The 114,560-nt window shown below is 65.9% G+C and carries 104 protein-coding genes and 1 tRNA gene (1 of these 105 only partly in view); 68 read left to right on the forward strand and 37 right to left on the reverse strand.

Annotated elements, in window-relative coordinates:
* The first annotated feature begins 123 nt into the window (after positions 1 to 123).
* From BCUN_RS02870 to BCUN_RS03030, 36 genes are all read left to right on the forward strand, one after another.
* Positions 124 to 576, forward strand: a complete 453-nt coding sequence (locus tag BCUN_RS02870) for a hypothetical protein (RefSeq protein WP_033515369.1) — start codon at positions 124 to 126, stop codon at positions 574 to 576.
* Positions 576 to 899 (forward strand): hypothetical protein, encoded by a 324-nt coding sequence (locus BCUN_RS02875; RefSeq protein ID WP_033515367.1) that lies wholly within the window; start codon positions 576 to 578, stop codon positions 897 to 899. The genes BCUN_RS02870 and BCUN_RS02875 overlap by 1 nt, the downstream gene beginning before the upstream one ends.
* Positions 892 to 1,023: a hypothetical protein gene (locus BCUN_RS12865; protein ID WP_274518371.1), complete on the forward strand. Its 132-nt coding sequence runs from the start codon at positions 892 to 894 to the stop codon at positions 1,021 to 1,023. Before BCUN_RS02875 ends, BCUN_RS12865 begins: the two co-directional genes overlap by 8 nt.
* Positions 1,016 to 1,708 carry a hypothetical protein gene (locus BCUN_RS02880; RefSeq protein WP_152598041.1) on the forward strand — a complete coding sequence of 231 codons (693 nt, stop codon included), beginning with the start codon at positions 1,016 to 1,018 and terminating at the stop codon, positions 1,706 to 1,708. The genes BCUN_RS12865 and BCUN_RS02880 overlap by 8 nt, the downstream gene beginning before the upstream one ends.
* Positions 1,701 to 1,898, forward strand: coding sequence for a hypothetical protein (locus tag BCUN_RS02885; protein WP_033515363.1), 198 nt, complete (start codon positions 1,701 to 1,703; stop codon positions 1,896 to 1,898). Before BCUN_RS02880 ends, BCUN_RS02885 begins: the two co-directional genes overlap by 8 nt.
* Complete coding sequence (locus BCUN_RS02890; protein ID WP_152598040.1) at positions 1,895 to 2,110, forward strand: hypothetical protein; 216 nt, start codon at positions 1,895 to 1,897, stop codon at positions 2,108 to 2,110. The genes BCUN_RS02885 and BCUN_RS02890 overlap by 4 nt, the downstream gene beginning before the upstream one ends.
* Complete coding sequence (locus BCUN_RS11770; protein WP_033515360.1) at positions 2,103 to 2,867, forward strand: DUF3310 domain-containing protein; 765 nt, start codon at positions 2,103 to 2,105, stop codon at positions 2,865 to 2,867. The genes BCUN_RS02890 and BCUN_RS11770 overlap by 8 nt, the downstream gene beginning before the upstream one ends.
* Positions 2,868 to 2,870: 3 nt before the next feature.
* Positions 2,871 to 3,191 (forward strand): hypothetical protein, encoded by a 321-nt coding sequence (locus BCUN_RS02900; RefSeq protein ID WP_033515358.1) that lies wholly within the window; start codon positions 2,871 to 2,873, stop codon positions 3,189 to 3,191.
* A gap of 263 nt (positions 3,192 to 3,454) precedes the next feature.
* The gene (locus BCUN_RS12150; RefSeq protein WP_152598039.1) at positions 3,455 to 3,970 is read left to right on the forward strand and encodes a hypothetical protein; all 516 of its coding nucleotides are present in this window, start codon (positions 3,455 to 3,457) and stop codon (positions 3,968 to 3,970) included.
* A gap of 418 nt (positions 3,971 to 4,388) precedes the next feature.
* Positions 4,389 to 5,210 carry a PD-(D/E)XK nuclease-like domain-containing protein gene (locus tag BCUN_RS02905; RefSeq protein WP_033515356.1) on the forward strand — a complete coding sequence of 274 codons (822 nt, stop codon included), beginning with the start codon at positions 4,389 to 4,391 and terminating at the stop codon, positions 5,208 to 5,210.
* A complete protein-coding gene (locus BCUN_RS02910; RefSeq protein WP_033515354.1) occupies positions 5,210 to 5,791 on the forward strand; it encodes an ERF family protein in 582 nt (193 codons plus the stop codon). Before BCUN_RS02905 ends, BCUN_RS02910 begins: the two co-directional genes overlap by 1 nt.
* Complete coding sequence (locus tag BCUN_RS02915; protein WP_081895487.1) at positions 5,788 to 6,354, forward strand: single-stranded DNA-binding protein; 567 nt, start codon at positions 5,788 to 5,790, stop codon at positions 6,352 to 6,354. Before BCUN_RS02910 ends, BCUN_RS02915 begins: the two co-directional genes overlap by 4 nt.
* Positions 6,354 to 6,533, forward strand: a complete 180-nt coding sequence (locus BCUN_RS02920; protein WP_033515350.1) for a hypothetical protein — start codon at positions 6,354 to 6,356, stop codon at positions 6,531 to 6,533. Before BCUN_RS02915 ends, BCUN_RS02920 begins: the two co-directional genes overlap by 1 nt.
* Before the next feature lie 249 nt (positions 6,534 to 6,782).
* Positions 6,783 to 7,718 (forward strand): DNA cytosine methyltransferase, encoded by a 936-nt coding sequence (locus BCUN_RS02925; RefSeq protein ID WP_033515348.1) that lies wholly within the window; start codon positions 6,783 to 6,785, stop codon positions 7,716 to 7,718.
* Entirely contained in the window at positions 7,715 to 8,230 is a 516-nt protein-coding gene (locus BCUN_RS02930; RefSeq protein WP_033515346.1) for a hypothetical protein, read from the forward strand. The genes BCUN_RS02925 and BCUN_RS02930 overlap by 4 nt, the downstream gene beginning before the upstream one ends.
* A complete protein-coding gene (locus BCUN_RS02935) occupies positions 8,227 to 8,430 on the forward strand; it encodes a hypothetical protein (protein WP_033515344.1) in 204 nt (67 codons plus the stop codon). Before BCUN_RS02930 ends, BCUN_RS02935 begins: the two co-directional genes overlap by 4 nt.
* Positions 8,427 to 8,696, forward strand: a complete 270-nt coding sequence (locus tag BCUN_RS02940; RefSeq protein WP_033515342.1) for a hypothetical protein — start codon at positions 8,427 to 8,429, stop codon at positions 8,694 to 8,696. Before BCUN_RS02935 ends, BCUN_RS02940 begins: the two co-directional genes overlap by 4 nt.
* On the forward strand, positions 8,696 to 8,902 hold the full coding sequence (locus BCUN_RS02945) for a hypothetical protein (RefSeq protein WP_033515340.1): 207 nt from the start codon (positions 8,696 to 8,698) through the stop codon (positions 8,900 to 8,902). The genes BCUN_RS02940 and BCUN_RS02945 overlap by 1 nt, the downstream gene beginning before the upstream one ends.
* Entirely contained in the window at positions 8,899 to 9,114 is a 216-nt protein-coding gene (locus BCUN_RS02950; protein ID WP_033515338.1) for a hypothetical protein, read from the forward strand. Before BCUN_RS02945 ends, BCUN_RS02950 begins: the two co-directional genes overlap by 4 nt.
* Positions 9,111 to 9,296 carry a hypothetical protein gene (locus BCUN_RS02955; protein WP_033515336.1) on the forward strand — a complete coding sequence of 62 codons (186 nt, stop codon included), beginning with the start codon at positions 9,111 to 9,113 and terminating at the stop codon, positions 9,294 to 9,296. The genes BCUN_RS02950 and BCUN_RS02955 overlap by 4 nt, the downstream gene beginning before the upstream one ends.
* Before the next feature lie 87 nt (positions 9,297 to 9,383).
* A complete protein-coding gene (dcd, locus tag BCUN_RS02960; RefSeq protein WP_033515334.1) occupies positions 9,384 to 9,944 on the forward strand; it encodes a dCTP deaminase in 561 nt (186 codons plus the stop codon).
* 16 nt (positions 9,945 to 9,960) lie between these two features.
* A complete protein-coding gene (locus BCUN_RS02965; protein WP_033515331.1) occupies positions 9,961 to 10,152 on the forward strand; it encodes a hypothetical protein in 192 nt (63 codons plus the stop codon).
* A gap of 84 nt (positions 10,153 to 10,236) precedes the next feature.
* A complete protein-coding gene (locus tag BCUN_RS12155; protein ID WP_156100114.1) occupies positions 10,237 to 10,395 on the forward strand; it encodes a hypothetical protein in 159 nt (52 codons plus the stop codon).
* 560 nt (positions 10,396 to 10,955) lie between these two features.
* The gene (locus tag BCUN_RS02970; RefSeq protein WP_033515329.1) at positions 10,956 to 11,150 is read left to right on the forward strand and encodes a hypothetical protein; all 195 of its coding nucleotides are present in this window, start codon (positions 10,956 to 10,958) and stop codon (positions 11,148 to 11,150) included.
* A 122-nt stretch (positions 11,151 to 11,272) separates the two neighbouring features.
* Entirely contained in the window at positions 11,273 to 11,509 is a 237-nt protein-coding gene (locus BCUN_RS02975) for a hypothetical protein (RefSeq protein WP_152598038.1), read from the forward strand.
* The gene (locus BCUN_RS02980; protein ID WP_033515324.1) at positions 11,506 to 11,700 is read left to right on the forward strand and encodes a hypothetical protein; all 195 of its coding nucleotides are present in this window, start codon (positions 11,506 to 11,508) and stop codon (positions 11,698 to 11,700) included. Before BCUN_RS02975 ends, BCUN_RS02980 begins: the two co-directional genes overlap by 4 nt.
* The gene (locus BCUN_RS02985) at positions 11,693 to 12,127 is read left to right on the forward strand and encodes a hypothetical protein (RefSeq protein WP_033515321.1); all 435 of its coding nucleotides are present in this window, start codon (positions 11,693 to 11,695) and stop codon (positions 12,125 to 12,127) included. Before BCUN_RS02980 ends, BCUN_RS02985 begins: the two co-directional genes overlap by 8 nt.
* Complete coding sequence (locus tag BCUN_RS02990; RefSeq protein WP_033515320.1) at positions 12,124 to 12,504, forward strand: helix-turn-helix domain-containing protein; 381 nt, start codon at positions 12,124 to 12,126, stop codon at positions 12,502 to 12,504. The genes BCUN_RS02985 and BCUN_RS02990 overlap by 4 nt, the downstream gene beginning before the upstream one ends.
* The gene (locus BCUN_RS02995) at positions 12,494 to 13,129 is read left to right on the forward strand and encodes a pyrophosphohydrolase domain-containing protein (RefSeq protein ID WP_152598037.1); all 636 of its coding nucleotides are present in this window, start codon (positions 12,494 to 12,496) and stop codon (positions 13,127 to 13,129) included. Before BCUN_RS02990 ends, BCUN_RS02995 begins: the two co-directional genes overlap by 11 nt.
* Positions 13,126 to 13,443, forward strand: a complete 318-nt coding sequence (locus BCUN_RS03000) for a hypothetical protein (RefSeq protein ID WP_033515315.1) — start codon at positions 13,126 to 13,128, stop codon at positions 13,441 to 13,443. The genes BCUN_RS02995 and BCUN_RS03000 overlap by 4 nt, the downstream gene beginning before the upstream one ends.
* Positions 13,444 to 13,465: 22 nt before the next feature.
* Complete coding sequence (locus BCUN_RS11325; protein ID WP_051920575.1) at positions 13,466 to 14,458, forward strand: hypothetical protein; 993 nt, start codon at positions 13,466 to 13,468, stop codon at positions 14,456 to 14,458.
* Complete coding sequence (locus BCUN_RS03010; RefSeq protein WP_033515310.1) at positions 14,442 to 14,936, forward strand: hypothetical protein; 495 nt, start codon at positions 14,442 to 14,444, stop codon at positions 14,934 to 14,936. Before BCUN_RS11325 ends, BCUN_RS03010 begins: the two co-directional genes overlap by 17 nt.
* Positions 14,937 to 15,034: 98 nt before the next feature.
* Positions 15,035 to 15,763, forward strand: a complete 729-nt coding sequence (locus tag BCUN_RS03015; RefSeq protein ID WP_152598035.1) for an IBR domain-containing protein — start codon at positions 15,035 to 15,037, stop codon at positions 15,761 to 15,763.
* Positions 15,760 to 15,987 carry a hypothetical protein gene (locus BCUN_RS03020; protein WP_033515306.1) on the forward strand — a complete coding sequence of 76 codons (228 nt, stop codon included), beginning with the start codon at positions 15,760 to 15,762 and terminating at the stop codon, positions 15,985 to 15,987. The genes BCUN_RS03015 and BCUN_RS03020 overlap by 4 nt, the downstream gene beginning before the upstream one ends.
* Position 15,988: 1 nt before the next feature.
* Positions 15,989 to 16,897: a DNA adenine methylase gene (locus tag BCUN_RS03025; protein WP_033515304.1), complete on the forward strand. Its 909-nt coding sequence runs from the start codon at positions 15,989 to 15,991 to the stop codon at positions 16,895 to 16,897.
* Entirely contained in the window at positions 16,885 to 17,103 is a 219-nt protein-coding gene (locus BCUN_RS03030) for a hypothetical protein (protein ID WP_033515302.1), read from the forward strand. The genes BCUN_RS03025 and BCUN_RS03030 overlap by 13 nt, the downstream gene beginning before the upstream one ends.
* A gap of 359 nt (positions 17,104 to 17,462) precedes the next feature.
* Here the strand turns inward: BCUN_RS03030 and BCUN_RS12160 are convergent, their stop codons facing one another.
* The 11 genes from BCUN_RS12160 to BCUN_RS03080 all read right to left on the reverse strand — a co-directional run bounded on the left by BCUN_RS12160 (position 17,463) and on the right by BCUN_RS03080 (position 32,528).
* A complete protein-coding gene (locus tag BCUN_RS12160; RefSeq protein WP_156100115.1) occupies positions 17,463 to 17,705 on the reverse strand; it encodes a helix-turn-helix domain-containing protein in 243 nt (80 codons plus the stop codon).
* Positions 17,689 to 18,213 carry a hypothetical protein gene (locus BCUN_RS03035; protein WP_033515300.1) on the reverse strand — a complete coding sequence of 175 codons (525 nt, stop codon included), beginning with the start codon at positions 18,211 to 18,213 and terminating at the stop codon, positions 17,689 to 17,691. The genes BCUN_RS12160 and BCUN_RS03035 overlap by 17 nt, the downstream gene beginning before the upstream one ends.
* 102 nt (positions 18,214 to 18,315) lie before the next feature.
* Positions 18,316 to 18,843, reverse strand: coding sequence for a hypothetical protein (locus BCUN_RS03040; RefSeq protein WP_152598034.1), 528 nt, complete (start codon positions 18,841 to 18,843; stop codon positions 18,316 to 18,318).
* 54 nt (positions 18,844 to 18,897) lie between these two features.
* Complete coding sequence (locus BCUN_RS03045) at positions 18,898 to 19,458, reverse strand: zinc ribbon domain-containing protein (RefSeq protein ID WP_034258282.1); 561 nt, start codon at positions 19,456 to 19,458, stop codon at positions 18,898 to 18,900.
* On the reverse strand, positions 19,455 to 20,363 hold the full coding sequence (locus BCUN_RS03050) for a hypothetical protein (protein ID WP_156100116.1): 909 nt from the start codon (positions 20,361 to 20,363) through the stop codon (positions 19,455 to 19,457). The genes BCUN_RS03045 and BCUN_RS03050 overlap by 4 nt, the downstream gene beginning before the upstream one ends.
* A gap of 101 nt (positions 20,364 to 20,464) precedes the next feature.
* A complete protein-coding gene (locus tag BCUN_RS03055) occupies positions 20,465 to 21,049 on the reverse strand; it encodes an IS607 family transposase (protein ID WP_033518747.1) in 585 nt (194 codons plus the stop codon).
* 51 nt (positions 21,050 to 21,100) lie between these two features.
* Entirely contained in the window at positions 21,101 to 21,439 is a 339-nt protein-coding gene (locus BCUN_RS03060) for a hypothetical protein (RefSeq protein WP_033518725.1), read from the reverse strand.
* Positions 21,440 to 22,052: 613 nt separating this feature from the next.
* Positions 22,053 to 23,414: an MFS transporter gene (locus BCUN_RS03065; protein ID WP_033518727.1), complete on the reverse strand. Its 1,362-nt coding sequence runs from the start codon at positions 23,412 to 23,414 to the stop codon at positions 22,053 to 22,055.
* A gap of 175 nt (positions 23,415 to 23,589) precedes the next feature.
* A complete protein-coding gene (locus BCUN_RS03070; protein ID WP_051920577.1) occupies positions 23,590 to 24,294 on the reverse strand; it encodes a GNAT family N-acetyltransferase in 705 nt (234 codons plus the stop codon).
* Positions 24,295 to 24,384: 90 nt separating this feature from the next.
* Entirely contained in the window at positions 24,385 to 28,290 is a 3,906-nt protein-coding gene (locus BCUN_RS03075) for an ATP-dependent DNA helicase (RefSeq protein WP_033517562.1), read from the reverse strand.
* Positions 28,291 to 28,295: 5 nt separating this feature from the next.
* Positions 28,296 to 32,528, reverse strand: coding sequence for a PD-(D/E)XK nuclease family protein (locus tag BCUN_RS03080; RefSeq protein WP_238552294.1), 4,233 nt, complete (start codon positions 32,526 to 32,528; stop codon positions 28,296 to 28,298).
* A 796-nt stretch (positions 32,529 to 33,324) separates the two neighbouring features.
* On the opposite strand from BCUN_RS03080, the gene BCUN_RS03085 reads away from it, so the two are divergent.
* The 7 genes from BCUN_RS03085 (at position 33,325) to BCUN_RS03115 (ending at position 47,708) form a co-directional block, all read left to right on the forward strand.
* Positions 33,325 to 34,779, forward strand: a complete 1,455-nt coding sequence (locus BCUN_RS03085; protein WP_081895490.1) for a serine/threonine-protein kinase — start codon at positions 33,325 to 33,327, stop codon at positions 34,777 to 34,779.
* A gap of 40 nt (positions 34,780 to 34,819) precedes the next feature.
* A complete protein-coding gene (locus BCUN_RS03090) occupies positions 34,820 to 40,825 on the forward strand; it encodes an Ig-like domain-containing protein (protein ID WP_051920582.1) in 6,006 nt (2,001 codons plus the stop codon).
* Between the two features lie 50 nt (positions 40,826 to 40,875).
* Positions 40,876 to 42,144 carry an AAA family ATPase gene (locus BCUN_RS03095; RefSeq protein ID WP_081895491.1) on the forward strand — a complete coding sequence of 423 codons (1,269 nt, stop codon included), beginning with the start codon at positions 40,876 to 40,878 and terminating at the stop codon, positions 42,142 to 42,144.
* A 77-nt stretch (positions 42,145 to 42,221) separates the two neighbouring features.
* Positions 42,222 to 43,445 (forward strand): DUF58 domain-containing protein, encoded by a 1,224-nt coding sequence (locus BCUN_RS03100; protein ID WP_034258287.1) that lies wholly within the window; start codon positions 42,222 to 42,224, stop codon positions 43,443 to 43,445.
* Complete coding sequence (locus BCUN_RS03105) at positions 43,442 to 45,907, forward strand: transglutaminase-like domain-containing protein (protein ID WP_051920584.1); 2,466 nt, start codon at positions 43,442 to 43,444, stop codon at positions 45,905 to 45,907. Before BCUN_RS03100 ends, BCUN_RS03105 begins: the two co-directional genes overlap by 4 nt.
* Positions 45,904 to 46,899 carry a PP2C family protein-serine/threonine phosphatase gene (locus BCUN_RS03110; RefSeq protein ID WP_051920586.1) on the forward strand — a complete coding sequence of 332 codons (996 nt, stop codon included), beginning with the start codon at positions 45,904 to 45,906 and terminating at the stop codon, positions 46,897 to 46,899. The genes BCUN_RS03105 and BCUN_RS03110 overlap by 4 nt, the downstream gene beginning before the upstream one ends.
* A 47-nt stretch (positions 46,900 to 46,946) precedes the next feature.
* The gene (locus BCUN_RS03115; protein WP_033516683.1) at positions 46,947 to 47,708 is read left to right on the forward strand and encodes a variant leucine-rich repeat-containing protein; all 762 of its coding nucleotides are present in this window, start codon (positions 46,947 to 46,949) and stop codon (positions 47,706 to 47,708) included.
* A gap of 108 nt (positions 47,709 to 47,816) precedes the next feature.
* On the opposite strand, the gene BCUN_RS03120 is transcribed toward BCUN_RS03115, so the two are convergent.
* From BCUN_RS03120 to BCUN_RS03140, 5 genes are all read right to left on the reverse strand, one after another.
* Positions 47,817 to 48,416: an FHA domain-containing protein gene (locus BCUN_RS03120; RefSeq protein ID WP_033516684.1), complete on the reverse strand. Its 600-nt coding sequence runs from the start codon at positions 48,414 to 48,416 to the stop codon at positions 47,817 to 47,819.
* 97 nt (positions 48,417 to 48,513) lie between these two features.
* Positions 48,514 to 52,548, reverse strand: a complete 4,035-nt coding sequence (locus BCUN_RS03125; RefSeq protein ID WP_033516685.1) for a DNA-directed RNA polymerase subunit beta' — start codon at positions 52,546 to 52,548, stop codon at positions 48,514 to 48,516.
* A 46-nt stretch (positions 52,549 to 52,594) separates the two neighbouring features.
* Positions 52,595 to 56,155: a DNA-directed RNA polymerase subunit beta gene (gene rpoB, locus BCUN_RS03130; RefSeq protein WP_033516686.1), complete on the reverse strand. Its 3,561-nt coding sequence runs from the start codon at positions 56,153 to 56,155 to the stop codon at positions 52,595 to 52,597.
* A 210-nt stretch (positions 56,156 to 56,365) separates the two neighbouring features.
* Positions 56,366 to 57,085: a hypothetical protein gene (locus BCUN_RS03135; RefSeq protein ID WP_238552295.1), complete on the reverse strand. Its 720-nt coding sequence runs from the start codon at positions 57,083 to 57,085 to the stop codon at positions 56,366 to 56,368.
* A gap of 35 nt (positions 57,086 to 57,120) precedes the next feature.
* Positions 57,121 to 58,047: an HhH-GPD family protein gene (locus BCUN_RS03140; RefSeq protein ID WP_051920590.1), complete on the reverse strand. Its 927-nt coding sequence runs from the start codon at positions 58,045 to 58,047 to the stop codon at positions 57,121 to 57,123.
* 215 nt (positions 58,048 to 58,262) lie between these two features.
* On the opposite strand from BCUN_RS03140, the gene BCUN_RS03145 reads away from it, so the two are divergent.
* Positions 58,263 to 58,898 (forward strand): tRNA (cytidine(34)-2'-O)-methyltransferase, encoded by a 636-nt coding sequence (locus tag BCUN_RS03145; RefSeq protein ID WP_081895492.1) that lies wholly within the window; start codon positions 58,263 to 58,265, stop codon positions 58,896 to 58,898.
* Between the two features lie 64 nt (positions 58,899 to 58,962).
* On the opposite strand, the gene BCUN_RS03150 is transcribed toward BCUN_RS03145, so the two are convergent.
* The 7 genes from BCUN_RS03150 to BCUN_RS03180 form a co-directional block, all read right to left on the reverse strand.
* A complete protein-coding gene (locus tag BCUN_RS03150) occupies positions 58,963 to 60,327 on the reverse strand; it encodes a PFL family protein (RefSeq protein WP_033516687.1) in 1,365 nt (454 codons plus the stop codon).
* Positions 60,328 to 60,363: 36 nt separating this feature from the next.
* Positions 60,364 to 60,636 (reverse strand): ACT domain-containing protein, encoded by a 273-nt coding sequence (locus tag BCUN_RS03155; protein ID WP_033516688.1) that lies wholly within the window; start codon positions 60,634 to 60,636, stop codon positions 60,364 to 60,366.
* A gap of 114 nt (positions 60,637 to 60,750) precedes the next feature.
* Entirely contained in the window at positions 60,751 to 61,803 is a 1,053-nt protein-coding gene (locus tag BCUN_RS03160) for a class C sortase (protein ID WP_238552296.1), read from the reverse strand.
* A 277-nt stretch (positions 61,804 to 62,080) separates the two neighbouring features.
* A complete protein-coding gene (gene galK / locus BCUN_RS03165; RefSeq protein WP_033516689.1) occupies positions 62,081 to 63,319 on the reverse strand; it encodes a galactokinase in 1,239 nt (412 codons plus the stop codon).
* 109 nt (positions 63,320 to 63,428) lie between these two features.
* A complete protein-coding gene (gene galT / locus BCUN_RS03170; protein WP_033516690.1) occupies positions 63,429 to 64,673 on the reverse strand; it encodes a galactose-1-phosphate uridylyltransferase in 1,245 nt (414 codons plus the stop codon).
* Positions 64,674 to 64,680: 7 nt separating this feature from the next.
* The gene (locus tag BCUN_RS03175) at positions 64,681 to 65,487 is read right to left on the reverse strand and encodes a DeoR/GlpR family DNA-binding transcription regulator (protein WP_033516691.1); all 807 of its coding nucleotides are present in this window, start codon (positions 65,485 to 65,487) and stop codon (positions 64,681 to 64,683) included.
* 223 nt (positions 65,488 to 65,710) lie between these two features.
* Positions 65,711 to 66,661 (reverse strand): polyprenol monophosphomannose synthase, encoded by a 951-nt coding sequence (locus BCUN_RS03180; RefSeq protein WP_033516693.1) that lies wholly within the window; start codon positions 66,659 to 66,661, stop codon positions 65,711 to 65,713.
* A gap of 126 nt (positions 66,662 to 66,787) precedes the next feature.
* Between BCUN_RS03180 and BCUN_RS03185 the strand changes: the two genes are divergently transcribed.
* Entirely contained in the window at positions 66,788 to 67,939 is a 1,152-nt protein-coding gene (locus BCUN_RS03185) for a quinone-dependent dihydroorotate dehydrogenase (protein WP_033516698.1), read from the forward strand.
* A 76-nt stretch (positions 67,940 to 68,015) separates the two neighbouring features.
* Here the strand turns inward: BCUN_RS03185 and BCUN_RS03190 are convergent, their stop codons facing one another.
* The 8 genes from BCUN_RS03190 to BCUN_RS03225 form a co-directional block, all read right to left on the reverse strand.
* Positions 68,016 to 69,119 (reverse strand): NADH:flavin oxidoreductase/NADH oxidase, encoded by a 1,104-nt coding sequence (locus BCUN_RS03190; RefSeq protein ID WP_033518834.1) that lies wholly within the window; start codon positions 69,117 to 69,119, stop codon positions 68,016 to 68,018.
* Positions 69,120 to 69,413: 294 nt separating this feature from the next.
* Complete coding sequence (locus BCUN_RS03195) at positions 69,414 to 71,327, reverse strand: hypothetical protein (protein WP_051920592.1); 1,914 nt, start codon at positions 71,325 to 71,327, stop codon at positions 69,414 to 69,416.
* 16 nt (positions 71,328 to 71,343) lie between these two features.
* Complete coding sequence (locus BCUN_RS03200; RefSeq protein WP_033518651.1) at positions 71,344 to 71,727, reverse strand: chorismate mutase; 384 nt, start codon at positions 71,725 to 71,727, stop codon at positions 71,344 to 71,346.
* A gap of 37 nt (positions 71,728 to 71,764) precedes the next feature.
* Positions 71,765 to 72,226, reverse strand: a complete 462-nt coding sequence (locus BCUN_RS03205; RefSeq protein WP_033518653.1) for an Lrp/AsnC family transcriptional regulator — start codon at positions 72,224 to 72,226, stop codon at positions 71,765 to 71,767.
* Between the two features lie 355 nt (positions 72,227 to 72,581).
* The gene (gene valS / locus BCUN_RS03210) at positions 72,582 to 75,329 is read right to left on the reverse strand and encodes a valine--tRNA ligase (protein WP_033517876.1); all 2,748 of its coding nucleotides are present in this window, start codon (positions 75,327 to 75,329) and stop codon (positions 72,582 to 72,584) included.
* Between the two features lie 77 nt (positions 75,330 to 75,406).
* Positions 75,407 to 76,930, reverse strand: a complete 1,524-nt coding sequence (locus tag BCUN_RS03215; protein WP_033517874.1) for an ABC transporter substrate-binding protein — start codon at positions 76,928 to 76,930, stop codon at positions 75,407 to 75,409.
* A gap of 91 nt (positions 76,931 to 77,021) precedes the next feature.
* Complete coding sequence (nth, locus tag BCUN_RS03220; RefSeq protein WP_033517872.1) at positions 77,022 to 77,762, reverse strand: endonuclease III; 741 nt, start codon at positions 77,760 to 77,762, stop codon at positions 77,022 to 77,024.
* Between the two features lie 74 nt (positions 77,763 to 77,836).
* Complete coding sequence (locus BCUN_RS03225) at positions 77,837 to 78,571, reverse strand: winged helix-turn-helix transcriptional regulator (protein ID WP_033517871.1); 735 nt, start codon at positions 78,569 to 78,571, stop codon at positions 77,837 to 77,839.
* A 212-nt stretch (positions 78,572 to 78,783) separates the two neighbouring features.
* Here BCUN_RS03225 and BCUN_RS03230 point away from each other — a divergent pair, with 212 nt between their 5' ends.
* Complete coding sequence (locus BCUN_RS03230) at positions 78,784 to 79,533, forward strand: hypothetical protein (protein ID WP_051920596.1); 750 nt, start codon at positions 78,784 to 78,786, stop codon at positions 79,531 to 79,533.
* A 120-nt stretch (positions 79,534 to 79,653) separates the two neighbouring features.
* Here BCUN_RS03230 and BCUN_RS03235 read toward each other — a convergent pair whose 3' ends face one another.
* Both BCUN_RS03235 and BCUN_RS03240 read right to left on the reverse strand, forming a co-directional pair.
* A complete protein-coding gene (locus BCUN_RS03235) occupies positions 79,654 to 80,175 on the reverse strand; it encodes an inorganic diphosphatase (RefSeq protein ID WP_033517869.1) in 522 nt (173 codons plus the stop codon).
* Between the two features lie 165 nt (positions 80,176 to 80,340).
* Entirely contained in the window at positions 80,341 to 82,509 is a 2,169-nt protein-coding gene (locus tag BCUN_RS03240; RefSeq protein WP_033518599.1) for a maltotransferase domain-containing protein, read from the reverse strand.
* A gap of 241 nt (positions 82,510 to 82,750) precedes the next feature.
* Between BCUN_RS03240 and BCUN_RS03245 the strand changes: the two genes are divergently transcribed.
* From BCUN_RS03245 to BCUN_RS03260, 4 genes are all read left to right on the forward strand, one after another.
* On the forward strand, positions 82,751 to 85,027 hold the full coding sequence (locus BCUN_RS03245; protein WP_051920599.1) for a hypothetical protein: 2,277 nt from the start codon (positions 82,751 to 82,753) through the stop codon (positions 85,025 to 85,027).
* A gap of 116 nt (positions 85,028 to 85,143) precedes the next feature.
* Complete coding sequence (locus BCUN_RS03250) at positions 85,144 to 86,688, forward strand: chloride channel protein (RefSeq protein WP_081895493.1); 1,545 nt, start codon at positions 85,144 to 85,146, stop codon at positions 86,686 to 86,688.
* A gap of 99 nt (positions 86,689 to 86,787) precedes the next feature.
* Positions 86,788 to 88,560, forward strand: coding sequence for an oxalyl-CoA decarboxylase (gene oxc / locus BCUN_RS03255; protein ID WP_033518278.1), 1,773 nt, complete (start codon positions 86,788 to 86,790; stop codon positions 88,558 to 88,560).
* Positions 88,561 to 88,684: 124 nt separating this feature from the next.
* Positions 88,685 to 89,791 carry an AEC family transporter gene (locus BCUN_RS03260; protein WP_033518275.1) on the forward strand — a complete coding sequence of 369 codons (1,107 nt, stop codon included), beginning with the start codon at positions 88,685 to 88,687 and terminating at the stop codon, positions 89,789 to 89,791.
* A gap of 264 nt (positions 89,792 to 90,055) precedes the next feature.
* Here the strand turns inward: BCUN_RS03260 and BCUN_RS03265 are convergent, their stop codons facing one another.
* Positions 90,056 to 91,060 (reverse strand): LacI family DNA-binding transcriptional regulator, encoded by a 1,005-nt coding sequence (locus BCUN_RS03265; protein ID WP_033518331.1) that lies wholly within the window; start codon positions 91,058 to 91,060, stop codon positions 90,056 to 90,058.
* Between the two features lie 240 nt (positions 91,061 to 91,300).
* Here BCUN_RS03265 and BCUN_RS03270 point away from each other — a divergent pair, with 240 nt between their 5' ends.
* From BCUN_RS03270 to BCUN_RS03285, 4 genes are all read left to right on the forward strand, one after another.
* Positions 91,301 to 92,686: an extracellular solute-binding protein gene (locus BCUN_RS03270; RefSeq protein WP_033518329.1), complete on the forward strand. Its 1,386-nt coding sequence runs from the start codon at positions 91,301 to 91,303 to the stop codon at positions 92,684 to 92,686.
* A gap of 100 nt (positions 92,687 to 92,786) precedes the next feature.
* The gene (locus BCUN_RS03275) at positions 92,787 to 93,767 is read left to right on the forward strand and encodes a carbohydrate ABC transporter permease (protein WP_238552297.1); all 981 of its coding nucleotides are present in this window, start codon (positions 92,787 to 92,789) and stop codon (positions 93,765 to 93,767) included.
* Entirely contained in the window at positions 93,764 to 94,597 is an 834-nt protein-coding gene (locus tag BCUN_RS03280) for a carbohydrate ABC transporter permease (protein ID WP_033518327.1), read from the forward strand. Before BCUN_RS03275 ends, BCUN_RS03280 begins: the two co-directional genes overlap by 4 nt.
* Positions 94,598 to 94,606: 9 nt before the next feature.
* The gene (locus BCUN_RS03285; RefSeq protein ID WP_034258290.1) at positions 94,607 to 97,132 is read left to right on the forward strand and encodes a glycoside hydrolase family 31 protein; all 2,526 of its coding nucleotides are present in this window, start codon (positions 94,607 to 94,609) and stop codon (positions 97,130 to 97,132) included.
* Positions 97,133 to 97,339: 207 nt separating this feature from the next.
* On the opposite strand, the gene frc is transcribed toward BCUN_RS03285, so the two are convergent.
* Positions 97,340 to 98,671, reverse strand: coding sequence for a formyl-CoA transferase (gene frc / locus BCUN_RS03290; RefSeq protein ID WP_033517583.1), 1,332 nt, complete (start codon positions 98,669 to 98,671; stop codon positions 97,340 to 97,342).
* A gap of 236 nt (positions 98,672 to 98,907) precedes the next feature.
* A tRNA-Met gene (locus BCUN_RS03295) sits at positions 98,908 to 98,984 on the reverse strand.
* Positions 98,985 to 99,258: 274 nt separating this feature from the next.
* Between BCUN_RS03295 and BCUN_RS03300 the strand changes: the two genes are divergently transcribed.
* From BCUN_RS03300 to BCUN_RS03350, 11 genes are all read left to right on the forward strand, one after another.
* Positions 99,259 to 100,293 (forward strand): homoserine O-succinyltransferase, encoded by a 1,035-nt coding sequence (locus tag BCUN_RS03300; RefSeq protein WP_033517585.1) that lies wholly within the window; start codon positions 99,259 to 99,261, stop codon positions 100,291 to 100,293.
* A gap of 266 nt (positions 100,294 to 100,559) precedes the next feature.
* Complete coding sequence (gene atpB / locus BCUN_RS03305; protein ID WP_051920603.1) at positions 100,560 to 101,363, forward strand: F0F1 ATP synthase subunit A; 804 nt, start codon at positions 100,560 to 100,562, stop codon at positions 101,361 to 101,363.
* Between the two features lie 77 nt (positions 101,364 to 101,440).
* The gene (gene atpE / locus BCUN_RS03310; protein ID WP_033517597.1) at positions 101,441 to 101,671 is read left to right on the forward strand and encodes an ATP synthase F0 subunit C; all 231 of its coding nucleotides are present in this window, start codon (positions 101,441 to 101,443) and stop codon (positions 101,669 to 101,671) included.
* 60 nt (positions 101,672 to 101,731) lie between these two features.
* Positions 101,732 to 102,253: a F0F1 ATP synthase subunit B gene (locus tag BCUN_RS03315; protein ID WP_033517598.1), complete on the forward strand. Its 522-nt coding sequence runs from the start codon at positions 101,732 to 101,734 to the stop codon at positions 102,251 to 102,253.
* A gap of 29 nt (positions 102,254 to 102,282) precedes the next feature.
* Complete coding sequence (locus BCUN_RS03320; protein WP_033517589.1) at positions 102,283 to 103,116, forward strand: F0F1 ATP synthase subunit delta; 834 nt, start codon at positions 102,283 to 102,285, stop codon at positions 103,114 to 103,116.
* Positions 103,117 to 103,182: 66 nt separating this feature from the next.
* Positions 103,183 to 104,844 carry a F0F1 ATP synthase subunit alpha gene (gene atpA, locus BCUN_RS03325; protein WP_033517591.1) on the forward strand — a complete coding sequence of 554 codons (1,662 nt, stop codon included), beginning with the start codon at positions 103,183 to 103,185 and terminating at the stop codon, positions 104,842 to 104,844.
* A 3-nt stretch (positions 104,845 to 104,847) separates the two neighbouring features.
* Complete coding sequence (locus BCUN_RS03330) at positions 104,848 to 105,771, forward strand: F0F1 ATP synthase subunit gamma (RefSeq protein ID WP_033517592.1); 924 nt, start codon at positions 104,848 to 104,850, stop codon at positions 105,769 to 105,771.
* Between the two features lie 9 nt (positions 105,772 to 105,780).
* Positions 105,781 to 107,268, forward strand: coding sequence for a F0F1 ATP synthase subunit beta (atpD, locus tag BCUN_RS03335; protein WP_033517593.1), 1,488 nt, complete (start codon positions 105,781 to 105,783; stop codon positions 107,266 to 107,268).
* 2 nt (positions 107,269 to 107,270) lie between these two features.
* The gene (locus tag BCUN_RS03340) at positions 107,271 to 107,588 is read left to right on the forward strand and encodes a F0F1 ATP synthase subunit epsilon (RefSeq protein ID WP_033517595.1); all 318 of its coding nucleotides are present in this window, start codon (positions 107,271 to 107,273) and stop codon (positions 107,586 to 107,588) included.
* A gap of 225 nt (positions 107,589 to 107,813) precedes the next feature.
* Positions 107,814 to 108,518, forward strand: coding sequence for an endonuclease NucS (gene nucS, locus BCUN_RS03345; protein WP_033517845.1), 705 nt, complete (start codon positions 107,814 to 107,816; stop codon positions 108,516 to 108,518).
* 247 nt (positions 108,519 to 108,765) lie between these two features.
* Positions 108,766 to 109,572, forward strand: coding sequence for an FxLYD domain-containing protein (locus BCUN_RS03350; RefSeq protein ID WP_033517847.1), 807 nt, complete (start codon positions 108,766 to 108,768; stop codon positions 109,570 to 109,572).
* Positions 109,573 to 110,175: 603 nt separating this feature from the next.
* On the opposite strand, the gene BCUN_RS03355 is transcribed toward BCUN_RS03350, so the two are convergent.
* On the reverse strand, positions 110,176 to 111,159 hold the full coding sequence (locus tag BCUN_RS03355) for an FKBP-type peptidyl-prolyl cis-trans isomerase (protein WP_193345973.1): 984 nt from the start codon (positions 111,157 to 111,159) through the stop codon (positions 110,176 to 110,178).
* A 221-nt stretch (positions 111,160 to 111,380) separates the two neighbouring features.
* Between BCUN_RS03355 and BCUN_RS03360 the strand changes: the two genes are divergently transcribed.
* The 3 genes from BCUN_RS03360 to BCUN_RS03370 all read left to right on the forward strand — a co-directional run.
* Positions 111,381 to 112,667, forward strand: coding sequence for a hypothetical protein (locus BCUN_RS03360; RefSeq protein ID WP_033517849.1), 1,287 nt, complete (start codon positions 111,381 to 111,383; stop codon positions 112,665 to 112,667).
* A complete protein-coding gene (locus BCUN_RS03365; protein WP_033517851.1) occupies positions 112,664 to 113,668 on the forward strand; it encodes a DUF8094 domain-containing protein in 1,005 nt (334 codons plus the stop codon). The genes BCUN_RS03360 and BCUN_RS03365 overlap by 4 nt, the downstream gene beginning before the upstream one ends.
* A 101-nt stretch (positions 113,669 to 113,769) precedes the next feature.
* A protein-coding gene (locus BCUN_RS03370; protein WP_033517852.1) for a tetratricopeptide repeat protein crosses the window boundary here: on the forward strand, positions 113,770 to 114,560 show its 5' portion. It continues 154 nt past the right edge of the window; 791 of the gene's 945 nt are visible here — the first part of the coding sequence; it begins with the start codon at positions 113,770 to 113,772; the stop codon falls past the right edge of the window.

The following is a 114,560-nucleotide window of genomic DNA, read 5'->3' on the forward strand; positions in this document are numbered from 1 at the left end:
GACTCAAGACACTGTTCCAGTTTGCTTCCTTTCATCACCGTCCCAACCCCGGCAAGGGGACACTATTTCAACCACCAACCAACCGTCGCCAAGGAAGGCGACACCAAGAAAAGGAAAACAACAATGAACAAGGAAAACCAGAACGAAACCGTCCAGCAGCACACGAACACAGACGATTTCCCGGACATCACAATGTACAAGTTCGTGAGGCTTGACGAAAAAGACAACCCGACCTCGGTGTCAATGATCTGCGGTGAAAAGGCCATCGTGGATACAGAGGACTCCAACACGGGAGTAGTCCTCGGCGCGTCCTGTATTGATGTGGAGGATGCGCCATTCGATTTTGATTGCGTCAACGCTGTTTGTGCCTTGGTGGATATGCTTTCCGCATTCCCCACGAACGCACTGATCGGCGCGCTTGGTCATGACGGTGCTGAAAAGTTCATCCAGTTGGACCAGGAACGTTCAAGGCATGTAGATGAGGCAAAGTTCCGTTTGACCCAAAAGGAATGGGAACGCCAATTCAAGGCATCCCACGATGATGAAACCTCAGCTGTACCGGAGGCTGATTTCTGATGTCTCGCACGTTCATGTCGCCGGAAGCAATAGACGCTTTGCGGGCCAAACACCGGAAACCGATCAGCACCAAGAGTCTCCGCACGGAACGCCGTTTCGTGAATGACTTGGTGAAGCATCCGGGACAGTTCGCACAGTTCCATAAAAGCTACAAGATGAAGCAGGCTGCCTACAGTGCGACCTCTACCATTCGGGCACGTTCTCGTGCGGCCTTCCGTGACTGCGAAGCGCCGGGAACATTCATAACCAAGATCGTTCGCATTATCGGCGGCTATCAGCTGTGGGTGGCGTATCAGCCGCCGCAGGATACGCCCGATGCGTGACCGCGCATGCCTGGCTGGCCTGTTCGATGCGATGGCGCAAATGCCGCCGGAGCAGGTCGAAGCCATGTTCAGCCAGGACACCATACAAGCATTCAACGAATGGAAGGAACAGGCGAATGAATGACGGAAACAACACTGGAATGTCATACGACGTTCTTGGCTCATTCACCATCACGCGGGACAAGGATAAGGAGAAACCGATGAACGAGAATCATGAGGTCATCACGGACGTGGAGGACGTCCAGGAGGGTGATTTCGTCACGTTCTGCGCGAGGAGGCCTAACCGGGGTCAGATCGCGGCGGTCGTGCGGTGCATGGAAGAAAACGAAACGGATTACATCGTAGAAATCGAAGGCGTCCAACCGGCGAAGGTCATATTTTTCCATGATGCCCCAGTGGCTCTCCCCAAGAACAGGTGGAGGTTCCATCAGGCGACTCGTCCCAAGGTGAGGAATTTCTACGTGGACTGGAACCGGGAGAAGTGGATGACCGTGTTGGAGAATCTGCTGACTGCTGGCTCTTGGGGTTGGATGCGGCATCACGCGAATGAGCGTGCGATGACCATCGAGGGAGTTCAATTCGGCCCCAATAAGTTCGTTGACTTGCTGGAAAAAAGCTATGAGCATCCTGTTCTCTCGGATTACGACAGCGAGATGAAGTTAATGAGTCGCGTGGGAGCCGTGTTGGATGGTGCCGACACGAGTGGTGATGTGCAGATGTTGGACGGGACTGTTTGGACGTTCCTGAACGTGCCCCAACTGGTGTCTGATCTTGCTGACGTGTTCATGGAGGCGGTGCAGGATGCGTAACGCCTTGTTGAAGACCCTCGTCGTGTTTCTGGCGGGCATTTGTCTGATTCTTGCCGCCGTGACCGTCCCGTTCATCATTGCGCGTACGCCGTTGCAGACGGTGACGGTGTTGGCGGGCATCATCCTCGCGGGTGTGGGCGGTGGCCTGATTCTGGTGGGCGAGATCACGAAACGGGAGGATGCGCAGTGAGTTTGCGAACTGAAATGCCGGACTGGCCGTGGCTGGACGCGGATGAGGCACAGGAACTGACTGGCGCCGGTGATTCCAATTTTCGGAAGGATTTCCGGTACATCGCGCAGACGTATCGCGGCAAGCTCTACTTCGACAAGGAAACGCTGATAGAGGCGTTCAGGGCGAACCTAAACAATCCGAACACACAGAAGGAGGCGCCCAATGAGTGACATGGTGAATCATCCTGCCCATTACCAGCGTAATGGTGTGGAGTGTTTCGAGATCAATCGTTGGATGAATTTCATGCTGGGCAACGTCGTCAAGTACGTGTTCCGTGCCGGGTTGAAGGACAGTGTGCCGGAAGCGTTGGCGAAGGCCCACGAGTATGCGGTGCGTTGGTGCCAGAAGACCGGCGGGAATCCGCTTGCCGAGGCGTTCGTCCACTGTGACCCCGACGACCTGGTGTTGGCTGACCATAGCGCGAGCAGGATGGCGGACAACACGATCAGCCCGGAACATGATTTCTGGGAGCATGTCGCGCAGATGGCCGACAGCAGTTCGGATGATTGGCCGACTGTAATTCACCAGGATGTGGTGGACATGATGGACGATCATGGCATTCCCCATGAGGGGTGCCCGCTGGTGAAAGCTCCGGCGGTGCAGAAGCCTAGTGAGATGACTGTCGTCGGAGAACTGACTGGTTGCGACGGTTACGACTGGGAGGCGATTGAATGCCGACGCGACTCGGACGGCCAGTATTGGCTTGGCACTGATTCGGGTTGCTCCTGCTACAGCCCGTTCGAGAACTATGCGGACAGTACGGTGGATTGGACAGGGCCTCTTACCTGTACGCAGGCGGTGGCGGAATTCACCAATCTTGCCCTGCCGTTCGTTAGGGAACACTCCTACTTTGGCGGCGACCTTATTACGGACGACGACGTGAACCGTGAAGTACGAAAGATTCTTGACTCCGGGAAGGAGAAGTGAACCATGCCGATGGTGGAACAGCGCGTAGGCGCAGAGCAGAAGTACAAGGCGGGATGGTTGCTTGCCCATGATTACGTCGGGTATTGCATTTCCCCGGCGAATGGCAAGCCCGCTTTGATTCCGACACCGACCATGATTGCGAAGATTCTGAACATGCCACAATCCAAGGTGGATGAAGCATTCCGCGACATCCCCGAGATGACTGTGGGGGAAGCTGCCATTCCTGGCGCTCCTGACATGGGGGAATGCTTGAAACAGTTGGCTACCGAATGTGGCAGCAGCGACTTGTTCGACATTCTCTACTATGCGGCCCGACACCGCTAACCCCATATGTGCCTGTTGCTGGTAGCCCCTCGCACACGCAGCTTCCCGAATGGACTGTGCGAAAGCTGGGCCCGGTTCGATTCCGGGGCAGGCAGCCAAGGGGCGGTTCGGGTCAACGTCACCGTTTTTACAGTCATTTTGTCGGAACGATGGGCGGGGGAGTGCCATTCCTCTAGTGGCCACACCTCGCGTGGACTCCTGTCCGGGGTTACAACCCTGCCCAGCCCAACCGCCCCACCCGCTTTTAGGAAAAGGAACTCACCATGAACACAAAGAAACCGCCTAAGGAAGGACTTTACCGCTACCCTTGGGGACACTTTGCTTTCCTTAACGGCTACTACTGGTCCGTGAACTTCGCAGCGGCGCAGCAAGACCTAGAGGACATGTACGAACACTATGTAGCGGCGGGAATAGCTGATCTTATTGCTCCGATTCCACGTCTTGCTACACCGAATCCACCTCGCATATTGCCTCGTGAAGAGTTGGAAGGCAAGGGGTATGTGTCAGCGAAACAGTTCCTGACACGGCGTCTCAGGGAGGATTACCATTATCGGCCTACTCAAAAGGAAATCTGGGTGTTTGCCGGCATGGCTAAACGCACCTACCGAAAAACTGTCCAAGAGAACCCGCCCGAATCAGATGCCAGGAACCTGACTGGCGGCGGCCGCGTTTGGTACTGCCCACCACAACATCTTGAAGTGTTTGAGAACACGTATGGGCGGTTCTTGCAGGAAACCATCACAGGGCAAACGCTCGTTAGCCGGTTGGAGGCAGCATGACAAGACCGAAGAATCCCGTACCTGGCATTTGCAAGGTCTGCGGGGAAACGAAGATCATGTACGCGCGAATGATGTGTGAAGCATGCTACGCGCGGCAGTTGCCTCCTCGTGTCAGGAAGATACAAGAATGCGCCAACTGCGGGGAAACAAGACCGATTTACGCACGCGGACTATGCGGGAAATGTTACCGACAGCATTGGCGCCGCACCGTGTTAGCTGACCGAGAATGCCAGGCGTGTGGAAAACGAAAGAACCTTAAAACAAAGAACTATTGCGGTACTTGTTACTGGAAAGTGCGTGCGCCTTACACGCTTTGCAAAGCGTGCGGCCACGCGGCCCTGATTCGAGCACGCGGCTTGTGCAACCCCTGTTATTGGAAGCAACGGAAACAAAAACGACGACTGGAAGGAGCAGCCTGATGGTGCGAATGGAACAGATCAGCGACACTGACTATTTCGCACATCCCGCGTTGGACCAGACCATGCTCAAGAAGTTCATGCAGTCACCACGCGCCTACGCATGGGCGAAAGAGCACCCGGTCGAGGATAATGCGGCGTTCGCGTTCGGCAAGGCCATGCACTCCATCGTACTTGGCTCCGGCCCCGCCCCCATGGAACGCCCCGACGCGAGAACAAAAGCCGGAAAGGAAGCTCTCGCCCTGTATGCGGACGACGAGAACGTGGTGATGCTGTCGGCACGTGACATGGAACTGGTGGACATGATGAAGCGGAACATGCCCGACATCGCCGGCATGCACCCTGGCCGTCCCGAAGTCGCCATGTTCGCCACCGACCCCGACTCCGGCGTTGAACTGAAAGGCAAAGCCGACTGGCTTCCCAACGGGCCCGACGAAGATGGCGTCTACAGGATCGTGGATTACAAGACACTACGCGACCAGCCCGAAGATTTCCCGCACGACGCATACAAGTACGGGTACCACATTCAAGCCGCATTCTACATGCGTCTCTACCGTCTCTGCACCGGCTACGCGGGCCCACTTGGGTTCGAGTTCATCACCCAAAGCAAACAGGCACCCTACGACTGGATGGTGTGGCGGTTCACGGAAACCCAAATGGAAATACGTGACGTGGCTAATCCACGCATCGACCAGGCGTTGCAACAGTTCGCATGGTGGCAGCAGCATCCTGACGCGAACATGCTCGACTGGGGCGCCGACCACACGCCCCAACCAATCGAATACACCAACTGGCAGATCACCAAGGAAATGGAGGAACTCTAATGCCGGTCATAGAAGAAAACAAGCGCAGCGACTACGGGTCTTACACCGACCTGTCAAGCCTGATGGCGTACGTGGAAAAGGAAATGAAGCTTGCTGTCCGCTTCGAGGTTGCCGCCGGTACGGAAGATGAGCCGGACATGGTCGTCACCTATCTGAAGCAGCTTCCTTCCAGCCCCTACGTGGATTGGACCGGCCCCCTGTGCCCGGCGCCGATCATCGTCGGAGGCGGCAACCGTCAGGTGAGCCCGGCGCAAGCGTACGGTAGCGCGCTCACGTACGCGAAACGCTACTCGCTTCAGGGGGCGTGCGGTTTGGCGACCAGCAGTGATAGCACCCAGTTCACCGATACGCAAACCCGTGACGTGCAACTTATGAGCGACGAAACCAAGGAACGCATCGACGATCTCCTCGACGCTAGGAGCGTTCCGCCAGGGGGAGAGGACCGATACCTCAGCGGCATCGTCGGCTCCGCTGTCTCGTATCGTACGCTCACCGAGCCGGTGGCGCAGCGCATCCTCGACGCCTACCAGAAGCATTTGGAAAACACCAGCAACAACAATCACAAGGAGATGGAAGCATGAGTTTCCCCGAGTTTTATTGGATGGGTAACGTGTACTGCGGGAAGGACCAGGACGGCAACGCCCTGGCCGACGTGCAGGTCAAGCAGTCCCAGAACGGCAAACCGTATTGCCACTTTACGGTGATCGGCAACAAGAACCGTTTCAACGAGCAGACACAGCAGTGGGACACGGTGAAGACCATCGGCATGCAGGTGACCGTGTTCGGTGACTATGCGGCCACTGTCGCGCAGAACATCCACAAGGGCATGCGGGTCCTGTGCGTGGGCGAACTGGACGAACCTGGCGCCTACACGGGACAGGACGGACAGGCTCATGGCTCTTATCGGATGATCGCGCGCACTGTTGCCGTCATCCCCTCCAAGCCGCAGCAGCAAAGTGGTTTCGTTGCCAACCAGCAAGCCGCCCAGCCGGCCGCCCAGCAGCAGTATCAGTCCCCGCAGGGTGGGTTCACGCCGGGCATGAACCTCGCACAGCAGGGCCAGGGACAGCCGCAGGGGCAGCAGCCTCCGGCAGACCCATGGGCCACGAACGATGGCGGCTTCAGCCAGGAGCCCCGCTTCTAATGAGCCACCTGTACGGTCCGACCGATCACGAGGGTGACGCCGCCTGCACCAGTTGCGGGCGGCCCCTCCCGCTCACCGACATCATCCAAGGCCTCCACGTGTGCCAAGACTGTGCAGACGACTGGAAAGCCGACTACGACTACGACGGCTGGGAAAACGACATGTGGGAGGAATCGTAACCATGCAACCATCCTCGACAGGTTCGGAGACGACGAGGACCACGATGATGCATAAATGCCCATTGCCGTTGCCGGAGGATTCCGTGTGGGACATATGGGAATGTCCTGAATGTCATTCTTGGTGGCGACAAGAACTCTACGCAGGGGCGCATGGCCCGTTGAGATGGTGGGAACCGTCCACGTTCCTCTCCTGCGTATTCCATCATCCAGTCCAATACCAGCACATACAACGCGGAAAGAGGTACGACCGTGCTGCAAATTCTTGAGCTCTTCGGTGGCATCGGAGCGCCCCGTTGTGCGCTTCGCAACCTGGGTGTGCCGGTGAAGTCGATTGACTACGTGGAGATTGACGAGAAGGCAGTGCGGTCTTACAACAAGATGTTCGAACATGATCTCGAATATCGTGTGCAGGACGTGCGTGGCTGGACCCTCCGCCCGGACATTCTCGTACATGGCAGCCCTTGCCAGGATTTCAGCATTGCCGGACACCAGAAGGGTGCGGACGAGGGAAGTGGCACCAGGTCGAGCCTCATGTGGGAAACGCTGCGCATCATCCGTAACCTGGGCGAGTGGATGCCGAAGGCGGTGGTGTGGGAGAACGTGCCCAACGTGCTCTCCAAGCACATGCGGCACAACTTCGACAAGTACTTGGGTGCCATGCGTTCCCTCGGCTATGTGAGTGCGTGCGACGTGCTGAACGCCATGGACTTCGGGCTTCCCCAAGACCGGCGCAGGGTGTTCACCATCAGTGTGCTCGACGGCGCCGTGTTCGACTTCTCGAAGATCAAGCGGCGGCATCCCCGCCCGATTGGCGAGTTCCTGGAACACACTGACGAAGCACGCTACAAGGTGACGCAGCCGAGCATGCTGAACCGTATCGGGGAGCATGATGGCCGATTCAACGGATGCGTCCCCATCATCGAGGACCATGCGCACACGGTGACGACGGCACAGATGCGCTGCCCGAACGCGGGAGTCGTACCAGTCGAGGATGGATACAGGTATTTGACGGAGCGGGAATGCTGGAGGTTGCAGGGATTCACGGACGCCGACTATGAGGCGGCACTGGCCGCGAACCCAGGAAGGCCGGGTTGCATGAACGGCGCCCTTTACAAGCAGGCGGGGAACAGTATGCCCGTGCCCGTGTTGGAAGCAATCTTTGAACAGTTGGAGGTGACCAAGTGACTCGTAACCGTCAGAGTGCGAAGAAGGCAGGAGCCACGTTCGAGAAGGCCGTAGCCGACTATCTGGCATGGGCGTTGGATGATGCGCGTATCGAACGCCGACATCTGAGCGGCACCAAGGACCGGGGCGACATCACCGGCGTCATGTTCAGCCAGGAACATGTCGTCCTGGAATGCAAGAACGTGGTGCAGCCACGCCTCAACCAATGGTTAAGGGAGGCGGAAGAGGAAGCCGGGAACGATGATGCGCCCCTGTGGGCGGTCGTGTACAAGGTGCGTGGCGTCGGCATCACACCGGACAGGATCGGTGAGCATCACGTGGTCATGCGCGCCTATCTGCTCGAATATTTGAGCTGCCCCACCAGTCTCGCAACCCACAGCGCACTCGAAATGCACCGCACGCTCCTCCACCCCCACGAGGACCGGCCCTGCACCATCAGCCTGCACTATTTCGCCCACCTACTCAACCATCGTCAGCCTCTCGGCCCGGAAGAAAAGGAGACCAGCAATTGAGCGTGAAAGCAATCACCGTGTACGAGGTTCAATGCGACCAATGCGGCAAATGGCTCAAAAACGCATTCTACGAACTCGTACAGGCAGACAGCGAACAGGAAGCGTACCAGCGGGCCCGCGACCTCGGCTGGCACACAAGCGAAGACTACCCCTTCGCCATACACGCCTGCACCGACTGCCAGAAGGAGAACCAAGAATGAATAACTGGAAGCCAGTGCCCGGCAACCACGAAACATGGTGGGACGAAGCCAAGCTAGGGGACAGGATCACCATTACGGAAATCATCAACCCGGAATGCACCGTCACCTCGACCGGCATCATCCGCGACATCACGAACGAATGGTGGAACGACGAAGTGCGTGTCTTCCAACTGGGAGACGGCTCACATCGCTTCTACGCCGGTGTGGGCCGCGTCTTCGACCCAACCCGCCAGTTCATCCAAAAACTCGAAAGGAAGGAAGACTAATGCAAACCGCATGCGTCGTAATCATCCTCGTAGCCATTGTCTGCATGGTCATCGCCTGCATCATCGCACAGCGTGAATCAGACAAGGCATTCCACGAAATCCTCGACGTAGTCAAGGAACAGGACAACCAGATCATCCAGCTCACTAAGGACATGCGCCTCGCAGAGGCCGCCATCCACCATCTGAACGAAAGGACCAAGAAATGAGCCTCATCGCGCTTCTCCTCGCCATCCTCGCCGTCGCCTTGGGCGTCGTCTCCCTGGTGCTCCAATGGTTGCACGCGGACGTGGCGGACCACAACACGAGAACCCTGTTCGACCGCACCCGCACCCTTCACCATTTGCACTTGTCCACGAAGCATCGCGTGGACGACCTGGAAGACAAGATGAACAAGATTGACGAATGGGCCCAGCAATGAGAATCCTCACCATCACCGCCGCCATCCTGTCTGTCGTGGACCTCGTCGGCGTCGTCTATGCGTGGAAGTGCCTGTACAACCATCGGGACGCCATAAACGCACTATGGGGAACGGGAAACAATCGTGTTTTTGTGGATGCAATCAACCAGCTCAACCATGACAAGGCAGACCGCGACGAATGAAAGACTGGCCCGCCTACGTGATGCTCGCCCTGTGCATCCTCCTGTCCTGGCTCGCCAACCACTACGACAAATAAGGAAAACACTGCCATGACCACCCTCACCGACCAGCAAATCATTGAACTGAACAACCAGTATCCCCTCATCACCCCATTCAGGCTCGACCAAGTACAACCAGCGTCCTACGACGTGACCCTCGACGGAGAGTTCAGCATCTGCGTGAACGACGACACCCGGCCCAGCCACGAAGGATTCCGCGACACCATGACCGGCGAAGAACATGGATGTCACTACGAAAAACACCGTAGGGAATGGTACGACATGCAACCCGGCGAGTTCATCCTTGGCACCATCGTGGAAGCCATCCACCTGCCTGCCAACATGCTCGCCCGTCTCGAAGGGAAAAGCACCCTCGGACGCATGGGTGTCGCAGTCCACGTCACCGCCGGTTTCGGTGATCCCGGTTTCGAGGGAACCATCACGTTGGAACTGAAAAACGAGTCACAGCAGATACTCCGCCTGACCAAGGGGCAGCGCATCGGACAACTTGTATTCGAACGCCTCGAACAGTCCTGCGCACGCCCCTACGGGCACGACAAGCTTCGCTCCCACTACCAAGGGCAGCGTGGAGTCACCACCCCCCGCCTCTAAGAAAGGACCCCTCATCATGCCGTCGAAGAAACAGATCGCCCGCATCCACCAGCTTGCACACATGGGTTACGGGGAAGGAGACATCGCCGCCCTCACCCACATCCATCGTGGGGACGTGCATAGTGTGCTCCTCAACCCGGAACATCCCGTATTCAACCAGCAGGATTACCGGCCCGATTCCATCGAACCGTCCTTCGACAACATGTAAGGACCCCCAGTATGCTCCCTCGCACCTATGCGGCGTCACCAATGGCAATCCTCAGCGTCTGCCCGCACGACACCCCCCTACTCGGTGACCGTCACCGACAAAGGCGTCACCACGGCAGACTCGCTTCTCCAGGACAAGGACGCCGTGGACGCCACCTACCACGCACTCGACCAAATCAAGAAAGCAATGGACCAATGGACGAAAGGAAAAACGCATGATGAACACCATGCCGAATCGTGCTGACCTGCGCTACCGGCAATGCGAACGCTGCCACCAGTGGACACTCCTACCCGCACACGGCGCCGACCTATGCGACTACTGCCGTGCAGGGCGACGAAAACTCCACCGTGACCAATGCCCACTCTGCCACAAACCCACCATCTACGCGCGAGGCTTGTGCCGCAAATGCTACGACGCGCAACGAAAACCAAGCCGCACAGAACAAGACCACATCACGTACCGGATTGGAGCGGACATGGACACTGACATTCAAACCGCGTCTGAGGAAGCGGCCACCTACTGCAACGCACACTCTGACGCATCCTATGCGGCCGTGTTCGACCGTCTCCTGCGTGACTCCGGCTACACAGTCACCGCCCCCATGCCGAGACGATCATGAAACAGCAACGGTTCCTGTTACGCCAACTCAAACGGCAGGGTTGGCGCATCCGAACCTCGAAAAAAGGTTGGATGCTGTACCCGCCAGACCGCGCATATGATGCCGTCCCCTTGCACAAGACCTACAGCGACCATCGCTGGTGGCAGAACATGATTCACGATCTGCGAAAGAAAGGCTACACACCATGAACAGCCCCGACGTGTTCCTCGAATGGTTGAACGACGAATACGAACGTTACACCGCCCGACGTTACACCGCCCGACGTTACGCCGCCCGACTGTCCGGCCGCGACTGGAACACGTATGACGACGCCTACACGGACGCACTCGACACCGTACGAAGCGTGTACGAGTACTTCAAACAGGAGGGAAAACTATGAGCTTGGAAAGCTTCACGCCAGTAAACACAACACCGGCACCCCCGGCACCGTCAGCATCATCCCCGCTCTGCCCTCAATGCGGCCAACCCATGAACGGGCCCGTACGAACCAACCTTCTCGGCATGGACGGCAACGGTGCCACATACGAGTGCGCCACATGCGCCTGGACCCGATGCGAACACGCCGACTGGCCCGTTCCACACTGGAGTCTCGACCTCGACCAGCAAGCACTCAACGCACTCAAAGGCGCCGACCTGGGCAACGCTCCTGCCGCCATCGCCTACGTGACCGGCTACAAGCAAGCATGGAACGCCGCCCTCACCCTCACCCAAAACATTGAAGAAAGACTCAACACATGACCTGCCCAATCACCGAACACCTCCTCCCATGCCCCACATGCGGCCACATCCCATTCATCTACGACATGGGCACCCACTGGGCCATCTACGACCCCACCTGCGACATGTTCGTAGACCGCATCTCACGACGCGAAAAAGCAATCGCCGCATGGAACATGCACACCCAGCAGAAGAAGAACACCCATGAGTGACCTCGAACCCTACGAAGCCATCGAAACAATCTTCCAGCCCCTCATCGAGGACGCCATGCAACGCGCAGCCGAACACACCAAAAACAACCCCTACGAAATCCCTGGAAAACCCTTCTCCCTTGAACGACTCATCTTGGGACACCTGCGCGGCTATGCGGAACAATACGAATTCATGTGGTACGGGCACCGTAACGGCACCGGCAAAAGTCTGGTCGAACTGAAATACGATGCCACTTTCAACGAACTGTTCGTAACCATGCTAGAAGCGCGCTGGTACGTGCGCCGATACGACACGTCACACGCAATCTGGGATGACAGGGCAGACAAGATCGCCATAACCCGCATCTGGGCACGGATGCGGGAAATCGGCGCCGTCACCGTTCCCCGTGGCGCCCAAGCAATCACAAGAAAGGACGTTGACCAATGAGCGACGAAAAGCGCTACGGCTACCCGTATCGGGAAGCCTGCTTCGAAGCCGCAACATTCCGCCACCAGCTCCTCACCATCCTGTACAGCGCACGGTTGGCACGCGGTCTGTCCCGCGCACAGTTGGCGGAACGCATGAACACCACCGAACAACGCATCCGCGACATCGAATGCGGACAAGACGCGGCAGACCAAGCGGAAATCACCAGTTGGATCATCGAAACCGGCGTCCTCGTCGCCGTCGCCGGAATGCTCATGAACCCCGACGACCAAGCCGAACGCGACTACGACGAACGCCTCTACATGGACCAGCGTCTCACCGACGCCTACCACGCTGGAGACCCAGCGGAATTCGAAGGAGACCCCGATGAAGAGTAAGCATCCCGCCCGCCGCCACCACCATCCACAACCCGCATTGAAAGGCAGCCTCGTGATCGACATGCACACATGCGACGCCGTATGGGGACGCTACATCAACCAAGAGCGCAAGAAAATCCGTAAACTCACGTGGGGCCCCTACTCGCGCCAAATCACCCGCTACGTCAACCAACGCATTGATGAACTCTTCTACACCCTAGATGGTGTCCGACGATTCAACGAACTCTACCACACCAACGAATCCACTACGCGCCTCGTACCGTTCGGCACCTGGGCAGCATTCCACCCCTCCCATCAGCGGCAGGACAAGTGGCAAGCCCTCAAGGTGTTGGAGGAAGCATCCGAAGTGGTCGAAGCATGCAAGCAGTGGCTCGACTGGAACAAGCTCAGCGACGAAGAACAAGACACGATCTGCTCGCAAGCCACCATGCCCCTCCCGTGCAAGCAAGCCATCGCCAACGAAATCGCCGACCTGCTGCAAACACTCGCCAACCTGTGCAACGCCTACGGCATCACTCACACCATGCTCAAACAAGCAGACAACACATGCATCGAAAAGAACACCGCACGCGGCATGTACGAAGCCGGACCACGAACACACATGCACCGAGAGGAACAAGCATGAACCCTTACCTTGCCTTCCTCATCGGCATCTGCGTCGGCGCAGCCGCCCGCCTGATTGTCAACCTCTTACAAGTCGCCTACCGCGTCATTACGGAAAGCACCTGGTACCAGTGGAACTTCCGACCCTTGAGACAAGCCGTATACTGCGCCTGGTGTTCCACCTCCGGGAAACCTTTCATCGTGTCCACCCCCAGCCAGCCCCCACGAAAAGGTCTCAAACAAGCCAAGAAACACATGCGCACCGAAGAACACCTAAACAACAAGCCAGCAAGTGAACCCACCGGATCAGAACACTTCCTCACCCTTCACCCCTAAAACCAGAAAGGAACCTGCTGAAATGAGCAACGGATACGCGCGCCTCAAGAATGATTTCTGGCATAGCCCCAAGATCATGCGCGCACTGGCTGAGAACCCCGCCGCCATCGGCTACTACGTTGCCGGAATCAGCTACGCTTCCGACAACCTCACGGACGGACACCTCAGCGAAACAGCAGTCTGCTATGCCATGCGAGTCCCCGACGAGATTATCGATTGGCTTGAGGATGAAGGCTTCTGGGAATGCCTTGAAGATGGAGGCTGGATGATTCACGGCTACCTGGAACACCAGAACAGTCGGGAGAAAATCGAGCATGCGCGAAAAAAGGACGCGCAACGCAAGCGTGCCACAGGCGACCGTGAAGATGGAATCCGAACGGAATCCGAACGGAATCCGAACGGAATCCGTTCGGACTTAACCCAAAACCCAAAACCCAAAACCCAAAACCCAAGTGATTCTTCTTACGAAGAATCACACACTACGCGCGTGCGCGAGGAAGATGGAATCCGAACGGAATCCGAACGGAATCCGAACGGAATCCGTTCGGACTTAACCCAAAACCCAAAACCCAAAACCCAAAACCCAAGTGATTCTTCTTACGAAGAATCACACACTACGCGCGTGCGCGAGAGCGAAGAAGACAATCCCCTCACCGCCACGGAACAAGGCTACTTCGATCACTTCTGGGACCTGTACCCGAAGAAGCAGGGGAAGCGGGACGCCATGTTTGCGTTCAAACGCGCCCTCAGGCGTGCGCATGGGGCCACCGCGATCATCGCAGGCGTGACCCGTTTCGCCCAAGACCCGAACCGGCCACCAGACGGCGACCGCTACCTACGAAGCCCGAAAAACTGGCTCGAAGGAGACTGCTGGAAAGACACCAACTACACCCCCACGGCCACGCGCACGCCGGCACAACCGTCGAAGCAACAGCAGAACCTTCAGCACAACCTCGACCTCGTGCGCATGGTCGAAGCCCAGGAAAGGGGAGAAGCCATTGCTGAGCTTAAGTGAGACAGCGAAAGTCATCACCATGATCCGCCACCATCACGGCGACGCCACCTTCGACGTGGAGTACGTGAACATGTTCCATGGGGAGCTCGACCCGAAGGTCACGCTTCCCATGGCATTGGAAGCCGTCCGCAGCTTCTACGCCGCCCAGTCGGACAAGTGGATGCAAGCCGCCGACATAAACGCCTACGCGAAACGCATGCGCGACCGCAACCGACCGTCCGAGGCGGCAATCTGTGACGCCATGCAACGCGCGGGCATCACCGGCGTCCGTGAGGAACAAGCCTACCGGCGCGCCGTCAACCAGATGGTTGCGGAAGGAAAAAACGCTCAGGACGCCCTACAGGCCGCGTTCAGCATGCAACCCGATAAGTTCATCACAGCAAACCGGAACGGCCGAATACAACCCCGCCAAAACGTTTTAACAAGGCAACCGACACGACTTCGTGATATACTAGGGGAGGAGAAACCAACGGACTAGGAGGGCCCGCCGAAGTGAACACCGATGTTTGCCGCAACCCCAAATGCTCCCGCCCCACCACGCCACCACACCTCCTCTGCGAACACTGCACCACCACCATGATGGGCGACCTGACCTGGCTCACCCGCAATTTGGACGACCTCGAAAACGGTAGGCTCAACAGGATCAACAACCGAAAACACGACACCGGCCGCACCCCCACAACCGCGTCAGCATCCGCACCGTTACGCGAAGCCGTCCTCGACCTGCTCCACGTGGACCGGGAAGGAAACATCGAAGACACCCTGCACGCATGGGCACGCTGCCTGAACGTACACGTCGGCATGCGCGACAGCCTGGCCACCACCGCGGAACGCATCAGCCGCACACCACGGTTGGACGAACACGCCGCCACCCCCATCTACGCGGCCGAAACCCACACACTGGTACGACGCGCACAAAACCTCATCCGCATGATGGACGAAACACGCATCAAATGGGGCAACTGCCCCAACCCCGACTGCCAGCAGCCCCTCACCGCCCCAGCGGACGCGGAAACCATCGACTGCCCACACTGCCATTGCAAATGGGCGCCACAAATCGTGTGGAAAAGCCGCGACAAGCAACTCAAAACCAGCAAGGCCGAAGGCACCTACGGGGAACTCTCCGCCATCCTCGACAGCCTGGGGTTGAACGTACCCGCCGCCACCATCCGCTCCTGGGCGTACCGAGGCAAACTCAACCAAACCAAAGACACGCATGGCAAACCAACCGGAAAATACCGGCTCGCAGACGCCTACCAGCTCGCAGTACCCAACCACGACCACGAAAAAGAAGACGACGAATGAGCAACGAAGACGGTTCAACCTCTGTAACAGACATCCTCAACGGCACCTATCCGGGGCCGAGCATCACCGTCCTCCCCGACAGCAAAACCGAACTCATGCGGAAGCAGTCCGACGCGCTCAACCGTATCGCAACCGCGCTCGAACGCATCGCAGACGCCTACGAAGAACAAGAAGACGACGCCGACACCAGCCGCGCACTCATGCGCGGCATGCTAGGAGACTAAATTGAAGTATGGGCTGCCCTACCAGGGCTCCAAAAACAGTATCGCACCGTGGGTAGTGGACCATTTGCCCGCAGCGCCCGTCCTCGTGGACATCATGGCGGGCGGCTGCGCCGTCACGCATTGCGCGCTCCTGTCCGGCAAATTCGGCCGTGTCATCGCAAACGACATTTCAGACAGTGCGCTCTTTTTCAAAGAGGTGGCGGAGGGCAGCATGCGCGGATACGCGCACGTACCCACGCGCGAAGAGTTCCACGCCGCGAAGGACGACGACCCGGCCATCGGGCTCCTCTACTCCTTTGCAAGCAATCGTAAAAACTACTTGTGGAGTCGTGCCCTTGAGCCCGTCAAGATCGCCGCGTCCCGCATGCTTACATCCCCCTCATTGCATGAGCGTCGCCGCGCATGGCTCCAATTCGTACGTGAACTCGACAAGTACGTAAAAACGACCAATACCCCACCCTCGAAAGCAATAGAACGCTTGCAACGGCTGCAAGGGCTGGAACGGCTGGAACGGCTGGAAGGACTGGAAGGACTGGAACGGCTGGAACGACTAAACGCGCTCCAAGGCGACTACCAGCAGGTGCCACTCCCACATGATTGCGTAATCTACGCAGACCCGCCCTACAAGGACACTAAATGCGGAAGCTACGACGGCTTCGACCACAACCGATTCACCCAATGGCTCCAAACCGTGGAACCGCTCACCATCATCAGCGAATACACCGCGCCGCCCGACTGCACGCAAATCGCGGAACGCACGAAAACCGTCAAAGCGAACGGATACGCCACCACGAAAACCACGGAACGCCTCTTCGTCCCCAACCACCAAGTCGAAACGTACTATGCGCGGATGAGCGAAGGAACACTCGACTTGGACCAACCAAAGGAAATAATGCCATGGCACGACTGACCGCCGCCAAGCGCCGCCGCCTACGCAAGACAAGCTTCGTCTACCCGTCCCGACGCGCCTACCCCATACAAGACAAAGCCCACGCACGCGCCGCCTTGGCCATGGTCTCCCAACATGGCACACCCGCACAGAAACGCCGAGTTCGCGCCGCAGTCCACAAGAAGTATCCCACCATGCGTATCAGCGGATACAAGCACCGGAAATAACAAAAAGGGCACCCCATGAAGGGAGTGCCCTTTGTCAAGGAAGCTCCGGAACCGAAGCCCCGGAGAGAACTAGGGAAACCCTATCAACTTTCGTTAATCGAAATCCCTCAATGAAGTCCTCGACAGTGATTGACACTGTACCTCAAGAACCATAAACACGCAAGCGCGACACGCCGAACCCCGACAGACTCCCAAACCCGATTCTGTTGCATTCGTATGCACGCCCTGTTGGGCGTAAGAATTAGCTCCCCACGCACGTGGGGATGCCCCTAGTGGATGCACAGCACCCCATAGAGGTAAACGTGCTCCCCAACCTGGTAGGGAAGGGCCGGACAAGGCGGGAAAACCCTGCTCCGGCCCTAATCTTCAGAATTCTTCCCAGTAGGTCCTTCGTTGATTTCTTCCCTGACCGGGCCGAACAATCCGCGAGGATTCCTCACACCCAAAGCGTCCGCGATCCGCTCCACGGTTGCATACGACGCGCGCCGAAGCTCATCATCCGACCTGGTGTAACGCGACACCGACTGCAACGGCAGCCCGCATTTTTCCGCCAGCTTGCCACGGCCACCATCACCAAACCGCCTGTCAATCAGCTCGGCCAAGCGTGTCCGCGTCTTCGCCCCGCCTCTCATCCGACAACACCTCCTTCGCATCATAGAACACGGGAACGGTACGGATGCCTTGAGCCATGAGCGCGTCCATCACCGCCCACTTACGCGCGTTGATCTCCTCAACCGGATACGGCTCCTCCGGGTGAGCCAAATCATAGGCGCCCTGACCGCGATACACGGTCAACGGCACCGGCTCCTCAACCGTACCCGCCGCCACAGCGGCACGCACCACGGCCACACCAGCCGTCACTGACTGCTCAAATAAGGCAAACCTGGCCGCCATCCAGTCATAAACGTCGTCAGGAATAGGCCCATACTTCAAATCAGGCCGCTCATCGCGCACGACCCACAGCTTCGTAACCTCACGGCCCAAATCCTCGGACGCCAGCCTAGCCGTATAGCCCTGGGAGAGATGCAGACGGTTCCGCATCGCAAAAAACTCAGCCTTCCGACGCAACTCCCTAGCCGCGTCAACCTCCGGCTGCTTCCTACCGGTCATTTATTTACCTCCTTGGTTGTTTTGACCCACTCCTAAAAATCGTGGGGCCGGAAACGCCAGGAACAGCATTCCGGCCCCAAACCTTTGTCTTGCCAGCGTCGCCTACTCGGCAGCGTTCAACATCATCTGCGCAATCTCGTCAGCCGCTTCCGCCTCCGACCTGAAACCGCCACACGGCAGAGGGTCCAGGTCCTCAGCATTCGCCGCCTTCCAAATCCACAGGTCAGCACAACACGACTCGACACTAACCGCATCATCCATCGTATACAGCCCCGGCACGCGCGAACCGTTGTGCCGCGCCATAAACCACTTGCCACCGCGGCCACACTGTTCGATGACTTCCCAAAAGCCATCTTCGCCGGACAGGCGGTCCTCCACCAGACGCGCCAAATCCGTCACCGTCGGATAGTTGGCCACGGCACGCTCTGCGGCCGCCCTACGCAGCCACTTCGCCACTTCCCATACGCTGGTGAAATCCTCACTATCCAGCTCAGGGAGGGAACTGTCTACCGGAGCGAAAAACAGCCCTATGTCATCCTTGACGGACTGCGCTTCCACCCAGATGTGCAGCGCGCCGGAATCATCCGCCGCCACGCCGTCGGTCAGGAAAACGCCGTTATCCACGCCCACGGGCGACGGCTTCAACAGGGCGAAACCACCATCCAGGTACCCCTTCAGCAGTAGCTAGTTTTGTACCAAAGCATGGTATTTGCTAGTTCCGTCCGTCTCCCCGTTGGCTGTTGCGGTTCGATGGGCGCCCGGAGCGCCTGTAACGTCCGGGACCGCGCCTTCCATCGGCCTGTTCCAACGGTGTTGGAAGCGTTGGTCGAGTAGTTGGCGGGTGTTGGTGCGCGCCTTGGGGCCCATGTTGTCCGGTTGCTGCCACGAACGTCGTGATTGGATGACACGGGCCGCGTTGATGTCGGCGTGCATGGTTTTGCCGCAGAAACGGCAAGCATATCTGGCTCGGCTGGGCCTGTTGCGTTTACTGGTGTAGCCGCAGCCGGAGCATTCCTGTGACGTGTATTGTGCGGGTACCTGTTCGACTTGGATGCCCGCGCTTTCCTGTATGGATTCGAGTTTGCGCTTCAAGACGGCGCGCCCGGTGCGGGTGATGAGCCGGTTCATGCGCCTGCTCATGCCGCCTCCCCGGAAGTCGAGGCGCTCGACCACGAGCGTCCTGACTTGTTCGGGCCCGTGGGTGAGGGCGAGTCGGTTGATGATGCGCCCTACCTCGTTTTTCACAGTGTCGCGGATGCGCCGGTTGAGGCGTTCGTGTTCCCGGTCGCCTTGCGTTTCAGGCCCCGTTGGGCAAGCCATCGGTCATGGTCCGCCAGTTTCTCGTCGAGTGCGCGCAGCTGCCTGAGCGCCTTGGCGCCGAACAATTGCCCGTCGCTGGAGGCCAAGAGCGCGTCGGCCATGCCGAAGTCCAAGCCGACCGTGCGCCCCTCGGTGCGTGGCGCGGCGTCGGGGATGTCAAGCACCAGATTCATGGTGAAATTCTGTGTTCCCTTGTCGCGGTGCAGTTGCACGACACCGCACATGCCGCCACCCCGTGCCACCGTATCCTCGTAGGCGCGTTCGAAATACGTGTTGGCCAACAGTCCGATTTCGACGGGCTTGCCCTTGGTCAGGGTGCTGGTCTTCACCCACCACGAGATGCGCGGACTGTCCGCGGTTTCGGGACGTTCCGGCTTGGCGATGATGCTGTCCAAGACGAGCGTGTCCACATGCACCATGTCAGGGAACTTGTCGGTTTTCATGGCCTGTTTGACCAGTCGGCGTGCCAGTTTCAACAGGCGCGGCTGAACGTCGAGCATGACCTTGCTCTTGACCTTCATGCCGCACGGCACGAGCACACCGTCCTCGCTGACCTTCCATGGCAGCTGGAATGCGGGTTTCCACCACGCGTGCCACTTGTTGAGGCGCAACAGAACAAGCCGGTCATCGTCCGACAGGGACGAGTCCATGACGAGACGGCGCACGCGCAACTCCAGCAACGCTTGCCATGACAGCAGCTGAGCGCGCACCATGTTGCCCACGCTTTTCATCTGCCGCGCCGACAATCCCCCGACACTCGCCTTGTCTGGCAATGCCACATACAAGGGCAGGTCCGCGCCCTGCTGCAACCGGGCACGCCAGTATGCCATCGTGGCTTTCAACGCACATCGGAACGGCGCGAACAAGGCGTTCAACGCTTCTCTCTTGCCCGCGTTCAGGTCAAGAAGTTCATGCCGGTACGCGCGCTTCATCACGCACTCTCCCCATCGACTGGTGCCTGTAATGCCTTGACGGCATGTTGCACGCGATGCTTCGACCCGCGAAGCCCGTACAGGCGGGCCGTGAACGAATACAGGATACTGGTCATGTCCGCCATCAGGTCGCTTGTATCGTCCTGCGCCTCGTTGGCGACGACCACGTTTCTGCCCTGCCGGGCGAGCAGGACGCGGAACCATTCGAACCCGACACGGGTCAACCGGTCCTTGTGTTCCACGACCAAGGTGCCCCATTCGTCGGATTCCAGCAGGCGCGTGAGCTTGACCCTATGGTCGTTGACGCCGGAACCGACTTCCTTGACGACCTTGACGACCCGGTACCCGGCGGCATTGGCGAATGCGGCCATGCGCTCGGCCTGACGCTCCAAGTCCTCTTTCTGCCGGTTCGTGGACACGCGCGCATACACGGCCGCGTTCCTCAGGTTCTCGACCTTCGGGTCCGGCACGACCACGTGCCCCGTCCCGTCCAAGTATGCGCCGGGAATACGCCCCTTCTTCCACCGCAGGTACGCACCCTTGTAGGTGATACCCTCATTGCGCGCATACTGGGATAATTTCATGGTACCCAGTATACCATAAATAGGTCAGAACATGATAGAATCAGAAAATAGTTACAACACGTCGCCAAGGCGTTCCCCGAGACCGGGAGTACGTACGCGCAGGGCGGCCATCTCCAGTTCGCGGAACAGGTTCTCGATGCCCCGGTCGCGGTCGCTGTCGGCTTCCAGCTGCACCGCCACCATCCGCGCGCACTGCAACAACAGGACCGTCTTGCCCACGCTACGCAGGCCGCCGTATATGCAGCCGCGGTCGATCAGCCCGATCTGCGTACGCAGGATGAGACGCTCCATGTGCTCAAGTTCGCCGTCGCGCCCCACCAAGTCGCGAGGTTGCTTGCCTGCCCCCGGCATGAAAGGATTCAACGCCTGTATGCGTACGCCCTTCTCCATCCGCCCTCCCTGTGTATGACAGCCCAACGTAAAAGTATAGGAAATTATATGCGCTTATACAGGATTCTCACTTCCTGCCCATGGAGCATCGACGAGCCATTCCGTTCACGACGCAAAGTCGGCATATCGAACGACTGCCACAGCTCCTTTCGGTGGGATCGTGGCGGACCGTGCCAACCACGGCAGCCGCCCGCCCCTATCTGCCTTAAGTGCGTAAATTCGGACCAACTCAGAGGTCTATCTGCCTTAAGTGCGGTCGGTTCCTGCCGACCAAAACCAATAAAGGATTGAACAATAGGCGATTTGGTGAAACAATGAAGAAAACATTGCTTCACTCAATAACTTCGTGGTGAGGCGCCCGGAGTCGAACCGCACTTAAGGCAGATAGACCCCCGAGACGGCCCGGATTGCTGCACTTAAGCCAGATAGTTGTGCCAGGGCGCGGCACGCGGCACGAGTGCCGCCGAAACCGGGCACATGGCCAGGATCCATGGCGCACACCACCCAGACGGTGCAAACCGCTGTCCACCGGACCAACGACGCAGGCGGTGCCGGGCACGTCGCCAGCCGCCGAACACGCGTGCAACGCTGCCGGCAGTACACGAGGAAACGCCTACCGCACCTCCGCCTTGGCCTTGCTCGTGAAGACCCACCAGCCAATCAGCGCGAAGGGGATCGCGGCCAGGGTGTAGATCCACGTGGTCATCACGCCGGCGTATGCGTCGACGTGGTCGAGCACGATGCCGCCGAGCAGGGAGCCCAGTGCGGCGCCCACCTGTCCGGCGGTGGTCAGCCAGGACAGGCCCTCGGTCAGCGACTGCTCGGGCACGGTCTCGCGCACGATCAGGTTGCCGGTGGCGAAGATCGGCGAGACCACCAGGCCGGCGAGCAGTTCGACGCCGCCGAGCACGAAGTAGTTGTCCATCGCCATGCGCATGCAGGCGAATCCGACGGTCAGGATCGCCAGGCACGCCAGCAGCCGCCGCCAGTGCGAGCCGCGGTGCTCACGCGAACCGAAATGCAGCGCGCCGATGCACGACCCTACCGCAATCATGGCCAGCTGCAGCCCCAGGAAGGAGTCGAGGCGGTCGTGTTCCATCTTCGCGGTGATGGACACGTCGAAGGTGGTGAAGCTCATGTTGAAGCAGATGAAGGAGAGCATGAGCGGCAGGATGCCCGCGTAGAGCAGCACGTTGCGCGTTTGGCGGCGCGCCGGCCTGGCCAGACCGGCGCTCTTGGCGCGCGACTCGCGCAGCCGCGCGGCGTCGCCGCCGTCGAGTTCGCCGCGTGCCACGCGCAGGGCGAGGTCGTCGTCGGGCACTGCGGAGGTCTCCACCACGTGCAGGACCGGCGGCTCGCTGCGGCGCAGGCTGAAGAAGACGGTGCCGCCGACGGCACAGGCGACGGTGGGCACGAAGAGCTGGGAGACGGGATGCACGCCGGTGGCCAGGGTGGCGGCGAGGATCGGGCCGAAGATGAAGACGATCTCGTCGATGGCCGCCTCCAGCGCGTACGCCGTGTTGAGCAGGTCCATGTTGTCGGTGCGTTCGAGCAGGTAGGTCCACCGGGTGCGCACGAGCGCGCCGAAGCTGAACTGGGTGGCGCCCATGGCGATGGCGAGCACGAAGAGCAGGGCGATGGGCACGCGCGCCAGGGCGGCGAAGGCGAAGACGAGCATGACGGCGACCTGCACGGGCAGCACGACGCGGCCGACGCGTCGCTGGCCGAAGCGGTCGTAGAGACGCGCGTAGAAGGGGGTGACGGCGGCGACCGCGACGATGTACGCGGCGGACATCGACCCGGCGACCGTCCAGTTGTCATACAGGTGGTTGAGGGCGAGGACGATGCCCAGGCTCATCATGCTCATGGGCAGGCGCGCCAGGGCGGCGGAGGCGCAGAATGCCTTGGCGCCGGGCAATGCGAACATGCGCGCGTAGGGAGAACGGTGCTTGACGGTCGGCTTGGACGTGGTCATGGGGAGTCTTGCCTCGGAAAAACAAGGAAGTGGATGGTCGGTTCAAGGATGGCAGGTGGTGTGGATGGATAGTGCGTCTTGCGGTGCCTTGGCGTCCGTCTGCTAGAAATATCACGAAAAAACGAGAGATTTCTAGCAGACGGACGCCAAGGCGCCGCAAGACGCCGTCCTCGTCTCAGCGCAGCTGTGCGGTCTCTCCTCGGTAGATGTACTGGTCGTCCTGGATCTTGGGACTCGTCTCGTCGTCCTCGGGGTGGTCGGCGTGCAGGCGTTCGGCCACGCGTTCCAGGCCCTTGTGGTCGTAGAAGGAGTAGTCGCAGCTCGAGTCGGTGTGCAGGAAGAAGGCATGCACGTCCATCTTCGCGAAGGCCGCGAGCAGCGACTGCCACAGCTCGCGCCCCAGGCCGTGGCCGCGCACGTCGGGGTCGACCATGAACAGTTCGAGCTCCGCCTGCGTGCTCGAGGCGATGTCGGCGTCCTCCTCGAGCATCGTCTCGTTGGGGAAGAAACCATCCTCGAGCATGGCGAGCGCGTCGGCGCCACGCGGGTCGGCCGCGATTTGCGCGCGCACCCGTTCGAGTTCGTCGACGGCCTGCGGGAACTGCTGCGGCTGCCCGTCGATGCGTGCCAGGGTGCAGCCGGCGAAGGTGCCGTCGGGCAGTGCGGCAATGTTGGACCAGCTGGTCAGGGCCACGTAGTGCAGGGTCAGGTAGCGTGCCATGAGCGCGGCCAGGGGCGTGCCGTCGATGTACGGGACCTGTGGCCAGACGCGGTCGAAGCAGTCGGCCATGGCGTCGAGGTCGCTCCAGCGCATGGGCCGGAAGTCGATCCCGCCCCCGATGACCGGCGTGATGTCGTGGGTGTCGATGTCGTTGCTCATGTCGTTGCTCCTCCTTCGTCCGTGGCGCACCGCTCCTTGATCTGCCAGTCTAGCCGCCGCGGGCAGCGGTCGGCCGGCAGCGAAGGAGCGTCAGTCCTCGTCGTCGACCTGCGGGATGCCGGCCTTGAGTTCCTCCATGATCCGCTCCTCGTCCTTGGCGTCGGCATTGACCTGCCGCAGTGCCGGGTCGGCTTCGCTCACGTAGTAGAGCGCTGCGTCGATGCGGTCGAGCGGCATGTCGCGTTCGCGGGCGAGCAGGAGGCGGTAGAAGTCGAGCTGGCGCAGCTTGTCGGCTTTCTCTTCCGGTGTGCGCGGCCGCCGTCCGGTCTTCCAGTCGACGATGGTGAGCCGCCCGGCGTCGTCGGGGTCGTCGAGTCCGCCGGCGAAGACGGCGTCGAGCTTGCCCTGCACGAGGTTGGGGATGCCGTCGATGGCGGCGACGATGGACTGTTCGGCGCTCGCCAGGCGGCGCGCGGCCCATGGCGAGTCGATGAGGCGCGCCTTCCAGGTGGCCAGCCGGCGTTCCTGGCGGCCGTGCGCGTCGGCGAGTTCCCGTTCGGCGTCGGCGGCCATGGCGGCGCGCGTGGTGGGGCTGCCGGGCTGTCCGGCGGTGAGGTAGCGTTCGGCCCATGCGTGCAGGCGGGTGCCGTCGAGTGCGGCCGGGGACGACAGTTGCGGGATGGGTCGCAGGATGCCGCGGATGATGTCGCGCTGGCGGCGTGCGCCGTGCTCGCCGGCGGCGCTGGCATTGGCCTGCAGGGTGGTGGCGTTGAGGCGTTGGCCGGAGAGGATGCGTGCGGCGCGCTCGCGCAGCATGGCGTCGACGCCGTGTTCGTCCATGCCGGGCAGCGGCCCCAGGTCAGTGTCGTCGGCGATGAGGGCGGCGTGGGCGCTCAGGGGCCCGGCGGCCGTGGCCGGGAGGGCGCCGTCGTCGATGGCGGCGGTGACGGCGTCGACGGACCGGCGCAGCCGTGCGCGCAGCGGCCCGCTCAGGGCGAAGGGCCAGGGCAGGCGTCCTTGGTCGTCGGGGTCGTCGAGCGTGGCGTTCCACGCGTCGCCGACGACGGCGTCCAGCCAGTCCTGCGCGTCGTCGCCGACGAAGAAGCCCTGCGGCAGGTCGGCGCCGAGGGCGGCGAGGGTGTCGCCCTCCCCTGTCGGCTCGGCGGCGGGCTGCACATTGCTGGGCACGCGCGCCAGGGTGGCTTCGTGGGACATGGCTTCCTCGACTTCGCTCCAGAAGTTCGACGTCGAGGTGCTGCGGGAGGCGATGCGCTCGTCGAGGGGGTTGCGCACGAGGGCGTTGCGCCGGCTCGTGGTGAGCAGTGCGGCGTGGCGTGCGCGCGTCAACGCCACGTACATGAGCCGCCGCTCGTCGGCGTGCAGCCGCCTGCCGTACTCCTCGCGCTGGGTCAGGTCCCAGCTGTCCGCATCCGCCTGGTCGGCGTCGCCGCGGGCGAGCATGAGGTCGCGCAGCGTGCCGGAGACCTCGTCGTCAAGGGCCATGGGGTCGTCGAGCACATCGAGTGCCTCGATGGGGTCGGCACCGGCGGGCGCGTCGTGCGGGAAGCGCGGCAGGATGTCCGCGTCGATGCGGATGGGTGCGGGCACGGCGGTGGGGTCGGTCAGCCACGTGTCGGCCTCTTCGCGGTAGTCGGGGGCGTGCCAGGAGCCGTCGGCGCCGAAGGCCTGGTCACGGTCGCGGTCGACTGCCTCCACGCTCAGCTTGTCGCCGGTGTTGGAGGGGAAGATGCCGGCGCGCAGCGCGGGGATGGCCACGACGTTCCATTCCAGCCCCTTGGCCTGGTGCACGGTCATGAGCATCACGTCCACGGGCGTATCCGGGGAGACGGGCTGGGTCTCCTCGATGTCGCCCATGCGCGCCATCCACGCCAGGTAGCCGCGCAGGGTGGGCGCCTGCGCGGTGGCGATCTCCTGCACGTAGGTGTCCACGGTGGCGGCGAGCGCCTCCATGGGCGCACGCACGATGGCCGGGTCGGCGGTGCCGTCGGCGCGGTGCAGCGCGGTGGCGAGCATCATGTCGATGTCGAGGCCGAGCGCCTCGACTGCGGCGCGCGCCACCTGGCCGAGCGGCTGGTAGGCGGCGTGCTGCACGAGGCGCAGCACGCGGGCTGCCCGGGCGATGCCGTGGCGGCCCTGCGGGCTGATGGCGGTGTTCCTCATGAGGCCGTCGAGGTCGTCGTCGAGCAGGACGTCGGCGACGAAGACGGCGTTGGGCACTTGGCGGCTGTGGTCGCGTACCGCCTGGCGTTGCGCGGCGAGGTCGGCGTCGGGGTCGTCGGCGACGCCTGCCTCGAGCAGCGCGCGGTAGCGGTATTCGGTGTTGAGCCGGTCGGCGAGGCGGGCGAGCGCGGCGAGGTCCTGCACGCCGACGCCGTAGCGCGGCGTGGCGAGCAGGCGCAGCAGTGCGGCGGTGTCGGCGTGGTCTGCGACGACGCGCAGCACGGCGAGCGTGTCGATGATCTCGGGGCGTTCGACGAGGGCGGAGATGCCGACGGCGCAGGTGCTCATGCCGGCCTGTTCGAGGGCGTCCTGGTAGTCACCCATCGACTTCTTGCTGCGGAAGAGCACGGCCGCGTAGGGCGGTTTGCCAGCGGCCCCCTCCCCTGCCTTCCGTGCGTCGTGCACGGCCTTGGCGATGAAGCGCACGACGCCGTCGACCTCCTGGCCTTGCGTGTCGTAGCCGAGCACGCCGAGGGTGCCTTCCTCCCGGCTGTCCGGGGCCATGCTCAGCGGGTCGACGTCGACTTCGCTCAGGCGGGCGCTGGTGGGGCGCGGCGGGCGGCGGCGCAACACCTGGGTGAGGTCGTTGGCGGCGTCGAGGATGACGCGTGCGTTGCGCCTGGTGGCGGTGATGGGGTACGGCTTGGCGTCCCCGTCCATGGCGAAGTCGCGTTTGAACATGGTGAAGGCGCCGGGGCTGGCGCCGCGCCACGCGTAGATCGACTGGAAGGGGTCGCCGACGGCGTTGACGGCGCTGCGTTCGCCGGCGCCGACGTGGAAGAGGCGGGCGAGCAGGGCGGCCTGCGTGGTGGAGGTGTCCTGGTATTCGTCGAGCAGCACGTGCGTGTAGCGGCGGCGGTAGCGTGCGCCGATGGATGGGAATCGGGTGACCAGCTGGTAGGCGGCGACGGTGAAGTCGGAGAATTCGGCCATGTGCCGGGCGTGCTTCTCCTCCTGGAAGCGGGCGACGAGGTCGAGCAGCAGTTCGCGCCGGCGCACGGCGTCGCGCATGGCGGCCACGTCCCAGGCGGGCATGAGGCGTTCGTATTCCTCGATGGCCGCCATGCGCTTGGCGTCCCTGGCGTTCATGGTGCCGTTCTTGTTGTACTTGGGCGGTGCGAAGTTCCTCGGTGCCGCGGGCTTTTCGTCGGGTACCTCGATGCCGTCGAGCATGGCGTCGATGCGCGCGGCGAAGCGTGCGTCCCAGGCGCGGATGCGTGCGATGGCCTGCTCCATGTCCTCGCAGCCGGGGCCGATCATGGAGTTGGCGATGTGCTCGGAGAGGGCCAGCACCTGGGAGACGACGGTGCCGAAGGATCCCATGTCGAGTTCGGAGTCGACCAGGAGGCGCAGGTTGGCGCCGACGACGTCCGCGGCGAGCTGCGCGGCGCCGGCGGCGCTCAGCGGCTGCACCTGCTGGTCGAAGCCGACGAGCAGCCCGTACTGGCGCACGATCGACTGGAAGAAGGCGTCGTAGGTGAGCACGTCGGGTTTCATGAAGGCGCCGGCCGCGTCGCCGCGCTGCGCGGCGACGGCGCCGGAGACGCGGGAGAGCAGTTCGGCGGCGGCCTTCCTGGTGAAGGTCAGGCCGAGGATGCGTTCGGGGGCGACGCCGTCGGCGATGAGCTGGATGATGCGCCGCGTCATGGTGAAGGTCTTGCCCGAGCCTGCGCCGGCGACGACGAGGACGTCGGCCCCGGCGTCCGCCTCGATGATGGCACGCTGTTCGGCGCTGGGAGTGGGGGTCTTGGCCATGGCGGTCATCCTTCCGTCGTTTCGTACACGGTGGCGGCGCGCCCCTTGCACGCCGGGCACAGGTCCGCGGTGCGGCACTGGGCGAGGTGCGCCTGGGTGGGGTGGGCGACGAGCAGTTCGGCGCGGGAAGCGGCCGCGGTGTAGAAGATGCGGGCGATCATGGCGATCGCCCACGGCGCCAGCGTGCCGCGCAGGGACACGAAGTCCGCCCACGCCTGCGGGTCGACGTCCGCGGGCGGCTCGGCGGGCAGCGCGAAGTCGGCGACCTTATCGAGGCCCTTCACGTTCGCGCGCTGTGTGAAGGGGTGCGCGTTGATGGAGCCGTCGCGGAACAGCGGCTCCTGGAAGTAGGGTTCGGCGGCGGCGCCGCTCTTGGTGGCGGGCTTGCTGCTGGCGCGCACCTGGAAGAGGTCGCTCTGCGCGATGTCCGGCATGGCCTCCACGGCCGCCGTGCCGCGCAGGCCGGTGCCCTCGGGGAAGGCGAGCGCCAGCTGGTAGCACACGAGCTGCAGGTCGTTGAAGTATTCGGCGCCGGTGTACGTGCCGCCGGTGGTCTTGTAGTCGATGATGCGCACGGTGGCCGAACCGTCCGCCAGGGTGCGCTGTTCGAGGCGGTCCATGCGGCCGGTGAGACGGACGGACAGGTCGGGGCGCATGGTGTCGGGCCAGCCGCCGACGAGGGCGCCCATGATGCCCATCATGTCCTGCACGTCCACGGGGCGGATGCCGTCGATGGCGTTGTAGGCGGCGGTGATGTCCGCCAGGTCGAAGCGTGCGGTGAAGGCCACCTCGGCCTGGGCGTCCGCGAGGGTGCCGATCTCGTATTCGCCGGTGCTGCCCACGTCGTAGCGGCCGGGCAGGTTGGAGTCCACGAAGTAGGAGGCGATGCGGCCCAGGATCTCGGCGGTCTCGGCGTCGCGGTCCAGGGCGCGGTAGCGTTCCTCGGCGTCCTCGAGGCCCTCCGGGTCGGGCCGCATGGCCAGGTAGCGTTCGGTCATGAGGTCGGTCACCTGCGCCACGCGGGCGTCGCGGTCGAGGTCGGCGAGGAAGTCGGCGCGGTCCCAGCCTTCCTCGGTGGCCGCCTGGGCGACGTCATGGATGATGGAACCGTAGTCGGTGGCCACGGAGGCGCGTTGGGGGCCGGCGAACTGCTGTTCCATGCGTGCGCACACCGGGCATCCCCACAGGCGGTCCACCTGGGAGGGCGAGAGGGTGACGGTGGGCGGCCCGTAGGGGTCGCCGTAGCGCGGTCGGGCGTCGTCGTGCGCCGGTCCCTCCCCTGCCGGGCCGTGGTGGGCGTGGGCGCCGTGGCGCGCCGTGGCGACCGGGGCATCCGCGGCGGACGCGCCCACGGGTGTGGGTTCCAGGAAGGGCCAGTTGCGCGGGTCGGCGTCCTCGAAGCCGGCGTGGGCGAGCATGGCGAGCGTGTCGACGGCGTCGCGCGCCTCGGCGGATCCGGCTTCGTGTTCCGCCAGGGCGATGCGGGCCAGGGCGATCAGGCCGCGCGCGTCCACGTCCAGTCCCTGTCGGTCGGTCCCGTCGTCCTCGCTGCCTCGGTCGTCGCCGTCGCGCATGCCGAGGGTGGCGTAGGTGCGGGTGAGCGGGTCGGCGTCGCAGGCCCGGTCGAAGTGTTCGGGCAGGTAGGCGTAGAGGAAGTCGGAGGGTGCGGCGTCGTCGTTGAGGGCGGCGCTCACGACCACCCGGTCGGTGGCACGGGTGAGGGCCACCAGGAAGCTCTTCTGCTCGGTGGCCAGCAGCCGCTGCATGGCGGGGTCGCCGTGGCCGGCGGCCGCGTCGCGCTGTTCGTCGAGCATGCCGGTCAGGAGGATGTCCACGAGGTCCTCGCCGCCGAACATGGTGTTGCGGGCCGCCAGGTTCGGCCAAGTGCCTTCCTGCACGCCGGGCATCCACACTTGCCGGAAGCGGTGTCCGACGGCGCCGGCGGGCGTGGCCAGCGTGACCGCGTCGTCCACGGGCGCCAAGCGCGCCAGGGAGTCCGCCTCGACCTGCAGTTGGCGCACCTGGTCGATGAACGTGCCGATGGTGGGTGCCACGCCGTCGCCGCTGGCGTATTCGAACAGGCGCATCGCCGTGTCGAGCCGGTCGTTGGCGGCGCGGCCGGCGGGCGTGTTGAACAGGGCGTCGCGTTGCCAGCGGCGTGCCACGTCGCAGCTGATCCAGGCGGCCTCGAGCGCGAACTGCGGGGCGTCGGATTCGAGCCTGCGCAGCCGCCCGGCCAGGTCGTCAACCGTCTCCCACAGGTGCCGGAAGCGTTGCGCCGGCTCGCCGCGGCGCGAACTGCGCTCCCGGTCGGTGCCGCAGATGCCGGCGACCGCGTCGAGCACCGCCTGGCTGCCGTCCCGGGCGAGCATGAGGTAGAGCGCGTCGATGCCGAAGTCCAGGTCGTCGCCGTCGTCGCCCAGGATTTCCACGCCGCTGGCTTCGCGGCGCGCCGCGTGCGCCTGGCGCACCCGCTCGCGCAGCTGTTCCCAGGACGCGGTCAGGCCACGCAACCCGTGGCCCTCCTCCTCGCCGTCGCGGTCGTCCTCGACGACGGCCGCGAGCGCCTGCAGGGCGCGCAGGGCGGCATCGACGGGTTCCATGTTGAGCGGCTGCGGCAGTTCGTTGCCGCGGCTGCGTGCCAGCAGGGGGCTGTGTACGATCATCGTCACGCGCGAACGCACGAAGGCGGCCGCCGTGGCCAGGTCCATGGAGCGGCGTTCGAGGCCGTCGTTGCGCAGCTGGGCGAGTTCGATGAGCGCGAAGAGGGCCTGCACGAAGGGTTCCTGCGCCAGGGGGCGGGTCACCGACGAGTAGCGCACCGGCACGCCGGCGTCGCGCAGGCGTTCGCCGGTGCGTCGGATGGCGTCGTTGTCGTGCATGATGACGGCCATGTCGTTCCAGCGCAGTCCCTGCTGCAGGTGCGCGGTCTTGACCTGCCAGAGCACGTTCTCGAGTTCCTCGGAAGCCGAACGGTACAGCAGGCCGGCCACGGTGCCGTCCCTGCGCCGCGGGTCGCCCTCTCCCAGCGCGCACACCGGCCAGGCCCCGGGCAGTGCGGGCAGCTTGCCGGGGCGGGCGGCCAAAGGGGTGTCGGTGTCCTCGGTGGAGGCGATGGACAGCGAGACGCGGGCGGCCAAGGTGTCCAGGAAGGTCGGGTCGGCGTGCTCCGCCGCGTCCAGGCGCGCCTCCCGGGCGTGCATGGCCGTGCGCGCGTGCGCGAACAGGTAGTCGGGGTGCGAGCCGCGGAAGGACTGCACGGATTCGTCCGGGTTGCCCACGAGCAACAGGCGCGTGCCGCGTACCTGGAGCGCCTCGAGGAAGGACAGGCCGGCGAGGGTGGCGTCCTGGAAGTCATCGACGACCACCAGGCGCGGCAGGTCCGTCGCCTCGAGTCCGCGCGCGGCCTGGGCGCCGGCGACCTGCAGGTAGGAGGAGTCCAGCCGGTACTCGCCCGGGTAAGCGCGGGCGATGGACGCGATGTATTCGCGGCGCAGCGCGAAGGCGAGGCGCCATTGGATGCGCAGGCGCTCACCGGACGGCCCCGCATCGGCCACGGCGTCCAGGACGGCCGTCTCGCGCTCGCCGGTGGCGCCCGCCTCGTCCATGCGGGCGAGCATGTCGCGCAGCTGGGCGGTGAAGGCGGGGCTGATGCCCTCCTCAAGCAGGCCCTGGCTGGTGGCGGGCGTCTCGCCGTCCTGCGGGGCGTCCTGCCAGTCGTCCGCCACGTAGCGCATCCAGCGTTCGTTGGCGAAGTAGTCGCGCAGCAGCCGGCAGGTGGAGCAGTCGTCGCCGGCGCGCACGTGTGCCAGGTGCACGGCAAGCACGCGTCGCAGCAGTGCGTCCTGTTCGGCGCCGTTGAGCAGCTTGGGCAGCGGCGCGTCCTCGCGTGCTCGCTGCGCGGTCACCAGGCGGAAGGCCAGCGCGCTGAGGGTGGTGGCCGGGCGCGCCTGCGTGCTTACGCCCGCATGGCGGATCAGGGCGGGCGCGTAGTCGTCCGCCAAGGTGCGGTTGGGTACGGCCAGCACCACCGCGTCGGCGCCGAAGGCGTCCATGCCGCGCTGCGCCGCGCCAATCGCCAGCGTCGTCTTGCCCGCCCCCGGCGCGCCCGTCACCAGCGTGGCCGCACCGTCGGCTTCGGCGTCCTGCGACACCAGCCGCGTGCATGCCGGATCGTCCAGGAGGCGCCTGACGTTCTCCGCCTGCCGTTCCTGAGTGCCCATCCCTGCCTCGTTCACCGTGCACCCCTTCCATCGCGCCGCACACATGGCCCTCCATTCTAGCGCCGTCTGACGTGGGTTCGAGAAATCTCTCGTTTTTCCGTGACTTTCCCAGGATGCGGGCCGCGTCCTGGGAAAGTCACGGAAAAACGAGAGATTTTCAGGGCGGACTTACACTACGGTTGTCGTGGCGGTTGCCCGCGGACAGGTGGACGCGCAGGCGTGGACGGAACGTCATGAAAGGCACGACCCCCTGTCGCCAGGTTTCGGCTTGACAGCCCCGAACAACAAGAACCGTGCCCGTCCTTGTGCCCCGAGTTTTCCCGAGCCGGCCCCGAAAACCCGGCCGGTGCAAGTCCGCCGTGCAAATGCCACGAACAACGAGCGAACCCCACGACGAATCCTTACGGAAACCTACCCGATTCCGTAATGTTTCGCCGTTCCAGCCCCTCGTCACGACGAATTTATACGGGAACCTGCCGGGTTCCGTAAGGATTTGCCGCCCAGGCCCCTCATCACGACAAATCCTTACGGAAAACTGCCCAGTTCCGTACGGATTCGCCGTTCCAGCCCCCTCATCACGACAAAACCGTACACGGATTTGCGCCACAACCCGGACAAATCCACCGACCACCTCACGCGCCTTAAACACCACGAGACAACGAGGGATTCCCCAAACCCCACCGTGAGCAATGTATTGCATGTTCTGCATACGGTGTCATACAATCACGGTGGGGCTTGGGCACGGCGCGCCGGACGGGACGCGACCCAGCTTCGCACCCACGATGACGGCACGAAGGCATGGGGGACCTGCATGGCAGCACCACAGCAATACACGCCCGGCGAGCACGCGCACACACGCCGGCCCATCCCCGGCGGCGCCACACGGCCGCCGGTCAGCCCGCCGCAGCTCGACGGCTACACGTACATATCCGTGCTGGGCGAAGGCACCACCGCCGCCGTCTTCCTCTACCTGCAGCACGGCACCGACCGCCAGGTCGCCGTCAAGGTCAGCCGCGGCCGCCTCGACCCCAAGGCCGGCGCACGCTTCCGCACCGAGGCGAACTTCATGGCGCAGCTGAGCGCCCACCCCTTCATCCTGTCCATCCACGAGACCGGCGTCACCCGCGACGGCCGCAGCTTCATCGTCTTCGAATACGCCACCCAGGGCAACATGAAGGACCTGCTGCGCACCCGCACCTACTCCGTCGACGAGACCCTCGACATGGGCATCAACCTGGCCAGCGCCCTGTACACGGCGCACCGCGCCGGCATCGTGCACCGCGACATCAAGACCAGCAACATTCTCATCACCTCGCAAGGCCTGCCCGCGCTCGCCGACTTCGGCATCGCCGCCACCGTCTACGACCACCGCTCCACCGGCTACTCGCTGCCCTGGGCGCCGCCGGAGGTGCTGCGCTCGCAGGGCGGCGGCGATGAACGCAGCGACATCTACTCGCTGGCCGCCACCCTCTACGCGATGCTCGCCGGCAAGTCGCCCTACGAATACGGCTACCGGCCGCGTACCCAGCAGGAACTGGCCACGGCGATCATGACCAAGCCGCTGCCCGCCATCAACCGCGCCGACGTCCCCGCACAGGTCGAACGCGTCCTGGCGAAGGCGCTCGCGAAGAACCCGGAGGACCGCCACTACTCCGCCCTCGAGTTCGCCTACGCGCTCCAGGAGGCGCAGCAGGAGGCCTGCGGGCACGCCACGCCCGTCACCGTGGAGGGCGCCGACCGTTTCTCGCGCTCCCTGGCCAGGCTCAGGACGAAGACGGCGGCCGGCGTCGGCCCCGCACCGGCCGCCGACGGCACGTCGCGGCGCGCCGTCGCGATCGGCGTGGGCGTCGTGGCGGCGCTCGCCGCCCTGGCCGCCGTCTTCGCGCTGCTCGTCCTGCCGAACCTCGACCGCTCGACCTCGCGCGACGCGCTCGTCGTCAACCCGCAGGCCGGCGGCACGACCGGACAGGACGACGCGGGCGGCGTCACCGGCGAGGACAGCGTGCCCGCACCCGTCGGCCTGACCGGCACCATTCGTGGAGATTCCGCAACATTCGACTGGAAGAACCCCGACCCGCAGCCCGGCGACATGTACAGTTGGAAGCTCATCGACGGGGAGGACGCAGGCGGGGCGGGCACCACCACGAGAGACACGACCGTCACCATCCCCGCACAGACCGGCGCGCAGACCTGCATCCAGGTGAGCATCGTGCGCGCCGACCGCAGCATGTCCACCACGCCGGCGACCGTGTGCGCGACACGCTGACCACGAGGGTACGAGGAAAGAGAAGCAAAGGACACACGACATGGCCATCCGCAGGAAGCAGGACACCCCCGGCACGCCGCGGCGCGGCGCACGGCTGCGCACGCTGGTGCGCGGCCGGCGGCACCCGTGGCTCATGCCGCTGCTGGCGTTGCTGGCGGTCCTCGCCGTCATCGTCGGCGCGGTCCTCGTCAGCTCGGTCAGCTGGCACCACCTGCAGCTCGACGACGGCACCGTGTGGGTGACCTCGCAGGCCGACGGCAAGGCGGCCCGCTACAACGCCAGGCTGCGCGAACAGGACGCGTCGGTGGCGGCCGGCAGCGCCACCTTCGACGTGGCGCAACACGACGGCGTGACCATGATGGCCGAGGAGACGCAGACGAGCTCCATCGACGCCGCCACCGTCACCATGTCCGAGGGGACGGTGACCGGCACGCAGATGAGCACGCTGGTAGGCGGCGACACGGTCGTCTTCCTCGACCGCGCGCACGGCAACGCGTGGATCGCCGACGCCGCCGACGTGGACGCCACCAAGCCCAAGGACTCCGACCCGGACCTGCGCCTGGGGCTCAACGGGCTGGTCGCCGTCACCCACGACGGCACCGTCTACGGCTACCGGCCCAAGGACGGCGCCGTGCTCAAGGTCACGGACCGCGACGTCAACGCGGCCGAGACCCTCGACTCGCTCACCGACGGCCAGCACAAGGACGCCGACTCCTTCACCGTGGTGGACGGCACGCCCGTGATCGCCATGGACGACACCGTCGCCTGGCCGGGCGGGTCGGCGGACTTCGAGGACGCCGCACCCCTGACCCTGCAGGCGCCCGACGCGGACGGCGCCCAGTCCGGCTGGGTGGCCGTCGCCTCCGAACGCGGCATCGGCACCGTGGACCTCGACGGCGGCACCGCACGCCTCGTCGAGACCGGCACGCGCGGCAACCCGGCCGAACCGGTCTCCCTTGGCGGATGCGTGTACGGCGCCTTCGAACAGAACGCCGCCAACTACATCCGCCTGTGCTCGCCGGATGCCAAGGACGCGCACTACCAGGACCTGCAGGAGGTCACCGCCACCTCGCAGCTCAGGTTCCGCGTCAACCACCGCCTCGTGGTGCTCAACGACGTCAACAACGGCAACATCTGGAACCCGGACGAGTCCACCGACGTGATCAAGCTGCAGTGGAAGACCATGGAGACCGAGGAACACTCCACCCAGCAGAGCAACGACGACTCCACCACCAACAAGCACGACTTCGAGAGGACCTGCTCGACCACCTCCGGCAAGATCGCCGCCGCCGACGACTCCTTCGGCGTGCGCGCCGGCAGCCACCAGGTCCTCGACGTGCTGCGCAACGACGAGCAGACCGACTGCTCCGTGCTGCGCATCACCTCCGTGAGCGCCCCCAAGGACAGCGCGGTCACCGTCACGCCCATCTACGACGGCCGCTACCTGCAGCTCGACGCCTCCGCCACCCCCGCCGGCCGCGCCACCTTCACCTACGAGATCTCCGACGGGCACGACCAGACCGCCAAGGCCACCGTCACGCTCGACATCACCGGTTCGGGCAACCGCGCCCCGCGCGCCCTGGACGCCAAGCCCGAGCAGATCGAGATCGAGCAGGGCGCCAGCTACTCCATGAACGCGCTCGGCGGCTTCACCGACCCCGACGGCGACCCCCTGACCCTCGTGGCCGCCCACGTGGAGAACACGGAGGAGGCGACCGTCTCCACGCGCGCCGACGGCCAGCTGACCTTCAACTCGGGCGGCATGACCGGCGGTCAGGCCACCGTGCGCTTCACCGTCTCCGACGGCACCGAGACCGCCGACGGCACCGTCATCTTCGCCATCCGGCCCGAGCATACGCTCGCCGCGTCCATCGACCCGGTGCTCAAGCGCACCACGCCCGGCACCTCCACCCTGGTCAACCTCAAGCCCTACGTGCACGGCACCGGCAAGGAACCCGCGCAGCTCACCGAGGTCGACCGCCCCGACAAGGCCGTCACCACGCCCTTGGCCTCCGAGATGGCCTTCACCTTCACCGCCGAGGAGCCCGGCACCTACTACGTGCCCTACACCATCACGCAGGGCACGATCCCCGCCACCGGCCTGGTGCGCATGGAGGTCGAGGCGCTCGCCGAGGACGAGGCCAAGCCCGTCGCCGTCAACGACACCGCCCTGCTGGGCGCCGACGGCACCGCCATCGTGGAACCGCTGTCCAACGACATCGACCCGCTGGGCGGCGTGCTGTCCGTCACGGGCGTCACGTCCTCCGACACGAGCGTCAAGATGGGCGTCGTGTCCAACAAGCGCGTCTACATCACCGCCGTGCGCGCCTCCTCCAAGCCGATCCCCATCACCTACACCGTGTCCAACGGCAAGGGCGAGAGCACCGGCACCATCGTGCTGCAGCCGGCCGTCGCCTCCCACGCCAACAGCGCACCGAAGGCGTCGAACGTGACCGTGTCCGTGCGCACCGGCGGCATCGTCTCCGTGGACGTGCCCGACCACGTCAGCTACAGCGACGGCACCACCATCACCCTGGACAACGAGCTCAAGGTCAACGAGGACTCTTTCAAGGGCCTCGCCTTCGTCGCCTCGGACGTCGTGCGCTACCAGGCGCCCGACGAGCCCGGCTCCTACCAGACCACCTACACCGTGCGCGACAACGACGGCAAGACCGACTCCGCCACCATCACCTTCGCCGTGCACAAGGCGGACGCGGCGAACAAGACGCCGCCGACGCCCGGCGAGGCGGAGGCGCAGGTGGCCGCCGGACAGAAGATCCGCGTGCCGATCACGCTGCGCGGCATCGACCGCGACGGCGACGACGTGCAGCTGACCGGCCTGGGCAAGCAGGCGCCCGAGCTGGGGCGCATCACCGAGGTCGGCGCCGACTACCTCATCTACGAGGCCTACCCGGACAGCTCGGGCACCGACGTGTTCGACTACGCCGTGGAGGACTGGACCGGCCAGCGTGCGCAGGGCACGGTGCGCGTCGGCATCTTCGCCGACGGCGCCAGCTCCAACGTGTACGCGCGCGACGACGAGATCACGCTGCGCACCGACACCTCCACCACCGTGCCGGTGCTGCTCAACGACGTCTCCAGCGACGACTCCGAGCTGGAGATCGACCCGAAGGTCGAGGCGCAGGGCCTCAAGGACGTCAAGGTGCACGACGGCCAGATCTCCTTCACCACCGGCGACCACGCCGGCACCGCTTACGTCACCTACACCGTCGCCAACAAGGCGGGCCTGACGGACACGGCTACCCTGACCGTGACCGTCGACCCGGAGGCGCCGATCCAGCCGCCGACCGCCTACGACTACCGCGTGCCGGCGATTGCGACCATCGACCGGCGTTCCGTGGACGTGGACGTCTCCCCCTGGATCGCGAACCCCTCCGGCGCCCTCGACGAGCTGGAGGTGGGCGTGCACCCCTCCGCGCAGGACCACGCGTCCGTGGTGCCCGGCCAGAAGGCCACCATCCGCGTGGAACTGACCGACGAGGCGCGCGCCGTGCCCTACACGGTCACGAACACCACCTACGGCATCACCTCCACGGCCTTCATCCAGGTACCGGCCTACGGCGTCTTCCCGCCGCAGCTGCGCCCCAAGACGGAGCCGCTGACGGTCAACGCCGGCGAGAAGCTCACCATCGACATCGCCGACTACGTGCGCGTGGGCGCCGGCAAGACGGCCGTGGTGGTCAAGGATTCCGTCACGGCCACCAAGAACGCGAACACGGACCTGTTCAAGGACGACCAGACCCTCGAGTTCGTGGCCGAGAAGGACTACGGCGGCCCCGCCTCCATCACCTTCGACGTCACGGACGGCAAGAGCGAGGGCTCCGGCTCGGTCAAGCACGTCAACATGAACCGCATCACGCTGCCCATCACCGTCCTGGGCCATGAGGTGGCGCCGCCGACCTTCTCCACCACCACGGTGGACGTGGTGGCCGGCGAGGCGCCCGTCACCATCGACCTGACAGCGTTGACCCACACGGCCGTGTCGGACGAGGACATGACGCTGACCTACTCGGGCGGCTCCTCCGGCGGCGAGATCACCTCCTCGCTCACCGCGGACGGCAAGCTCACCGTGGGCGCCTCCGCGAGCGCGCACGCCGGCACCACCCAGTCGGTCAACTTCGCCATCGACTACGGCAAGGGCACGCCCGTGGCCGCCGGCGTGACCGTGCGCGTGGTCGGCTCCAAGCGCGCCCTGGCGCGCGTGCCGGACCAGACGCGCGAGATCCAGGCAGGCAAGACGGAAAGCGTGGACGTGCTCTCCGGCGCGCAGAACCCCTTCCCGGACACGCCGCTGACCATCATCTCCGCCTCGCCCATCTCCGGCGCGAACCTGGCGGTGGCCACCAACGGCGGCACGATCTCCGTGACCGCGCCGGACGACATGACCGCAGGTCAGGCCTCCGTGCTGGTCACCGTGGGCGACGCCACGCGGGACGAGGACCGCTACGTGACTGCCACCGTCACCTTCGTGGTGCGCGGCAAACCGAAGGCGCCGATCGTCGGCGAGCACGGCGCCGTGCCGCAGGACGGCGCCGTGCAGCTCACGTGGAGCGCCCCCAGCGACGACGGCAACAGCCCGATCGAGTACTACACCGTGAAGTTCGCCGCCGGCGGCAAGGGCGGCGAGCAGCAGTGCGACTCGCAGACCACCTGCCTGGTCAAGGGCCTGTCCAACGGCACCGAGTACGGCTTCCAGGTGAAGGCCACGAACGCGGTGGGCGACTCCCCATGGTCGGCCGGCACCGCCCGCGCCACCCCGGACCGCATGTCCGACGCGCCGAAGATCACCGCGGCCACCGGCAACGGCACCAAGGTCACCGTCAAGTGGACGAAGCCGAAATACACGGACAAGGAGTTCAGCGGCTACGAGGTCACCCTGACCGAGGCCAACGGCGCCTACTCCGCCACGCAGAACGCGACGCAGAACGCCACCTCCATCGAGTTCACCGTCCCCGGCGACCGCATCGGCGACTCCTTCGCGCTGACGGCGCACGTGCGCGCCACGAGCCGCAACGCGCAGTTCGCCGCCACCCCCGAGGACACCATGGCCGTGGGCGGCGAACTGTATGGGGAGCCGGATCCGGTCACCTCCGCCAAGGCGGACTTCGACCAGAACACCGAGGCCGTGACCGTCACGGTGGTGCCGGGCGCCGGCCACGGCCAGCGGTGCGAGTCCGTCACGCTGGACAGCGGCGAGTCCGCCTCCTGCGCCAGCCCCGCCACGATCACCGTGCCCAAGGTGAACCTCAACGAGCGGATCGTCTACGCGGGCACCGTACGCTACGCGCACAGCACCGTGGAATTCCGCACCAACGAGGTGTCCACCCAGGTCGTCACGCCGCCCGTCGAGAACCTCTCGGCCAGGCTGGACGGCTCCACCTGCGTCTACGAGTGGAAGACGCCGGGGCGCAGCTCGCGCGTGACCGTCGATTCCCCGGACGGGCCCGCCTCCTCCTCCACGTACTCCAGGGCCGCCACCGCCTGGCAGACCTGCCCCGCGCTCACGGTGTTCAACCACTACAAGGGCGTGGCGTCCAAGGGAGCGTCCGTCAGTCCCGGCGAGGACACCCGCTACAAGGTTCAGCCGACGCTCAACGACGTCGCGGTGGACGTGTCCTGGGACAGCACGGACCGCACCAAGGTGCACGTGAAGGTCAACGGCAGTGCCTTCGATGCCAAGGGCAAGGCGGATCCGTCCTACACCATCACGCTGTACGACGGCGACCGTGCGATCAAGCCCACCCAGAGCGGCTGGAAGGGCGTGGGCGACACCACGATCACCGTGGAGGAAGGCGACCCGGACACCCTGACCTGGAAGGCCAAGGTCACGCTCGAACCCGGCTACGAGGCCGAGAGCGGCGAGGCACACCAGATGTCCAACAGCCGTCCGGACAAGCCGCAAGTCGACCCGTCGCCCTCGCCCTCCCCCTCGGTCTCGCCCAGCGCATGGCACCTGGCCAACCGCACCGTGCCGCCCATCTGGCAGCGCAGCCTGCAGCCGGCCTTCGCCATCCGGCAGGCCTGAACACCACACGAAGCCAAGGAACACGAACCCAAGAGAAGGAGCACACCGCCATGAGCGCAGCACCGAACGATCCGGAACAGCTCTCCGAGGAAACCGTCCTCGCGGGAGCCGCCACGCCCTCCCTGCCCGAGGAGACCGTCCTGGCCGGGCCGGCGCATCCCGCCGACGCCACGGTGCTCGCCGGCACGCCCGTCGTGCCGCACGTGGACATGCCCTCCCTGCCGCCCCGCGGCCAGTCGGGCGCCCAGCCCGTCCGGCACGCCACCGTGCAGCCTGCCATGCCCCCCACCGTCGCCGCGGTGCCGCCGCTGGGTGCGCAGGCCGGCACCGTCGAGGCCGCGGGCGAGGACATCGCCGCCTTCGCCAGGCGCTTCAACGCCATCGCGGACAACGTCTCGCGCGTCGTCGTCGGCAAGGAGGTGCCGGTGCGCCAGTGCATCACCGCGCTCATCGCCGGCGGCCACATCCTCCTGGAGGACAACCCCGGCACCGGCAAGACGCAGCTGGCGCGCGCCATGGCGCACTCCATCGTCGCCGGCGGCGAGTCGGACTCCTTCAAGCGCATCCAGTTCACCCCCGACCTGCTGCCCTCCGACGTGGTGGGCGTCACCTTCTACGACCAGAAGACCGGCGACTTCACCTTCCGCAAGGGCCCCGTCTTCGCCTCCGTCGTCCTCGCCGACGAGATCAACCGCGCTTCCCCCAAGACGCAGTCCGCGCTCCTGGAGGTCATGGAGGAGCAGAAGGTCACCGTGGACGGCACCACCTACGACGTGCCGCAGCCCTTCATCGTGATCGCCACGCAGAACCCCGTCGAGCAGCTCGGCACCTACAAGCTGCCCGAGGCGCAGATGGACCGCTTCCTGATCAAGACCACCATCGGCTACCCCTCGCACGAGTACAGCATCGACCTGCTGCGCCAGGTCAACATCCACGACCGTGCCGCCACCGCGGACGCCGTCGCCACGCGCGCCGACATCCTCGCCATGCGCGAGACGGCCGAGCAGGTGCGCGTCGACGACACGCTGCTCGAGTACATCGTGCGCCTCGTGGAAGCCACCCGCCACCATGACGACATCGTCGTGGGCGCCTCCATGCGCGGCGCCCTCGCCCTGACGCGCTGCGCGCGCGTCTGGGCGGCCGCCGACGGCCGCGGCTACGTGGTGCCCGAGGACATCGACGCGCTTGCCGTGCCGGTGCTCGCCCACCGTGTGGTGCTCACCAGTGAGGCGCTCTTCACGGCCGCCACGCCCGAGGACGTTATCGCGCATATCGTCGAGGAAGTGCCCGCCCCGCTGATGGGCGCCCCGGTGGCCTGAGCCGCCGCGGGACCGCGCACGCCCGCCCCTGCCGGGACATGCAGGCAACATACGAAGACTACGAGGAAGAGGAAGCCATGACGGATTCCGCACGCGCGCTGCGCCGGCGCCGCGACCGGTCACGGCGCCGGGCCGGGCTGCGCCGCCGCCTGCGCCACTGGACGCGCGCCTACGTCTCGCCGCTGGGCTGGACGGTGCTCGGACTGGACGTGCTGCTGTGGGTGTGTTTCGCCTGCTTCGGCTGGCACGAGATGCTGGCCGCGGCAATCGTGGCGACGGTGCTGCTGGCCGCCGCGCTCGTCATGTCCCTGGGCAACACCTCCTTCGACGCGCGCCTGGCGGTCTCGCGGCGGCGCGTGGTGGTGGGCGACGAGGTGAACGTGCAGGTCGACGTGTCCAACCCCGGTTCCTCGCCCACCGCGAGCGCCCGCGCGGACCTGCCGATGGGCGACGTGCACGAGCGCTTCGGCATCCCCATGCTGGGTGCGCACCAGTCGAAGCACACGGCTGTGTCCTTCAAGGCGGTCACCCGCGCGGTGCTTCCGGTGGGTCCGCTCATGATCCGCAAGGGCGACCCCTTCGGCCTGATGCGCCATGAGCTGCGGCTGGCGCAGCGCATCAACGTGTACATCCACCCGGACGTCGTCATGCTCGAACGGCTGCACGCGGGCGTGCCGCGCGACCTGGAGGGCAACCCGAGCGGCGACATCGTGGACGACGACCTCGACTTCTTCGGCTTGCGCGAGTACGAGCCGGGCGACGACGTGCGCAACGTGCACTGGCTGAGTTCCGCGAAGGCGCGCAAGCTCATGATCCGCCAGTTCGAGGCGACGCGCCGCACGGACACGTCAATCTCCTGCGACGTGCACCCGGACGACTACCCGAGCCAGGCGGCCTTCGAGCTGGCCGTGAGCGTGCACGCCTCCCTGGGCGTGCAGGCGCTGCGCGAGGACCGTCCACTGGCCATGAACGCGGGTGCCTTGCGCACGCGCCCGGCGAACGTGATGCAGTTCCTGGACCAGTGCAGCGCCATCGAACCGGACTTCGACGACGAACGCAACCTGGTGCGCGGCGCCATGGCCGCCATGCCGGACGCGTCCTTCTACGCCTTCACGGTGGGTCCGGCCAAGCCCCTGGAGGAGGTCCGGCACATGGCGATGGCGCTGCCGGCCGGCGCCACCTGCCTGGTGGTGCAGGCGTCGTTGGGCGCGGAGCGCGCCCTGCGCCGCTTCCCGGAGTTCACGCTGGCGACGGTGGGCGCGCTCGACGACCTGCCCGCGGTGATGGGGGCGATGCGATGAGCCGCTTCCAGTCCCTTCCCGATCCGTCCTTCACCGACACCGGCACCGGCACGGGCACCGGGTCGTGGGCGCAGACCACGCATTCGGCCATCTGGATGACCAACACGGGCGGCGGCACCAGGTTCGACCTGGGTGGCACGCCGTGGCGGCGCACGCTGGCCAGTGCCGCCATCGTGGCGGTGGCGGTCCTGCTGGCCGCCACGCCCCTCGTCGACGTCTACGGCACCCTGGCCCTGTGGTCGCGTGCCGCGGTGGCCGCCGCCGCGCTGGCGGCGCTCATCGTCACCGCCGGCACGGCGCCCGCGCTGCGCACCTGGTGGCAGCTGGTGCTCCTGGTGCTCGCGCAGTGGGTCGTCGGGCCGGTCGTATGCTGCAACGACACCACGGTCGCGCACGTCGTGCCCACGCTCGCCACGCTGCGCGACGGCTGGCTGCACACCTTCGACTCCTTCAAGTACGTCATTTCCGTCGACCCGCCGATCGGCGACGGCAAGGGTTCACTCATGGCGCTGTGGACGATCGTGCTGTGGACGGGCGCCATCGCCGGCTTCCTGGGCACCATGGCCGCCGAGCGTCTCTCGGCGCTGTCCGCGGTAGCGGTGCTCGCCGAGATGGCGCTGTGTGCGCTGCTGGGCACGGCCACCGGCTGGCTTCCCGGCGTCATGGGCATGCTCGCCATGCTCGTGCTCGTCCTGTGGATGTCGTGGCGCTGGCAGCTGCTGGAGTTCGGCCGCTGGCTGGCGAGCGCGGTCATCGTCGTGCTGGCGGCCGCCCTGGCCCTGGGCGGCTGCCTGGCGATCGGCCAGGACCGCACCATCCTGCGCGACCATTACGAACCGCCGCTGAGCCCCTACGACTATGCGAGCCCCCTGAGCGGCATGCGCGCCTTCATCAAGGACCACAAGGACGACACGCTGCTCACGGTGCGCGGGCTGCCGGCGGGCATGCCCGTGCGCTTGGCGGTGATGGACCGCTTCGACGGCAACGTGTGGAACCTGTCCGACGCGCGCGAGGCGTCCGACTCCTCGAACTACGTGCGCGTGGGCACCAGGATCGACACGCATGCCAACGGCGAGGCCTTCAGCGCGCAGTACGCCGTGCACGATGGCCTGGCGGACGACTGGCTGCCGCTGGCCGGCGCCGCCACCTCCGTCACCTTCGACCCGTCGAGCCTCGACTCCTCCTTCTACTACAACACGGGCACCGACACGGGCCTGCTTCAGGGCGGCCTCAGGGACGGCGTCACTTACGTCGAGCAGGGCGTCATCCCCGCCGTGCCCTCCGACGCGGAGATCGCGAAGGCGAAGGCCGCGCCGGTCACCCAGCCGGCCGCCGAGGACGTGCCCGACCAGATCGGCGACCTGGCGACCACCATCGCCGGCGGCAAGGCGAGCGGCGGCGAGGCGGCGCAGCTGCTCGCCTCGCAGCTGCGCGAGCACGGCTGGTTCTCCCACGGCCTGGGCAGCGACTACCCGTCGCTGGCCGGCCACGGCAACTATCGGCTCACCAAGCTGCTCGCCGGCAAGGAGATGGTCGGCGACAGCGAACAGTACGCCTCCGCGATGGCGCTCATGGCGCGCGAACTGGGCCTGCCCAGCCGCGTGGTGCTCGGCTTCCTGCCCAAGGACGCCGACGGCGACATCACCGACGCGCGTACCAGCCAGGACGGCGACACGACGTTCGTGGAGTTCACCGGCAACGACGTGGCCGCCTGGGTGGAGATCCACCTGGAGCACTACGGCTGGGTGGCCTTCTACCCCACGCCGCAGGAGACGAAGGTGCCGCAGGAGGACCAGGACCTGACGCCCCCGAATCCGGAGACGCTGGTGCGCCAGCCCCCGCTGCCGCTGACCGACCCGCTGCGCGACGAGCAGAACACGACCGGCCAGTCGTCGCTGACGGGCGACGAGGCCGATGACCCGGGCAACTACAGCCGTTGGGCGTCCGTGGCGCGCGTGGCGCGGGCCGTCGTGATCTACGGTTCGCCGCTGTGGGTCGTGCTGCTCGTCGCCGGCGCCATCCTGCTGGCCAAGGCGATCCAGCTGGCGTATGCCAGGCGGCATGGCCGCGCGCAGCTGCGCGTGGCCGCCGGCTGGCAGGCCGTCGCGAACCTCGCCCGCCAGAGCGGCGTCGACGTGCACGGCACCCGCCCCGAGCAGGCACGGCAGATCGCCGCGCAGCTGGGCATCGACGAGGCGTCCCTGACGGCGGCGCAACGCCAGGCCGACCGTGCCGCCTTCTCCGGCCAGCAGGTCGACGACGCGCAGGCGAACGCCTACTGGCAGGACGTGGACACCATCCGCGGCCGCATCCTCGGCTCGCTGCCCAGGCTGCGCCGCCTGAGGACACGGCTGTCCCTGCGCGGTATACTGCATGCGACGGTGCGCGGGAACACGCAGGAAGGCAGGCGGCCGTCGGGGAAGGCGTCCCGCCGATCGCCACGAGGAAAGGACCGGTCATGAGCCAGGACATCGTCGCGTGCGGCCTGAGCGACATCGGCCGGCGGCGGCGCACCAACCAGGACAAGGTCGTGGCATTGCCCGGCCTGTACGCGGTGTGCGACGGCATGGGCGGCGCCCAGGGCGGCGAACGCGCCAGCGCCATCGCCGCCGAACAGCTGGGCGCGCTCGCGCGGCTGTCCCGGCGCGGCCCGGAGGACATCCTGCACGCACTGGGGCAGGCGCAGGGGCAGGCGATTGCGCTGGGGCGCAGCCTCGGCGGCGTAGCCGGCACGACGGTGACGGGCGTGGTGTGCGCGACGGCGCCCGCGGACGGGTCTTCGACGGCGGACGGCGGATGGCATGGACGGCATGCGGTGGGCGGTTTCCCGGACGACACCCTGGGCGACGACACCTTGGGCGGTGGCGGCTTGCCCGGGGCCGGCGTGGACGACGACGCCACCTTGCCGCACGACGGCGTGCGTGCGGCGGCCGGCGGTCCGGCGGGTCCGGGGAGGCCGGCCGCGGCCGCGGTGCCGCGCTGCTACGTGGTGAACGTGGGCGATTCGCGCACCTACCACCTGGACCGCTTCCCCGACGGCTCGCTCAACGAGCACTCCTTCCGCCAGGTGACGAGGGACCATTCGCGCCGCCAGGAGGCACTGGACGGCGGCATGGATCCGCGCGAGGTGGAGCGAACGATTGCACGCAACGTGATCACCCAGTGCATCGGCGCCCCCTGCGGCATCCGGCCCGACCTGTTCGAGATGCCGGCGGCGGGCCGGTTCGTGGTGTGTTCGGACGGCTTGCATGCCGAGGTTTCCGACGCCGCGATCGCCGCAATCGCCGCACGCCACCCGGATGCGGGGCAGGCCGCCCGATTGCTGATCGAAGCGGCACTCGAGGCGGGCGGCAATGATAACGTGAGCGTCATCGTGGTCGACATGCCCCATCGCATGGCGGCGTTCACCGGCACCGAAGCCGATGACCCGGCGGACAGGACCGTGGAATCGTGAACCGCCCCGGCAGGGGGCGGACGTGAGACAAGAAGAAAGGACACACCATGGTGGATTACGATCAGGCAGTGAACATCATCCAGGACCCGGAGGCGGATCCCGTGCTCCTGGCGAAGGTGGCCTACGAGAACCCCGAGTTCGGGGCGAACGTGGCCGCCCACCAGCGTGCCTACCCGGGCCTGCTGCGCTGGATCGCCGAGTTCGGCGACGAGCGCGCCCGCCAGACCGCCGCCCAGCTGGGCTACGAGGCGCCCGCGGGCGTCGTCGTCGACCGCTATGTCGAGGACGGCGTCGCGCAGCCGCGGGACGCGGCGGCCCGGGATGCCTACCAGCCGGGCGGCGAGTCGGCACAGGTGGCCGACGCACAGCCTGCCTACCAGTCCTACGAGGCGCAGCGGGCGTCGCAGTCGCCGTACGGCGAGCAGCCGGTTGCCGTGCAGTCGATCTACACGACGCAGCAGCCCGCCTCCTACGAGCCGCAGACGCAGGAAGCCGACGACGTCGACCTGCTGCACGCCCAGTTCCAGGTCACGGGCACGCAGACCGAACAACCGTCCTACGGCACGCAGCAGCCCGAGCAAGCCGCCGACCCCTCCTACCTGCACATCCAGCCGACCAACCCCTACGGCTTCACCGCACAAGAGGCCGCCACCACCACCGACCCGACGCGCATGCAGCAGATCGCGCAGTACGCCCCCGAGCTGCACCCCGCCCTCGCCGCGAATCCCTACCTCTACCAGGCCCTGCTCGACTGGCTGTCCCAGCTCGGCGAGCCCGCCACCCTGGAGGTCCTGCGCACGAGGCAATAGAAGTCACTTCCCCAAGAGAAATCTCTCGTTTTTCGTGACTTTTCTAGGATGACCCGCGTAAGCGGGTCGTCCTAGAAAAGTCACGAAAAACGAGAGATTTCTAGATGGTCACACCTGTTCGAAGTCGAAGACCTGGTCGCCAATGCGGACCTTCACGGGGGCGGTCAACTGCATGGGCTTGCCCTTCTCGACCTTGTGCTCGCCGGCGGCGTCGATGACGAAGGTACCGTTGAGGGAACCGTAGTCCTCGATCCATAGGGTGCCGTCCTGGTCGAAGCTGATGGCGGCATGGTTGCGCGAGACGGTGCGGGTGGGGTCCACCAGGCGCACCGACTTGGCGCCCTGGGGGATGTCCTGCGAGGGCTTGCGGCCCAGGAGGACGCCCATGTCGACGGTAATGTTCTGCCCGGTGACGTCGTTGACCATGCGGTAGACGGCCTGCGGGGCCTCCTCCGTCATGAAGGCGGTGGACAGCACGGTGCCGTCCCACTCCTCGCTGCCGGTGGCGCCCTGCGCCGCGGTGTACTCGAGCGGTCCGTCGAACTGGTCGTCGTCCGCCTCCCCCACGATCGGCTGCGACGAGGTCAGCAGCGGTTCCGCGGGCGTCGGTGTGGGTTCGGGCTGTGCCGTCGCGTTCGCCGATGCGGCGGCGACGTCCTCGTCGCCCCAGCCCGGCTCGGGCGGCGGTGGATAAGGTAGTTTCTGCATACCCCAAGTCATAGCACAAGCCCCGGTGTCCCTTCCAGAAATCTCTCGCTTTTCGTGCGTTTTCTGGAAGGGACACCGGGGCTTGCCCGGTTTCAGGTCAGAGCGTGAAGTCGGCGTCGCCGAAGTCGTCGCCGAGGTCGCTCTGGCCGCCGTTATCGTCCAGGAAGTCGTCCGGGTTGAAGTCGTCGCCGAGCTTCAGGTCGCCGAAGTCGATGTTGGAGAAGTCCACGTCGCTCAGGTCGGCGTCCGAGAAGTCGCCGGTGAGGGCGTCGTCGCTCAGGCCGAAGTTCGGGTAGATCGTCTCGCGGATCGCCTTGTCCGGCTCGACCGTCGCGTTGCGGTAACGCGCCAGGCCGGTGCCGGCCGGGATGAGCTTGCCGATGATGACGTTCTCCTTGAGGCCCTTGAGGTCGTCTTCCTTCTCAGAAAGCGCGGCCTCGGTGAGCACGCGCGTGGTCTCCTGGAAGGACGCCGCGGACAGCCACGAATCCGTCGCGAGCGATGCCTTCGTGATGCCCATGAGCTCAGGACGGCCCGAGGCGGGACGTCCGCCGGCGGCCACGGCCTTGCGGTTGGCCTCCAGGAAGCGCGAACGGTCCACGAGCTCGCCCGGCAGCAGCGCGGTGTCGCCGGAGTCGATCACGGTCACGCGGCGCAGCATCTGGTGCACGATGACCTCGATGTGCTTGTCGTGGATGTCGACGCCTTGGGAGCGGTACACGTTGTGCACTTCCTCCACGATGTTGGTCTGCGCGGCGTTCGGGCCGAGGATGCGCAGGATCTTCTTCGGGTCCACGGAACCCTCGATCAGCTGCGTACCGGCCTCGACGTGCTCGCCGTCCTTGACCAACATCGGCGCGCGGCGCGTCACCGAATAGGTGATTGCCTCGACGTTCTCGTCGTCCGGGGTCAGGATGACCTGGCGGCCGCGCTCGGAGTCCTCCACCTTGATGGTGCCCGCGAACTCGGCGATCGGCGCCTCGCCCTTCGGCGTACGCGCCTCGAAGAGCTCGGTGACACGGGGAAGGCCCTGCGTGATGTCCGAAGCCGAGGCGACGCCGCCGGAGTGGAAGGAACGCAGCGTCAGCTGGGTGCCGGGCTCGCCGATGGACTGCGCCGCGACGATGCCGACGGCCTCGCCGACGTCCACAAGCTTGTTCGTGGCCAGCGACCAGCCGTAGCACTTCGCGCACACGCCGCGCTTGGACTCGCAGGTGAGCACCGAACGGCCCTTGACCTCCTCGACGCCGTGCGCCACGAGGTCGTTGAGCACGTCCATGCTCAGCGCGTCGCCCGCGTGGTAGAGCACGGTCTGGCCATCGGCCGGGTCGATCACGTCGGTGGCCAGCAGGCGCGAGTACGGACCGCCGTCGGCGGCCTTGACGAGCACGAGGTTGCCGTCGTCGTCACGCTCGGCGACCTTCATCACGAGGCCCTTGTGGGTGCCGCAGTCCTCCTCGCGCACGATGACCTCCTGGGAGACATCGACGAGGCGGCGGGTCAGGTAGCCCGACTCGGCGGTACGCAGTGCGGTATCCGCCAGGCCCTTGCGGGCGCCGTGCTGGGAGATGAAGTACTCGAGCACGGACAGGCCGTCGCGGTAGTTGGACTTGACCGGACGGGGGATGATCTCGCCCTTCGGGTTCGCCACGAGGCCTCGCATGCCCGCGATCTGGCGGATCTGCATCCAGTTGCCTCGTGCGCCGGACTGCACCATGATGTTCACGTTGTTGTCGTCATGGAAGTTCTCGCGCATGGCGTCGGCGACCTTGTCGGTGCACTCGGTCCACAGGTTGATGAGCTCCTGGCGGCGCTCCTCCTCCGTGAGCAGGCCCATGTCGTACTGGCTGTTGACCTTGGCGGCCTCGGCCTCGTAGCCCTTGATGATCTCGTTGCGGTCCTCGGGGGCGACGATGTCGGAGAAGGCCATGGTCACGCCGGACCACGGCGCGCGGGTGAAGCCCAGGTCCTTGAGGGCGTCGAGCACGGCCGCCACCTGCTGCGTGGAGTATCGGGTCGCGATGTCGTCGACGATCTTGGACAGCTTGCCCTTCGGCGCCTGCTCGTTGATGAACGGGTAGTCCACCGGCAGGGTCCCGTTGAACAGGATGCGGCCCAGGGAGGTGGCGAACAGCACGGAACCGTCCGTGAAACGCTCCTCCTTGACCACGTCCGGGCTGCCCGGCTCCGGGTCCACCACGGTGACTTCGCCCGGCTCCCAGTCCTTGGGCAGCACGAAGTCCTCGGGCAGGCGGATGAGCACCTTGGCCTGCATGTCGATCTCGCCGCGGTCGAGGGCCATCTGCGCCTCGTCGAGCGAGGAGAAGATGCGGCCCTGGCCCTTGGCGCCGTCCACCACGGTGGACAGATAGTACAGGCCCAGGATCATGTCCTGGCTCGGCATGGTCACGGTGTGGCCGTCGGCCGGCTTGAGGATGTTGTCCGACGCCATCATGAGCGAACGGGCCTCGGCCTGTGCCTCCGCGCTCAGCGGCAGGTGCACCGCCATCTGGTCGCCGTCGAAGTCCGCGTTGAACGCGGCGCAGGCGAGCGGCGGCAGGTGGATGGCCTTGCCCTCGACCAGGATCGGCTCGAAGGCCTGGATGCCCAGTCGGTGCAGCGTAGGCGCACGGTTGAGGAGCACCGGGTGCTCGGAGATGACCTCCTCGAGCACGCCCCATACCTCGGAGTCGCCGCGGTCCACCAGGCGCTTCGCGCTCTTCATGTTCTGCGCGTAGTTGAGGTCCACCAGGCGCTTGATGACGAAGGGCTTGAACAGCTCGAGCGCCATCGGCTTCGGCAGGCCGCACTGGTGCATGCGCAGGGACGGGCCGACCACGATCACGGAACGGCCGGAGTAGTCCACGCGCTTGCCCAGCAGGTTCTGGCGGAAACGGCCCTGCTTGCCCTTGAGCATGTCGCTCAGGGACTTGAGCGGACGGTTCGAGGCGCCGGTGACCGGGCGGCCGCGGCGGCCGTTGTCGAACAGCGAATCCACCGCTTCCTGCAGCATGCGCTTCTCGTTGTTGAGCATGATCTCCGGGGCGCCCAGCTCGATGAGGCGCTTGAGGCGGTTGTTGCGGTTGATCACGCGGCGGTACAGGTCGTTGAGATCGGAGGTCGCGAAGCGGCCGCCGTCGAGCTGCACCATCGGGCGCAGGTCCGGCGGGATGACCGGGATCACGTCCAGCACCATGGCCTCCGGCTTGTTGTCGGTGGTCAGGAAGGCGTTGACGACCTTGAGGCGCTTGAGGGCACGGGCCTTGCGCTGGCCGGTACCGGTCTCGATCTCCTCGCGCAGCTCCTTGGCCGCGGCCTCGAGGTCGAAGTCCTGCAGGCGCTTCTTGATGGCCTCCGCACCCATGCAGCCCTCGAAGTAGTCGCCGTAGCGGTCCTCCATCTCGCGCCACAGGTCGACGTCGTTCTCCATGTCGCCCGGCTTGAGCGACTTGAACTTGTCGAAGACCGCGGACAGGCGGGCGATCTGGTCGTCGAAGCGCTGGCGGATGGCCGCCATGTCGCGCTCGGCTCCGTTGCGCAGCTTCGCCTTGGCGCTGTGCTTGACCTCGCCTTCGGCCTCGAGCTCGGCCAGGTCGGCCTCCACCTTCCTGGCGCGCTCCTCGATCTCGTTGTCACGGCGACGCTCGAGGTTCTTCACCTCGGTGTCGAACTCGTCCTGCAGGTCCGGCAGGTCGTTGTGACGGGCTTCCTCGTCGACCTTGGTGACCATGTAGGAGGCGAAGTAGATGACCTTCTCCAGCTCCTTGGGCGCGATGCCCAGCAGGTAGCCGAGACGGCTCGGCACGCCCTTGAAGAACCAGATGTGGGTCACGGGCGCGGCCAGCTCGATGTGGCCCATGCGCTCGCGGCGCACGCGGCTGCGGGTGACCTCCACGCCGCAGCGCTCGCACACGATGCCCTTGAAGCGCACACGCTTGTACTTGCCGCAGGCGCACTCCCAGTCACGGGTCGGTCCGAAGATCTGCTCACCGAACAGGCCGTCCTTCTCGGGCTTGAGGGTGCGGTAGTTGATGGTCTCCGGCTTCTTGACCTCGCCGTAGCTCCAGCCGCGGATGTCGTCGGCGGTGGCCAGGCCGATCTTCAGTTTGTCAAATGCATTGACGTCCAGCACTTAAAGTTCCTGTCTTCCGTTGGTTGATGTTCCGATTGAAGTTCGTTTACTTGTATTCGGGTTCGTCAGCGAGCTGGTCGGCTTTCGCAGCGGCGTCCGGGCGGGCGCCGATGTTGAAGCCCAGGTCGTTGGAGGAGGAAACCGGGTCGTCGTCCTCTTCCTTCATGTCGATGGCCACGCCCTCGGCGTTGAGCACCTCGACGTTCAGGGAGAGCGACTGCATTTCCTTGAGCAGCACCTTGAAGGACTCGGGGATGCCCGCCGGCGGCAGGTTCTCGCCCTTGACGATGGCGCCGTAGACGCGCACGCGGCCGTCGACGTCATCGGACTTCGTGGTCATCATCTCGTGCAGCGTGTAGGCGGCACCGTAGGCCTCGAGGGCCCACACCTCCATCTCGCCGAAGCGCTGGCCGCCGAACTGCGCCTTGCCGCCTAGCGGCTGCTGGGTGATCATCGAGTACGGGCCGGTGGAGCGGGCGTGGATCTTGTCGTCCACGAGGTGGTGCAGCTTGAGCATGTACATGTAGCCCACGGAGATCGGCTTCGGGAAGGGCTCGCCGGTGCGGCCGTCGAAGAGGACCGCCTTGCCGTTGTCGCCGACCAGCTTGTTGCCGTCGCGGTCGGGCAGCGTGGTGGACAGCAGGCCTTTGAGGGTCTCCTGGCGCACGCCGTCGAAGACGGGGGTCGCCACCGGCGTGCCCGGCGCGCCCTGCTCGGCGCCCTGCGGCACGTACTGCTTCCAGGCGGCCTCGAGGTCCGGGTCGAGGTTGATGTCCCAGCCGGAGTGCGCCACCCAGCCCAGGTGCAGCTCGAGCACCTGGCCCAGGTTCATTCGGCTCGGCACGCCCAGGGGGTTGAGCATGATGTCGACCGGGGTGCCGTCCTCCAGGAAGGGCATGTCCTCCTCAGGCAGGATGCGCGAGATGACGCCCTTGTTGCCGTGGCGGCCCGAGAGCTTGTCGCCCTGCGTGATCTTGCGGTGCTGCGCGATGTACACGCGAATCATCTGGTTGACGCCGTTGGGCAGCTCGTCGCCGTCCTCCTCGGCATCCTCGCGGGTGATCTCCTTGACCGCAATCACGGTGCCGGTCTCGCCGTGGGGCACGCGCAGCGAGGTGTCGCGCACCTCGCGGCTCTTCTCGCCGAAGATGGCACGCAGCAGGCGCTCCTCCGGGGTCAGCTCGGTCTCGCCCTTCGGGGTGACCTTGCCCACGAGGATGTCGCCGGCCTCGACCTCGGCGCCGATGCGGATGATGCCGCGCTCGTCGAGGTTCGCCACCGCGTCCTCGCCCACGTTCGGCAGGTCGCGGGTGATCTCCTCGGCGCCCAGCTTCGTCTCGCGGGCGTCGATCTCGTACTCCTCGATGTGGATGGAGGACAGCGTGTCGTCCTGCACCAGGCGCTGCGAGATAATCACGGCGTCCTCGTAGTTGTAGCCGTTCCACGGCATGAAGGCAACCAGCAGGTTCTTGCCCAGCGCCATCTCTCCCTGCTCCGTGGCCGGGCCGTCGGCCAGCACGGTGCCGGCCTCGACGCGCTCGCCGTCGTGGATGAGCGGGACCTGGTTGTAGCAGGTGGTCTGATTGGAGCGCTGGAACTTGGCCAGCTTGTAGCTCGAGGTGGTGCCGTCGTCGTTCATCACGCGGATGATGTCGGCGGACACGTAGGTGACCACGCCCGGCTTCTCGGCCAGGATCACGTCGCCGGAATCCACCGCGGCGCGCCACTCGGCGCCGGTACCCACCAAGGGGCGCTCCGACTTGATGAGCGGCACGGCCTGGCGCTGCATATTGGTGCCCATGAGCGCTCGGTGGCCCTCGTCGTGCTCCAGGAACGGGATGAGGGAGGCGCCCACGGAGACCATCTGGCGCGGGGAGACGTCCATGTAGTCGACCATCTCGACCGGGACGTCCTCCGCCTCGCCGGCGGCGTCACGCACGAGGGCTTCCTTCTGCACGAAGTCGCCGTTCGCGTCGAGCTCCTGGTTGGCCTGTGCGATGACGTGCTCGACCTCGCGGTCGGCGGTCATGTACACGACCTCGTCGGTCACGTGGCCGTTGACGACCTTGCGGTACGGCGTCTCGATGAAGCCGAAGGGGTTGATGCGGCCGAAGGTCGCCAGGGAGCCGATCAGGCCGATGTTCGGGCCTTCAGGGGACTCGATCGGGCACATGCGGCCGAAGTGGGACGGGTGCACGTCGCGCACCTCCATGGAGGCGCGGTCGCGGCTCAGGCCGCCGGGGCCCAGGGCCGACAGGCGGCGCTTGTTGGTCACGCCGGCCAGCGGGTTGTTCTGGTCCATGAACTGCGAGAGCTGCGAAGTGCCGAAGAACTCCTTGATGGTGGCGTTCACCGGGCGGATGTTGATCAGGGACTGCGGGGTGATCGCCTCGGCGTCCTGCGTGGTCATGCGCTCGCGCACCACGCGCTCCATGCGGCTCAGGCCGGTGCGCAGCTGGTTCTGGATCAGCTCGCCGACCTGGCGGATGCGGCGGTTGCCGAAGTGGTCGATGTCGTCCACGTCCACGCGCAGCTCGACGTCCTCGCCGTCGCGCTTGCCCGGGAAGGTCGCGCCGCCGGCGTGCAGGGTCACCAGGTACTTGATGGTGGCGATGATGTCCTCGCGGCTCAGACTGCGGTCGTTGTAGTCCATCTCCAGGCCGAGCTTGCGGTTGATCTTGTAGCGGCCCACGCGCGCCAGGTCGTAGCGCTTGGTGTTGAAGTAGAAGGAGTCGAGCAGGTTCTTGCCGGCCTCCGGGGTTGCCGCGTCCGCCGGGCGGATCTTGCGGTACAGGTCCACGAGGGCCTCGTCCTGGGAGTCGATGGTCTCCTTCTCCAGGGCGTCGAGCACCAGCGGGTAGCCTTCGAAGGCGTCGCGGATCTCCTTGCGGGTCATGCCGATCGCCATGAGGAAGACGATGGCGGACTGCTTGCGCTTGCGGTCCACGCGCACGCCGAGGAAGTCGCGCTTGTCGATCTCGAACTCGAGCCATGCGCCGCGGCTCGGGATGATCTTCGCGCCGAAGACCTCCTTGTCGGAGGAGCGGTCATGCTGGCGGTCGAAGTAGACGCCCGGGGAGCGCACGAGCTGCGAGACGATGACGCGCTCAGTGCCGCCGATGATGAAGGTGCCGTGCGGGGTCTGCAGCGGGAAGTCGCCCATGAAGACGGTCTGGCTCTTGATCTCGCCGGTCTCGCCGTTCTCGAACTCGGCGTTCACGTACAGCGGGGCACAGTAGGTGTAGTCCTTCTCCTTGCACTCCTGGACCGTATGGCGCGGCTCCTCGAAGTACGGGTCGGAGAAGGTCAGGCTCATGGTCTGCGCAAAGTTCTCGATCGGGGAGATTTCCTGGAAGACCTCGTCGAGGCCGGAGACGTGGGCGACGGTGTTGGTGCCGTTGGCCTCGTCCTCCGCCACGCGAGCCTTCCAGCGCTCGTTGCCGATCAGCCAGTCGAAGCTGTCGGTCTGCACGCCAAGCAGGTACGGTACGTCAATCGGTTCGGCGATGGAGCCGAAATTCACGCGGTCGGAGGCCTTGTGCAGGTCGATGTCCTGCTGGTCGGCACGCGCGATGATGGAAGTGCTGTTCGTCGTAGTCTCAGACAATGGACGTTCCTATCGCTTTCGTTGGTGAAGTGGTTACTGTACGGGGAAAGCGCGGGGTCGGCCGCCATATGCCTGACTGCGGGCGCTTCGTCGTTGCAAGCATGCCCGCTATATGACACACTAGACACTGAAAACAAAACTCTAGTATTTCCAACGAATCTTCACAAGCCGACATTCCCGAATGTGACGAATCTCACATTCCGCGCGCCGTCACTGTACCTGGATCGTCACCGGCTTGCTGGTCACCTTCGGGTCATCCGCCAGCTCGAGCTGCGCCACGTAGGTGCCGCGGTCGACCTTCGGCAGCTCGGCATCGGCCACGCATTCGTCGCCCGAACGGTTCGTGTTCCACGTCATCTTCTGCTCGTCGTCCACCGACTCCATGAGCAGCAGCGGCCGGTAGCCGTCCTCGCAGGCGTCGGAACGCCATACGGTGTCGTCGCCCGAGGTGATCACCAGCACGCGGCCGTCGTCGGCGCCGTCGACGTAGCAGCCCTCCGGGTCCTTGCCCACATACGTCATCTTCGCGGTGAACTCCAGGGATCCGCCCACCGGCACCGTGGTGGAGGCGGGCACCAGCTCGAGCTCGATGTCCTTGTCCGAGCAGGCCGCCACCTTGCTCTTGACGGCCGGCGACGGCGCCGCCGAGCGGGACACGCTCATGCGGTCGGCGGAGCCGAGCCACGCATGCGCACCGCCCACGCCGCGCGCGATGCTGTAGATGCAGAACACGATGAGCGCGAGCGCCAGCAGCGCGCCGCCGAAGACGATGAGCCGGCGACGCCGGTACATCGCGCGCTTCTTCTTCGACATCTTCCTCTTGCGCGGCTTCTTCGGGGCGTTGCCGGACGCGGCGGCGCGCGCGGCGTTGCGTGCGCCGCCGCGCGTGGCGTAGGTGCGGATCTTGTCGTTCGTGGGTCGGCTCGGCATGCGCACCAGTCTACCCGTGCGCCAGCCCCATGCGCTCAGCGCGGCAGGCGCAGCGCGTGGCCGTCGACGATCTCGATGAGCCCGTCCTCGTCCAGCGAGGCGATGCAGCGGTCGAGCTGCACGCGGTCCTCCCACAGCGCCGCGGCGTCGTCGTAGGCGAGCACGCTACCGGCGGGCAGTTCGCGCAGGGCGTGCAGGATCTTGCCGCGCACCTGCCGGTCGGTGCCAGCGAAGCGTTGGCGCGGCCGGGTGCGCCGCTGGCCCAGGTGCGGCCAGCCGAGCTCCAGAAACAGGCAGGCGGCGGCCAGCGGGCAGTCGTCGCACTGCGGCGTCTTGGGCAGGCACACCGTGGCGCCGACTTCCATGATTGCCTGGTTCCAGGTGACCGACGCGCGCGCGTCGCCGGGCAGCACCAGCCGGGCGAGCTCGCGTTCGGCGGGCGTGGCGGAGCCGCCGAGCGACTCCTCGCCCAGGAACGCGCGGCTCAGGACGCGGCGGATGTTGGTGTCGATGACGGCGATGCGCCTGCCGAAGGCGAAGCTGAGGACGGCGCTGGCCGTGTAGTCGCCGATGCCGGGCAGCGCGACGAGCCGGTCATAGTCGTCGGGCAGACGGTCGTCGTACTCGTCGGCGACGACCTTGGCGCATTCCTGCAGCCGCAGGGCGCGCCTGGGGTAGCCGAGCCTCCCCCAGGCGGTGATGACGTCGGACTTGGCGGCGCCGGCCAGCGCGGCGGCGTCGGGCCAGCGTTCCATCCACGCCTCCCAGTAGGGCACGACGCGGCTCATCTGCGTCTGCTGGCTCATGACCTCGCACACGAGCACGCCCCACGGGGTGGTGCGGCCGAAGCGCCAGGGCAGGTCGCGGGCATGGGACTGCCACCAGGCGGCCAGCGGCGCGCGCATCGCGAACGCCTCGCCGACCAGTCGGTCGGCCTGTGTGTGGGTGAATTGTGTCGCCATAGTCGCCTCATTGTAGCTACCGACCCTCCCGCCTGGAACGGCCTGTCTTGATCCTGTCCTGGCGCCTGACACATTTTCGGTGGCCCGGAAAATTGTGTAGGCCTCCAGGCTGCACAATTCCAAATTGTGCAGCCTGGAGGCCTACACAATTTTCCGGGCCACCGAAAATGTGTCAGGCCACGCCCTGTCAGCGGCACGGCGTTATCTTGTGTCTCATGACGAATGACAATCCTGAGGCGCAGGTCGAGAAGATGTTCGAGTACGGCTACCGCAAGTCCGGCTACGGCCCCGACGAACTGGTGACCGACGCGCACGGCAACCCGATTTCCGTGGTCGACGCGATGCTCTCGCCGGCCGACGCCGCGCAGATGCAGACGTCGACGCCGCACCTGTGCTACTACTCGCCGCGCATCCCGGGCAACACCGGCTCGGCGATCCGGCTGTGCGCGGTGACGGGCACGATCCTGCACCTGGTGGAGCCGCTCGGCTTCAACCTGCGCGACACGAAGCTGCGGCGCGCGGGCCTCGACTACCATGACATGGCGCACGTGGTGCTCCACCCCGACTTCGACAGCCTGGTGGAGTCGATGCCCGATTCGCGCATCATCGCTTTCACCGCGCATGCGACGAAGCTGTACACGGAGGTGGAGTACCGGCCGACCGACATCCTGCTGTTCGGCCCGGAACCGGGCAACATCCCCGACCCGATGGACATCATGGCAGGCCCGCACGTCGCCGAGCAGGTGCGACTGCCGATGCGGCCGAGCCTGAGGAGCCTGAACCTGACCAACTGCGCGTCGATCGCCATCTACGAGGCCTGGCGGCAGCTCGGCTTCGCCGGCGGCCAGTGATTGGCAGCGGCACTCCCAGAAAAGTCACGGAAAAACGAGAGATTTCTCGGACAGCCGCTGCCGCTCAGTTCTTGAAGCTGTGGATCGGCGCGGGGATGCGGCCGCCTCGGTTCACGAAGGCGGAGCAGTCGGACTGGTTGACGGGCATGATCGGCGCGTAGCCCATCAGGCCGCCGAAGTTCGCCATCTCCCCCACGGTCTTGCCGATCACGGGGATGATGCGCACGGCGGTGGTCTTCTGGTTGACCATGCCGATGGCGGATTCGTCGGCGATGATGCCGGAGATCGTGGAGGCGGGGGTGTCGCCGGGGATGGCGATCATGTCGAGGCCGACGGAGCACACGCAGGTCATCGCCTCGAGCTTCTCGATGGTCAGGCAGCCGGATTCGGCGGCGTCGATCATGTTCTTGTCTTCGGAGACGGGGATGAAGGCGCCGGACAGGCCGCCCACGTAGGAGGACGCCATGATGCCGCCCTTCTTGACCTGGTCGTTGAGCATGGCCAGGGCCGCCGTGGTGCCGGGGCCGCCGACCTGCGCCAGGCCCATCTTCTCGAGGACCTCGCCCACGGAGTCGCCCACCGCGGGGGTGGGTGCCAGGGATAGGTCGATGATGCCGAAGGGCACGCCGAGGCGCTTGGAGGCCTCCTGAGCGACGAGCTGGCCGACGCGCGTGATCTTGAAGGCGGTGCGCTTGATGGTCTCGCACAGGAACTCGAAGTCCTTGCCTTCCGCGGCGTCGAGCGCGCGGGAGACCACGCCGGGGCCGGAGACGCCCACGTTGACCACCGCGTCGCCCTCGGTCACGCCGTGGAAGCCGCCCGCCATGAAGGGATTGTCGTCGGGCGCGTTGCAGAAGGCCACGAACTTGACGCAGCCGTAGGAGTCGTTGTCGGCGGTCGACTCGGCGATCTCCTTGATGATGTGGCCGAGCATGGCCACCGCGTTCATGTCGATGCCGGTCTTCGTGGAGCCCACGTTCACCGAGGAGCACACGATGTCCGTCTCGCTCAGCGCCTGCGGCAGCGAGCGGATGAGCAGTTCCTCCGCCGGCGTCATCGACTTGGAGACGAGTGCGGAGTATCCGCCGATGAGGTCGACGCCGACGGTCTTGGCGGCGCGGTCGAGCGCATGCGCGATCTTCACGAAGTCGCCGGTGGTCGTGCAGCAGGCGGCGCCGACGAGCGCGATCGGCGTGACGGTGATGCGCTTGTTGACGATGGGGATGCCGAAGTCGCGTTCGATCGACTCGCCCGTGGCCACGAGGTCCTTCGCGTACCTGACGATCTTGCCGTAGATCGCCTCGCAGGTCTCGTCGACGTCGGCGCGGGCGCAGTCCATGAGGTTGATGCCCATGGTGATGGTGCGCACGTCGAGCTTTTCCTGTTCGATCATCTGGTTCGTCTCGTGGACTTCCATGATGTTGAGCATGGCGGTTCCTTCCGGATTGCAGGGGTGGATGCGCGCTCAGACGCGGTGCATGCTGGTGAAGATCTCCTCGCGCTGGCAGCGGATGCGCACGCCGATCTGCCCGCCCAGCTCCTCGAGGTCGCCGACGACCGTCTCGAAGGCGACGTCCGTGTTCGCGCAGTCGACGATCATCATCATGTTGAAGAAGCCGTCGATGATGGTCTGCGAGATGTCCAGCACGTTCACGTGGTGTTCCGAGAGGTACGTGCACACGCGCGCGATGATGCCGACGGTGTCCTGGCCGACGACGGTGATGATTGCCTTGTCCATGTCTCTCCCTTGGTACTGCGCGGCGGCGTACCCGCCTGCGACGGTCAGCTCGCACAAGTATATGGAACAGCCGCGCCAAAGGCGCGGCTGATTCCGTTGTTCGAACGTCGCCCGTCAGCGACGGTGGGCGTGGTGGCTGATGACGACCTTGCGGCGGCGTACCTGCACGAACAGGACGGTGCCGATGGCCAGCAGCGTGACGACGAGGATGGCCACGGTGATGGCGATGTCCTGGCGCAGCGCCTCGTCCTTGAAGTCGACCCGGTCCTGCTCGGTGGCCGGCGTCGGGATGCGGTGGCCGGTCACGATGAGCCGGTGTGAGTTGACACCGTAGGGCGTGCACGTCATGAGGCTCACCAGGTCCCGCCCCTCCTGGATGGCCAGCGGGTCGGTGTTGTCGGGCAGCACCACGTTAATGTCGTCTACCTGGTAGGTGAGCACGTCGTCGTAGACGGTGACCGTGAAGGTGTCGCCCTTCTCCAGGGTGTCGAGTCCGGTGAACAGCATGGCGCTGGGCAGGCCGGTGTGGCCGGTGATCACCGCGTGCGTCGACTCGCCGCCGACCGGGAAGCTCGAACCGGGCATGTGCCCGGCGGCGATCTGCAGCACAGCCTCGCTGGTGCCGTGGTAGATCGGCAAGCGCGTCTTGATCTTCGGGATGGTGATGTAGCCCATGATGCCCACGCCGGCGGGGTCGAGGATGGAGTCGTAGACCTTCATCTCCTCCTCGGTGGGCAGGAAGCGTCCCACGCCCTGTCCCACGAGGCTCTCGTTGTACTCCTTGGCACGCTTGAGCTGCTCGTCGCGCTCCTCCTGCGAGGTGTCCTCGACGGCCTCCACGTAGGAGGCGACGGCCTTGGAGGACACGTGGCGGTTCCACGCGTCGGCGATCGTGGGGTACAGGATCAGGCCCACGCCCACCAGCAGCAGCGCGCACATGGCGGCCAGCGCCACCCAGAACTGCCGGTTCTTGCGCTTCTTGAGCGCCGCCTGCTCGGGGCTGGTCTTCTCGACGACGAGGTCGTCGAACTGCGGCGCGTCGGCGTGGCCAGCGCGGCCGTCCCCGGCCGCCAGCACGTCGTCCGACGCTTCCAGACCGTCGGCCCGGACATCGTCATCGTTGAATTCGTCGAGATCTTCCGGTTCGTAGTCGTCGCGTCCGCTCATCGCACCTGCCTTCCCATGTCTGCGCCCGCGGGCGTCTCCACTGCTTACACTCGTGTCTATTCTGTGAGCTTAACGCAGGGGTGAACGGGGATCCAGTCCATCATGCGGACTTTTACCGATCCTTTGCGATCGGCGGCGGTGACCGGAGCGGCCGAGCAGCCGCAGGCCGACCGCGTCGTCGGCGATCGGCCATGCGGCCAGCCGTCGGGGAGGAGACCCCTTTGGGCATGCCGCGTCGGCAGCCGACCGAGGATGGCTGCCGACGCGGCCGGAAGGGTCAGGCGACGCGGTGCGCGCTGTCGCTGGCCGTCGCGCTCAGAGCGCGCGGTGCCGCGAAGCCTCGGCGGGCGAACTCGTCGGCGATGGCCTGTGCGATGCGGCGCGACTCGCCGGCGGCCACGAGCGCGATGATGGAACCGCCGAAGCCGCCGCCGGTCATGCGCGCGCCGAGGGCGCCCTCGCGGCGGGCGACGTCGACTGCCACGTCCAGCTCGGGCACCGTCACTTCGTAGTCGTCGCGCAGCGAGTCGTGCGAGGCGTCGAACAGCGCGCCCGCCTGCGCCATGTCACCGCGGGCGAAGGCGTCGATGAAGGCGTCGACGCGGCCGATCTCGGTGACCACGTGGCGCACGCGGCGGCGCATGGTGTCGTCGTCGAGGCGCGCCAGCGCGTCGGCGAGCGCCTGCGCCGGGTCGTCGCTGGCGGCGACGGCGTCGGCCAGGATGCGCAGGTTGTCGATGCCGAGCCGTGCGGCGGCCGTTTCGCAGGAGGCGCGGCGGGCGGCGTACTGGCCGTCGTTGAGCTGGTGGGGGGCGCGCGTGTCGAGGACGAGCAGCTCCAGACCGTGCGCTTCAAGGTCAAAGGGCACCTGGGTGACGCTTTCCGCGGCGGACAGGCCGGGCGTGCAGTCGAGGCGGATGGCGTGGCCTGCGGTGCAGCGCATGGAGGCGTTCTGGTCGAGGCCGCCGGTGGAGGCACCGGCCATGTCGTTCTCCGCGGCGATGGCGGCGTCGATGAGCGTGAGCCGTCCCTGGTCGCTGCCGCCGAAGCCGAGGCCGTTGACGTCGTCGAGGGCGAGCGCGGTGGAGCAGGTCATGGCGGCCGACGAGCTCAGGCCGGAGCCGAGCGGCACGCAGGAGACGAAGGCGGCGTCGAAGCCGGTCACCTGCCCGAAGCCGGCTTCGCGCAGTGCCCAGGCGACGCCGACGGGGTAGGCGGCCCAGCCGTCCACTCCCCCGGCCTCCAGTCCGGCCAGGTCGGCGTGGGCCGACTGGTCGGGTGCGACGTCGGAGACGACGGTGACGGCGCTGCCGCCGTGCGGCTTGAGGGCGATGTAGGTGCGGTGCGGCAGCGCGATGGGCAGGCACAGGCCGCCGTTGTAGTCGGTGTGTTCGCCGATGAGGTTGACGCGGCCGGGAGCCGCCCATACGCCTGCGGCGTCGTCGCCGAGTAACGCGCGTGCGCGTGCCGCCCCCTCGGCGTCGTCAAGTGGTTCGATGAAGTCGATGTTGGTCATGTCGGTTCTTTCCCTTCCGAGAAATCTCTCGTTTTTCGTGACTTTTCTAGGGTGGGCCGCCTGAGCGCCCCACCCTAGAAAAGTCACGAAAAACGAGAGATTTCTCTGGTTACAGGCGCACGGGGCCCAGTTCCTTGAAACGCTGCGCGATGAGTTCGGGGGTGGTGTCGGAGACCCAGGCGGCCATGCCGGACTCCGAGCCTGCCAGGTACTTCACCTTGTTCGCGGCGCGGCGGAAGGAGAAGAACTGCAGGTTGAGGCGGTAGTGGTCGCGGCGCGAGTCGCGCACGGGGGCCTGGTGCCAGGCGGCGATGTAGGGCAGGTCCATGCCCTTGCCGTCGCCGCGGTCGAAGAACGTGTTGCCACGCTTGAGCAGCGTGGAGTACATCTGTGCGAGGTCCCAGCGCTCGGCGTCGTCGAGTTCGTCGAGGGTGAGCACGTCGCGCTTGGGGGCCACGTGCACCTCGAGGGGCCAGCGGGCGGCGGCGGGCACGTAGCCGACCCAGCTGCCGTTCTCCATGACCACGCGCTCCTCGGCGGCGACTTCGGCGTCCATGATGTCGCGCAGCAGGTTGCCGCCGGTCTCCTGGAAGTAGGCTTCGGTGTGGCGCAGCTCGGTCTCCAGGCGCGGGGCGATGTACGGGTAGGCGTACACCTGGCCGTGCGGGTGGGCCAGGGAGACGCCGATCTCCTGGCCGTGGTTCTCGAAGGGATAGACCTGTTCGATGCCGTCGATGGCGGACAGTTCGGCGGTGCGGAAGGCCCAGGCCTCCACCACGGTGCGCAGGCGCTCCACGGGCAGGTCGGCGGGCAGGCCGTGCTCGTCGGGGTCGAAGCAGATGACCTCGCAGCGGCCGGCCGCCGGCTTCTCGAGCCACAGCGGATTGCCGTCCACATGCGCGACGGCGTCACGGTCACGCCCCGGCACCTGCACCATGCTCGGGAAGCGGTTCTCGAAGACCACCACGTCGTAGTCGACGTCCGGCACCTCGCCGTCCTGGTAGGGGTCGCCTGGCTTGCGCGCGGCCAGCGGGTTGCCGGTGGCGGTGGCACCGGGGCCGATGTTGATCGGTCGGTTCATGCGCGCCGTGGCCATGGGCACCCAGTCGCCGGTGAGCGGGTCGCGGCGCATCAGCGGCGCCGCGTATGGTACTTCGTTGCCCTCGGGGTCCAGCTGGTTCGCGAAGCGGTCGGCCAGCTGCCGCGGGTCCCTCAGCTCGCGCACCTTGCGGCCGGCCACGTAGTCGGGTTCGTCGTCCAGGTAGAAGAACTCACGGCCGTCCGACAGCGTCGTCGGGGTGATGCGGATATGCTCCCTCGCATACTCGCCCGGCTCGTAGTTGGTGAATTCCATGGTGAGGTCATTCCTCGCTTTCTTCTTCGGGTTCGGGGCTGTGTGCCAGGACCAGGTCCTTGACCAGGTCACGCGTCTTGGTGACCGAGTCGGAATCCAGCCCGTCGTCGGTGATCACCGTGTCCACCTGGTCGAAGCGCGCGAACAGCGACAGCGACGTGCTGCTCCACTTCGTGTGGTCGGTGAGGATGATGGTGCGGTCGGCGATGTCCATCATCGCCATGTCCGTGGCCGCCTCGAGCGAGTTGGGCATGAGGAAGCCGCGCGGGATGGACACGGAGTGGGTGCCCAGGAACACGGTGTTGACGCGCAGGGAGGCGATGACCTTGTCCGCGATGGGACCGACCAGCGAGTTGGAGCGGGTGATCACTCCGCCGGTGACGATCACTTCGACGTCCTTGGACTCCAGCGCCTGCACGAGTTCGGCGACGGGGATGGAGTTGGTCAGGATGGTGATGCCGTTGGCCTGCTGCGACTCGAGCAGGTGCTGTGCGAACACGTAGGCGGTGGTGCCGCCGCCGATGGCGATGACGTCGCCCGGGGAGACCAGGCCGATGGCTTCGCGGGCGATGGCGTCCTTGAGGCCGATGTCGAGCTGTGACTTGACGGAGAAGAGCGGCTCGCTGAGCAGCGTGCTCGTGGAGACCGCCCCGCCGTGCACGCGGCGCAACAGCCCCTTGTCGGCGAGTTCGGAGATGTCGCGCCGGATGGTCATGGCGGAGACGCCCAGCTCCTTGGACAGTGCGGTGATGCGCACCGCTCCGCGGGTGCGCAACCTGCTCAGGATGAGATGTTGACGCTGTGACGAAATCATGTGAACATATTCGCACATTTTCTAGCACAACGCAACTCAGCGTGTTCGATTGTGTGAAGATGCGGGAAGGCGCGTGGGTGTGGGGTTGGCTGCGATTCCAGGCGCATGCGGACACGTATCGGGATGCAGGACTCGATGCGTGCGCCCTCAGAAGGCCCCATGCGTGCTTGCACATGCGATGCGAACAGGCTTTCGCATCCTGCCGCTCGCCCGCAACCGCGCCTCACCTCGGCACGTCGCGCGCGTCCTCGGCGAAGTCCTCGTCGGGCAGGTCACGCACCTGGCGCTCCGCGCACTCGCGGTCGCGTGCGCGCTCGCGCGGGTCGCGCAGCCGCTTCGTCATGCGGGCCACGCCCCACTGCGTCACCTTGCGCATCGCCTCCTGCACGATTGAGCCATCCATCTTCGAACTGCCCAGCGCACGTTCCGGGAAGACAATCGGCACCTCCACCACCGTGCCGCCGGCGGCCACCACGCGGCGGGTCATGTCGATCTGGAACACGTAGCCGTTGTCGTCGATGCTGCCCAGGTCGAGGCGGCGCAGAATCGGCGCACGGTAGGCGCGGAAACCGGAGGTCATGTCGCGCACCTTGAGGCCCAGCATGAGGCGCGCGTAGGAGGAGCCGGCGCGCGAGATCGCGTCGCGGTACCACGGCCAGTCGCGCGTCGTGCCGCCGGGCACGCGCCGCGAGCCGAGCACCAGATCGACGTCGCCGTCCTCGCGGATGCGCGCCAGGATGCGCCGCAGGTCCTCGGGCCGGTGCGAGCCGTCCATGTCCATCTCGCAGATGATGTCATAGCCGCGCTCCAGCGCCCAGGCGAAACCCTCGAGATACGCGGAACCCAGCCCCTGCTTGCCGGCGCGGTGGAGCACGAAGAGCCGCGAGCCGGCCGTCACGCGGTTGACGCGGTTCGCCACGGCCAGGTCGGCGGTGCTGATCCCCGCATTGCCCTGCAGGCTGTGCTCGGTGATCGCGTTGTGCGTGCCGGCCACCGCGGACTTGCGCGTGGCCCGGGAGATGACGTCGGCGAGCCGGCCGGTGCCGTCGGGCGAGTTGTCGTCCACGATGAGCACGTCGACGTCCGGATTGCGCTCGAACAGCGCCGTCAGCGTCGGCTCCAGGTTGTCGAGCTCGTTGTAGGTCGGCATGACCACGCACACCCGTTCCGCCATCCCGATCACCTCCCGAAACGCCTTGTTCCTTGTCGCGCACGATAATACCGCACCCGGCGCGCACCGCCAAGGCAAACGGGCGCGGAACACGTGCATTTACGCCCATGGCATGGCACAATGGAGTCCATGACGTATGTTTCCGAGAACAGCCTGCACGACGCAGTGAACAAAGCCACCACCGACCTCTTCTCCTTCGCCTACAAGCACGTGGTCAAGCCGCACTTCGTGTTCAGCAAGACCCCCGACGTCGCCCACGACGACATGATTCGCTTCTGCCAGGCCACCGGCAAGATCCCGCCGCTCATGTGGCTGCTGCGCACCATGCTCGACTACACCGACCCCATCCTCGAGACGACCGTGATGGGCGTCGACTTCACCAACCCCTTCGGCCTGTCCGCCGGCCTCGACAAGGCCTGCGACATGCCCGTGCTCATGGACAACTCCGGCTTCGGCTTCGAGACGGTCGGCTCGACCACGTCCCGTCCCTGTGCCGGCAACCCGCGCCCCTGGTTCCATCGCCTGCCCGAATACGACTCGATGATGGTGCACGTGGGCCTGGCCAACCCCGGCTCCGACGAGGTGATCGACCGCGCCGAGGCCGCCTGGAAGCGCGCGAAGAGCATGCAGATGTCCGTGTCGATCGCCCGCACCAACGACGACCAGGTCGGCGACCTGGCGGAGGGCATCGACGACTACTGCCTGTCCATGCAGCGCGTGGCCGGCCGCAGCGCCATGGTGGAGGTCAACATCTCCTGCCCGAATACCACCGTCGGCGAACCCTTCAACGAGGACCCGAAGGCCCTCGACCGCCTCTTCACCGCCCTCGACCGGATCGAGCGCCCGCAGCCGACGCTGGTGAAGATGCCGCTGAACAAGACCTGGGAGGAGTTCCGCGACCTGCTCGACGTGCTCGCCGACCATAACGTGCAGGGCGTGACCATCGCGAACCTGCAGAAGGACCGCACCGGCTTGCAGGTGCCCCGCGAGTGGGCCGGCGGACTGTCCGGCGGGCCCTGCACCGTCGAGAGCACCGAACTGATCCGCCGCGTCTACCGCGACTACGGCGAGCGTTTCGCAATCGCCGGCGTCGGCGGCGTCTTCACCCCCGAACAGGCCTACGCGAAGATCCGCGCCGGCTCCTCGCTGGTGATGTTCATCACCGCGCTGATGTACCGCGGCCCGCAGACGATCACTGTCCTCAAGCGGGGCCTGGCCGAGCTGCTGCGCCAGGACGGCTTCGCCAGCGTAGCCGAGGCCGTCGGCGTGGACGCTGCGTGAAGCGGCTCCCCATAAGATTTTGTTCAAAAAAACGAACAATTTCTTATGGGGCCATGGATGCGAGCCACTCGCGCATCTACTGTTCCCGCGGCCACGCACCGCGTTCGTACTGCGGCGGGTACGGGATCTCGTCCCGGGACAGACCCAGCTTGTGGGCGGCCTTGAGGGGCCAGTACGGTTCGCGCAGGGCGGCGCGGCCGATCTCGACCACGTCGGCCTGGCCGTGGGTGACGACCTTGTTGGCCTGCCTGGGCTTGGTGATCAGGCCGACCGCGCTGGTGGGGATGCCGGCCTCGTTGCGGATGCGGTCGGCGAAGGGCACCTGGTAGCCGGGGCGCACGGGCACCGTCACCTTGGGCACGATGCCGCCGGTGGAGACGTCCACCAGGTCGACGCCGTGCTCCTTGAGCACGCGGGCCAGGTCGATGCTGGCCTCGATGTCCCAGCCTCCCTCGGCCCAGTCGGTGGCGGAGATGCGCACGAAGAGGGGCATGTCGTCACGGATCACGCCGCGCACCTTGTCGACAGTCTCCACGAGCATGCGCATGCGCCGTTCGGGCGAACCGCCGTACTCGTCCTCGCGGGTGTTGACCAGCGGGTCCAGGAACTCGCTGAGCAGGTAGCCGTGGGCGGCGTGGATCTCGATCGCCTCGAAGCCGGCGGTCATGGCGCGCCAGGCGGCGTCGCGGAAACGGTCCTCGATGGCGTGGATCTCCTCCATGGAGAGCATGTGCGGACGGCGCAGGTCGCCGTAGGAACGGTCGACGGGCCCCACAGTGTGCCAGCCGCCCTCGTCCAGCGGGATGCTTTCGCCGGGCCGGCCGAAGGCGAAGCAGCCGGTGGACCCCTTGCGGCCCGCATGGTTGAGCTGGATGGCCGGCACGGCGCCGGCGGCCTTCATGGCGTCCACGATCCAGCGGTAGGAGTCGATCTGCGCGTCCTCCCACAGGCCCAGGTCGCATGGCGAGATCCGCCCTTCGGGAGTGACGGCGGTGGATTCGACGATGATCAGCCCGAACCCGCCCAGGGCACGCGAGACATAGTGCTGGTAGTGGAAGTCGGTGGGACGTCCGTCGAGCTTGAAAACGGAGTAGGTGTCCATGGGCGGCAACCACACGCGGTTGCGCGCACTGACGGAACGGAGGGTGACGGGAGTGAACAGCTTGTTTTTCTTGGCCATACCCTGTCAGCGTAGCACAGAAGCACTGAGAGCGCCCTTCCTCTGGGAAACCTCTCGTTTTTCCGTGGCTTTTCTCGGGGATCCGGAAAATTAAAGCGGGCACCCGGACGAGGGCGATTCCCAACTTAAAGCGGGCACCGGGTCGAAGAACTGAAAAGTTCTTCGACCCGGTGCCCGCTTTAAGTTGGGATCCGCCCTCGTCCGGGTGCCCGCTTTAATTTCGGAAAGCATCCGTACCCGGTGCCCGCTTTAATTCTCCGGATCCCCGGGAACAGCCACGGACAACGAGAGATTCTAAGAGACCACCATCACGAACCTCGTGGTCAGCACCTTCGCCTCTCCGGCGGGCATGCCGGTGACCCGGCTGCCCCAGTCGGTGTGCTCGAGGGTGTCGGCCAGGGCGCGCAGCACCGTGGCATGGGAGGCGATGGCCGTGGTCTCGTCCACCAGCTGCCCGTTGGAGGGGCGGAAGACGGAGTGGTCGCCCACGCCCGCGAAGTCCAGTCTCATGGCGAGCAGGTCGCTCGGAGCCATGGCCGAGGGGGACGTCGCCGACGGGTCGTCGTCGTCCTGCGCGGCATCCGCAGCGGAGCCGCCGGTGAACTTGCCGGCGTACTTGGCCACGTCTGCGGCGGCGTTTCCGTCGGAGCTGTCGTCGACGAGGGAGGACATGTCGTCCTCGCCGCCGGCGGCGTCCTCCCGGTCGCGCAACGTGGCGACCTGCCGCTGCAGCGCGGTGCGCGCCCGACCGCCCGGGGTGTGCGCCTCGCGCCACGCGGCTGCCTCCTGCATGATGCGCGGGCCATCGCCCGGCGCTGACGCCGCCGTCGCGTCCGAGCCATCCCCGCCGTCGAAGCGGTCGGCGAAACGGCGCAGCACCTGCCTGGCGGCGCTGCCGGCGCCTGTGTGCTCGCGTGCGGCGGCGAGCGTCGCCATGGCCGCGTCGACGCCTTGCTTGTCCTTCTTCAGCGCCGCATTCGTGCCTTCCGCCGCGTTCGTCGCGGCGACGGCGGCGTCACGGTGCGCTGCGGCCGCGGCCACGTCGTTGCCCGCCAGGTCGCTCAGGTGTGCCGTGTACGCGTCCGTGTACGCCATGGAGTAGGGGACCATCGCCGCGGTCAGCTGCGACTGGCCACGCGCATACTGCTCGGAACCCAGGCGCGTCTGCTCGCCCGCGGTCTGCCTGAGCTCCTCCGCCAGTCCCGTCGTGCCCTGCTGGCGGATGCGCGTGATGATCCGGTCGACCTCGTCGGCGGCACCGGCATGCTGGTGGGCGTCGCTCAGCGAGTTGACGGCGGCGGCCAGGTCGGTGACGGCGTGCGCCAGCGGCGTATCGCCCTTGAGCTCGCCGGCGGTGCCCATGAGCGCGGTCATCTGCGTCTTCGAACCGATCGAACCGGACAGGTGCGTGGTGTAGGAGCCGACGTAAGCGGCCATGTAGGCGCGGAAGGCGTGTTCGTGCGCCTGCGTGCGCGTTTTCGTGGTGCTGGCGGCCAGCGAGCGCTCCTGGTCGCGCAGCTTGGTGAGCGTGTCGATGAGCTCGCGGTGCCGCGTCTCCTGCGCGCCGTCCGTGGCGGTGCCCAGGGAGGCGGTGAGCTGGTCGGAGCGGTCGGCCAGTCCACGCAGTCCTGCGGCGTAGGCACCGGGGGAGGCCGCGGCCAGTGCCGCCACCGTCAGCGGCGTCATGTTGAAGTCCGTCGCGGTCGCGTAGACGTGGAAGTCGAGTGCCTGCCCGGGGTCGGCGGTGGCGGCGATGAGCGTGTCGTTGCCTTGCGCGGTGACGCTCACGCCGTCGTCGGCGCTGATGTCCGTGCAGGAGTCGGTGGGGATGGTGAAGGCGGCGAAGGTGCGCAGCTGGCCGGAGTAGCGTGTGTCCGCGGGTTCGACGCGCACGTGCACGCGCACAAGGCCCTTGGCGCCGTCGACCTGCCCGAGGGGTACTGCGGGGCCGTCGACGCTGGTGTCGACGCTGAGCTTCCACGGCGACGCCTTGGCGGCGGAGGCGTGGGTGATGGCGCCGTCGCCGCCCGCCAGGTAGTAGCGGCGCGAGTCGACGGCGTGGAAGACGTCATGGGAGGCGAACTCCTGCGATGACGACAGCTGTGCCGACTGGTCGACGGCGAAGGCGGCGGGTGCGCCGGCGAGGGCCGCCAGGCAGAGTGCGGCTGCACAGCATGCGGCGCATGTGCGCTGGAGGGGGAGAGCCATGGTTTCCTGTCCTGGTTCAGGCGAAGATGTCGAGGATGCCCGGGTCGCCGCCCGCCTCGGCGATGCGCCGGTGGCGCTTCTTGGCCTCGGTGACCACGAACTCGCGGTACATCTCCGCGATGTCCGGGTCGAGCCCGGCGTCCACGGCGAGGCGGTGGAGCCGTTCCATCTGGTAGTCCTCGCGCTTGTAGTCGGCGGGCGCGAAGCCGGCGGCCGCCTTGAGCGCACCCACCTGGGTGGTGTACTTGAAGCGTTCCGCGAGGAGCGCGATGATGGCCATGTCCACGTTGTCGATGGACTGGCGCAGGTCGTCGATGCGCTGGACGATGCGCTGGGTCTGCTCGTCACGCCAATGGTCGGGGGAGTCCACCACCGTCTCGGCGTCGTGCTCGTGAGTCATGGCACCCAGCGTAGTCGACCCGATGTAACGGGAGGCGTCACTGGGCGAAGTAGCGGTGCAGCACGATGGTCGTCTCGGTGCTCACCGGCACCGTCCGGTGGATGGTGTTGAGCAGTTCCTCGAGATGGTGCGAGTCGGGGACGCTCACGGTGAGCATGTAGCTGGGGGAGCCGGAGACGGCGTCGCAGGTGATGATGCCGTGCACGCCGGCGAGGCGTTCGGGGATGTACTGCTCCTGCGCATAGTCGAGCGGGGTGACGGTGACGAAGGCGCGCACCGGGTCGGCGCCCTTGTCGTGGTTGACGATGGCCCGGTAGCCTTCGATGACGCCGTGCCGCTCGAGCTTCTGCACGCGCGACTGCGTGGCGGACACCGAGAGGCTGGCCGCCTGTGCGAGTTGCGCGAGCGTGGCCCGTCCGTCGTGCTCCAGCTCGCTGAGGATGATGTCATCCTTTTCGTCCAAGGCCGGCGGCTGGCCGCCGGAACGATCCGTACCCATATTGTGATGTGTGCCTTCCTGGTGCAGGACACGGGTGGTCCCGTGTATGTGTTAGCCCCAGAATAGAACGAATCCGGTTCGCCGTCGGCGTCTACGCCGACCGCCGAGCCGGTGGGCATGAACTCTCGGCGTGTGGGTTGTGGTGTGCGAGGGCTCGAGGACGGGTGTCAGAGGCGGGTGGGGTCCGAGGACAGGTGTGCGGTGGGGTGCCCCCCCCATACGGAAGCCTAGGGTTCCTATGTGATAGGACCCCTACGAAAAAACGAGAGATTTCTGGCACGGGAGCAACCACAGAGGGGGGCTTGGTTCCATATGGAACCAAGCCCCCCTGCCTGTCCTCGAGCCTGAGCTACACTCAGCGCTTCTTCGCCGGGGGCTCGCCCAGTTCGCTCTCGGTGACCACGATGGTCTCCTCGGCGGCGTCGGAGGTCTCGTCGCCGTCGGACTGCATCTGGTTGATGAGCTCCTGCGCATGCTCCAGGGAGAAGTCGCCGATCACGCGGCCGGCCTCGCGGATGTCGGCGAGGGACTGGCGCAGGGATTCGCGCACGTTGTCGCTCACGGCGAGGCGCACGCGTTCGATCGGGGTCTTCATGGAGACCTTCGCCTTGGACTTGATGCCGCGCAGGGCCGCCAGGGTGGCGCCGGCGTGCGCGAGCACGTCCGGGGACACGTTGAATGCGGCGGTCGCGTAGGGCAGCGGCTTGGGCCATGCGGCGGTGTGCACGGAACCCTCGCCGGCGTGCATCCAGCTCCACACCTCTTCCGTCGCATAGGGCAGGAAGGGGGCGAGCAGGCGGGCGAAGGCGTCGAGGCCCATGCCCAGCGCGGTGCGGGCGGACTTCACGGCCGCCTCGGCCGGGACGTTGCCCTGTGCGTCGGGCGTGCCGTAGGCGCGGTTCTTCACCAGCTCGATGTAGTCGTCGCAGAACTGCCAGAAGTAGTTCTCGATGACCTCGAGCGCCTTGGAATGCTCGTAGCGTTCCAGGAAGTTCGTGGCCTGCTTGACCACGAGCGCCATCTTCGCCATGGCGGCACGGTCGAGCGCCTCGGTCACGTCCTGCGGATCCCAGGTGGCACTGGCCTCGTCGGCCACGTGGTGGTTCTCGTCCTCACGGCCGATCGCCAGCGCGAACTTGGTGGCGTTGAGCAGCTTGATGGCCAGGCGGCGGCCGATCTTCATCTGGCCCTCGTCGTAGGTGGCATCCAGGCCCAGGCGCGCGGAGGCCGCCCAGTAGCGCACGGCGTCCGCGCCGAACTGCTCGATCGGCTTGTTCGGCACGACCACGTTGCCCTTGGACTTGCTCATCTTCTTGTGGTCCGGGTCGAGGATCCAGCCCGACAGCGTGGCATTCGCCCACGGCAGGCAGTGGTTCTCGAGCTGCGCACGGTCCACGGAGCTGAACAGCCAGGTGCGGATGATGTCCTGTCCCTGCGGGCGCAGGTCCATCGGGAAGGTGGATGCGAAGAAGGCCTCCTGGCCCGGTTCGGCCCACTCGGTCACGATCTGCGGGGTCAGCGAGGAAGTGGCCCAGGTGTCCATGATGTCCGGTTCGGCCATGAAGCCGCCGGGCTGGTTGCGCTGTTCCTCCGTGTAGCCGGCGGGGATGTCCGTGGACGGGTCGATCGGCAGCACGTCCTCGCTGGGCAGCAGCGGGTTCGCATAGTCGGGCTCGCCCGCCTCGTTCAGCGGATACCACAGCGGGAAGGGCACGCCGAAGAAGCGCTGGCGGGAGATGAGCCAGTCGCCGTTGAGGCCGTGCACCCAGTTCTCGTAGCGCACGCGCATGAAGTCGGGGTGGAAGTTCAGTTCCTTGCCACGCTCGATGAGCTCGGCGTTGAGCGCCTTGTCCGTGCCGCCGTTCTCCAGGTACCACTGGCGGGAGGTGACGATCTCGAGCGGCTTGTCGCCCTTCTCGTAGAAGTTCGTCATGCGCTTCGTGGGGGTCGGCTCGCCGTCCAGGTCGCCGACCTCGCGCAGTTCCTCCACGATCGCCTTGCGCGCGGAGAAGGTGGTCTTGCCCTCGATCTGTTCGAAGACGCGCTTGCCTTCGGCGTCCTCGATCCAGTCGGGCATCTCCATGACGATGCGGCCGTTGCGCTGGATGATGCTGCGCAACGGCAGGTGCAGGTCACGCCACCACTGCACGTCGGTCTGGTCGCCGAAGGTGCAGCACATGGCGATGCCTGCGCCCTTGTCCATCTCCGCCGCCGGGTGCGCCAGGATCGGTACCTTGACGTGGAAGAGCGGGGAGTACACGAACTGGCCGAAGTAACGCTGGTAGCGTTCGTCGTCCGGGTGCGCGATCAGCGCGCCGCAGGCCGCGAGCAGTTCGGGACGGGTCGTCTCGATGTAGATCGGCGTGCCGTCCTCGAAGCGGAAGGCCACACGGTGGTAGAAGCCGGGGTATTCGCGGCTCTCGAGCTCCGCCTGCGCCACGGCGGTCTGGAAGGTGACGTCCCAGAGTACCGGCGCGTCCTGCTGGTAGGCCTGGCCGCGCTCGAGGTTGCGCAGGAAGGCCTTCTGCGCCACGCGCTGTGCATGCTCGCCGATGGTGTGGTAGGTGCGCGACCAGTCGATCGACAGGCCCAGCTTGCGCCACAGCGCCTCGAACTGCAGTTCGTCCTGCGCGGTGAGCTTCTCGCACAGTTCCACGAAGTTGCGCCGCGAGATCGGCACCTGGTCCTTGGCGTCCATCTTCTTGCCGTCGGTGCCCTCGAAGGGCGGCACGAAGTCGGGGTCGTACTGCATGGAGGTGTCCACGCGCACGCCGTAGTAGTTCTGCACGCGGCGCTCGGTGGGCAGGCCGTTGTCGTCCCAGCCCATCGGGTAGAGCACGTTGAAGCCGTTCATGCGCTTGTAGCGCGCGATGATGTCCGTGTGGGTGTAGGAGAAGACGTGGCCCACGTGCAGATGGCCGGAGACGGTGGGCGGCGGGGTATCGATCGAATAGACGGCACTGCGTTCGCCCGGATTGTGGAAGGTGTAGGTGCCGTCCTCGTCCCAGACGGCGCGCCACTTGTCCTCAAGGCCGTCCACGCCGACACGGTCGGGCAGGGCGGTGAGATGGGCGCTGATGGAGATGTCTGCACTATCAGTCATATGGCAAAGTGTAGGGAGCGTCGGTGACAAGGAGGACCGCGCAAAAGCGGCCCGCCGGCGCCGTCGGGTGCCCCCGGTCAGCGGCTCATCCGGGCCAGTCCGAGCCGCTGGTCCGACAGCTGCGGGGAGACGCCCCACACGCCCTGGCGGGCCGCCACCCACGCCTTGCCCGTGTACAGCCACGCGCTGGCTGCGTCCTCGCTGACCACGCGGTCGAAGTCACGCAGCCGTTCGCGCCACGTCGCGTAGTCGGTCGCCGCCTGCGCCTCGCGCCACGCGTCCTGCGCCTGGCCGTTCTGGTAGTTGAACATCGTCGAACCGTCCACGAACTTCACGTAGTCGTCCGGATTGTCCATGTCGATGAGCGCGCACGTGTAGTCGCCGCGTTCCACGCGTTCATTCAGCTCGGCGGCGTCCACCTGCTCGAGGCTCACCGGTAGCCCCACGGCCGTCAGCTGCGCCATCACGGTGGTGCCCAAAGCGGCGTGTGCGGCGTCCGTCAGCAGCGTGAAGGGCTCGAAATAGCCGGCCGGGAAGTAGCTGCGCATGGCGAGCGCCTGCTCGGGGTCGTAGGGGAAGAGATCGTCGAGGTCGACGTAGCCGGGCTGCAGCTGCGAGATGGGGCCGGACAGCTGCGCCTCGGCCGCAGGTGTGCTCTTGGCGATGCCCTCGGCGTCGATGGCGGTGCGCGCCAGCTTGCGCACCTGTTCGTCGGAGAAGGGGCTGGTGGCGGCGTTGTTGAAGGCGACGAGCGTCTTGGCGGTGCCCATGCCGTGGGCGACGGACAGGACGCTGTCCGCGTCGAGCTGCTGCGCGACGTCGGCGTCGGTCGGCAATGCCATGTCGAGGGCGCCGTCGGTGAGGTCGGCGGCCATCGCCTTCTGGTCCGTGTAGTACTTCAGGTCGATGCGTGCGGCGGCGGGGGCGTCGCCCCAGTAGTGGTCGTTGCGTTCCAGCGTGATGGTGTCGCCGTCGGCACCGGCCATGGTGAAGGGGCCGGAGCCGTGGGATTGTGTGGTCCAGTCGGCGTCGGCGTCGGTGGTTCTGTAGACGATGCCGGCGCGGCCGGTGAGTGCCTCGAGCAGTGACGGGTTCGGTTTGTGCAGGTCGATGGTGAAGGTGGTGTCGTTGTCGTTGGCGACCTTGGCGACGTCGCCGAGCGTGTCCTTGCCGACGTAATCGTCGGTGATGATGGCCTGCAGGGAGGCGACGACGCTGCCGGCGGTCAGCGGCTCGCCGTCGGCGAAGGTGAGGCCGTCGCGCAGGTAGAAGGAGTAGTGCAGTCCGTCGTCGCTCTGCGAGAAGCGGGCCACGAGGTTCGCCTTGATGGCGCTGTTGTTCTCCGTATAGTCGTGCGTGAGCAGCGTCTCGTACACGTTGCCCACGAGCACGCGCTCGACGGCGCGTTCGTCGTTGGTGCGGATGTCCAGGGAGCTGGGCCGGTCGGTCAGGCCGACGGTGTAGGAACCGCCGGACGCGTTGCCGATGCCGGGCAGTCCCTTCGGCTTGACGACCCAGACGACGACCGCCGCGACGATGGCGACGGTGGCGAGTGCGGCCGCGAGGAGGATCCAGGGGGAACGGTGGCGTTGCTTGCTCATGGTGTCCGAGTGTAGTAGGAGCCGTTGGAAATCCCTGGTGTGCGGGCTTCCATACGGGGTGCCAGCCCCCTTTCCGGTTCTTCTCCCGACCCTAACGTTTGCGCCCTCGCCGCCTTGACTGCTTGGCACGCTTCTCGGCGGCCTCGGCGGCGTAGCGCTCCAGGAAGGCGGGGGCGGCGGGGCAGGTGTCCCTGAGGGGGCACTTGGGGCAGTCGGGCTTGCGGGCGGTGCAGACGGCACGGCCGAAGATGATGAGCCGGTGGGACAGGTCGGTCCATTCCGCGGGCGGGAAACAGGCGGTGATCTCCTCGCAGATGCGGTCGGGATCGGGGTGGTCGCGGTCCCAGTCGTCGCGCCAGCGCAGGCGCCCGGTGACGCGGATCACGTGGGTGTCCACGGGGAAGCCGGGGATGCCGAAGGCGTTGCCGAGCACCACGTTCGCGGTCTTGCGGCCCACGCCGGGCAGCGCGGTCAGTTCCTCCATGGTGTGCGGGACGGTGCCGTCGTAGCGGCTCACCAGTCCCTGCGCCAGGGCGATGATGTGCTCGCTCTTGACGTGGTAGAAGCCCAGGGGGCGGATGATCTGCTCGACGTCCTCGAGCACCGCGTCCGCCAGGTCCTGGGCGGTGGGGTAGGTGCCGAAGAGCTCGGGGGTGGTTTCGTTGACGCGCCTGTCGGTGGTCTGCGCGCTGAGCACCGTGGCCACGAGCAGCTGGAAGGGGCTGCTGAAGTCAAGCTGGCACTTGACGGTGGGGATGAACCGGCACAGGGTGCCGTACTCCTCGTGCATCCTGCGCAGACGTGCGCGTTTCGTTTCCCGCCATGCAGCCATGGTCGCCTCCTCGGTCGTGTGCCCATCCAAGGATACGCGCGTCGCGGTGCGCGGTGGGAGCGGTGAACGGGCGCTCAGGCGCCTGCCTTCGCCCGGGCCTGCTCCTCCTCGTTCTCCGGGGGGTCGAAGCGGTAGCCGACGTTGCGCACCGTGCCGATCATGTGCTCGTACTCGCCGCCGAGCTTGGCGCGCAGGCGGCGGATGTGCACGTCCACGGTGCGCGTGCCGCCGTAGTAGTCGTAGCCCCACACCTCCTGCAGCAGCTGCGCGCGGGTGAACACGCGCCCGGGATGCTGCACCAGGTACTTGAGCAGCTCGAACTCCTTGTAGGCCAGGTCGATGGGCAGGCCGCGCAGCTGGGCGGTGTAGCCGTTGGTGTCCACGACCAGATCGCCGGAACGGATCAGGCCGTCCTCCTGCGACGTGTCGGCCGGCTGGGCGGCGGCCGTGGAGAAGTGCATGGCGCCGTGCTCGGAGGCCAGGCGCAGGCGTCCCTCGACCTCGGCGGGGGACGCGTTGGCGACGATGACGTCGGTGACGCCCCATTCGGCATTGACCACCGGGAAGCCGCCCTCGGTGAGGATCAGCACGATCGGGATGGCCAGGCCGGAGGCATGGATGAGGCGGCAGAGGGTCTTCGCCTCCGCCAGGTCGTCGCGGGCGTCGAGGAGCAGGACCGTGTTCTCGGGCATCTTCACCAGGCTGGCGGCATCCATGTTCAGCACGCGCACGCGGTGGGAGAGCAGCGCCAGCGAGGGCAGTACGGAGGCAGGGTCGGTGGAGGAAGTCATCAGTGTCAGGTCGGTCACCGGGAGCCCCCTTGTAGGTACGTTCATGTCGGCGGGGACGGTGGCACCGTGGTCCCGCTTCGCCAACAGTGTAGTCGCTGCCGTTCCCGGAACGGGCCGTCGTCCCGTCACGCGGACGGCGTCGTGGACGGCGGCCCGCGACCATACCGGCGGCTACATTGGAGCTGACAGGACGGCACAAGGAGCCGGCAACGGAGCACGGAGGTGTGGAGATGACCCAGGCAGGGGCCGTACGCCAGTCACAGGAGGACAAGCGCGTCGGGGAACCGCAGAAGCCGTGGTGGTGGACGCTGCTGGTCCAGCTCGTCGCCTACGCGGGGCTGGTGGCGCTCGCCTGCATCCCCGGGTCCGGCAACACGACGTCGGCGACCTTCTCCTTCACGGCCTTCGCCGTGGCCGTCATGCTCGTCCTCTTTGAATTCTTCAGCCCGCTGCGCGACCTCGCGGCGGGCCGCGTCATCGCCGTCGTCCTGGGCCTGTGCGCGATGGTTGCCGCCAGCACGCCCTTCGTCGGCACCCTCGTCTTCGAGGTCGCCGGGCGGGACCATGACCTGTCCGGCGCCGCCGTGGTGTGCGCCGGATGGCTGGCGGCGGCGGCCACCCTGCTCACCGTCCTGGTGGTCGGCGGCTTCCTGCGCCAGATGCTGCGCCGCGACCGCCCCGACATGATCGTGCAGATGGGGCACATGGACCTCGACGGCGTCGCCGCGGTCTGCGCCTCCGGCTGGTGCTTCCTGCCCGTCATGTTCCACGAGGCGAGCGCCCCCGACGCTGCGCGGATGGCGGTCCTGGCGGCCGTGGCCGTCGTCGCGGTCCTGCTGGCGTGGGTGGGGCGCCAGTGGGTCTCCGACGCCAGGCCGCTCGACGGGGCCCGCTGCACCTGGATCGGTTTCGGATTGTTGTCCGTCATGTTGACAGGTGGTGCCGTGGGTGTGGCCGCTCTGGTAATGTGGCTGGTGTGAGCGGGGCGTTTCCCTGCGCTCGGCTCGCGACTTCTCTGGGATATAAGGAACACGTGAGGCCCCGCATCGCGCACTGACAGCGATGCGGGGCTCCGTTCCTATCCGTTGCCGGAGGAAGGATCAGTCGTCGAGGTCGGCGGCGTGCTCCTCGGCCTGCTTGGCGGCAAGGCGCTCGCGGGCGGCCTCGATCTCCTTGTCCGCAGTGGCGGCGTCCGCCCAGTAGTCGCCGGGCATGACTTCCTTGCCGGGCTCCAGGGCCTTGTACTGCTCGAAGAAGTGCTTGATCTCGGCCTTGTGGAACTCGGAGACGTCGTCGATGTCCTTGATGTGGTCGTAGCGTACGTCGGCGGGCACGCACAGCACCTTGTCGTCGCCGCCTTCCTCGTCGACCATGTGGTAGAGGCCCACGGCGCGGCATTCCACGATGCAGCCGGGGAACACGGAGTTGGTGACCATGACCAGGGCGTCGAGCGGGTCGCCGTCCTCGCCGAGGGTGCCGTCGATGTAGCCGTAGTCATCCGGGTACCCCATTGCGGTGAACAGGGTGCGGTCGAGGAAGACGCGGCCGGATTCCTGGTCCACTTCGTACTTGTTCTTGGAACCGCGCGGGATCTCGACGACCACGTTGAAGGTATCTGCCATGGTGATGCTCCTTGGTCAGGATGTAATAGGTACGGTTCCCCACCTTACACTGACTCCTCTAAGAAATTGTTCGTTTTTTTGAACAAAATCCAGGGGCCGCCCGCCCGGGAGAGGGACTCCGGGCGGGCGGCCCCTGGATTTTGTTCAAAAACGAACAATTTCTTATCAGAACTCCACGCTCAGCACGTGCGCGACGTCGGCCCACGGGGCGAGCGCCACGAAGTTGTCCCAGCTCCAGTCGAACTCGCGGCCGGTCAGCTCGTCATGCACCTTGTAGGTGCCGTCGGTGGGCAGGCCGAAGGCGTCGAGGTCGACGTGGATCGAGGACTGCTGCTCGCCGGTGCAGTCGAGGTTGACGACCACGATCAGCATGTCCGGCTTGCCGGTGCCGGTCAGTTCGGCGGGCACGAAGCGGGCGAAGGCGACGATGGCCGGGTTGGCGCTGGGCAGCACGGTCAGGTCGTGGTAGCTGCGCGTGGCGGGGTGCTGTGCGCGCACGCGGTTGAGGCTGGCCGCCAGCTGGGCGATGCCGTAGTCGTCGGTGCGTTCCCAGTCGCGGACGGTGACGGCCAGCGGGCCGGTGGGGCGGTCCATGGAGCCGTCGGCCCGGCGGGCGTCCTCCACGAGCTCGTAGCCGGCGGGGATGCCCCAGTTGGGCGAGCCGAGCGCGGCGAGGACGGCGCGCACGGCGTGGCCGGCGGTGCCGTTGTCGCGCAGGTAGTCGGTGAGCGTGTCCGGGGTGGCGGGCCAGAAGGCATCGCGCTGCCAGTAGGCGGCGTCGCCGTTCACGGCGGCCAGCAGCGTGTCGAGCTGCGGCTTGATGGTCTGCCATGGGAAGGCGGAACGCGTCTGCGTGAAGCCGGCGTAGGCGAGTGCGCGCGTCTCGGCGGTGGTGGTGAAGGTGTCGGACAGGAAGAGGACGGCCGGGTGCTTCTTGGTCACGGCGGCGATGACGTCCTGCCAGAAGCGCGCGGGCGCGTCGCAGGTGCCGACGCGGAAGGCGGTGACGCCGGCTTCGATCCAGTGTTCCATGACGCGTTCGGTCTCACGCTCGATCTCGTCGAGGGCGTTGTCGAAGTCGAGCGGCACGACGGTGCCGTCGACGGCGACGGTGCCGTCGACGCGGTGCGGGAACCAGGAGGGGTGCTCGGCGACCCACGGGTTGGTCGGCGCGCAGGCCAGCGTCAGGTCGAGCGCGACCTCCATGCCCAGTTCGTGGGCGCGCGTGCAGTATGCCTTGAAGTCGTCCATGGTGCCCAGCTGCGGGTCGATGGCATCGAAGCCGCCGTGTTCGTTGCCGACGGCGATCGGGGCGGGGCGGTCGGTGGGCGTGCTCAGGGCGGCCGGGCTGGCCGTGGTCTCCTCCTGGGCGCCCAGCGGGAAGACCGGCAGCAGGGCGACGATGCCGAAACCCTCGGCCTGGATGCGCTCCAGGGAGGCCATCGCACCGCGCAGGGTACCGGGGACGGTGGCGCCGGTCTGCGGGTCGCGGGTGGCTCCTTCGCTGCGCGGCGAGCACAGGTACCAGGCGCTGCCGGCGGCCTGGGAACGTTCCACGTGGAACACCTGGTCCTGGCTGGCGGTCACGCCGTCGCGCAGCGGGCTGGCGGCGTGCAGCGCCACGATCTCGTCGGTGTGCGCGATGGCCACGCGGTCGGCGGCGGGGATGGTCTTGTCGCCCATCGCCTTGGCGGTCTCGCGCAGCATGCGCTTGGTGTCGGCGTCGAAGCCGGTGTCGCGGGCCGCGGCCCAGCGGACCAGGAGCGCGGCGCCCTCGGTGAGCGCGATGTCCGCGTCGTGGCCCGCGGCCAGACGACGGGAGGCCTCGCGGTACCAGTCGACGTAGGAGTCCTGCCAGCCTTCGACGGACACCTTCCAGGTGCCCAGCTGCTTGGCGACGTCGGCGAATCCGCCGTCCCAGGGGGCGAGGTCGCTGGCTTCGCCGGCCTTGAGCAGGGCGGTGAAGCGGGCCTGGTCCGCATCCGCCAGGGCCATGGGCACGCGGGCCATCACGCGGCCGCGGGAGGTCTTGAGCACGGCGGTCGCCCCGGCGGTGCGGCCCGGCTCCATGGTGACGGTGGCCCCCACGGCGAAGGGCTCGCCCAGGGCGACGCGCGGCGCCACGCCGTTGGCCCCCGTGCCGGGGGTGACGTCGTAGATGGCGACGCGGCCGAACCGGCCCGGTTCCTTGGCGGCGATGGCGGTGGCGGGCGCCGACCCAACCAAGGGCGCCTGCGAAGCTTTTCTGGTGGCACGCGGCTTGCGCGTGCGGGAAGTGGACGTATTGGATGTGGTATGCGTTTCAGCATGTGATGCTTCGTTCATGGCCGCCATTGTAGAACCCACGTTTGAACAACGGGTGACGGATGCGAACGATTGCGGAACGGTCGTTCACAATGTGGACGACGGGATGGTTGCGGAGTGCCTTCCGGAACGCCCCGGGTTATCCACATTTCGCCGGAACGACGGCCTTCCGACCACATGACCCCGTCCGCCTTGGAACGGCGGCGCCGCATATGTGAAGCTCGTGGACATCGGGGTCCACGGACGGCCCCGGGAAAGGACCGAAGAGCACATGAAGATCAAGGGCATCCGACACCGACTGGGCCGATGGGCGGCCCTTCTGGCCGTGGGCATGGCCGCCGTCGGCCTGGTGGCGCCGCCCTGCGTGGCCACCTACGCGCAGGACACCACCCTGACCCGTCCTGGCGCCGACGACTACTACACCTACGTGCACGACGGCATGGAATACCGGCTGGGACCCATCGGCTACGACGCACAGCAACGCCGCTACTACTGCATCGACCAGTCCAAGCTGTCCAACTACGTGGTCGGCGCGGCCACCGAGCTGCCGGACACCAAGGAGAACCGGCAGGTCGCGGTCCTGCTGCAGGCCTACCAGCACGTCACCGACGACCAGTACACGCAGCAGGCGCTCGCCGTGATCGTCCATGACGCCTACGACACCAGCACCGGCACTGATGGATGGCAGGCCAACCGCGCCCTGCTGTACCGCATCCAGCCACGCATCTTCACCCGGGCGGAGGAACTCAAGGCGCGCGCCCGCGCCCTGACCCCAGCCGGCATCGCCGTCGAGGCGGCGTACGGCGAAGGCAGGCGCGACGGGACCGTGCACGTGCACGTACGCAACGAGGACGGCCAGGACATCGCCGGCGTGCCCTTCGCACTGGAACTGTCCGGCGACGCCGCCTTCGCCGACGGCGGCAGCCACTACCAGGGCACCACCGGCGCCGACGGCGCGCGCGTGGCGTGGCGCGCGACAGGTGACGGCACCATGGCCGTGGGCGGCACCGCGACCATGCCCTCCATGGAGCTGGTCACCAGCTCGCAGAACCTCGTGCGCCTCGGCCCCGGCATCCTGACTGCCCTGGACGGGGTCGACATCCCGGTCCGCCTCACCTTCGCGCCCGCGATCCGCACCAGCACCGCCCCCAAGTCCCTCGAACCCGGCGCACCCGTCACCGACACCGTCACGCTGGAACTGCCCGGCGAGGACAACGTGTGGCCCGACGGTGCACAGGTCAGGGCCGACGGCTGGTATTTCGACGGCATCGGCGCCGACGAGCTCGACCGGCCGCTCGCCGCCCCGGACGGGCAGGACGCCACGCAGTTCCTCGAGACGATCGCCGCGCGCGGGCACCGGCCGGCCGCCCACGCCAGCGTCACCTTCGAGGCGGCCGGCCGGGCGCGCGAGGTGCGCGCCCTCGACGGCGCCGACGGCACCGCCGACTTCGCCGCACGGGGCGGCTTCGGCACCTGGGTGTGGGCCGTACGCCGCGACGCGCAGGACGACCGCGTGCGCGAACTGCTGGCCCACGACAGCGTCAGCGGATTCCTCGAGACCGCCGAGACCAACGTCACCCGCGCACGCGTGGCCGTCGAATCCATGGTCGGCGAGCACACTGCGCACGTCGGTTCCTCCCTGACCGACACCATCACCGTGGACGGCTTCCCCAAGGACCATGGCGACTTCGCCGGCGACGGGACGCTCGGCATCGGCGCCGACCTGCCCTACGCGCAGGTGCGCGTCTGGTGGACCGGTGACGGCGTCGGCGGCGACGACGACGCATGGCGCCCCGACGGCACCGACGAACCCGCGGAGGACGAGCACCACCGGCTCCTGGGGACCTGGGACTACCCGGCCGCCAACGGACGCATCCGCGTCGGCGGGGGAGAGCCCGACGCGCACGGCGAACCCGTCCGGCTCGAGGCCGACCGGCCCGGCTGGTACGTCTTCGTGTGGTCCTTCGCCGGCGACGACCGCGTCCTGCCGGCCGCCAGCGCCTGGGACGACGGCTGGGAACGCACCCGCGTCCACGGCGACGGCGAACCCGTGCCCGACGTCACCATCACCACGCAGGTGCAGCCCGGACGCGTCCTGGTCGACGAGGACTTCCACGACACCGCCCTCGTCGAAGGCACCGTCCCCGAAGGCGCCACCGTCACCTTCGAGGCCTATGCGGCCGTCGGGGAGGACGAGGACCCCGACGCCAACGGCACCCTCATGGTCGACACGGGCATCGCACTCGACCCCACGCAGCGCAGCCAGGTCGTGCACAGCCAGGCCACGCGCTCGCCACGGGCCGGCCTGGTCCACTGGCGCGCCGCGGTCGTCGGCAAGGACGGCGACATCCTCGCCTCGCACCTGCTGGGCGTGGACGGGGAGACCGTAACCGTGGCCGAGCCGCCCGCATCCGAGCCGGAAACGCCGCTCGCCGTCACCGGCTCCTCCATCCTCGCGGCCGGTCTGACCGCACTGGCGGCGGCCGTGGCAGGCACCGTCCCGCTGGTCCGGCGCCGACGGCACGGCGGACCGCCCGCCACGGCCTGACCGTGCCCGCGGCCGCGCCGCCTGACGGGCACATTCGTCAGGTGGCGCAACCGCGGAACCGGGCCTTGGAAGCCGCGCTATCATACGGGTAGCCGAGCGGAAAGGACGAGACTACCATGAGCGTACCCTCACCACACTTGTCGGATACGTCCGTACCCGGCGATGGCCAGGGCACGCTCAAGCGCATCGACATCCGCCAGGTCCTGCGCCACATGCTCTTCGCCGTCGTGTGCGGCCTGGCCTGCGGCTTCGCCTCCGTCCTGCTGTGCCTGTGCATCGAGGCGGCCCGGCACCTGTTCGAACACGCCACCTGGCTGCTGTGGTTCCTGCCCGTCCTCGGCGCCATCCAGCTGCTCATGTACCGCTGGTGGAAGCTGCCCCTCAACCTGACCACCGACGCCGTCATCGAACGCATGCGCGCCGGCAAGCCCATCTCCGCGCTCCTGGCGCCCGGCATCCTCTTCGCCACCGGCATGACCATCATGGGCGGCGGCTCCGTCGGCAAGGAAGCCGGCGCCCTGCAGATCGGCGCCAGCCTCGGCACCACCATCAGCAAACCCTTCCACCTGCGCGACATCTGGCACGCCGACGCCCGCGACGACACCGGCCTCAACCGCTACATCGCGTCCACCGGCATGGCCGCCACCTTCTCCGCACTCTTCTTCGCGCCGCTCGGCTCCTGCATGCTCGTGCTCGAACTCATGCGCTTCGTGCAGCTGCGCTACGTCGTCTCCATGCTTCTGGCCTGCTTCGTCGCCTACGGCGTCTCCAGCGCCTTCCGCATCGGCGACATCATCGTCACCGTGCCCGTCCCGCAGTTCGACTGGCACATGGTCGGCACCTGCGTCATCATCGGCATCGCGGCGGCCCTCGGCGGCAGCGTCTTCGCGCTCGCCATCCGCCTGCTGCAGTCGCTGACCATGCGCATCCGGCACAACTACTACGTGTGGGTGGTCGTCGGCGGCCTGCTCTACGCGGTGCTGGTCACGGCGTGCGGCTGGTGGCGGTACACCGGCTCCGGCGGGGCGTTGCTCAACGAGATCCTGCGCACGCCGGACATCTCCTGGGGCTTCGCCATCAAGATGCTGCTCACCGTGATCTGCCTGGGCCTGTGGTTCAAGGGCGGCGAGATCATGCCGTCCTTCTGCATCGGCGGCCTGCTGGGTTCCGCCAGCTTCGTCATGACCGGCGCCGACCCGCTCTTCGGGGCGGCCGTGGGCGCCATCTGCTTTCTGGCGGCCTTCAACCGCTGCCCCGTCTCCGCCTTCCTGCTCGGCTGCGAGATCTTCGGTTGGGGCATGGCGCCCTTCTTGGGGCTCGCCGTGGCCGTGTCCTTCCTCTTCGGCTATCCGGTGGGCATCTACGGATCCGACATCGACGTGCTGGCGCGTTCCGGCTGGGCGCAGCTCGTCGACAAGGTGCGTGCCGGCACCCAGGCCAACGAGGACGACAAGGATGCGGGGCTGATGGACTTCGTCGTGGCCGCCGGCCATGCCGCCGAGACCGTGGCGGAGAGCGTCGAGCAGGCTGCCGACGACGAGGCCATCGCATGGCAGCGCGAACACCCCCGGCGCCGACGCCGCCACCACGGTTCCGGACAGGGCCGCGGACATGGCCATACTTCGGGGAAGAACGCGGGCCAATCGGCTAGGAGCGCATAAATTCGCTAAGCGCATGAAACCCAGCCGGCTCCCATTGCGGCCTCCTAGAGTCGGGAACAAATCGCACATGCAGATTTTGTTTCCTGAGGAGGAACACACATGGCAGACACCACAACCGCTGCGGCAACGCCCGCAGGGACGAACCTGACCGATTCGCCCCATTACCTCGCCCAGGCCCTCGTGGCCAACGGCATCAAGAACATGTACGGCGTGGTCGGCATTCCCGTCACCGACTTCGCCCGCATCGCCCAGGGCATGGGCATGCGCTACATCGGCATGCGCCACGAGGAGGACGCGGTGAACGCCGCGGCCGCCGAAGGCTTCCAGACCGGCCGCCCGGCCATCGCCCTGACCGTCTCCGCGCCCGGCTTCCTCAACGGCCTCGCCGCGCTGCTCGAAGCCACCACCAACGGCTTCCCGGTCATCATGATCGGCGGCTCCTCCACCCGTCACGTCGTGGACATGCATGAAGGCGAGTACGAGGGCCTCGACCAGATGAACTACGCGAAGGCATTCTGCAAGGAATCCTTCCGCATCGACAAGATCGAGGACATCCCGCTGGCCGTGGCCCGCGCCATGCACATCGCATGCTCCGGCCGCCCCGGTGGTGTCTACATCGACTTCCCGGATGACGCCGTCGCCCAGACGATGGACGCCGACGCCGCCACCGCCGCCCTGTGGACGGCCACGAACCCGGCTCCGGCCATGCCGCCGGCCCAGGCTTCCATCGACGAGGCCCTCAAGCTCCTGAGCGAGGCCAAGAACCCGCTCATGCTCGTCGGCAAGGGCGCCGCCCTGGCACAGGCCGAGGACGAGGTCCGCGAATTCGTCTCCAAGACGGACATCCCGTTCCAGCCGATGTCCATGGCCAAGGGCCTCATCTCGGACGACGACCCGCACAACACCGCCAGCGCCCGCAGCCTGGCGCTGCGCACCGCCGACGTGGTCCTCCTCGTGGGCGCCCGCCTCAACTGGATGCTCAACTTCGGCGAGAAGGGCTGGAACCCGGACGTCAAGTTCATCCAGATCGACATCGACCCCAACGAGATCGAGAACGCCCGCCAGATCGCCTGCCCTGTCGTCGGCGACATCAAGTCCGCGATGACCATGCTCAACGCCGGCCTCGAGAAGACCCCGGTGAAGGCCTCCGACGAATGGCTCGGCGCCATCCAGGCCGAGTCGAAGCAGAACGACGAGAAGTTCGCCGCCCGCATCAACTCCGGCAAGGTGCCGATGGGCCACTACGACGCCCTCGGCGCGATCAAGAAGGTCTACGACCAGCACAAGGACATCATCCTGACCAACGAGGGCGCCAACACCCTCGACGACTGCCGCAACATCATCGACATCTACGAGCCCCGCCACCGCATGGACTGCGGCACCTGGGGCGTCATGGGCTGCGCGGTCGGCTACTCCATCGGCGCTGCCGTGGCCACCGGCAAGCAGGTCCTGTACATCGGCGGTGACTCCGGCTTCGGCTTCGACGGCATGGAGATCGAGGTCGCCTGCCGCTACAACCTGCCGATCACCTTCGTGGTGCTCAACAACGGCGGCATCTACCGTGGCGACTTCGAGAACCTCGGCAAGGACGGCGACCCGTCCCCGCTGACCCTGACCTACGATGCCCACTACGAGAAGATGATCGAGGCCTTCGGCGGCACCGGCTACTACGCCACCACGCCGGAGGAGGTCGAGCAGATGGTCGGCGAAGCCGTGGCTTCCGGCAAGCCGAGCTTCGTGCACGTCCAGCTCGCCGAGTACGCGGGTAAGGAATCCGGCCACATCTCCAACCTCAACCCGAAGCCGGTCGTCGGCCCGCTGGCGACCTCCGAGATGACCTCCGATCCGTACATCGAAGGCGCCCACATGTGATTTGGCGCACGGACTGACGTGATGGCTCGGGGCGTCCCGACCAGTCGGTCGGGACGCCCCGAGCCATGTCATTCCGCCCTGCGTCCTTGCCTCACTGAAGGAAAGCAAAGAAGAAAGAACCCTCATGGAAAAGATATTGATCAACGATATCGTCCCGATCATCGTCATCATGGCGTTGGGATATATCTTCGGCAAGCTCAGCTACTTCGACGATGACCAGCGCCAAGGTCTCAACAAGCTCGTGCTCAACGTCGCACTGCCTGCCGCCCTCTTCATCTCCATCGTCAAGGCCACCCGCTCCGAGCTGGGTGCCGACGCCACGCTGACGGCCATCGGCTTCGTCGGCATCATCGTGATGTTCATGCTCTGCTACTACCTGTGCCGTCTCATGTTCAAGCACAGCATCCAGGAAGCGGCAGTCTGCGCCCTGATCGCCGGTTCTCCGACCATCGGCTTCCTCGGCTTCGCCGTGCTCGACCCGATCTACGGCGACTCCGTGAGCACCAACCTCGTGATCGCCATCATCTCCATCGTCGTCAACGCCGTCACCATCCCGATCGGCATGTACCTGATCAACCTCGGCCAGGCCAAGGACCGCGAGCGCCTCTCCGCTGCCGCGACCACCACAGCCAAGGGCGACGTGACCGTCAAGGCCCCGGCCCCGAAGGACGACGTGGCAGTCGACCCGGCCAAGGATGCCAAGGCCGACAAGACCGTCGAGGTCATGGTCTCCAAGTCCTCCAACATGGGCAAGAAGAAGAACCAGAACCTCGCCGCCATCATCAACGCCCTCAAGCAGCCGGTCTGCTGGGCCCCGCTGCTGGCCATCGTGCTCGTCCTCATCGGCGTGCGCGTCCCGGATTCCTTCGCCCCGACCTTCGACCTGATCGCCAAGGCCAACTCCGGCGTGGCCGTCCTGGCCGCCGGCCTGGCGCTGGCCACCGTGAAGTTCTCCTTCAGCTGGGAGACGCTGTGGAACACCTTCTACCGCCTGATCCTGACCCCTGCCGCCTTCCTCGGCGTGGGCCTGCTGTGCGGCATGGGCCACGACATCACCAAGCTGTCGATGCTCGTCATGGCCGTCGCCCTGCCGCCGGCCTTCTCCGGCATCATCATCTCCAGCCGTTACAACATCTACGTCAAGGAAGGCGCCTCGACCACCGCGGTCTCCACCGTCGCGTTCGCCGTCACCTGCCTGCTGTGGATCTGGCTGGTCCCGCTGTGCGCCTGATGACAGCATCCATATAAGGGGCGTCGACACGCCGTCGGACAGCTGAAAATCAGCTGTCCGACGGCGTGTCGACGCCCCTTATAACGCCAGAGGCAAGGGGCCCGTACTGACAGCATGCGGACCGCTTGCCAGGGGCGCCTCGGTTTGCACATTTTTTGGGCCTGAGGAAATTGTGTAGGCCTTGGGGCTGCACAATTTGCATTTGTGCAGCCCCAAGGCCTACACAATTTTTCTGCGTCGAAAAATGTATAACCGGAGGACGCCTCAGCCGGCGGGGGCGACCGTGGAACTGCGGATGACCAGGCTGGTGGGGGACATGAGGTGGGGATCCTCGGGCGGGCGCCCCTCGATGAGGTCGATGGTCAGGCGGGCGGCCTCGGCGGCGGAGGCCACGGGGTCCTGGCGGATGGTGGTCAGGCCGACGTCGGCGGCGAACTGGGAGTCGTCGAAGCCCATCACGGAGATGTCCCCGGGGATGCGCAGGCCGTTCTGCTGCATGGTGAAGAAGAAGGGGATGGCGATGGAGTCCTGGTGGCACAGCAACGCGGTGGGGCGTTCGGCTGCGTTGACCAGGGCGCCGATGACCGCGCCGCGCACTTCGACGCCCGGATCTATGTCGTAGATGGTGCCCTGCATTCCGGGGGTCTGCCCGCAGATCCGCTCGAAGGCGTCGATGCGCGCATGGGAGGAGTACTGCAGGCTGTTGGAGAACTTCTCGTAGACGTAGGCGATGTTCCGGTGACCGAGGTTCATGAGGTAGTGCATGGCCGTGGTCACTGCCTGGCTGTCGTCGATGCCCACCGATGCCGAGAAGGCGGGGGAGTTGGAGTTGATGCCCACGAGCGGTACCTTGGCCTGCTCAAGGCGTTGGCGTTGGCGTTCGCCGACGTCGAAGGACGAGACGATGACGGCGTCGGCGTTGCCGCGCACCGGCAGGTCGTCGAAGAAAGCCTGCCGCGCCTCGTCGTCGCCGATGGGGTAGACGACCAGGTCGTAGCCGGCGTCCCGCAGGACGGAGTTGAGGCCCTCGATGATGCGCGCGGTGAACCAGTCGATCTGCGTGCCGCCGAAGAGCAGCGCCACCCGGTACATGCGCCCGGACTTGAGGATGGCGGCGCTGCGCGAGACGAAGAAGCCGAGTTCGTCGGCGGCCTCCTGCACCTTGCGGCGCGTATGTTCGGACACCAGATGCGGTTTGGAGAAGGTGCGTGAGACGGTGGCGGTGGAAACGCCTGCCCGACGGGCCACGTCCTCGATGCTCGCTTTCATGTGCCGTCCTTTCCGTGCCGACGCCGATGTCCTGGGCTGCGACGAGCTGCCTGCCTTGTGCCGTGGCCCCTGCGTGATATGCCTGTTCGCATTCTAGCGGCTCGACCTACGACACGCCGTGGAAGCCATGAAATGTAACCCGTTTCATTTGTAACCGGTTACAAAGTTGCGACACTGGTCTATCGGCGTTATACTTGCCTTGTTTGCTAAACGACTTACAACGAGGTAAGGAAGAAAGCCATGAAAATTTCTCGCATTGTTTCCGCGTTGACTGTAACCGTTTTCATCTCGACGGCGCTTGGGGCCTGCGGTTCCGGCGGCGCCAAGGGCGTCACCGACACCCAGGCGGACAAGGGCTTGCCCACCATGGGTGAAACCGTCACCTACGACCCCAACCACCTGGTCAACGAGGGCAAGCCGATCACCATCGACTACTGGAGCTGGAACAGCGCCGGCACGGACCCGGTGATCGACATGATCGACGGCTACACCAAGATCCATCCCAACGTGACCATCAAGCCCGTGAACGTGGCGTGGGAGGACTACTGGACCAAGCTTCCGCTCGTGCTCAAGGGCAAGAACGGCCCTGCCGTCTTCAACATCCACAATTCCTATGACGCGCTCGTGCGTCCCTACGCCGCCGACTACGACATCGACGCCAAGGACCTCGAAGCCGACTACACCACCGCCTCCGTGCACATCACGGACGGCAAGGCCAAGTACATCGACTCCGTCATCAACACCGGCAACATCTACTACAACAAGAAGCTGTGGCAGGAAGCAGGCCTGACCGACGCGGACATCCCCACCACCTGGGACGAGTTCCGCGAGGTCGCGAAGAAACTCGCCAAGTGGGACGGCAACAAGATGGTGCAGGCCGGATTCAACGTCAACGGAGACGCCTATAGCGCCATCTACGAAGGCCTCAACTACCAGAAGGGGCAGGTCCTGTTCGACGACAAGGGCACCGAGCCGGATTACGACAACTCGGTGACCGCCGAGAACATGCAGTTCCTCAAGGACCTCTACGACAAGGACCGTGTGGGCTCCGCGAACTTCGGCAACGACTACTCCCAGAGCTTCGGTAACGGCCAGAGCGCAATGGTCTATGCGTGGGGCTGGCTCGAAGGCACGCTCAAGGAGAAGTACCCGGACATCGAGTACGGCGTCTTCGCCACGCCGACGCCCTCGAAGGACACGCCCTTCGCCTATGACCGCTACAACGGCGAGTCCACGCCCGGCATCAACGCGAACGCCTCCGCCGAGCAGCAGGCCGTGGGCCAGGACTTCGTGCGCTACCTGCTGGCCAATGACGACTACGTGCGCACCGCCGTGCGCGAGCTCAATTCCTTCCCGGCCAAGAAGAGCCTCCAGGAAGACAAGGAGATCCTCGCCCAACCCGTCATGGCCGCCATCGCGCCGCGCGTCGACCGCCTGATCTGGCCCGGCTCCATGCCTTCGACCATGGAGACCAGCGCCACCACCGCCTTCGAGAACGTCTTCCAGAACGGCAAGTCCATCGAGCAGTCCATCAAGGAAGCCCAGCAGCAGATGGAGACGGACATGAAGAACTCCGACTTCGTCTCCGCCGAGAACAAGTACGCCTACTACGATGAGCGCCACTGAGCGCGTTCATCGCAGGTGACCTGGCCGGTGTGTCCGGTGCGGGACGCCGTCCCCGCCCTGACACACCGGCCGCCGCCAGGAAGGGAAAGGAAGGACAACGATGTCCAACGCCACCATGTCCGCACAATGGGAGGCCGCCCCCGAGCCGGAGGCCATTGCCGAATCCGAACACCCGAAGGGAAGGAAGCCGCGACGCCGCAATCGCGGATACGCCGAAGTCGGCGCGCGCATCTTCTCCTTCCGCAACATAGCCGTCGTACTGCTCGTCGCCTACTTCGCGGTGTTCCTCGCATACCCGATCATCAAGGCCTTCGCCGGCAGCCTGCACGACTGGAACCCGCTGGTCGGCACCTACGAATGGGTCGGATTCGACAACTTCAGGCAGATCCTCACGGACCGCCTGTTCTGGGATTCCATGTGGCATACCGCCGTCTTCTGCACGGTCGCCACGGTCTTCCGCGTCGTGCTCGGCCTCGGCTTCGCGTTGCTGCTCAGCTCCAGGCTCGTCAGGTTCAAGGACACCTTGCGCGGCCTGTTCTACATGCCCACCATCACGCCCCTCGTGGCCGTGAGCTTCGTGTGGATGTGGATGTTCGACCCGCAGTTCGGCATGATCGACCGCGTCACCGGACTCGACATCAACTGGCTGCACGACCCAAAGTGGGCATTGCCCGCCATCATCCTCATGACCATCTGGAAGGATTTCGGCTACGCCACCGTCCTCTACCTGGCGGGCATCATGAACCTGCCCAGCGACGTCTACGAGGCCGCCGCCATCGACGGCGCCAACGGCGTACAGACCTTCTTCCACATCACCGTGCCGCTGCTCAAGTCCACCACGCTGTTCATCGTCATCACCTCGCTCATCAGCTACCTGCAGGCCTACGTGCAGATGCTCGTGATGACCGACGGCGGCCCGGGAACCTCCACCTACACCATCAGCTACCTCATCTTCGACCAGGCATTCCAGAAGTACAACTTCGGCGTTGCCTCCGCCATGAGCGTCGTCCTGTTCCTCTTCACCGGCGTGCTCACCATCATCATGTTCAAGGTATCGGGAGATACGGAGGGACTGTCATGAACCGTGCCAAGACCCGCGTCACCGTCGCCGGAGTCATCCTCACGGTGCTCCTGTTCATCGCGGCGCTCATCACCATCGTCCCCTTCATCTGGATGCTCCTGTCGAGCTTCGCCCCCAACAGCGAGATCGTCAAGGTCACCGGCGGCCTCTTCCCGGCGCCCACCACCGTCGACAACTACGTCGCCATCCAGGAACGCTTCGACTTCCTGCGCCTGTTCGGCAACTCGCTGTTCATCGCGATCGTCAAGACGGTCATCATCATCTACACCAGCGCCGTGCTCGGCTTCGTCTTCGCCAAGATGCGCTTCCGCGGCCGCAACCTGCTCTTCGGCCTCGTCATGAGCACGATGATGGTGCCGTGGGCCGTCACCATCATCCCCCAGTACGAGATGATGACCCGGTTCGGCTGGCTCGACAGCTACGCCTCGCTTATCGTGCCCGGCATGCTCAGCGCCTTCGGCGTCTTCCTGTTCCGCCAGTCCATCACCGGCATCCCCGACGAACTCATCGAGGCGGCGAAACTCGACGGCGCCTCCGACTTCCGCATCTTCCACCGCATCATCCTGCCGATGAGCCGCAATACCATCGCCGCGCTCGCCATCTTCACCTTCCTGTGGAACTGGGAGGACTACCTGTGGCCCTTCCTCATGATCAGCGACGAGAAGAAGCAGCTGCTCGCCGTCGGCCTCAAGCAGTTCAATGGCCAGTACGGCACCGACTACGGCGGCCTGTTCGCCGCGACCAGCCTGGCCATCGTGCCGGTCATCATCATCTATGTCATCTTCCAGAAGCAGTTCATCGCCGGCATCGCCTCCGGCAGCGGCAAGTGAGGTAGCAGCATGGCAACACATCCCTCGTTCAGCCAGTTCACCGCCAACCTGCACCCGCAGGTCCCCGCGGACCGCACCGTCAGCGGCGAGCACTGGCGCATCAGCCCCATCACCGACTCCCTCGTGCGCCTCGAATGGTCAGACGACGGCATCTTCGAGGACCGCCCCACGCAGGTCGTGCTCAACCGCGACCTGGGCGGCGACGTGCACGCCGACATCCGCCGCACCGGCGGCGGCGTGCGCATCGAGACGCCCGCGCTGCTGCTCGACTACGACGGCCGCCCCTTCAGCAAGGAGGGGCTTTCCATCGTCGTCAAGGGCGTGCCCGGCAGCCAGTTCAACACCTGGCACTACGGCGAGCGCGGCGGCGGCAACCTCCTGGGCACCGCCCGCACCCTCGACGAGGTCGACGGCGACACGCCGCTGGGCGACGGCATCCTCTCGCGCGACGGCTGGGCGGTGCTCGACGACTCCGCATCGAACGTGCTCGACGACGCCGCCACGGTGGGCGGCGAGGACAACCCCTTCGGCACGTGGCCGGTCCCGCGCGTCGACGACCCCGGTCGGGTGGACCTCTACGTCTTCGCCTACGGGCTGCGCTTCCTCGAGGCGATCCGCGACTGGCACCGGCTGACGGGGCCGACGCCGTTGCTGCCGCGCTGGGCACTGGGCAACTGGTGGAGCCGTTTCTACCGCTACGATCAGGACGGCTACCTGAACCTCATGGACCGGTTCCGTGCCGAGGGGCTGCCGTTCACCGTCGCGGTGATCGACATGGACTGGCACCTGACCGACGCCGACCCCAAGTACGGCTCCGGCTGGACCGGCTACACCTGGAACCGCGACCTGTTCCCCGACCCGACGAGGCTGCTGGCGGACCTGCACGACCGCGGCATGCGCGTGACGCTCAACGAGCATCCGCGCGACGGCATCCGCGCCTTCGAAGAGGAGTACCCGGCGGTGGCGCGCGCGATGGGCGTCGACCCGGAGTCGGGCGAGCCGGTGGCCTTCGATCCCTCCAGCCCGCGCTTCCTGGACGCCTACCTGGACATGCACCACCGCATGGCGGCGGACGGCGTGGACTTCTGGTGGATCGACTGGCAGCAGGGCGGCGTCACCCGGCAGCGCGGCCTCGACCCGCTGTGGATGCTCAACCACGTCCACTGGCTCGACTCGCTGGACGAGGCGGGCAAGGAGGGCAGCGGCCGCTGGCCGATGACCTTCAGCCGCTTCGCCGGCCCCGGCTCGCACCGGTACCCGATCGGCTTCTCCGGCGACACGATCGTCAGTTGGCGTTCGCTGGAGTTCCAGCCGCGCTTCACGGCCACGGCGGCCAACATCGGCTACGACTGGTGGAGCCACGACATCGGCGGCCACATGCTGGGCAGGCGTGACGACGAGCTGGAGGCCCGCTGGTACCAGTTCGGCGTCTTCAGTCCGATCAACCGCCTGCATTCGAGCTCCTCGCCGTTCTCCGGCAAGGAGCCGTGGAACTTCCCGGAGCCGGTGCGCCATGCGATGGCCGGGGCCCTGCGGCTGCGTCAGCGGCTACTGCCGTACCTGCATACGATGAACTACCGCACGGCGTTCCGGGCGCGGCCGCTGGTGGAGCCGATGTACTGGCAGGACCCGGGAATAGGGGAGGCCTACGACTACCCCAACGAGTACCGCTTCGGCTCCGAGCTGGTGGTGGCGCCGGTGGTGCGGCCTCGCGACCCGGTCTCGCGGTTGGCGCGCACCGACCTGTGGTTGCCGCAGGGGGAGTGGTTCGACTTCTTCGACGGCCGGCGCTACCGTGCGCCGAGGCCCGGCGGCCGTCGCCTGGCGGCCTGGCGCGGCATCGAGCGGATTCCCGCCTTCGCCAAGGCGGGCGGCATCGTGCCCCTGCAGACCTTGGACGGCCCCGACGCGCTGAACTCGACCGACAATCCGCGCCTGCTGCGGGTGCTGGCCTTCCCGGGCGACGGCAGCTTCACGCTGCACGAGGACGACGGCGAGTGGACGCACGTGCGGCAGGGTCGGGCGGCTCTCACCGATCTGCGTCAGGAGTGGGGCGACGATGCGGTCGTCTTCACGGTCGGTGCGGTGCGCGGCGACGCGGCGGCCGTGCCCGAGGTGCGCGACTGGGCCGTGGCCTTCCGCGGCGTCGGCGATGCCCCCGGCGCGGTGACGGCCACGGTGGACGGTGCACCGGTCGACTGTGTGGCGGAGTACGACGAGGCGACGCTCACGCTGTCCGTGACGGTGCGCGCGGTGCCGCGCTCGGCGGTGCTGCGCGTCGAGGCGTCCGGCCTGCGCGCGGCGGACGACCCGGCCACGGAGGACTGCCGGCGCGTGCTCATGGATGCGCAGATGCCCAACCTGACCAAGGACGTCACCTTCTCGATGATTGCGGAGCAAGGTGCCGCCGCCCTGGCAGGCCTGCGCGCCCTGGACATGCAGGCCGGTGCCCCCCACGCCGACCTGGCCGAGTCCCACATGCCCGAATCCGTCATCGCCGCCCTGGAGGAGATCCTCCTGCGTTCCCGATCTTAAAGCGGGCACCCGCCCGGGAGCATTTCCTGAATTAAAGCGGGCACCGGCTTGAAGAACAGAAAATTCTTCAAGCCGGTGCCCGCTTTAATTCAGGAAATGCTCCCGGGCGGGTGCCCGCTTTAAGATCGGGAACTACCATCATGGGTGCCGGATATGGGAATGCCCCGTACGGGGAACGTGCGGGGCATTCGCGTCAGTGAAGACGACTCACTTGGAGGCCGGGGCCACCAGGTCGGCCTTGACGCCGTCGTTGCCGCCGATGACGCCCTTGGCGGTCAGTTCGGCAATCTGGTCGTCGGTGTAGCCGAGGGACTTGAGGATCTCCTCGTTGTTCTCGCCGAGCTTCGGGGCACGCTGGTAGTCAGGCGTGTAGTTGCTCATGGTGAACGGCATGCCGATCGTCTTGAAGTCGCCGCGGGCGTCTTCCTGGTCGATCGTCACGATGGTGCCGTCGGAGTTGAGGTCCGGGTCGTTCTCGAGCTCGTACCAATCGAGCACCGGGCCGACCGGAACGCCCTTGGCGCCCAGTTCCTTGGTCAGGGTGTCCTTGTCGTACTGCATCGTGTATTCCTCGACGCGCTTGTACACCTCGGCCTTGTGCTCGTCACGGGCATTCGCCGTGTTGAAGTTCGGGTCGGTCAGCCAATCCTGGAAGCCCAGGGCGTTGCAGAACTGCTCGAAGCCCTTCTCGGACTGCTGGATGACGATGTACACGTACGCGTTCGGGTCGGTCTCCCAGCCCTTGGCGCGGTAGCACCAGCCGAGCACCAGGCCGCCCTCGGCGTTGGCGGCGCGCGGAATGGCCTTGCCCCACTTGTAGCCCGGGTAGCAGGCGTAGTAGGACAGCTCGCCCAGGTGGTCGAGGATGAGCTGGTCACGCAGCTTGATGCGGCACAGGTTGAGCACTGCGTTCTGCATGGACTGGTAGACGTAGACGCCTTCGCCGGTCTTCTCGCGCTGCAGCAGTGCGGTCAGGATGCCGATGAGCAGGTGCATGCCGGTGTTGGAGTCGCCCAGGGCGGCACCGGACTGGGTCGGCACGTTGTTCGGTCCGTCGAACCAACCGGTGGTGGAAGCTGCGCCGCCGGCGGACTGCGCCACGGGCTCGAAGGCCTTGACATGCTCGTAGCGGGAGCCCTTGTTGAAGCCCTTCAGGGAGGCCATGATCAGCTTCGGGTTGAGGGCGTGGACCTCGTCCCAGCCGAAGCCGAGCTTCTCCACGTCGCCCGGGCCGATGTTCTCGACGAAGACGTCCGCATCCTTGAGCAGGTCGGTGAGGATCTTCTTGCCTTCCGGATCCTTCATGTCCAGGGTGATGGACTTCTTGTTGGCGTTGAGCTGCAGGAAGTACAGCGAGTAGGAGCCATCGACGTCGTTCATCTCGTTACGCGTCGGGTCGCCGCCGTTGACCTTCTCCAGCTTGATGACCTCCGCGCCCATCCAAGCCAGCATCTGGGTGCAGGAAGGACCGGACTGGACCTGCGTCCAGTCGATCACCTTGATGCCTGCCAGAGGCGCGGTATTCGTAGCCTGAGTCATATGACCTCCTTGTATAGCCATAGTCATTTGCCCTCAATATAGACATGGGATCGGCGGGATTCGGGGGGATTCAGCTACGGGAAGCAACTTCAGCGCATTGCCGGAATGCTGTTGTATGGGTGCCGTGCCGCGGCGGAAGGGGAGGGGCGGCACCTGCGGAGGTGCGTGGAATGCCGACGACTGCCGGCTGTGTGCGGATATGAAAAACCGCCGGTCACGATGACCGGCGGCCTTGTTGGTAGCGGGGCATGGATTTGAACCATGGACCTCTGGGTTATGAGCCCAGCGAGCTACCGAGCTGCTCCACCCCGCGTCGGCTGCCTTCAAGCAGCGCTATTTAACTTACGCTTGTGGGCGCAGATGTCAAATCACGGCGTGTCGTGGTGGGGTTTGGGGGTTGCGGGTGGGCGTCGGTGAGAAATTGTTCATTTTTTGAACACAATCTAGGGCGCGAGCAGGGCCGCAACGCGGCCGCTCGCCCTAGATTGTGTTCAAAAAATGAACAATTTCTCACCGACGCCCACCCGCAACCCCCAAACCCCACCACGACACCCACCACCGTTCGCACCTACGCCCATAATGAAACCATGCCTATCAAGATTCCAGCGGGGCTGCCCGCGCGCGAGATCCTCGACTCGGAACGCATCTTCGCGCTCGAGAAGCCGGAGGCGGAGCGCCAGCGCGTGCGCCCGCTCAAGATGGTCATCCTCAACCTCATGCCCAAGAAGGTCGAGACGGAGACCCAGCTGCTGCGCCTTATGTCGAAGTCGCCGCTGCAGCTCGAGATCGACTTCATGAAGACCGGCTCCCATGAGTCGACCCACGTGAGCGCGGACCACCTGGTCAAGTTCTACGAGCCGCTGGAGGCATTCGAGGACAACTGCTACGACGGCCTGATCGTGACCGGCGCGCCCGTGGAGCACCTGCCCTTCGAACAGGTCGACTACTGGCCGGAGTTCCAGCGCATCCTGGACTGGGCATCCAGCCACGTGTTCTCCACCATGTACCTGTGCTGGGGTGCGATGGGCGCGCTGTACCACCGCTACGGCGTACGCAAGGTGGACCTGCCCGAGAAGATCTTCGGCGTGTTCCCGCAGTTCCTGCAGGACGAATACTGCTTCCTGACCAACGGCTTCGACGAGATCTGCCTGCAGCCGCACTCGCGCGTCGCCGGCGTGGACGAGGCGAACCTCGCCGCCCACCCGGAACTGCAGGTGCTCACCTGGGGGCCACAATCCGGCCCCGGACTGATCGCGACCCGCGACTTCAGCGAGGTCTTCGCCCTCGGCCACTGGGAGTACGAACGCGGTACGCTGGCGGAGGAATACCGGCGCGACATGGACCGCGGACTGACGAACGTGCCGTTCCCGACCAATTATTTCCCCAACGACGACCCGACCGTCGAACCCCTGTTCTCCTGGCGTGCCCATGCGAACCTGCTGTGGCGCAACTGGCTCAACTGGGTGTACCAGATGACGCCCTACGACCTGCGCGAGGTGCCCGCGCTGCGCGAGCACGGCATGGCCGCCACCGACCACGTGGTGCGCCACGAGCCGTCTTCGCCGCGCGCCGACGGCTTCCGTCCCTTCATCCATGACGGTTACGGCGTCATCCGTCCGTGACACGCGCTGGGCGAACATACCTTCACATATGTGCCGACCCATGCCGACAGAAGGCCTTGAGTGCTTCCGTCCCCGGGCCGGTGCGCGCGGACGGCGTCCCGGGGCGTCCGCGGCGATGTCCACTGGCGCTCCAATAATCACGTTTCGGTGAATTTCTAGGCACTTGTCATGAAATCTCCATGTCACATTGGGCATGGGAACGTGGATTAGACTTACAGCTGACATTACGAGAAGATCAGGAGGCTTGCATGATTGATGGTTTGCACATGGGCATGACCGCACTTGCCGCAAGCTCGAATTTCAATGACTACAAGCCGAGCATCAACGACTTCATGCCACCGGAGATCCTGTTCCAGGGAACCCCCTTCGCCATCAACCGCATCATCCTCGTGCGTATCCTCGCCACGATCATCATGCTGCTGGTGCTGGGCATCACCGCCGCTCGCGCCAAGCTGGTGCCCGGCCGTTGGCAGGGCGCCGTCGAGTGGCTCATCGACTTCGTGAGGAACGACATCGTCTACCAGGTGATGGGCGAGGTGCGCGGCAAGCGCTACGTGCCCATGGTCACCACCGTGTTCCTCACCCTGCTCGTCTTCAACCTGTGCGGCGAGATCCCCGGCTTCAACATCGCGGCCTCGGCCACGATCACGCTGCCCCTCGTCTTCGCCATGTGGTGCTTCTGCCAGTACTGGATCGCCGGCGTGCGCGAGAAGGGCCTCGGACGCTTCCTGCGTGACGAGCTCTTCCCCAAGGGCGTGCCGTGGCCGGTCTACATCCTGCTCGCGCCGATCCAGCTGCTTGAGCTGCTGATCATCCGCCCCTTCTCCCTGACGATCCGACTCTTCGCCAACATGGTCTCGGGGCACCTCATCCTCGCGCTGTGCCTCGGCGCCACGCAGTACTTCCTCGTCGCCGTCGTGAACAAGGTCCTGGCGCCCTTCGGCGTCCTCACCTTCGCGGCAGGCATGTTCATGTACCTGTTCGAGATCCTGGTGGCCTGCCTGCAGGCATACATCTTCGCCATCCTCACCACTGCGTACATCAATATGAGCTATCCCGAGGTCGACTGACCACGGGGACATGCACATCCCACAAGTTCGTTGCCCGGGGAACGCCCTCGCAACAAGCATGAAAGGAAACAACCATGATGGATCTCATCACTCTCGCCGAGGTCTCCGGCAGCCTGAACGTCGTCGGCTACGGCCTGGCCGCCATCGGCCCCGGCATCGGCCTGGGCATCCTGATCGGCAAGACGATTGAGAGCACTGCGCGCCAGCCCGAGCTCGGTGGCCGCCTGCAGACCCTGATGTTCCTCGGCCTGGCATTCGTCGAGGTCCTGGCACTGCTCGGCTTCGTGGCCGCGTTCATCTTCAACTGATCGCAGCAAGAACCGACGTATCCAAACCAGGACATGAAAGGAGGAGGACGCATGTTCGTCATGGCCGAAGAAAAGAGCGGTGTAGACCTGTTCATCCCCGAGCTGTACGACATCGTGTGGTCACTGATCATCCTGATCATCGTGGCCGTGTTCTTCTACAAGTTCTTCCTGCCGAAGTTCCAGTCCATTTTCGACGAGCGTGCCGCGAAGATCGAAGGCGGCATGGCCAAGGCCGAACAGGCCCAGAAGGAAGCCGAAGAGGCAAAGAAGAAGTACCAGGCCCAGCTGAGCACCGCCCGCGTCGAGGCGTCCAAGATCCGCGACGACGCCCGTGCGGAGGCCTCGCACATCATCGCCGACGCACGTTCGCGTGCCGAGACCGAGGCCGCGCAGATCACCGCCAATGCCGAGCGCTCCGTGGAGTCGCAGCAGCAGAAGGCGATGGTCCAGCTCAAGGGCGAAGTCGGCACGATTGCCACGCAGCTCGCCGGCAAGATCCTCGGCAGCGAGCTGAGCAGCCAGAGCGTGCAGAGCGACATGATCGACAAGATGCTCGCTGACATGGAACAGGGCGCCAAGTAGTGCCTGGGTGCAAGGAAGGGAGGTGACCGATGCGAGGAGAGGCATCACGTGTAGCCGATCGCGAGTCGCGCGATTCGTTCGCCCAGCGGCTCAGCGCATCCGGTGACGACGCGTGGGAGATCGGCAACGAACTGTTCACGATCACCTACGTGCTGGACTGCAACCCGCGTCTGCAACGCGCGCTGACCGACCCCGGCCGCCCCGTCAAGGACAAGGTGAACCTGCTCAACGAGATCGTCGGCGGCAAGGTGCTGCCGATGACCATGGAGATCCTCACGGACCTCGTGAACCGCACCTGGAGCCGTGCCTACGACATCGACAACGCCGTGGAGGACTTCGCGGTGGACGCCATGATGTACCAGGCGGACAAGGCCGGCACCACGCTGCAGGTCTCGATCCAGCTGGCGCAGCTGCAGTCCTCGCTGCTCGAGCTGCCGGTGGTCCGTGCGGACCTGTCCGACGACCAGGGGCCGCTCGAGGTACGCTACAAGCTGCTGGACACGCTGTACGGCGACAAGGGCTTCGACCGCGTCACCATGCGCCTGGCCCAGCACGCCACGCTCAACCCGCGCCACCGCCGCTACCTGGAGACCATCCAGTGGCTCATCAGCAAGTTCTCCCGCCACATGGGCGAATCGATGGTGACGGTGACCACGGCCAGCCCGCTGACGGACGACCAGGAACGGCGCCTGACGCAGATCTACTCGAAGAAGGTCGGCCGTCCGGTGCACATCCATTCCGTGGTGGACCGCGACGTCCTCGGCGGCATGCGCATCCAGGTGGGCGACGAGGTCACCGACAACACGGTGGTCGCGCAGCTGGATAACCTCAAGCGCAAGGCGAAGGCCGGCATCAACGAATAAGCGCCCGCGGGCGCGCGGCGGGCAGGACCCGCGAAGCGAATGTATACACAACAATAAGGAGTGATCATGGCAGAACTGACCATTGATCCCGCCACGATACGCAAGGCGCTCGATGACTTCGTCGAGGCGTACACGCCGTCGGAGACGCCCACCCAGGAAGTGGGATACGTCGCCACCGCCGGCGATGGCATTGCGCATGTGACAGGACTGCCTGGTTGCATGGCCAACGAGCTGCTGACCTTCGAGGACGGCACGCTCGGCCTGGCTTTCAACCTCGACGCCCGTGAGATCGGCGTGGTTATCCTCGGCGACTTCACCGGCATCGAAGAGGGCCAGGAAGTGCGCCGCACCGGCGAGGTGCTGTCCGTGCCGGTCGGCGACGGCTTCCTCGGCCGCGTCGTCGACCCGCTGGGCAACCCCATCGACGGCCTCGGCGAAATCAAGAGCGAAGGTCGGCGCATCCTGGAGGCCCAGGCCCCCGACGTCATGCACCGCCACCCGGTGGACCAGCCGATGTCGACCGGTCTGAAGGCCATCGACGCGATGACCCCGATCGGCCGCGGCCAGCGCCAGCTCATCATCGGCGACCGCCAGACCGGCAAGACCGCCATCGCGATCGACACCATCATCAACCAGAAGACGAACTGGGAGTCCGGCGACCCGAAGAAGCAGGTGCGCTGCATCTACGTGGCCATCGGCCAGAAGGGCTCCACCATCGCCTCCGTCAAGCAGAGCCTCGAGGAGGCCGGCGCCATGGAGTACACCACCATCGTGGCCTCCCCGGCTTCCGACTCCGCAGGCTTCAAGTACATCGCCCCGTACACCGGCTCGGCCATCGGCCAGCACTGGATGTACAACGGCAAGGACGTCCTCATCGTCTTCGACGACCTGTCCAAGCAGGCCGAGGCGTACCGCTCGATCTCGCTGCTGCTGCGCCGCCCGCCGGGGCGCGAGGCGTACCCGGGCGACGTCTTCTACCTGCACTCCCGCCTGCTGGAACGCTGCGCCCGCGTTTCCGATGACCTGGGCGGCGGCTCCATGACCGGCCTGCCGATCGTGGAGACCAAGGCGAACGACGTGTCCGCCTACATCCCGACCAACGTGATCTCCATCACCGACGGCCAGATCTTCCTGCAGTCCGACCTGTTCAACGCCGGCCAGCGTCCCGCCGTGGACGTCGGCATCTCGGTGTCCCGAGTCGGCGGCGCCGCACAGACGAAGGCGCTCAAGAAGGTCTCCGGCACGCTGAAGATCTCGCTGGCCCGCTACCGTTCGCTGGAATCCTTCGCCATGTTCGCCTCCGACCTGGATGCGGCATCCAAGGCACAGCTCAACCGTGGCGCGCGCCTGACCGAGCTGCTCAAGCAGCCGCAGTTCTCGCCGTTCTCCATGGAGCAGGAAGTGGTCTCCGTGTGGGCGGGCACCCACGGCAAGCTCGACGACCTCGAGGTGGCGGACGTGCTGCCCTTCGAGAAGGGCCTGCTCGAGTACCTCGACCGCAACACGGACATCCTCGCCACGATCCGCGACACCGGTGACTTCACCGACGAGACGGAAGCCAAGCTGGACAAGGCCGTGGAAGCCTACCGCGAGACCTACGTGACCAAGGAGGGCAAGCCCCTCGTGGACAAGAAGCCCGTGAAGAAGGGCGCCACGCCGGTCGACCAGGAGCAGATCAAGGCACAGGGCCGCAAGGTCGAGAAGGCCAAGAGCGAAGAAAAGAAGTGACGTATGGGATCGCAACTCGCATTGAAGAGCAGGATCGCCTCCACCGAATCGTTGGAGAAAATCTTCAACGCCCAGGAGATGATCGCCGCCTCGCATATCGCGCAGGCCCGCGAGGTCGCGCTCAACGCGAGGCCGTACACTGATGCGATTTTCGATGCCGTCCAGACACTGGTATCCCACTCCTCCCATATCTCCCATCCGATCGTCAGGAAGGACGGCGACAACCCCCGTGTCGCCGTCCTGGCCCTGACGGCGGACCGAGGCATGGCCGGCGCCTACACGTCGTCGATCATCCGCGAGACCGAGGATCTGCTCGCACGGCTGGAGGCGGACGGCAAGGAACCGCAGCTGTTCGTCTACGGCCGCCGCGGCGTATCGTACTACCGATACCGTAACCATCCCCTCGTGCAGACCTGGGAAGGCGATACCGAGAAGCCTGGCGTCGAAGTCGCCGACGCGATTTCCAGCGCCCTGCTGGACTCCTACATGAAGCCGGAGGACAAGGGCGGCGTATCGGAGCTCTACATCGTCTACACCGAGTTCATCAACATGGTGGTCCAGAAGGTGCGCGTCCTGCGCATGCTGCCCGTGGAGATCGTCGAGGAGGACAAGTCCGCCCACAACCAGCCCGACACCACCAAGGTGCCCGAGGCCCGGGCCCTGTACTCCTTCGAACCCAGCCTCGACGAGGTGCTCGACATGGTGCTGCCGAAGTACGTGCGCTCCCGCATCCACGAGTGCCTGCTCGAGGCGGCCGCCTCCGAGGTGGCCTGCCGCCAGAACGCCATGCACTCCGCCACGGAGAACGCCCGCGACCTGATCAACGACCTGACCCGCAAGCTCAACGCATCGCGCCAGGCCTCGATCACCCAGGAACTTACCGAAATCATCGGCAGCGCCGATGCGTTGAACAACAAGGAAGAGTAGGAACGCGAAATGGCTCAGAACCAGACCACGGCGGTTTCCGATGAGGCCGCTGAGCCCATCGTCGGCCACGTGACGCGCATTCAGGGATCGGTCATCGACGTCGAATTCCCTGTGGGTCACATGCCGGACATCTACAATGCACTGACCGTCGAGATCGCCCAGATGGGCGAGCACGAGGAAGGCGAGACCAAGGACGTGACCATCACGCTCGAGGTCGAGCAGCACCTCGGCGACTCCACCGCCCGTTGTGTGGCACTCAAGTCCACCGACGGCCTCGTGCGCGGCGCCAAGGTGTACAACACCGGCGGCCCCATCGAGGTGCCGGTCGGCGACGTGACCAAGGGTCACGTGTTCGACGTGGCCGGCCACATCCTCAACAAGAAGCCGGACGAGAAGATCGTCATCAAGGAACGTTGGCCCATCCACCGCAACCCGCCGGCCTTCGACCAGCTGGAGTCCAAGACCCAGATGTTCGAGACGGGCATCAAGGTCATCGACCTGCTGACCCCGTACGTGCAGGGCGGCAAGATCGGCCTGTTCGGCGGCGCCGGCGTCGGCAAGACCGTGCTCATCCAGGAGATGATCCAGCGCGTGGCTCAGAACCACGGCGGCGTCTCCGTGTTCGCCGGCGTCGGCGAGCGCACCCGTGAGGGCAACGACCTGATCGGCGAGATGGACGAGGCGGGCGTGCTCGAGAAGACCGCGCTGGTCTTCGGCCAGATGGACGAGCAGCCGGGCACCCGTCTGCGCGTGCCGCTGACCGCGTTGACCATGGCCGAGTACTTCCGCGACGTGGAGAACCAGGACGTGCTGTTGTTCATCGACAACATCTTCCGCTTCACGCAGGCCGGTTCCGAGGTCTCCACGCTGCTGGGCCGCATGCCGTCCGCCGTGGGCTACCAGCCGAACCTGGCCGACGAGATGGGCTCCCTGCAGGAGCGCATCACCTCGACCCGCGGCCACTCGATCACCTCGCTGCAGGCCATCTACGTGCCCGCCGACGACTACACCGACCCGGCCCCGGCCACGACCTTCGCCCACCTCGACGCGACCACGGAGCTGTCCCGTGACATCGCCTCGAAGGGCATCTACCCGGCCGTCGACCCGCTGGCCTCCACCTCCCGCATCCTCGACCCGCGCTACGTGGGCCAGGCGCACTACGACTGTGCGAACCGCGTCAAGGCAATCCTGCAGCGCAACAAGGAACTGCAGGACATCATCGCCCTGATCGGCATCGACGAGCTCGGCGAGGAGGACAAGACCATCGTCAACCGCGCCCGCAAGATCGAGCAGTTCCTCGGCCAGAACTTCTACGTGGCCGAGAAGTTCACGGGTGTGCCGGGCTCCTACGTGCCCGCCGAGGAGACCATCGAGGCCTTCACCCGCATCTGCGACGGCGTGTACGACCAGGTGCCCGAGCAGGCCTTCTCCGGCATCGGCGGCATCGAGGACCTCGAGAAGAAGTGGCACGCGATGCAGAAGGAATACGGTGAGTGACGATGGCCGGTGACACCATGAGCGTGAACATCGTCTCCGCCGACCGCCCCGTATGGAGCGGCACGGCGAAGATGGTGCTCGTGCCGGCCTATGCCGGTGGCATGGGTATCCTGCCGGGCCACGAGCCGGTGCTCTCCGTAATCGAGGAGGGCCCGCTGGTGGTGACCGAGCCGAACGGCACCAAGCATTCCTTCGAGGTGACCTCCGGATTCATCTCCTTCGATTCGAACAAGCTGACCGTGGTGGTCGAAAAGGGTCGTCCCACGGCCAACGAGCCCATCGACGAAAGCGGCCTGCAGCCGCTGAAGTACGCGGAGTGACCTAGGGCTACATAGGGCCACATAGAAATTGTTTATTTTTTCGAACAGAATCTAGGAGGGTCCGGTCGCCCCACGGGACAGCCAGAAGCGCCGCGCCATGCGGGGCGACAACCAAAAATCGGTTGTCGCCCCGCATGGCGCGGCGCTTCTGGCTGTCCCGTGGGGCGACCGGACCCTCCTAGATTCTGTTCGAAAAAACGAACAATTTCTTATACAGTGGAGCGCATGCGTATCATCGTTGCCGACTGCAGTGCCGAATACACCGGCCGACTGCAAGCCACCCTTCCCCTCGCACGGCGCGTCCTGCTCATCAAGGCGGACAACAGCCTGCTCATCTTCTCCGAACTGGGCTCCTACAAGCCCCTCAACTGGATGGCGTCGCCGTGCACCATCACCGACATCACGCCCGAGCAGGCGGACGACGACCCGGCCACGCCGATTCCGCAGAAGGTCATCCGCGCCTGTGCCACGAAATCCAACGACGTCCTCGAGGTGACGCTCCAGCACATCTACGCCGACGACAGCTACGACCTGGGGGAGGACCCCGGCCTGATCAAGGACGGCGTGGAGGACCACCTGCAGCGTGCGCTGGCCGAGCAGATCGAACGCATCGGCGAAGGCGCCAAGCTGGTGCGGCGCGAATACCCGACCCCCATCGGCCCGGTCGACATCATGGCCATCGACGCCGACGGCGTGCACGTGGCCATCGAGATCAAGCGCCACGGCGGCATCGACGGCGTCGAGCAGCTGACCCGCTACTGCGAGCTGCTCAACCGCGACCCCCTGATCGCCCCCGTCCGCGGCATCTTCGCCGCCCAGACCATCGCCCCGCAGGCCCGCGTCCTGGCCGAGGACCGAGGCTTCGACTGCCTGCTGCTCGACTACGACGAGATGCGAGGCGCCGACGACGGGAGCCTGAAGCTGTTCTAGCACCATATTGATAAATCAACTCCGGGTGGCTTCTTTCCTTGTGATACGGGAAAGAAGCCATTTTGTAGTTCAGAAATGATATCTATAGCAGAGGTACACCTAGACAGTTGATCACCAAGACACAGGTGTAGCAGGCGATTTTCACTTGCGATGAAGATTGCCTTACCATGGGAACCGGCAGGACCTCTGTAATTAGTGGTTTTGCCGACTAATGGTTGATTGAGAATTGAGAAAGAAGAAAAGTATCATGAACGTGTTGCAATGGCGCAAGGGACTATATGCCCTGATAAGTATTGCGCTTGCTTTTTCGTTGGTTGGTTGCGGATCATCCAATACCTCAGAAGAGACGAAGTACGCCGATGAGTATGCTATGACGACCATTGCAGATGGTCTGGCAAAACGTTTCGAGATAGTTGATGGCACGACTGAGACCAATGAGGAGGCAAAGGCTCAAGTCAGGAAGGGAGTGCAAGCAGAGATAGATGCAGATTCTCCCCTGAAAACTGAGCAATTCAAGGATACGAAGATGCAGGAGAAAGTACTTGCTTATCTCAATGTACTTCAGGAATCAATGGATGTAATTAACAACTACAGATATGGTTCTGTCGAGTATGACGAGCAGTGGACCAAGGTCTTCGATAAGCGGACGGAAATCCTCAAGACGTTTGTTGAAGATTATGGCCTAAAGATGGGGTCCGCGAAGGACCAAGCCACTTTGGATGAATTGGTTGCCAATGGCACTAGTGCAGCACAATCTCGCAATGAGAAGGAAACAATTGAAAAACTCGTGAGTTCCCTTAAGTTCGAGAAGAAGAAGGAAGACTATGGGGACTACTACACCTATACGGCGGTTGGAGAAAATACATCTGATTTGTCATTCGAAAATGTCTCCATTGTTGTTGGGTTGTATGACGCGGATGGAGTCAAGACCGAGGGATACGCCAGTGCTAATTTGTGGGAGGCCGGCGAAAAAGTCAAATTTGAAGTAGTGGCGCAGCAAGTAGATGCCAAGGAGATAAAGGCAACAGTGCAGTACTACGATGTCGTGGACTGATTGACAAACGTGGCTAGTGTACGCCTAGCGACTTTCTGAGGCGGGAACGGGTATCAGGGCGGAAAAACATCTGTTTTTCCGCCCTGATACCCGTTCCCGCCTCAGAAAGTCGGGCTACCGTCTAAAAGTGTGTACAGGGACAGTGGACATGAAAGGCATTTGGTCGATATTGGCCCGAGGTATCCCGGTACGTCGGGGCTTCTTGTACGACTTTCGTTGAGAGATATCATTCAGGGCGGTATGGCTCGGCATGAGTCTCTGAAAAATGGCGGAATACCGGGCTTTTGAGAAACGGGATACTAGGGATGCGCCCCATTTTGATATCTCTCAACACCACAGGCGCCGCCGCTGTTGCCTATTGCGTTGCTGTATCGGGCACTCGCGAGTCGTCGCATGACACTGGTCAACGACGGTCGTAGGACCATGAGTATGCCGAGGTCAATGATTGCAACGTCTTGGAGCGTGTCCCTTACACTCTTTTTGGGCATGCACTGTCAGCCGCCGGAATATGGATCGACCCTCAAGCCAACCGAGAGAAGACTTGAGGGCCGATTTCTTACACACATTTGGGCGGCAACCTGGATAGTTGCTTTTCTTGCCGAATCAGTACTTGCCCAGGATGTCCACCACGAACACCAGCGTGGAGTTCGCGGGGATCTCGCCGTTGTCCTGGTCCCCGTAGCCGAGGTCCGGCGGGATGACCAGCAGGACGCGTGAGCCGACGGTGTGGCCGACCAGGCCTTCCTGCCAGCCCTGGATCATGTTCTGGAGCACCGCGTCATAGGTTTGGCCGCGGTCCCAGGAAGAGTCGAACTGGGTGCCGTCCAGCAGCCAGCCGGTGTAGTTGACGACCACGCCGTAGGTGCCTTCGGCGACCTCGGGGCCCTCGCCCTCGATCAGGGTCTGCGAGACGAGCTTGTCGGAGCCCTTGTAGCCGTTCATGTCGATCGACGGCTTGCCGCCGTCGCCGATCGTGACCTTGGGCAGGTCGGACGGCGGAGTCACGGCCTTGCCCTGGGCGACCTCATAGTCCTTGGACTGGGAGGTCGCGGTGGCGACGAGCATGTAGGACTGGTCCTCGTCGTTGCCGTCGTTGATGGTCACGGCGAAGGTCGTGTTGACCTTCTTGCCCGTCAGCAGCTGGTTGGCGATCTGGCCCAGGGTGGCGTTCGATGCGTCGCCGGGCAGGTTGTCCTCGTCGAGGATGAGCGAGCAGTCCGGCACGTCGTCCGTCCAGGTGGTGGCGACCTCCTCGCCGGAGGTCAGGCCGTACTGGGTCAGCTGCATGCAGATGCGGTTGCCGTTGACGAGGGCGTCGCCGTCGCCCTCCTGCAGGATGGCGGCGGCGTTGTTCTCCGCGGACAGCGGCGCCTTGAAGCTCACTTCTGGCTTCTCGCCGAGCTTGCCGGAGGCGGTGACGCCTTCGAGCTTGGGCAGTTCGGCAGTGGTGGCGGATACGCTGGCCGACGCGGAGGCGTCGGAGGAGGAGTCGCCCCCGCAGGCGGCCATGCCGAGGCCGAGGGCCACGGCGGCGGTGGCGGCTGCAAGCCGCGTGAGGATGCTATGGGTACGTGCATTCGATGTCATGAGTCCCAACCCTATCCGTTCGCCACGATTTGGACCATGCCGTCTCACATTCCTTCACGGAGCTTTCACCGCATGCCCGGCCGCCGCGAAAAGACATCCGCCCATCACCGCGATCGTGCGCGCGCCGCCGCCGTCCGGGCCCCTCGTGCGCACGCCGGCCCTACCGATTCCGGCCGCACCCCATATTCCCCCGAGGGCACACTGCCGGGGTCCCCTGTAGAATGAGCGGTGTGAAGACAGACGACCAGGAAGAACACAGCGAGCCGCGCCACCACCCGGGGCCGACCCGCCATGCCAAGATCATGCGCGGTGTGGTCACCCCCATCTTCGGGCTGCTTGCCGTGGCCTGCATCGTATTCGGCATCCTGAACTCGACCATCTGGAAGCCCAGCCCCAGCATCAACGCGAAGGCCACCGTGCAGGACACCCGGTACCTGCTCGTCGACCCGGGAGTGCTGGACCTCGTGGACAATGCCGTCACCGTGAGCGTGGACGGCGGCGACGAGGCGCGCGCCACCGCGGACCAGACCGAACAGGGCAACCAGCAGGACGCCGTCGACACGGACGTCGACACCGCCTGCATCGCCATCGGTTCGGCGAAGGACGCCGCCGGCTGGCTGTCCGGCGAATCCTACGTGCGCATCACCGGCCTGGAGACGTGGGAGCAGCTGTCGACCTCCGACAAGGAGACGCACGGCACCGCCTCACAGTCCGAGAACCAGGTCAGCTTCGCCGACTCGGACATGTGGACCAAGACCGCCTGCGGCAACGGCACCGCCGAACTGTCCCTCGAGGACGCCACCTCCAGCGAAGTCGCCCTCGTCGACTTCGGTACGAGCGTGCCCGACGCCACCATCACCATGCACTGGATCCGCCAGGACATCCCGAACTTTGCGATGCCATGGTACTTCGCCGGCGGCCTGCTGGCCGTGCTGGCGGTGCTCTCCGCATCCCTGTTCGCCATGGAGCCGCTCGGTCGGCGCAAGCGCGGCAGCGAGCTGCCCGAAGAGCCCGTCAAGCGCAAGCCACAGCCCGAGGAAGTCGGCATCGGCGAGGCATTCGCCGGTTCGCTCTCCAAGCTCAGGCCAACCAGGAGCAAGCACGAGCCGGGCCGTCCCCGCCGCCGCCATGCGCGCAGCCACCAGGAGGACGGCCAGGACACGCCGACCGTGGTCGACCCGTCGTCGCGCAACATGGTCGCTGAACGCGCCCGTACCGCGGAGTCCGGCACCGCCAACGACGAGACGACCTCGGTGATCACCCCCGACGAGCTGACCGCGTACTTCGCCAGGCTCGCGCAGGAAGTCGGCACCGAGGACGCGCCGGCCGGCGGTGACGCGGCCCTCGCGGTCGTCACCGACGACGCCACTGAAGTCGCCGACACGACTGCCGACGGCGCCCCCGAGGGCGCCTCCACCGAGCTGGTGGTTGTGGAAGGCGAGGAAGCGCATAACGTCGCCGAGGAGGAACCCGGCGACGAGACCAGCACGAAGGAGCCGAAGCAATGACCCGACGTCCCCTGTCCATCCTCGTCGCCGGCCTGCTGGCCGCAGGCATGGCGGTGTCGTTCGGCGCCTGCGAAGGCACGGTGCCGCAGGTGAGCGCGCCGACCTCCGACGGTTCGCCGACCCCGGACCTGAGTGAGGCGCAGGAGGAGACAATCCGCACCGACCTGCTCAAGACCATCGAGGACTGCAACAGCCAGAAGGACCCGACGGGCCTGGAGCAGGCGATGACCGGCCCCGAACTGCAGATCCGCACCAGCGAGCTGCTGGTGGCGCAGAAGACCGGCAAGCTCGACGCGAAGACCGCCATCCCCACCGACATCTCCCAGACAGTGATCCCCACGGACAGCGGCTGGCCGCGCAGCGTGTTCACCATCACCGAGACGACCGAGGACCAGCAGTCGAAGCGCCTGCTGGTGTTCACCCAGGGCGACGCGCGCGAGAACTACAAGCTGTGGGGTCTGACCCGACTCTTCCAGGGCGTCTCGATGCCGAAGTTCACCGTGCCGCAGATCGGCTCGGCGATGGGCCACGAGGAGGACGCCGGTCTGGTCATGACGCCGAAGGAGGCGGTGGCCCGCTACGCGGACGTGCTGCAGAACGGCGACCAGAGCCAGTACGCCGGCGACTTCGACGGCGACTACTTCCGCGAGGAGCTCGCCAAGCTGTCCGCGACCGTGCAGGAGGGCATGGAACGCAACAAGGGCACGCAGTCGCAGACCTTCTCGCCCGTCGAGGGACAGATGCAGATCATGCGCACCGCGGACGGCGGCGACCTGGTCGTCGCGCAGATCGACTCCGTCTGGACGCGCACCGCCGGCGAGGGCCGCGAGTCGCAGCCCGCGTCGGACGCCGAGAAGGCGCTCTTCGACGGCAAGGCGACCAGCACCATGAAGGCCACCTACGTGAACGTCATCGCCCTGTATGTGCCCTCGGAGAAGTCGGGGCTCAAGGTCACGGCCGTCGGCGCCGAACGCCAGGTCGTGAAGGTCGAGGCCGTCTGAGCGTGCCTCGCCCTGCCATGCGTGCCCGCGTGAGATACGCGGGCACGCTGTCATAACCGTCATCAGGAATCAAGTACCAAGCAAGGAAACGAGGCATCATCATGGCACAGGACTTCAAGCCGGGCATCTCGCTCGCAGGCGCCGTCGATCTCGAGTCGCTCAAGCACCAGGCGAACGCCGCGCCGGGACAGGCCGGCGGCGCGCCCGCGGCAGGCGGCTACGTCATCGACGTCACCGAATCGAACTTCCAGGCGGTCGTCGAGTCGAGCACCACCTACCCGGTGCTCATGCTCATGTGGATCGCCACCGACAAGCGCTGCTTCCCCATGGCACAGGCCCTCGGCGACGCCGTCAACTCGATGAACGGCCAGCTGCAGCTCGCCCGCGTGGACGTCGCGCAGTACCCGTCGATTGCGCAGGCCTTCGGCGTGCAGGGCGCGCCGGCGCTGTTCGCGCTCATCGGGGGACGGCCGATGCCGATCCTCGAGGGGATGCCCAGCGACGAGGAGCTCACGCAGATCACCGGCCAGGTGCTGCCGCAGCTTGTGCAGGTCGCCGCGCAGGCCGGCGTATCCGGCACCGCGCCGTACATCCACGCCGCCGACGGCGAGGATGCCGCGCCGGCCGAACCGGCCGTCCCCGCCGCGCACGCCGAAGCGCACCGCCTCGCGCAGGCCGGCGACTATGCCGGCGCCGCAGCCGCCTACGAGCAGGTGCTGGAAGCCGACCCCACGGACACGCTCGCCCAGCGTGAACGCGCAAAAGCGCTGCTGCTGGCACGTTCCGCGGACGCGGATGTGCGCGCCGTGCGCGAGGCTGCGGCCGCCGCGCCGGACGACGTCGACGCGCAACTGGCCGTCGCCGACGTGGACATGATCGGCGGCCAGATCCA

The sequence above is a fragment of the Bifidobacterium cuniculi genome (assembly GCF_000741575.1).
Classification (GTDB): domain Bacteria; phylum Actinomycetota; class Actinomycetes; order Actinomycetales; family Bifidobacteriaceae; genus Bifidobacterium; species Bifidobacterium cuniculi.

What these genes read in the sequence shown, in the direction of transcription:
- BCUN_RS02985 (WP_033515321.1), top strand. Translation starts at nt 11,693, where the DNA reads ATGAGTGACCTCGAACCCTACGAAGCCATCGAAACAATCTTCCAGCCC.
- BCUN_RS03180 (WP_033516693.1), bottom strand. Translation starts at nt 66,661, where the DNA reads ATGGCGGAACGGGTGTGCGTGGTCATGCCGACCTACAACGAGCTCGAC.
- BCUN_RS03015 (WP_152598035.1), top strand. Translation starts at nt 15,035, where the DNA reads ATGATGGGCGACCTGACCTGGCTCACCCGCAATTTGGACGACCTCGAA.
- nth (WP_033517872.1), bottom strand. Translation starts at nt 77,762, where the DNA reads ATGGCTGCATGGCGGGAAACGAAACGCGCACGTCTGCGCAGGATGCAC.
- BCUN_RS03075 (WP_033517562.1), bottom strand. Translation starts at nt 28,290, where the DNA reads ATGGCCAAGACCCCCACTCCCAGCGCCGAACAGCGTGCCATCATCGAG.
- BCUN_RS02875 (WP_033515367.1), top strand. Translation starts at nt 576, where the DNA reads ATGTCTCGCACGTTCATGTCGCCGGAAGCAATAGACGCTTTGCGGGCC.
- BCUN_RS03070 (WP_051920577.1), bottom strand. Translation starts at nt 24,294, where the DNA reads ATGAGCAACGACATCGACACCCACGACATCACGCCGGTCATCGGGGGC.
- BCUN_RS03250 (WP_081895493.1), top strand. Translation starts at nt 85,144, where the DNA reads ATGAGCGTACCCTCACCACACTTGTCGGATACGTCCGTACCCGGCGAT.
- BCUN_RS02955 (WP_033515336.1), top strand. Translation starts at nt 9,111, where the DNA reads ATGAGAATCCTCACCATCACCGCCGCCATCCTGTCTGTCGTGGACCTC.
- BCUN_RS03105 (WP_051920584.1), top strand. Translation starts at nt 43,442, where the DNA reads ATGAGCCGCTTCCAGTCCCTTCCCGATCCGTCCTTCACCGACACCGGC.
- BCUN_RS11770 (WP_033515360.1), top strand. Translation starts at nt 2,103, where the DNA reads ATGAGTGACATGGTGAATCATCCTGCCCATTACCAGCGTAATGGTGTG.
- valS (WP_033517876.1), bottom strand. Translation starts at nt 75,329, where the DNA reads ATGACTGATAGTGCAGACATCTCCATCAGCGCCCATCTCACCGCCCTG.
- BCUN_RS02970 (WP_033515329.1), top strand. Translation starts at nt 10,956, where the DNA reads ATGAACAGCCCCGACGTGTTCCTCGAATGGTTGAACGACGAATACGAA.
- BCUN_RS03350 (WP_033517847.1), top strand. Translation starts at nt 108,766, where the DNA reads ATGAACGTGTTGCAATGGCGCAAGGGACTATATGCCCTGATAAGTATT.
- BCUN_RS03020 (WP_033515306.1), top strand. Translation starts at nt 15,760, where the DNA reads ATGAGCAACGAAGACGGTTCAACCTCTGTAACAGACATCCTCAACGGC.
- BCUN_RS03235 (WP_033517869.1), bottom strand. Translation starts at nt 80,175, where the DNA reads ATGGCAGATACCTTCAACGTGGTCGTCGAGATCCCGCGCGGTTCCAAG.
- BCUN_RS03145 (WP_081895492.1), top strand. Translation starts at nt 58,263, where the DNA reads ATGACGAATGACAATCCTGAGGCGCAGGTCGAGAAGATGTTCGAGTAC.
- BCUN_RS12150 (WP_152598039.1), top strand. Translation starts at nt 3,455, where the DNA reads ATGAACACAAAGAAACCGCCTAAGGAAGGACTTTACCGCTACCCTTGG.
- BCUN_RS03270 (WP_033518329.1), top strand. Translation starts at nt 91,301, where the DNA reads ATGAAAATTTCTCGCATTGTTTCCGCGTTGACTGTAACCGTTTTCATC.
- BCUN_RS03355 (WP_193345973.1), bottom strand. Translation starts at nt 111,159, where the DNA reads ATGACATCGAATGCACGTACCCATAGCATCCTCACGCGGCTTGCAGCC.
- BCUN_RS02870 (WP_033515369.1), top strand. Translation starts at nt 124, where the DNA reads ATGAACAAGGAAAACCAGAACGAAACCGTCCAGCAGCACACGAACACA.
- BCUN_RS03340 (WP_033517595.1), top strand. Translation starts at nt 107,271, where the DNA reads ATGGCCGGTGACACCATGAGCGTGAACATCGTCTCCGCCGACCGCCCC.
- BCUN_RS02980 (WP_033515324.1), top strand. Translation starts at nt 11,506, where the DNA reads ATGACCTGCCCAATCACCGAACACCTCCTCCCATGCCCCACATGCGGC.
- BCUN_RS02990 (WP_033515320.1), top strand. Translation starts at nt 12,124, where the DNA reads ATGAGCGACGAAAAGCGCTACGGCTACCCGTATCGGGAAGCCTGCTTC.
- BCUN_RS02905 (WP_033515356.1), top strand. Translation starts at nt 4,389, where the DNA reads ATGGTGCGAATGGAACAGATCAGCGACACTGACTATTTCGCACATCCC.
- atpB (WP_051920603.1), top strand. Translation starts at nt 100,560, where the DNA reads ATGGGCATGACCGCACTTGCCGCAAGCTCGAATTTCAATGACTACAAG.
- BCUN_RS03185 (WP_033516698.1), top strand. Translation starts at nt 66,788, where the DNA reads ATGACGTATGTTTCCGAGAACAGCCTGCACGACGCAGTGAACAAAGCC.
- BCUN_RS03095 (WP_081895491.1), top strand. Translation starts at nt 40,876, where the DNA reads ATGAGCGCAGCACCGAACGATCCGGAACAGCTCTCCGAGGAAACCGTC.
- BCUN_RS03035 (WP_033515300.1), bottom strand. Translation starts at nt 18,213, where the DNA reads ATGACCGGTAGGAAGCAGCCGGAGGTTGACGCGGCTAGGGAGTTGCGT.
- BCUN_RS02910 (WP_033515354.1), top strand. Translation starts at nt 5,210, where the DNA reads ATGCCGGTCATAGAAGAAAACAAGCGCAGCGACTACGGGTCTTACACC.
- oxc (WP_033518278.1), top strand. Translation starts at nt 86,788, where the DNA reads ATGGCAGACACCACAACCGCTGCGGCAACGCCCGCAGGGACGAACCTG.
- BCUN_RS03200 (WP_033518651.1), bottom strand. Translation starts at nt 71,727, where the DNA reads ATGACTCACGAGCACGACGCCGAGACGGTGGTGGACTCCCCCGACCAT.
- BCUN_RS03265 (WP_033518331.1), bottom strand. Translation starts at nt 91,060, where the DNA reads ATGAAAGCGAGCATCGAGGACGTGGCCCGTCGGGCAGGCGTTTCCACC.
- BCUN_RS03115 (WP_033516683.1), top strand. Translation starts at nt 46,947, where the DNA reads ATGGTGGATTACGATCAGGCAGTGAACATCATCCAGGACCCGGAGGCG.
- BCUN_RS03100 (WP_034258287.1), top strand. Translation starts at nt 42,222, where the DNA reads ATGACGGATTCCGCACGCGCGCTGCGCCGGCGCCGCGACCGGTCACGG.
- dcd (WP_033515334.1), top strand. Translation starts at nt 9,384, where the DNA reads ATGACCACCCTCACCGACCAGCAAATCATTGAACTGAACAACCAGTAT.
- BCUN_RS03000 (WP_033515315.1), top strand. Translation starts at nt 13,126, where the DNA reads ATGAACCCTTACCTTGCCTTCCTCATCGGCATCTGCGTCGGCGCAGCC.
- BCUN_RS03110 (WP_051920586.1), top strand. Translation starts at nt 45,904, where the DNA reads ATGAGCCAGGACATCGTCGCGTGCGGCCTGAGCGACATCGGCCGGCGG.
- BCUN_RS02940 (WP_033515342.1), top strand. Translation starts at nt 8,427, where the DNA reads ATGAATAACTGGAAGCCAGTGCCCGGCAACCACGAAACATGGTGGGAC.
- BCUN_RS03195 (WP_051920592.1), bottom strand. Translation starts at nt 71,327, where the DNA reads ATGGCTCTCCCCCTCCAGCGCACATGCGCCGCATGCTGTGCAGCCGCA.
- BCUN_RS02975 (WP_152598038.1), top strand. Translation starts at nt 11,273, where the DNA reads ATGGACGGCAACGGTGCCACATACGAGTGCGCCACATGCGCCTGGACC.
- BCUN_RS03060 (WP_033518725.1), bottom strand. Translation starts at nt 21,439, where the DNA reads ATGGAGAAGGGCGTACGCATACAGGCGTTGAATCCTTTCATGCCGGGG.
- BCUN_RS03065 (WP_033518727.1), bottom strand. Translation starts at nt 23,414, where the DNA reads ATGACCACGTCCAAGCCGACCGTCAAGCACCGTTCTCCCTACGCGCGC.
- BCUN_RS02885 (WP_033515363.1), top strand. Translation starts at nt 1,701, where the DNA reads ATGCGTAACGCCTTGTTGAAGACCCTCGTCGTGTTTCTGGCGGGCATT.
- BCUN_RS03155 (WP_033516688.1), bottom strand. Translation starts at nt 60,636, where the DNA reads ATGGACAAGGCAATCATCACCGTCGTCGGCCAGGACACCGTCGGCATC.
- galK (WP_033516689.1), bottom strand. Translation starts at nt 63,319, where the DNA reads ATGACCAACATCGACTTCATCGAACCACTTGACGACGCCGAGGGGGCG.
- BCUN_RS02915 (WP_081895487.1), top strand. Translation starts at nt 5,788, where the DNA reads ATGAGTTTCCCCGAGTTTTATTGGATGGGTAACGTGTACTGCGGGAAG.
- nucS (WP_033517845.1), top strand. Translation starts at nt 107,814, where the DNA reads ATGCGTATCATCGTTGCCGACTGCAGTGCCGAATACACCGGCCGACTG.
- BCUN_RS03120 (WP_033516684.1), bottom strand. Translation starts at nt 48,416, where the DNA reads ATGCAGAAACTACCTTATCCACCGCCGCCCGAGCCGGGCTGGGGCGAC.
- BCUN_RS03085 (WP_081895490.1), top strand. Translation starts at nt 33,325, where the DNA reads ATGGCAGCACCACAGCAATACACGCCCGGCGAGCACGCGCACACACGC.
- atpE (WP_033517597.1), top strand. Translation starts at nt 101,441, where the DNA reads ATGGATCTCATCACTCTCGCCGAGGTCTCCGGCAGCCTGAACGTCGTC.
- BCUN_RS03280 (WP_033518327.1), top strand. Translation starts at nt 93,764, where the DNA reads ATGAACCGTGCCAAGACCCGCGTCACCGTCGCCGGAGTCATCCTCACG.
- BCUN_RS03160 (WP_238552296.1), bottom strand. Translation starts at nt 61,803, where the DNA reads ATGAGCGGACGCGACGACTACGAACCGGAAGATCTCGACGAATTCAAC.
- BCUN_RS03090 (WP_051920582.1), top strand. Translation starts at nt 34,820, where the DNA reads ATGGCCATCCGCAGGAAGCAGGACACCCCCGGCACGCCGCGGCGCGGC.
- BCUN_RS03260 (WP_033518275.1), top strand. Translation starts at nt 88,685, where the DNA reads ATGGAAAAGATATTGATCAACGATATCGTCCCGATCATCGTCATCATG.
- BCUN_RS03150 (WP_033516687.1), bottom strand. Translation starts at nt 60,327, where the DNA reads ATGCTCAACATCATGGAAGTCCACGAGACGAACCAGATGATCGAACAG.
- BCUN_RS03240 (WP_033518599.1), bottom strand. Translation starts at nt 82,509, where the DNA reads ATGGCGGCCATGAACGAAGCATCACATGCTGAAACGCATACCACATCC.
- BCUN_RS03300 (WP_033517585.1), top strand. Translation starts at nt 99,259, where the DNA reads ATGCCTATCAAGATTCCAGCGGGGCTGCCCGCGCGCGAGATCCTCGAC.
- BCUN_RS03175 (WP_033516691.1), bottom strand. Translation starts at nt 65,487, where the DNA reads ATGATTTCGTCACAGCGTCAACATCTCATCCTGAGCAGGTTGCGCACC.
- BCUN_RS03285 (WP_034258290.1), top strand. Translation starts at nt 94,607, where the DNA reads ATGGCAACACATCCCTCGTTCAGCCAGTTCACCGCCAACCTGCACCCG.
- BCUN_RS03320 (WP_033517589.1), top strand. Translation starts at nt 102,283, where the DNA reads ATGCGAGGAGAGGCATCACGTGTAGCCGATCGCGAGTCGCGCGATTCG.
- BCUN_RS03330 (WP_033517592.1), top strand. Translation starts at nt 104,848, where the DNA reads ATGGGATCGCAACTCGCATTGAAGAGCAGGATCGCCTCCACCGAATCG.
- BCUN_RS11325 (WP_051920575.1), top strand. Translation starts at nt 13,466, where the DNA reads ATGAGCAACGGATACGCGCGCCTCAAGAATGATTTCTGGCATAGCCCC.
- BCUN_RS02995 (WP_152598037.1), top strand. Translation starts at nt 12,494, where the DNA reads ATGAAGAGTAAGCATCCCGCCCGCCGCCACCACCATCCACAACCCGCA.
- galT (WP_033516690.1), bottom strand. Translation starts at nt 64,673, where the DNA reads ATGGAATTCACCAACTACGAGCCGGGCGAGTATGCGAGGGAGCATATC.
- BCUN_RS02880 (WP_152598041.1), top strand. Translation starts at nt 1,016, where the DNA reads ATGAATGACGGAAACAACACTGGAATGTCATACGACGTTCTTGGCTCA.
- BCUN_RS03190 (WP_033518834.1), bottom strand. Translation starts at nt 69,119, where the DNA reads ATGGCCAAGAAAAACAAGCTGTTCACTCCCGTCACCCTCCGTTCCGTC.
- BCUN_RS03055 (WP_033518747.1), bottom strand. Translation starts at nt 21,049, where the DNA reads ATGAAATTATCCCAGTATGCGCGCAATGAGGGTATCACCTACAAGGGT.
- BCUN_RS03275 (WP_238552297.1), top strand. Translation starts at nt 92,787, where the DNA reads ATGTCCAACGCCACCATGTCCGCACAATGGGAGGCCGCCCCCGAGCCG.
- BCUN_RS02900 (WP_033515358.1), top strand. Translation starts at nt 2,871, where the DNA reads ATGCCGATGGTGGAACAGCGCGTAGGCGCAGAGCAGAAGTACAAGGCG.
- BCUN_RS03135 (WP_238552295.1), bottom strand. Translation starts at nt 57,085, where the DNA reads ATGCCGAGCCGACCCACGAACGACAAGATCCGCACCTACGCCACGCGC.
- BCUN_RS03365 (WP_033517851.1), top strand. Translation starts at nt 112,664, where the DNA reads ATGACCCGACGTCCCCTGTCCATCCTCGTCGCCGGCCTGCTGGCCGCA.
- BCUN_RS03360 (WP_033517849.1), top strand. Translation starts at nt 111,381, where the DNA reads ATGAGCGGTGTGAAGACAGACGACCAGGAAGAACACAGCGAGCCGCGC.
- BCUN_RS03230 (WP_051920596.1), top strand. Translation starts at nt 78,784, where the DNA reads ATGACCCAGGCAGGGGCCGTACGCCAGTCACAGGAGGACAAGCGCGTC.
- BCUN_RS03215 (WP_033517874.1), bottom strand. Translation starts at nt 76,930, where the DNA reads ATGAGCAAGCAACGCCACCGTTCCCCCTGGATCCTCCTCGCGGCCGCA.
- BCUN_RS03030 (WP_033515302.1), top strand. Translation starts at nt 16,885, where the DNA reads ATGGCACGACTGACCGCCGCCAAGCGCCGCCGCCTACGCAAGACAAGC.
- BCUN_RS03050 (WP_156100116.1), bottom strand. Translation starts at nt 20,363, where the DNA reads ATGGCATACTGGCGTGCCCGGTTGCAGCAGGGCGCGGACCTGCCCTTG.
- BCUN_RS03245 (WP_051920599.1), top strand. Translation starts at nt 82,751, where the DNA reads ATGAAGATCAAGGGCATCCGACACCGACTGGGCCGATGGGCGGCCCTT.
- BCUN_RS03140 (WP_051920590.1), bottom strand. Translation starts at nt 58,047, where the DNA reads ATGGCGACACAATTCACCCACACACAGGCCGACCGACTGGTCGGCGAG.
- BCUN_RS12865 (WP_274518371.1), top strand. Translation starts at nt 892, where the DNA reads ATGCGTGACCGCGCATGCCTGGCTGGCCTGTTCGATGCGATGGCGCAA.
- BCUN_RS03315 (WP_033517598.1), top strand. Translation starts at nt 101,732, where the DNA reads ATGGCCGAAGAAAAGAGCGGTGTAGACCTGTTCATCCCCGAGCTGTAC.
- BCUN_RS02965 (WP_033515331.1), top strand. Translation starts at nt 9,961, where the DNA reads ATGCCGTCGAAGAAACAGATCGCCCGCATCCACCAGCTTGCACACATG.
- BCUN_RS02945 (WP_033515340.1), top strand. Translation starts at nt 8,696, where the DNA reads ATGCAAACCGCATGCGTCGTAATCATCCTCGTAGCCATTGTCTGCATG.
- atpA (WP_033517591.1), top strand. Translation starts at nt 103,183, where the DNA reads ATGGCAGAACTGACCATTGATCCCGCCACGATACGCAAGGCGCTCGAT.
- BCUN_RS03205 (WP_033518653.1), bottom strand. Translation starts at nt 72,226, where the DNA reads ATGGGTACGGATCGTTCCGGCGGCCAGCCGCCGGCCTTGGACGAAAAG.
- BCUN_RS02950 (WP_033515338.1), top strand. Translation starts at nt 8,899, where the DNA reads ATGAGCCTCATCGCGCTTCTCCTCGCCATCCTCGCCGTCGCCTTGGGC.
- frc (WP_033517583.1), bottom strand. Translation starts at nt 98,671, where the DNA reads ATGACTCAGGCTACGAATACCGCGCCTCTGGCAGGCATCAAGGTGATC.
- BCUN_RS02920 (WP_033515350.1), top strand. Translation starts at nt 6,354, where the DNA reads ATGAGCCACCTGTACGGTCCGACCGATCACGAGGGTGACGCCGCCTGC.
- atpD (WP_033517593.1), top strand. Translation starts at nt 105,781, where the DNA reads ATGGCTCAGAACCAGACCACGGCGGTTTCCGATGAGGCCGCTGAGCCC.